The 115,343-nt window shown below is 28.4% G+C and carries 112 protein-coding genes, 3 tRNA genes and 1 pseudogene (1 of these 116 running past the window's edge); 65 read left to right on the forward strand and 51 right to left on the reverse strand.

All coding sequences use genetic code 11. The features are described 5' to 3' along the window. From ACU68W_RS00005 to map, 3 genes are all read left to right on the forward strand, one after another. Positions 1-251: transposase (locus ACU68W_RS00005; protein ID WP_446755927.1), on the forward strand; the 251-nt coding region annotated here is incomplete at its 5' end. Between the two features lie 130 nt (positions 252-381). Then, positions 382-1,713: a hemolysin family protein gene (locus ACU68W_RS00010; protein WP_094205605.1), complete on the forward strand. Its 1,332-nt coding sequence runs from the start codon at positions 382-384 to the stop codon at positions 1,711-1,713. Between the two features lie 8 nt (positions 1,714-1,721). Continuing rightward, positions 1,722-2,477, forward strand: a complete 756-nt coding sequence (gene map / locus ACU68W_RS00015; RefSeq protein ID WP_446755928.1) for a type I methionyl aminopeptidase — start codon at positions 1,722-1,724, stop codon at positions 2,475-2,477. A 37-nt stretch (positions 2,478-2,514) separates the two neighbouring features. Here the strand turns inward: map and ACU68W_RS00020 are convergent, their stop codons facing one another. Next, positions 2,515-3,660, reverse strand: coding sequence for a tRNA(Met) cytidine acetate ligase (locus ACU68W_RS00020; RefSeq protein WP_311437116.1), 1,146 nt, complete (start codon positions 3,658-3,660; stop codon positions 2,515-2,517). 86 nt (positions 3,661-3,746) lie between these two features. On the opposite strand from ACU68W_RS00020, the gene ACU68W_RS00025 reads away from it, so the two are divergent. The 15 genes from ACU68W_RS00025 to rplT all read left to right on the forward strand — a co-directional run bounded on the left by ACU68W_RS00025 (position 3,747) and on the right by rplT (position 17,752). Continuing rightward, positions 3,747-4,187 carry a hypothetical protein gene (locus ACU68W_RS00025; RefSeq protein ID WP_154272649.1) on the forward strand — a complete coding sequence of 147 codons (441 nt, stop codon included), beginning with the start codon at positions 3,747-3,749 and terminating at the stop codon, positions 4,185-4,187. A 58-nt stretch (positions 4,188-4,245) separates the two neighbouring features. Further along, the gene (locus ACU68W_RS00030; RefSeq protein WP_446755929.1) at positions 4,246-4,887 is read left to right on the forward strand and encodes a zinc dependent phospholipase C family protein; all 642 of its coding nucleotides are present in this window, start codon (positions 4,246-4,248) and stop codon (positions 4,885-4,887) included. A gap of 21 nt (positions 4,888-4,908) precedes the next feature. Next, the gene (locus ACU68W_RS00035) at positions 4,909-5,634 is read left to right on the forward strand and encodes a hypothetical protein (protein ID WP_094205610.1); all 726 of its coding nucleotides are present in this window, start codon (positions 4,909-4,911) and stop codon (positions 5,632-5,634) included. A gap of 89 nt (positions 5,635-5,723) precedes the next feature. Beyond that, positions 5,724-5,799: transfer RNA gene (locus ACU68W_RS00040), tRNA-Phe, on the forward strand. Between the two features lie 8 nt (positions 5,800-5,807). Beyond that, positions 5,808-5,882, forward strand: a tRNA-Gly gene (locus ACU68W_RS00045). Positions 5,883-5,885: 3 nt separating this feature from the next. Further along, a tRNA-Cys gene (locus ACU68W_RS00050) sits at positions 5,886-5,959 on the forward strand. A gap of 51 nt (positions 5,960-6,010) precedes the next feature. Continuing rightward, positions 6,011-7,141 (forward strand): DUF6873 family GME fold protein, encoded by a 1,131-nt coding sequence (locus ACU68W_RS00055; RefSeq protein ID WP_446755930.1) that lies wholly within the window; start codon positions 6,011-6,013, stop codon positions 7,139-7,141. A gap of 13 nt (positions 7,142-7,154) precedes the next feature. Continuing rightward, positions 7,155-8,450 (forward strand): histidine--tRNA ligase, encoded by a 1,296-nt coding sequence (gene hisS, locus ACU68W_RS00060; RefSeq protein WP_316523526.1) that lies wholly within the window; start codon positions 7,155-7,157, stop codon positions 8,448-8,450. A 192-nt stretch (positions 8,451-8,642) separates the two neighbouring features. After that, a complete protein-coding gene (thrS, locus tag ACU68W_RS00065) occupies positions 8,643-10,547 on the forward strand; it encodes a threonine--tRNA ligase (RefSeq protein ID WP_094223412.1) in 1,905 nt (634 codons plus the stop codon). 80 nt (positions 10,548-10,627) lie between these two features. After that, positions 10,628-12,355: an ABC transporter ATP-binding protein gene (locus ACU68W_RS00070; RefSeq protein WP_446755931.1), complete on the forward strand. Its 1,728-nt coding sequence runs from the start codon at positions 10,628-10,630 to the stop codon at positions 12,353-12,355. Further along, the gene (locus ACU68W_RS00075; protein ID WP_094223414.1) at positions 12,345-14,084 is read left to right on the forward strand and encodes an ABC transporter ATP-binding protein; all 1,740 of its coding nucleotides are present in this window, start codon (positions 12,345-12,347) and stop codon (positions 14,082-14,084) included. Before ACU68W_RS00070 ends, ACU68W_RS00075 begins: the two co-directional genes overlap by 11 nt. A gap of 10 nt (positions 14,085-14,094) precedes the next feature. Then, positions 14,095-16,497 (forward strand): bifunctional lysylphosphatidylglycerol flippase/synthetase MprF, encoded by a 2,403-nt coding sequence (gene mprF, locus ACU68W_RS00080; RefSeq protein WP_094223415.1) that lies wholly within the window; start codon positions 14,095-14,097, stop codon positions 16,495-16,497. A gap of 171 nt (positions 16,498-16,668) precedes the next feature. Beyond that, positions 16,669-17,175: a translation initiation factor IF-3 gene (gene infC, locus ACU68W_RS00085; RefSeq protein ID WP_094205617.1), complete on the forward strand. Its 507-nt coding sequence runs from the start codon at positions 16,669-16,671 to the stop codon at positions 17,173-17,175. A gap of 13 nt (positions 17,176-17,188) precedes the next feature. Further along, on the forward strand, positions 17,189-17,380 hold the full coding sequence (rpmI, locus tag ACU68W_RS00090) for a 50S ribosomal protein L35 (RefSeq protein ID WP_002838103.1): 192 nt from the start codon (positions 17,189-17,191) through the stop codon (positions 17,378-17,380). Positions 17,381-17,398: 18 nt separating this feature from the next. Beyond that, positions 17,399-17,752, forward strand: coding sequence for a 50S ribosomal protein L20 (gene rplT / locus ACU68W_RS00095; RefSeq protein ID WP_002838114.1), 354 nt, complete (start codon positions 17,399-17,401; stop codon positions 17,750-17,752). A 31-nt stretch (positions 17,753-17,783) separates the two neighbouring features. On the opposite strand, the gene ACU68W_RS00100 is transcribed toward rplT, so the two are convergent. Both ACU68W_RS00100 and ACU68W_RS00105 read right to left on the reverse strand, forming a co-directional pair. Continuing rightward, positions 17,784-18,059 (reverse strand): GIY-YIG nuclease family protein, encoded by a 276-nt coding sequence (locus ACU68W_RS00100; protein ID WP_094223416.1) that lies wholly within the window; start codon positions 18,057-18,059, stop codon positions 17,784-17,786. Further along, positions 18,059-18,676: a regulatory protein RecX gene (locus ACU68W_RS00105; RefSeq protein WP_094223417.1), complete on the reverse strand. Its 618-nt coding sequence runs from the start codon at positions 18,674-18,676 to the stop codon at positions 18,059-18,061. Before ACU68W_RS00105 ends, ACU68W_RS00100 begins: the two co-directional genes overlap by 1 nt. A gap of 188 nt (positions 18,677-18,864) precedes the next feature. Here ACU68W_RS00105 and ACU68W_RS00110 point away from each other — a divergent pair, with 188 nt between their 5' ends. The 16 genes from ACU68W_RS00110 (at position 18,865) to ACU68W_RS00185 (ending at position 34,615) form a co-directional block, all read left to right on the forward strand. After that, positions 18,865-19,104 (forward strand): YdbC family protein, encoded by a 240-nt coding sequence (locus ACU68W_RS00110; RefSeq protein ID WP_035109486.1) that lies wholly within the window; start codon positions 18,865-18,867, stop codon positions 19,102-19,104. Between the two features lie 8 nt (positions 19,105-19,112). Next, entirely contained in the window at positions 19,113-20,189 is a 1,077-nt protein-coding gene (locus tag ACU68W_RS00115) for a metallophosphoesterase family protein (protein ID WP_094223418.1), read from the forward strand. Beyond that, entirely contained in the window at positions 20,186-22,438 is a 2,253-nt protein-coding gene (locus ACU68W_RS00120) for an ATP-binding protein (RefSeq protein WP_094205622.1), read from the forward strand. The genes ACU68W_RS00115 and ACU68W_RS00120 overlap by 4 nt, the downstream gene beginning before the upstream one ends. A gap of 2 nt (positions 22,439-22,440) precedes the next feature. Continuing rightward, positions 22,441-23,121 carry a metallophosphoesterase gene (locus ACU68W_RS00125; RefSeq protein ID WP_094223419.1) on the forward strand — a complete coding sequence of 227 codons (681 nt, stop codon included), beginning with the start codon at positions 22,441-22,443 and terminating at the stop codon, positions 23,119-23,121. Position 23,122: 1 nt separating this feature from the next. Continuing rightward, complete coding sequence (locus tag ACU68W_RS00130; RefSeq protein WP_094223420.1) at positions 23,123-23,665, forward strand: class IV adenylate cyclase; 543 nt, start codon at positions 23,123-23,125, stop codon at positions 23,663-23,665. A gap of 19 nt (positions 23,666-23,684) precedes the next feature. Continuing rightward, positions 23,685-25,751, forward strand: a complete 2,067-nt coding sequence (gene topA, locus ACU68W_RS00135; protein ID WP_446755932.1) for a type I DNA topoisomerase — start codon at positions 23,685-23,687, stop codon at positions 25,749-25,751. A gap of 115 nt (positions 25,752-25,866) precedes the next feature. Next, positions 25,867-26,679, forward strand: coding sequence for a 30S ribosomal protein S2 (gene rpsB, locus ACU68W_RS00140; protein ID WP_094208554.1), 813 nt, complete (start codon positions 25,867-25,869; stop codon positions 26,677-26,679). 78 nt (positions 26,680-26,757) lie between these two features. After that, positions 26,758-27,432: a translation elongation factor Ts gene (tsf, locus tag ACU68W_RS00145; RefSeq protein WP_094208555.1), complete on the forward strand. Its 675-nt coding sequence runs from the start codon at positions 26,758-26,760 to the stop codon at positions 27,430-27,432. A 123-nt stretch (positions 27,433-27,555) separates the two neighbouring features. Then, positions 27,556-28,275, forward strand: coding sequence for a UMP kinase (gene pyrH, locus ACU68W_RS00150; RefSeq protein ID WP_094223422.1), 720 nt, complete (start codon positions 27,556-27,558; stop codon positions 28,273-28,275). Beyond that, positions 28,268-28,825, forward strand: a complete 558-nt coding sequence (gene frr / locus ACU68W_RS00155) for a ribosome recycling factor (protein ID WP_094223423.1) — start codon at positions 28,268-28,270, stop codon at positions 28,823-28,825. Before pyrH ends, frr begins: the two co-directional genes overlap by 8 nt. A 233-nt stretch (positions 28,826-29,058) precedes the next feature. Then, positions 29,059-30,834, forward strand: a complete 1,776-nt coding sequence (locus ACU68W_RS00160; protein WP_094223424.1) for a C40 family peptidase — start codon at positions 29,059-29,061, stop codon at positions 30,832-30,834. Between the two features lie 99 nt (positions 30,835-30,933). Beyond that, complete coding sequence (locus ACU68W_RS00165; protein ID WP_094223425.1) at positions 30,934-31,572, forward strand: helix-hairpin-helix domain-containing protein; 639 nt, start codon at positions 30,934-30,936, stop codon at positions 31,570-31,572. An 11-nt stretch (positions 31,573-31,583) separates the two neighbouring features. After that, on the forward strand, positions 31,584-32,648 hold the full coding sequence (gene selD / locus ACU68W_RS00170; RefSeq protein ID WP_094207097.1) for a selenide, water dikinase SelD: 1,065 nt from the start codon (positions 31,584-31,586) through the stop codon (positions 32,646-32,648). A gap of 8 nt (positions 32,649-32,656) precedes the next feature. After that, positions 32,657-33,355 carry a response regulator transcription factor gene (locus ACU68W_RS00175; RefSeq protein ID WP_446755933.1) on the forward strand — a complete coding sequence of 233 codons (699 nt, stop codon included), beginning with the start codon at positions 32,657-32,659 and terminating at the stop codon, positions 33,353-33,355. A 41-nt stretch (positions 33,356-33,396) separates the two neighbouring features. Then, positions 33,397-33,981: a peptidylprolyl isomerase gene (locus ACU68W_RS00180; protein WP_094223427.1), complete on the forward strand. Its 585-nt coding sequence runs from the start codon at positions 33,397-33,399 to the stop codon at positions 33,979-33,981. A 1-nt stretch (position 33,982) separates the two neighbouring features. Continuing rightward, positions 33,983-34,615, forward strand: a complete 633-nt coding sequence (locus ACU68W_RS00185; protein WP_094223428.1) for a thymidine kinase — start codon at positions 33,983-33,985, stop codon at positions 34,613-34,615. Positions 34,616-34,636: 21 nt separating this feature from the next. Here ACU68W_RS00185 and ACU68W_RS00190 read toward each other — a convergent pair whose 3' ends face one another. After that, positions 34,637-35,107 (reverse strand): S-ribosylhomocysteine lyase, encoded by a 471-nt coding sequence (locus ACU68W_RS00190; RefSeq protein ID WP_094207100.1) that lies wholly within the window; start codon positions 35,105-35,107, stop codon positions 34,637-34,639. A gap of 8 nt (positions 35,108-35,115) precedes the next feature. Then, entirely contained in the window at positions 35,116-36,219 is a 1,104-nt protein-coding gene (gene rodA / locus ACU68W_RS00195) for a rod shape-determining protein RodA (protein ID WP_094223429.1), read from the reverse strand. Positions 36,220-36,303: 84 nt separating this feature from the next. Here rodA and ACU68W_RS00200 point away from each other — a divergent pair, with 84 nt between their 5' ends. From ACU68W_RS00200 to ACU68W_RS00340, 29 genes are all read left to right on the forward strand, one after another. Beyond that, positions 36,304-37,137, forward strand: a complete 834-nt coding sequence (locus ACU68W_RS00200; protein WP_094223430.1) for a deoxyribonuclease IV — start codon at positions 36,304-36,306, stop codon at positions 37,135-37,137. After that, positions 37,118-37,744, forward strand: coding sequence for an endonuclease III (nth, locus tag ACU68W_RS00205; RefSeq protein WP_094205639.1), 627 nt, complete (start codon positions 37,118-37,120; stop codon positions 37,742-37,744). The genes ACU68W_RS00200 and nth overlap by 20 nt, the downstream gene beginning before the upstream one ends. A 68-nt stretch (positions 37,745-37,812) precedes the next feature. Beyond that, positions 37,813-38,733: an aspartate carbamoyltransferase gene (gene pyrB / locus ACU68W_RS00210; RefSeq protein WP_094205640.1), complete on the forward strand. Its 921-nt coding sequence runs from the start codon at positions 37,813-37,815 to the stop codon at positions 38,731-38,733. Then, on the forward strand, positions 38,733-39,161 hold the full coding sequence (locus tag ACU68W_RS00215) for an aspartate carbamoyltransferase regulatory subunit (protein WP_002836363.1): 429 nt from the start codon (positions 38,733-38,735) through the stop codon (positions 39,159-39,161). Before pyrB ends, ACU68W_RS00215 begins: the two co-directional genes overlap by 1 nt. Next, positions 39,161-40,357, forward strand: a complete 1,197-nt coding sequence (locus ACU68W_RS00220; RefSeq protein WP_094223432.1) for a dihydroorotase — start codon at positions 39,161-39,163, stop codon at positions 40,355-40,357. Before ACU68W_RS00215 ends, ACU68W_RS00220 begins: the two co-directional genes overlap by 1 nt. Next, positions 40,344-41,195 (forward strand): orotidine-5'-phosphate decarboxylase, encoded by an 852-nt coding sequence (gene pyrF, locus ACU68W_RS00225; protein WP_094223433.1) that lies wholly within the window; start codon positions 40,344-40,346, stop codon positions 41,193-41,195. The genes ACU68W_RS00220 and pyrF overlap by 14 nt, the downstream gene beginning before the upstream one ends. Beyond that, entirely contained in the window at positions 41,188-41,904 is a 717-nt protein-coding gene (locus ACU68W_RS00230) for a dihydroorotate dehydrogenase electron transfer subunit (RefSeq protein WP_094223434.1), read from the forward strand. The genes pyrF and ACU68W_RS00230 overlap by 8 nt, the downstream gene beginning before the upstream one ends. Continuing rightward, positions 41,897-42,793: a dihydroorotate dehydrogenase gene (locus ACU68W_RS00235; protein ID WP_094223435.1), complete on the forward strand. Its 897-nt coding sequence runs from the start codon at positions 41,897-41,899 to the stop codon at positions 42,791-42,793. Before ACU68W_RS00230 ends, ACU68W_RS00235 begins: the two co-directional genes overlap by 8 nt. Before the next feature lie 10 nt (positions 42,794-42,803). Next, positions 42,804-43,376: an orotate phosphoribosyltransferase gene (gene pyrE, locus ACU68W_RS00240; protein WP_094223436.1), complete on the forward strand. Its 573-nt coding sequence runs from the start codon at positions 42,804-42,806 to the stop codon at positions 43,374-43,376. A 127-nt stretch (positions 43,377-43,503) separates the two neighbouring features. Beyond that, positions 43,504-44,208, forward strand: coding sequence for an isoprenyl transferase (locus ACU68W_RS00245; RefSeq protein ID WP_094223437.1), 705 nt, complete (start codon positions 43,504-43,506; stop codon positions 44,206-44,208). Next, positions 44,205-44,984, forward strand: coding sequence for a phosphatidate cytidylyltransferase (locus tag ACU68W_RS00250; protein WP_094223438.1), 780 nt, complete (start codon positions 44,205-44,207; stop codon positions 44,982-44,984). The genes ACU68W_RS00245 and ACU68W_RS00250 overlap by 4 nt, the downstream gene beginning before the upstream one ends. Positions 44,985-44,996: 12 nt before the next feature. Then, positions 44,997-46,001, forward strand: coding sequence for an RIP metalloprotease RseP (gene rseP, locus ACU68W_RS00255; RefSeq protein WP_094223439.1), 1,005 nt, complete (start codon positions 44,997-44,999; stop codon positions 45,999-46,001). A gap of 50 nt (positions 46,002-46,051) precedes the next feature. Then, positions 46,052-47,101, forward strand: coding sequence for a flavodoxin-dependent (E)-4-hydroxy-3-methylbut-2-enyl-diphosphate synthase (gene ispG, locus ACU68W_RS00260; RefSeq protein WP_094223440.1), 1,050 nt, complete (start codon positions 46,052-46,054; stop codon positions 47,099-47,101). Further along, entirely contained in the window at positions 47,102-51,367 is a 4,266-nt protein-coding gene (locus ACU68W_RS00265; protein ID WP_094223441.1) for a PolC-type DNA polymerase III, read from the forward strand. It abuts the gene before it with no gap. A gap of 32 nt (positions 51,368-51,399) precedes the next feature. Then, entirely contained in the window at positions 51,400-52,383 is a 984-nt protein-coding gene (locus ACU68W_RS00270; RefSeq protein WP_094223442.1) for a PhoH family protein, read from the forward strand. Continuing rightward, a complete protein-coding gene (ybeY, locus tag ACU68W_RS00275; protein ID WP_094223443.1) occupies positions 52,364-52,825 on the forward strand; it encodes an rRNA maturation RNase YbeY in 462 nt (153 codons plus the stop codon). Before ACU68W_RS00270 ends, ybeY begins: the two co-directional genes overlap by 20 nt. Further along, complete coding sequence (locus ACU68W_RS00280) at positions 52,809-53,552, forward strand: diacylglycerol kinase (protein ID WP_094223444.1); 744 nt, start codon at positions 52,809-52,811, stop codon at positions 53,550-53,552. The genes ybeY and ACU68W_RS00280 overlap by 17 nt, the downstream gene beginning before the upstream one ends. A 7-nt stretch (positions 53,553-53,559) precedes the next feature. Then, a complete protein-coding gene (gene cdd, locus ACU68W_RS00285) occupies positions 53,560-53,955 on the forward strand; it encodes a cytidine deaminase (RefSeq protein WP_094208578.1) in 396 nt (131 codons plus the stop codon). Next, the gene (gene era / locus ACU68W_RS00290) at positions 53,948-54,832 is read left to right on the forward strand and encodes a GTPase Era (RefSeq protein ID WP_094208579.1); all 885 of its coding nucleotides are present in this window, start codon (positions 53,948-53,950) and stop codon (positions 54,830-54,832) included. The genes cdd and era overlap by 8 nt, the downstream gene beginning before the upstream one ends. Then, positions 54,832-55,536, forward strand: coding sequence for a DNA repair protein RecO (gene recO, locus ACU68W_RS00295; RefSeq protein WP_094223445.1), 705 nt, complete (start codon positions 54,832-54,834; stop codon positions 55,534-55,536). Before era ends, recO begins: the two co-directional genes overlap by 1 nt. Positions 55,537-55,545: 9 nt before the next feature. Next, a complete protein-coding gene (locus ACU68W_RS00300; protein ID WP_094223446.1) occupies positions 55,546-57,234 on the forward strand; it encodes a glycine--tRNA ligase subunit beta in 1,689 nt (562 codons plus the stop codon). 10 nt (positions 57,235-57,244) lie between these two features. Next, a complete protein-coding gene (locus ACU68W_RS00305) occupies positions 57,245-58,036 on the forward strand; it encodes a pyruvate, water dikinase regulatory protein (RefSeq protein ID WP_094223447.1) in 792 nt (263 codons plus the stop codon). 90 nt (positions 58,037-58,126) lie between these two features. After that, positions 58,127-59,569: a PASTA domain-containing protein gene (locus tag ACU68W_RS00310; RefSeq protein WP_446755934.1), complete on the forward strand. Its 1,443-nt coding sequence runs from the start codon at positions 58,127-58,129 to the stop codon at positions 59,567-59,569. A gap of 1 nt (position 59,570) precedes the next feature. Continuing rightward, a complete protein-coding gene (locus ACU68W_RS00315) occupies positions 59,571-60,245 on the forward strand; it encodes a protein phosphatase 2C domain-containing protein (protein ID WP_094223449.1) in 675 nt (224 codons plus the stop codon). 56 nt (positions 60,246-60,301) lie between these two features. After that, complete coding sequence (gene miaB / locus ACU68W_RS00320) at positions 60,302-61,687, forward strand: tRNA (N6-isopentenyl adenosine(37)-C2)-methylthiotransferase MiaB (RefSeq protein WP_094223450.1); 1,386 nt, start codon at positions 60,302-60,304, stop codon at positions 61,685-61,687. Between the two features lies 1 nt (position 61,688). Continuing rightward, positions 61,689-64,268: a DNA mismatch repair protein MutS gene (gene mutS, locus ACU68W_RS00325; protein WP_094223451.1), complete on the forward strand. Its 2,580-nt coding sequence runs from the start codon at positions 61,689-61,691 to the stop codon at positions 64,266-64,268. Next, the gene (mutL, locus tag ACU68W_RS00330; RefSeq protein WP_094223452.1) at positions 64,261-66,144 is read left to right on the forward strand and encodes a DNA mismatch repair endonuclease MutL; all 1,884 of its coding nucleotides are present in this window, start codon (positions 64,261-64,263) and stop codon (positions 66,142-66,144) included. Before mutS ends, mutL begins: the two co-directional genes overlap by 8 nt. Continuing rightward, positions 66,141-67,085 carry a tRNA (adenosine(37)-N6)-dimethylallyltransferase MiaA gene (miaA, locus tag ACU68W_RS00335; protein ID WP_094223453.1) on the forward strand — a complete coding sequence of 315 codons (945 nt, stop codon included), beginning with the start codon at positions 66,141-66,143 and terminating at the stop codon, positions 67,083-67,085. The genes mutL and miaA overlap by 4 nt, the downstream gene beginning before the upstream one ends. Next, entirely contained in the window at positions 67,072-68,346 is a 1,275-nt protein-coding gene (locus ACU68W_RS00340; protein WP_446755935.1) for a methionine gamma-lyase family protein, read from the forward strand. Before miaA ends, ACU68W_RS00340 begins: the two co-directional genes overlap by 14 nt. 50 nt (positions 68,347-68,396) lie before the next feature. On the opposite strand, the gene lexA is transcribed toward ACU68W_RS00340, so the two are convergent. After that, a complete protein-coding gene (gene lexA / locus ACU68W_RS00345; protein ID WP_002836400.1) occupies positions 68,397-69,023 on the reverse strand; it encodes a transcriptional repressor LexA in 627 nt (208 codons plus the stop codon). 174 nt (positions 69,024-69,197) lie between these two features. On the opposite strand from lexA, the gene ACU68W_RS00350 reads away from it, so the two are divergent. Further along, positions 69,198-69,509: a LysM peptidoglycan-binding domain-containing protein gene (locus ACU68W_RS00350; RefSeq protein WP_094223455.1), complete on the forward strand. Its 312-nt coding sequence runs from the start codon at positions 69,198-69,200 to the stop codon at positions 69,507-69,509. 75 nt (positions 69,510-69,584) lie between these two features. On the opposite strand, the gene ACU68W_RS00355 is transcribed toward ACU68W_RS00350, so the two are convergent. From ACU68W_RS00355 to lepB, 38 genes and pseudogenes are all read right to left on the reverse strand, one after another. After that, complete coding sequence (locus ACU68W_RS00355; RefSeq protein ID WP_094223456.1) at positions 69,585-70,565, reverse strand: tyrosine recombinase XerC; 981 nt, start codon at positions 70,563-70,565, stop codon at positions 69,585-69,587. 116 nt (positions 70,566-70,681) lie between these two features. Then, positions 70,682-71,800, reverse strand: a complete 1,119-nt coding sequence (locus ACU68W_RS00360) for a pyridoxal phosphate-dependent aminotransferase (RefSeq protein ID WP_446755936.1) — start codon at positions 71,798-71,800, stop codon at positions 70,682-70,684. A gap of 34 nt (positions 71,801-71,834) precedes the next feature. After that, a complete protein-coding gene (locus ACU68W_RS00365; RefSeq protein WP_094223457.1) occupies positions 71,835-72,656 on the reverse strand; it encodes a PHP domain-containing protein in 822 nt (273 codons plus the stop codon). Between the two features lie 68 nt (positions 72,657-72,724). Further along, complete coding sequence (gene rny / locus ACU68W_RS00370) at positions 72,725-74,266, reverse strand: ribonuclease Y (RefSeq protein ID WP_094223458.1); 1,542 nt, start codon at positions 74,264-74,266, stop codon at positions 72,725-72,727. A 118-nt stretch (positions 74,267-74,384) separates the two neighbouring features. After that, positions 74,385-75,047: a chromosome partitioning protein ParA gene (locus ACU68W_RS00375; RefSeq protein ID WP_094223459.1), complete on the reverse strand. Its 663-nt coding sequence runs from the start codon at positions 75,045-75,047 to the stop codon at positions 74,385-74,387. Next, on the reverse strand, positions 75,034-75,273 hold the full coding sequence (locus ACU68W_RS00380) for a hypothetical protein (RefSeq protein ID WP_094205671.1): 240 nt from the start codon (positions 75,271-75,273) through the stop codon (positions 75,034-75,036). Before ACU68W_RS00380 ends, ACU68W_RS00375 begins: the two co-directional genes overlap by 14 nt. Further along, positions 75,273-76,856 carry an AAA family ATPase gene (locus tag ACU68W_RS00385; protein ID WP_094223460.1) on the reverse strand — a complete coding sequence of 528 codons (1,584 nt, stop codon included), beginning with the start codon at positions 76,854-76,856 and terminating at the stop codon, positions 75,273-75,275. Before ACU68W_RS00385 ends, ACU68W_RS00380 begins: the two co-directional genes overlap by 1 nt. Then, positions 76,856-77,806: a metallophosphoesterase family protein gene (locus tag ACU68W_RS00390; protein WP_094223546.1), complete on the reverse strand. Its 951-nt coding sequence runs from the start codon at positions 77,804-77,806 to the stop codon at positions 76,856-76,858. The genes ACU68W_RS00385 and ACU68W_RS00390 overlap by 1 nt, the downstream gene beginning before the upstream one ends. Positions 77,807-77,836: 30 nt before the next feature. Beyond that, positions 77,837-78,928 carry a recombinase RecA gene (recA, locus tag ACU68W_RS00395; RefSeq protein WP_094223461.1) on the reverse strand — a complete coding sequence of 364 codons (1,092 nt, stop codon included), beginning with the start codon at positions 78,926-78,928 and terminating at the stop codon, positions 77,837-77,839. A gap of 67 nt (positions 78,929-78,995) precedes the next feature. After that, positions 78,996-79,532: a CDP-diacylglycerol--glycerol-3-phosphate 3-phosphatidyltransferase gene (gene pgsA, locus ACU68W_RS00400; RefSeq protein WP_094223462.1), complete on the reverse strand. Its 537-nt coding sequence runs from the start codon at positions 79,530-79,532 to the stop codon at positions 78,996-78,998. A 1-nt stretch (position 79,533) separates the two neighbouring features. Next, complete coding sequence (locus tag ACU68W_RS00405) at positions 79,534-81,756, reverse strand: DNA translocase FtsK (protein ID WP_094223463.1); 2,223 nt, start codon at positions 81,754-81,756, stop codon at positions 79,534-79,536. 2 nt (positions 81,757-81,758) lie between these two features. Beyond that, positions 81,759-82,190 carry a dUTP diphosphatase gene (dut, locus tag ACU68W_RS00410; protein ID WP_094223464.1) on the reverse strand — a complete coding sequence of 144 codons (432 nt, stop codon included), beginning with the start codon at positions 82,188-82,190 and terminating at the stop codon, positions 81,759-81,761. A gap of 51 nt (positions 82,191-82,241) precedes the next feature. Next, on the reverse strand, positions 82,242-84,386 hold the full coding sequence (locus ACU68W_RS00415) for a polyribonucleotide nucleotidyltransferase (RefSeq protein ID WP_446755937.1): 2,145 nt from the start codon (positions 84,384-84,386) through the stop codon (positions 82,242-82,244). A gap of 46 nt (positions 84,387-84,432) precedes the next feature. Then, positions 84,433-84,699 (reverse strand): 30S ribosomal protein S15, encoded by a 267-nt coding sequence (gene rpsO, locus ACU68W_RS00420; RefSeq protein WP_002838220.1) that lies wholly within the window; start codon positions 84,697-84,699, stop codon positions 84,433-84,435. Positions 84,700-84,780: 81 nt separating this feature from the next. Next, positions 84,781-85,707 (reverse strand): bifunctional riboflavin kinase/FAD synthetase, encoded by a 927-nt coding sequence (locus ACU68W_RS00425; RefSeq protein ID WP_094223466.1) that lies wholly within the window; start codon positions 85,705-85,707, stop codon positions 84,781-84,783. Further along, complete coding sequence (gene truB, locus ACU68W_RS00430; protein WP_094223547.1) at positions 85,698-86,561, reverse strand: tRNA pseudouridine(55) synthase TruB; 864 nt, start codon at positions 86,559-86,561, stop codon at positions 85,698-85,700. The genes ACU68W_RS00425 and truB overlap by 10 nt, the downstream gene beginning before the upstream one ends. Next, entirely contained in the window at positions 86,545-87,513 is a 969-nt protein-coding gene (locus tag ACU68W_RS00435) for a DHH family phosphoesterase (protein ID WP_094223467.1), read from the reverse strand. Before ACU68W_RS00435 ends, truB begins: the two co-directional genes overlap by 17 nt. Beyond that, positions 87,503-87,868 carry a 30S ribosome-binding factor RbfA gene (rbfA, locus tag ACU68W_RS00440; protein ID WP_094208602.1) on the reverse strand — a complete coding sequence of 122 codons (366 nt, stop codon included), beginning with the start codon at positions 87,866-87,868 and terminating at the stop codon, positions 87,503-87,505. Before rbfA ends, ACU68W_RS00435 begins: the two co-directional genes overlap by 11 nt. 7 nt (positions 87,869-87,875) lie before the next feature. Then, a complete protein-coding gene (infB, locus tag ACU68W_RS00445; RefSeq protein ID WP_373276981.1) occupies positions 87,876-89,615 on the reverse strand; it encodes a translation initiation factor IF-2 in 1,740 nt (579 codons plus the stop codon). Positions 89,616-90,080: 465 nt separating this feature from the next. Further along, positions 90,081-90,209 (reverse strand): annotated as a pseudogene (locus ACU68W_RS00450) (translation initiation factor IF-2 N-terminal domain-containing protein); the annotation flags it as partial. Between the two features lie 18 nt (positions 90,210-90,227). Beyond that, the gene (gene rnpM / locus ACU68W_RS00455) at positions 90,228-90,491 is read right to left on the reverse strand and encodes an RNase P modulator RnpM (protein ID WP_094208604.1); all 264 of its coding nucleotides are present in this window, start codon (positions 90,489-90,491) and stop codon (positions 90,228-90,230) included. 25 nt (positions 90,492-90,516) lie between these two features. Next, positions 90,517-91,791 (reverse strand): transcription termination factor NusA, encoded by a 1,275-nt coding sequence (nusA, locus tag ACU68W_RS00460; protein WP_094223469.1) that lies wholly within the window; start codon positions 91,789-91,791, stop codon positions 90,517-90,519. Positions 91,792-91,800: 9 nt separating this feature from the next. Beyond that, complete coding sequence (locus tag ACU68W_RS00465) at positions 91,801-92,265, reverse strand: ribosome maturation factor RimP (RefSeq protein WP_094223470.1); 465 nt, start codon at positions 92,263-92,265, stop codon at positions 91,801-91,803. A gap of 106 nt (positions 92,266-92,371) precedes the next feature. After that, on the reverse strand, positions 92,372-92,785 hold the full coding sequence (locus ACU68W_RS00470; RefSeq protein ID WP_094223471.1) for a hypothetical protein: 414 nt from the start codon (positions 92,783-92,785) through the stop codon (positions 92,372-92,374). Further along, positions 92,785-93,768, reverse strand: coding sequence for a flotillin-like protein FloA (gene floA / locus ACU68W_RS00475; protein WP_446755938.1), 984 nt, complete (start codon positions 93,766-93,768; stop codon positions 92,785-92,787). Before floA ends, ACU68W_RS00470 begins: the two co-directional genes overlap by 1 nt. Before the next feature lies 1 nt (position 93,769). Continuing rightward, entirely contained in the window at positions 93,770-94,387 is a 618-nt protein-coding gene (locus ACU68W_RS00480) for an NfeD family protein (protein WP_094223472.1), read from the reverse strand. Positions 94,388-94,492: 105 nt separating this feature from the next. Beyond that, positions 94,493-94,672, reverse strand: coding sequence for a 30S ribosomal protein S21 (rpsU, locus tag ACU68W_RS00485; RefSeq protein WP_002836438.1), 180 nt, complete (start codon positions 94,670-94,672; stop codon positions 94,493-94,495). A gap of 94 nt (positions 94,673-94,766) precedes the next feature. After that, positions 94,767-95,102: a histidine triad nucleotide-binding protein gene (locus tag ACU68W_RS00490; RefSeq protein WP_094223473.1), complete on the reverse strand. Its 336-nt coding sequence runs from the start codon at positions 95,100-95,102 to the stop codon at positions 94,767-94,769. A gap of 46 nt (positions 95,103-95,148) precedes the next feature. Then, a complete protein-coding gene (mtaB, locus tag ACU68W_RS00495; protein ID WP_446755939.1) occupies positions 95,149-96,441 on the reverse strand; it encodes a tRNA (N(6)-L-threonylcarbamoyladenosine(37)-C(2))-methylthiotransferase MtaB in 1,293 nt (430 codons plus the stop codon). Beyond that, positions 96,441-97,166 carry an RsmE family RNA methyltransferase gene (locus ACU68W_RS00500; RefSeq protein ID WP_094205688.1) on the reverse strand — a complete coding sequence of 242 codons (726 nt, stop codon included), beginning with the start codon at positions 97,164-97,166 and terminating at the stop codon, positions 96,441-96,443. Before ACU68W_RS00500 ends, mtaB begins: the two co-directional genes overlap by 1 nt. After that, entirely contained in the window at positions 97,159-98,082 is a 924-nt protein-coding gene (prmA, locus tag ACU68W_RS00505) for a 50S ribosomal protein L11 methyltransferase (RefSeq protein ID WP_094223475.1), read from the reverse strand. Before prmA ends, ACU68W_RS00500 begins: the two co-directional genes overlap by 8 nt. Continuing rightward, complete coding sequence (gene dnaJ, locus ACU68W_RS00510; RefSeq protein ID WP_094223476.1) at positions 98,082-99,200, reverse strand: molecular chaperone DnaJ; 1,119 nt, start codon at positions 99,198-99,200, stop codon at positions 98,082-98,084. The genes prmA and dnaJ overlap by 1 nt, the downstream gene beginning before the upstream one ends. A gap of 98 nt (positions 99,201-99,298) precedes the next feature. Then, complete coding sequence (gene dnaK, locus ACU68W_RS00515) at positions 99,299-101,125, reverse strand: molecular chaperone DnaK (protein ID WP_094223477.1); 1,827 nt, start codon at positions 101,123-101,125, stop codon at positions 99,299-99,301. Between the two features lie 41 nt (positions 101,126-101,166). Beyond that, the gene (locus ACU68W_RS00520; protein WP_094223478.1) at positions 101,167-101,742 is read right to left on the reverse strand and encodes a nucleotide exchange factor GrpE; all 576 of its coding nucleotides are present in this window, start codon (positions 101,740-101,742) and stop codon (positions 101,167-101,169) included. Further along, positions 101,732-102,778 carry a heat-inducible transcriptional repressor HrcA gene (hrcA, locus tag ACU68W_RS00525; protein WP_094205693.1) on the reverse strand — a complete coding sequence of 349 codons (1,047 nt, stop codon included), beginning with the start codon at positions 102,776-102,778 and terminating at the stop codon, positions 101,732-101,734. The genes ACU68W_RS00520 and hrcA overlap by 11 nt, the downstream gene beginning before the upstream one ends. An 82-nt stretch (positions 102,779-102,860) precedes the next feature. Continuing rightward, complete coding sequence (hemW, locus tag ACU68W_RS00530; protein WP_094223479.1) at positions 102,861-103,964, reverse strand: radical SAM family heme chaperone HemW; 1,104 nt, start codon at positions 103,962-103,964, stop codon at positions 102,861-102,863. A 47-nt stretch (positions 103,965-104,011) separates the two neighbouring features. Further along, positions 104,012-105,823, reverse strand: coding sequence for a translation elongation factor 4 (gene lepA / locus ACU68W_RS00535; RefSeq protein WP_094223480.1), 1,812 nt, complete (start codon positions 105,821-105,823; stop codon positions 104,012-104,014). Between the two features lie 9 nt (positions 105,824-105,832). After that, positions 105,833-106,357 carry a signal peptidase I gene (lepB, locus tag ACU68W_RS00540; protein WP_094208618.1) on the reverse strand — a complete coding sequence of 175 codons (525 nt, stop codon included), beginning with the start codon at positions 106,355-106,357 and terminating at the stop codon, positions 105,833-105,835. A 122-nt stretch (positions 106,358-106,479) separates the two neighbouring features. Here lepB and rpsT point away from each other — a divergent pair, with 122 nt between their 5' ends. Then, entirely contained in the window at positions 106,480-106,743 is a 264-nt protein-coding gene (gene rpsT, locus ACU68W_RS00545) for a 30S ribosomal protein S20 (protein ID WP_002836452.1), read from the forward strand. 53 nt (positions 106,744-106,796) lie between these two features. Here the strand turns inward: rpsT and holA are convergent, their stop codons facing one another. From holA to gap, 7 genes are all read right to left on the reverse strand, one after another. Continuing rightward, entirely contained in the window at positions 106,797-107,795 is a 999-nt protein-coding gene (gene holA / locus ACU68W_RS00550; RefSeq protein WP_094205697.1) for a DNA polymerase III subunit delta, read from the reverse strand. Continuing rightward, positions 107,761-110,067: a DNA internalization-related competence protein ComEC/Rec2 gene (locus ACU68W_RS00555; RefSeq protein ID WP_446755940.1), complete on the reverse strand. Its 2,307-nt coding sequence runs from the start codon at positions 110,065-110,067 to the stop codon at positions 107,761-107,763. Before ACU68W_RS00555 ends, holA begins: the two co-directional genes overlap by 35 nt. A gap of 59 nt (positions 110,068-110,126) precedes the next feature. Beyond that, a complete protein-coding gene (gene eno, locus ACU68W_RS00560; RefSeq protein ID WP_094205699.1) occupies positions 110,127-111,413 on the reverse strand; it encodes a phosphopyruvate hydratase in 1,287 nt (428 codons plus the stop codon). A gap of 3 nt (positions 111,414-111,416) precedes the next feature. Further along, the gene (gene gpmI, locus ACU68W_RS00565) at positions 111,417-112,964 is read right to left on the reverse strand and encodes a 2,3-bisphosphoglycerate-independent phosphoglycerate mutase (RefSeq protein ID WP_094223483.1); all 1,548 of its coding nucleotides are present in this window, start codon (positions 112,962-112,964) and stop codon (positions 111,417-111,419) included. After that, the gene (gene tpiA, locus ACU68W_RS00570; RefSeq protein WP_094223484.1) at positions 112,954-113,709 is read right to left on the reverse strand and encodes a triose-phosphate isomerase; all 756 of its coding nucleotides are present in this window, start codon (positions 113,707-113,709) and stop codon (positions 112,954-112,956) included. Before tpiA ends, gpmI begins: the two co-directional genes overlap by 11 nt. A 4-nt stretch (positions 113,710-113,713) precedes the next feature. Further along, positions 113,714-114,901, reverse strand: coding sequence for a phosphoglycerate kinase (locus ACU68W_RS00575; RefSeq protein ID WP_094223485.1), 1,188 nt, complete (start codon positions 114,899-114,901; stop codon positions 113,714-113,716). Positions 114,902-114,967: 66 nt separating this feature from the next. Further along, positions 114,968-115,343 carry the 3' portion of a type I glyceraldehyde-3-phosphate dehydrogenase gene (gene gap, locus ACU68W_RS00580; RefSeq protein WP_094223486.1) on the reverse strand. It continues 626 nt past the right edge of the window, so only the last 376 of its 1,002 coding nucleotides appear in the window; its start codon lies off the right edge, out of view — the gene reads right to left on this strand; it ends in the stop codon at positions 114,968-114,970.

The following is a 115,343-nucleotide window of genomic DNA, read 5'->3' on the forward strand; positions in this document are numbered from 1 at the left end:
TCAAGAAGCATGGTATTATCCAATCAATGTCAAGAAAAGGTAATTGTTATGATAATTCAATTATGGAAACATTTTTTGGAAGATTAAAAAATGAAGTTTATTATGGTTACGAAAAGAGCTATAACTCTTTTGAAGAATTTTCGAAAGCAATAGAAAAATACATCTATTATTACAATAACGAAAGAATTCAGAGGAAAACAAAATGGATGCCACCTACAAAGTATAGGTTAGCATCCACTACAACTAATTAATTAAATATTGTGTCCAGTTTTATGGGTACACATCACTTTGTATTGCAGAAAACATTCCGTTTTTAATTTTGTTTTATTTTAATTCAAAATTATTGTATAATATTATTATCTATAATTTTAGGAGGATTAAATGGACGAAGTCGGGCCCAATCTTATTGTAGAATTGGTTATTTTATTAATACTTATAGTAATTAATGCTTTTTTTTCAGCAAGTGAAATAGCAATTGTATCTTGTGATAAAAATAAGCTTAGGGTTATGAGTGATGACGGAAATGAAAAGGCAAAATCTGTTTTAGAACAATTTGAAAAACACACAAAATTTTTGTCTACTATTCAAGTTATATTAACTTATATTGGATTTGTTGCTTCAGCAATATGTGCATCTAGTTTAAGTGTAAGTTTGAGTAAAAAGATGATATTTTTAGGATTAAATAAATCTGTAACTTATTGGATATCAGTGTGTGTTGTACTTATTGTTTTGTCGTTTTTGTATATTTTGTTTGGACAATTGATTCCAAAAAGAATTGCTTTGAGTGTGGCGGATTCTTTTGCGTTATTTTCGATTACTGCTGTAAAATTTATTTACTTTATTTTAAAACCATTTGTTTTTTTACTTTCTAAGTCAACAAAATTTATACTGAGTATAATTGGAATTAAAACTTTGAATGTGGAGAGCAAAATTACTGTTGAAGAAATAAAATCAATGGTAGAGGTCGGAAAGGAACAAGGAATAATAAATTCAAACGAAAAAGATATGATTGATGCTGTTATTAACTTTGATGAAAAAACAGCTGAAGAAATAATGACAGCAAGAACAGAAGTATTTGCAATTGACCTTGAAGATTGTATTGAAGATTATTTGGATAAATTAATGGAACTAAAATTTTCAAGAATTCCAGTATATGAAGGTGATATTGACAACATACTGGGCATCATCTACATTAAAGATTACATGAGTGAAGCTTACAAACATGGATTTAATAATGTTGACTTAAGAAAGATTTTAAAGCCAGCGTATTTTATATCAGAAACTAAAAATATCAATGATTTATTCTCAGATATGAAGAAAAAAAGAATTCACATGGCAATCTTAATTGATGAATATGGTGGTTTTTCAGGTATTGTATCGATGGAAGATTTAATTGAAGAAATAGTTGGAAATATCGAAGATGAATACGATCATGAAGCTCCTGATATTATTCAGGTTGACAAGTTTAATTATATAGTAAAAGGTAGTACTTCTATAAAAGAAATTAATTCTAACATTGGACTTGAGATTGATGAGCTATCGGATGATTATGATACATTAGGCGGTATGTTAATAAATCGATTGGGATATATACCTGAAGATGGCTTTAAAAGAAAAATAGAAATAGATGATGTTTTGTACAATATAATTTTTGTGGAAGATAAAAGAATTAAAAAGGTAAAAATTACATTACCTAAGAACTTTTTTGAATAGGTGATTAAATGATTATTATAAAAAATAAAGATGAAATAGAAAAAATGGATATTTCTGGAAATGTTATTTCTGGAATGCATGAAGCTTTAAGGGAATTTGTTAAACCAGGTTTGACTACAATGCAAGTTAATGATTTTTGCGAAAAATTTATTAGAAGCAAGGGAGCAATACCAGCTCAAATAGGATTTGAGGGATTCCCATACGCTACATGTTGCTCTGTAAATGATGAAATATGCCATGGATATCCATCTGATTATATTTTAAAATCAGGTGATTTGTTAAAAGTAGATACAGTAGTTGAATTGAATGGTTGGATGAGTGATTCCTGTTGGAGTTATGCAGTTGATGAAATAGACGAAGATACTCAAAAACTTATGGATGTTACAAGAGAATGTTTGTATGAAGGAATTAAATTAGCTGTTATTGGCAATAGACTAGGAGATATAGGAGCTAAAATTCAATCAATAGCAGAAACTAATGGCTATTCTGTAGTACGCGAATTCACAGGCCACGGAATCGGCAGAGGTATGCATGAAGATCCAATGGTTCTTCACTATGGTAAAGAACACAGAGGTCTTAGATTACAAGAGGGAATGGTATTAACTATTGAACCAATGATAAATATGGGAACTCATAAGTTAAAAATCGATAATAATGGATGGACCGCAAGAACTATTGATGGTAAAAAATCATGCCAATATGAACACACATTAGCTATCACAAAAGATGGTCCAAGAATTTTGACTAAACAACAAGGACAATAAAATAAAGAGAATATTTTGGGGTTCCTCAAAATATTCTCTATTTTTTTATTACTGGAAAATTATAAAAATCATTAACCTTTTTTGTAGAATATATTAGTCTACTGACTTTTATATCATATTCAAATAATTTTTTGTAATTATCAGATAAACTTGAAAAATCTCTGTTCAAAGAATAAATTTTACAATTTTTTTTAATTGCGGAAAAATCGAAGTTTTTTTTGAATCCCAATAGGCGAACAGCTTCAATATCTGCATTTACGATATCATCTACAAATTTTTTATCTACTCCTAAAATATAATTTAAAATCAATCTTTGAAGTCGATTTTTGGTATATTTTTTATTTTTTATGTTTTCAAAAAAATCATCATAATTTTCATTCAATGCATTTGATAGAAGATTATCTAATCCTTTCTCATAACCCGTTATATTATCTAATTCTGACTTTTCCACAAATAATTTATAAGATAATATGTCTAAAAGTTTTTTGTTAGATCTAATAGAATTTTGTTTAAGATATTCGTAAGTTAAGGATGGAATTTTGTCTTTAAATTCTTCTAATAGTTTCAAATTAGATCTAATAGAAGAGGCACTATAAGAAATACATTCTAAGGAATTTGAATTGTATTCGCTATTGGCTCTTCTTATTGGCAGAATTTTACATTTAGAGTGTAGTTTATCTAATGATTTCATATATTCCAAAGCAAGAATGTTATTTGATTTGAATATTTCATCGGAATATTCAGAGTAGTTTTGCTTTGAAAATATCATTATGTTTTTATTATATGAAATATTTTTGTTTTCTAGTATAAACTGTTTAATATTATCTTCATTTTCTAGTAGAAAATCTTTGTATGAAATTAGATCTTTTATTTCTGTTTCAATTCCAAAAGAAACATAATTACATCCAATAGTGTCTATTATTTTAATAGCGTAATAGGCGAAATTTTGCGCTGATTGCAAGGAAAATACTGAAGGAATTTCAATAACACAGTCTATTCCGTGTTCCAAAGCAATTTTAGTTTTATGAAGTTTATCTAAAATAGAAAATTCACCACGTTGCACTACATTTCCGCTCATGATTGCAATTATATTTGATTCTGGGAAATTTTTTTTTATTTGATCTATTTGATGTAAATGCCCAAAATGGAACGGATTGTATTCACTTACTATAGCTATATTCATAATTATTGATTCCTTTCATATACTTTTTTCTTATGTTGTATTATAATTGATATTGGTAATATAGTAAATAAAAAGGGGTAGATTTTATGGATATAAGATTTGTTAAAGGCAATATTTTTGAGCTACAAAGCGATGCAATTTTATATTTTATCGAAAATTCACTTCTGGAAGAGAATTCAAAAAAATTAGTTGAAAAAGCTGGAGAAAGAATTTTAGAACCTCTTACAAAAATAAGTGGAATAGAAAAAGGCGAATGTAAAATCATTCCCGCTTTTAATATAACTTCGGATTATGTGATATTGGCAAATTTGCCAGATGATTTAAGAAATAACAACAAAAATATTTTCAAAAATTTAATCTATAATGTTTTTTGTGAAATGAAAAAATTTGAAATTCATTCGCTTAACATAGATTATTCTCTTTTAACTGAAAAATATTCTAGTGAATTTGTTAATCTTATAAATGAAGTTATAGACGAAAAATCGTTGAGAATTAGCGATTTTCTTGTATTTATGTGCAAAAGTTAGTAATTGACTTTTAACTTAAATTACTCTAAAATAATATTATGTCCAATGACGAAAGGTAGTGATTAATATTTTTCCAGAAACTCATAAGAGAATTGTTAGAGAAATAAATCAAGACATTAAAGATTCCTATGGAATCAATTTAAATATAAAAAAATTAGAATGGGGAGCTGTTAGTCCAGATATTTTACCAAAATACAAGCTAATAGCACATTACAAAGAAGAAAGTATAAATTATATTGTAAAAGAAATTATCACTATAATTTATCTTTTTCAATTTACAGACTTAACAAGATTGAATTCATTGCAAAATAAGATTTTAAGTACAAAACTTGGAGTAATAAGTCATTATCTAAGTGATTATGTGTGTCTTCCACATGCAAAAAGATGGAGGTATAATCAACACCTTAAAGATCACATGAATTACGAAAGAGTTTTGAATAAGTTAGCACAAAATCATATATTTGACAAAAAAGCAATAACCACAAGACAAATAAGCATAGATAATGATGAATGTGTGATGTTAAAAACATTGGTTAAGAATTATATTGAAGATATAGTAGATGAATATAGCATTTCAGAAGATAAAACAAGAGATTTGGACTTTGCGTACGGTTTGAATTATTCTATTTTCTGTTTTATCTTTGAAACTATTGAAGTATTCTCTACAGAAAGATACTATCAAAAGTCCTTTGTTTTTTAAATATAATTAGGAGTAGGAGTTATGTATAAAGCTTATAACACGAACAATTTAAAGAAAAAGCTTGAGAAAAAATTTCTTTTCGAAGACGATTTATTAGCTTTATACTTAATGCTTGATATTGTTCAACAAGAAAACAAAATACAACCTTGTTATGTCAAATATAACGCTCTTAATAAAATTTACAATGTTTTAATTAATCATTTGTCGTATAGAAATGATAGAGAAATTATTATTAAAGCTATTTTTGATTTGATATCAGAAGATATTAATAAGATTGAATTCACTTATTATCTTCAAGCTTATACTGAAGGCTTTAATAATAAGAATATAAGTGATGAGTTGGAGTTTTATGCATTAAGACATATTCCAGCATCTACGATTAAAAAATCGGATATTCTTCTTCATAATACTGAAAGCAGAAGTGCTAAGTTTTTAAAAAATAAGATGATTAGTTCAATTAAAAACAAATCAAATGCATTTAGAGTACAAGATTCAATAATAGATAATTATTGTGAAAACATCTTAAAAGACAAGATATTTAGCATTAATAGCAAGATGGACAAACAGTTAGTGATGAAATCTATTAATGATAGTGTAGTGATTTCTGAAGAAAAATTCTTGAATATGTGGCAATTAGAAAATTTGTACAAAAAAATTGTTAAAACTTTGAAAACTGTTTTAAATAATTCTATAGAAGATGCATTGTGGTATGGGTTAAATGACAGAGTATTACAAAGGTATAAGTAAATTGTAAAGTCGGATTTAAATTGTTGTAAAAAAATTTGACAAAACAAATTTAATCGTTTATACTAGTAAAGTAATGTTTGATACATTAAGCCCAGATAGCTCAGTCGGTAGAGCAAAGGACTGAAAATCCTTGTGTCGCTGGTTCGATTCCGGCTCTGGGCACCAAAATGTGTGCGGAAGTGGCTCAGTGGTAGAGCATCGCCTTGCCAAGGCGAGGGTCGCGAGTTCGAGTCTCGTCTTCCGCTCCATACGGCGACATAGCCAAGTGGTAAGGCAGAGGTCTGCAACACCTTCACCCCCAGTTCAAATCTGGGTGTCGCCTCCAAAGGAAAGTTTATTATAGACTTTCCTTTTTTTTATATGTAAAGGAGTTAATATGATTTTTATTGATTTATTAAAAGATGAATATATTGAGGAGTTATCGGATTTTGTATACAAACTGAGAAATAATGTTTTATTTCAAAATAAGTTTGATTCAAATTTGGCGAAAAATAGAACTACAATAATTAAATCTTTGAAAAAACAAATATCTAGAAAAAATTATTTCGTGATTTTTGAAGAAACTAAGTTAATAGGGTATTTGGTGTTAGATTTAGATAATAAAGAGTTGCTAATTAAAGAGATATATTTAGATAAAATTAATAAATCAATACTTTTTAAAATTTTTAGATTTTTAATGGATTATGCACTATCAAACTTATTTGATATAATTAAATTTAAGTTCAATGGATTTATTTTCGATGAAATTATAAAAGAACATTTAGATGATCAAAATAGATTAGAAATAAAGAATGATATGTTTGTTGAATCTCATAATAAATTTGCGATAATTAGTTTTAAAGCTAAAAAAGGCTTGATAAAATTTTTAAAAGACAATGATTATGAAGTTATTTACAGTTTCGATAGTAAAAAAATGGATGAAAAAGTTAATGACCATGTAGATATGCAAATTAGGAAAATAAATGAAAATGCATTCGTTTGTACTCAAGAATCGTATTTTCATTATAGGGCATATCTTCCAAATTATATAACATTATACGTAACAGAGCTTGAGATAACGAACACATATCCAAAAGATTGCTTGTTAAATAACTTTTCAATTGAAAATTATTTAGTATGTAATAAAAAATCTGTAGATCCTATTATTTTGAAACTTCTTAAAGATGAGAAATTAATAATGGTAAAACAAGGATACTCCAAATGTTCAACAATAGTTACTGATAAATTTGTGATTACCAGTGATAAATCTATATATAATAATGTTCAGAAACAAAGTATTAAGGCTTATCTGATAGATGCTGGGGAAATAAAGCTAGAAGGTTATGATACAGGATTTATTGGTGGGACTTGTGGATATTGTGATGATTTAGGGATTGTTTTTTATGGCAATCTTGAAAAATATAAATTTAAAAATAAGCTTATTGAAATTTTGGAAAAAGAAAATATAAAATACTATTATACAGATGATGATGATTTTATAGATCGCGGATCTATAATCTTTAATTAATAGGAGGTCAATTATGATTCAACCATCTACATTACCAGGAATGATGGAACTTCTTCCTGAAGATCAAATGGTGTTTGATACAATTAAAAGAAGAATAGAAGATGTTTTTATTAAAAATGCATTTTTTTCAATCGACACACCTGCCATAGAAAAATTAGACGTTTTGCTATCAAAAGGTGGAGGGGAAACTAGTAAACAAGTGTATAGAATTGATAGTAGTAAAAAAAATCAAGGATTGAGATTTGACTTAACTGTGCCACTTGCAAAATACGTTTCAATGTACATGCAAGACTTAGCATTCCCATTCAGAAGATATCAAATAGCTAAGGTGTATAGAGGAGAAAGAAATCAAAAAGGACGTTATAAAGAATTTTATCAATGTGATATAGACATTATAGGAAATGAAAAATTGAGCTTATATAATGATGCAGAAATAGTAAAATGCATGTATGAAGCTTTAAAATCAATAGATGTTCCAGATTTTGAATTTCAATTTAATAACAGAAAAATATTGAATGGATATTTCTCTAATTTAGGTATTGAAGACTTTGAATCATGTTTGAGAATAATTGATAAATTAGATAAAATAGGAATAGATAATGTTAAAGAAGAATTATCTAAGCTAGACTTGGACGATGAAAAAATTGATTCGATTTTAAATTTCTTAAAAATTGATGGATCTAACCAAGAAATTATCGAAAAACTGGGATCGTTGAATATCGATAATGAATTATTTGTTTGTGGGCTGGATGAATTGAAATTTGTATATGAAGATATTTTATCTTTGGGGGTTAATCAAGATAATATTAAAATAAATTTATCGATAACTAGAGGTCTTGATTACTATACAGGTTCAGTATTTGAAACATTTTTTAAGGAATATCGTGAAATAGGATCTATTTGTTCTGGAGGAAGATATGATAGTCTGGCGAATAATTTTACTAAAAGCAAGTTGCCTGGAGTAGGAATGAGTATTGGCTTAACTAGATTATTCTATCAACTTCAAGAATTAAATTTGGTAAAAGGTCAACAAAATAATTTTGATTGCATCATTATTCCTATGAAAGGTTACGAAAAAAATGCAGTGAAGTTGATGAATGATTTGAGAAATTCTTCTGTAAGATGCATGAGTTATCTTGAAGCTGATAAATTAAAAAAGAAATTTAATTATGCTGACAAATTATCCGTAAAATATGTTATAATAATAGGACAAGATGAAGTTGAGCAAAATAAATTCACTTTACGAAATATGGAAAATGGTAATCAAGAATTATTAGAACTTAACCAAATTATTGAAAAGTTAAAATAAAGGCGATGAAAAATCCCAGTAAGCATATAAGAACTTTCAGAGAGAGTAAAACTTAGGCTGAAATTTTACTTAAGAGATCAGTATGCTGAATACTAATTTGGAGCCTATTGTTAAATGAGAAAAAATTAGGGTGGAACCACGAGACACTTGTCCCTATCGGGATGAGGGTCTCTTTTTTATTAGGAGGTATTTATGTTTGAAGTAAAATTAAAAGATGGATCCGTAAAAGAATTTGATGAAGAAATAAGTTTATTAGATGTTTGCAAATCAATTTCTGAAGGATTAGCAAGAGACTGTGTTGGAGCAGTTGTAGATGGTAAAATTATGGGATTAATGGAAACTATTAAATCAGATTGCGAAGTTCAATTTGTAAAATTTGATGATGAAGAAGGAAAACAAGTTTTCTGGCATACTTCATCACACTTAATGGCTTATGCTATTCAAAGATTGTATCCAAATACAAAATTTGCAATTGGACCATCAATTGATTCTGGATTCTATTATGATTTAGATACAGATCACAAGTTTGTACCTGAAGATTTAGAAAAAATTGAAGCCGAAATGAAAAAAATAGTTAAGGAAAATCCTAAATTAGTAAGGGTTGAAATTTCAAGAGAAGAAGCATTGGAAAGATTTAAGAAAGAAGGTCAAGATTATAAAGTTGACTTAATAGAAAATCTTGATGAAGATGCTACAATTACATTGTATGAAATGGGAGACTTCGTTGATTTGTGTAGAGGACCTCATTTATTAGAAGTGAAAAATATTAAAGCATTCAAGTTATTATCAATTGCCGGTGCATACTGGAGAGGTGATGAAAATAACAAGATGCTTCAAAGAATTTACGGAATTTCATTCCCTAAGAAAAAATTATTAGACGAATATTTAGAAAGAATGGAAGAAGCTAAGAAAAGAGATCACAGAAAAATTGGTAAAGAAATGGGGCTATTCTCAATTCAAGAAGAAGGACCGGGTTTCCCATTCTTCCATCCAAATGGAATGGTTGTGTTAAATGAACTAGAAAAATTCTTGAAAGAACAACTTTTAGATAGAGGATATGGTCAAATCAAAACTCCATTGATTTTGAACGAAGATTTATGGCATCAATCAGGTCACTGGGATCACTACAAAGAAAATATGTATTTCACTCAAATAGATGGCGATGATTATGCAATAAAACCAATGAACTGTCCAGGATCAATTTTGATTTACAAAGATGAATTGCACAGCTACAGAGAGCTTCCAATTAAAGTTGCAGAACTTGGTCAAGTTCACCGCCATGAATTATCAGGGGCATTGCATGGCTTATTCAGAGTTAGAACTTTCGTACAAGATGATGCACATGTATTCTGTTTACCTGAACAAATAGAAGAAGAAGTAACTAAGATTATTGATTTCTGTGATTATATTTATTCTAAGTTTGGTTTTAAATATGAAGTTGAATTGTCGACTCGTCCAGAAGATTCAATGGGATCAGATGAAGATTGGGATTTAGCAATCAATTCACTTAAGAGTGCATTGGAACACAAGGGCCTTCCATATAAAATTAATGAAGGTGACGGTGCTTTCTACGGCCCTAAAATAGATTTCCATTTGGAAGATGCAATTGGCAGAACTTGGCAATGTGGAACTATTCAATTAGATTTCCAAATGCCAGAAAGATTTGATATGACTTATATCGCAAGTGATGGATCTAAAAAACGTCCAGCAATGATTCATAGAGCAATTTTAGGTAGTGAAGAAAGATTTATGGGAATACTAATAGAACACTATGCTGGAAAATTCCCATTATGGTTATCACCAGTTCAAGTAGAAATTCTTCCTATTAGCGATAAATTCAATGATTATGCGTATGAATTACAACAAAAAATGAAAGCACGTGGATTGAGAGTGAAAGTCGATGATAGAAGTGAAAAAATCGGTCTTAAGATCAGGGAATCTCAATTGAAGAAAGTGAACTATTCATTAATAATTGGACAAAATGAAATTGATAACAATGAGGTATCAGTAAGAAAAAGAGATCTTGGAGATGTAGGATCTAAGAATACTGATGAATTTATTGATGAATTAGTAGATGAATATCAAAATAGAAAATAATTCTATAAATAATGTTTATTTTACAATATAAAAATTTGCTCTGAATTTTTCAGAGCAAATTTTTAATAGAAGGAGGTAAAATGTACAAGAAATTTTATTGGTTTCTAAAATATTACAAAAACAAATTAATTCTTGCTATTACATTTCTTTTATTAAGTGACCTGGTAGGATTAATTCCTCCATATATAACAGGGAAATTAACCGATAGAGTATTAAATAATTCGATAGAATTAAACCCTTTTTTAATTATACTTTTAATTGATGTTTTAGTAATAGGAATTAAATATTTTTTTGCAATGGGATGGTGTTATTACACATTCAGAGCTTCGAATGAAATAGACTATGTAACTAGAAATAGACTTATGGATAAATACTTAAACGAATCCATGAAATATTTTCAAACTTTCAAAACCGGAGAACTTATGAATAGAGCTACTGGAGATGTCAATAGTTTAAGCGATTTGATGGGATTTGGAACTCTTACATTTTTCGATTCTACAGTATTTCCTTTGTTTATAATAATTATAATGATGGTCGTCGTTGACGTTCGTTTAACACTTGTTTCTATAATACCTCTTCCTATATTGGCATTTTTGTGTTTAAAAATTGGTAAGAAAATCCATGAAAAATACTCAATAGTGCAATCTACATTTGATAAGCTAAACAATAGTGTATTAGAAGATGTTGAAGGTATTAGAATTATAAGAGTTTTTGGGATAAAAGATGCTAGATATTTTTCGTTTCAAAATCGATCTAAAATGTTGGTTCAAAAAAACATGGATGTTGTAAAATACAGAGCAATGATGGCTCCTTTTCAAAGAATAATTCCAGCAATGACTTTTGTTATAGCAATCGGATATGGAACATTTTTAATAAGTAAGAATCAAATATCTGTTGGTCAATTGGTTTCTTTTACTTATTATTTAAATATGTTAATTTGGCCAATGTATGCATTAGGAAACTTCATAAATGTATATCAACAAGCCGATGCATCAATGGATAGAATCGATAATATACTTGACTATAAAGATGAATTAGATTTAAACGAAGATTACAAGGAAATTGATGATATAGAAAGTATTAAGTTTGAAAATTATAGTTTCAAATATCCTTACTCTAAAGAATTCGCACTTAAAGATATTTCTTTTGAATTCAAGAAGAACATGAGGGTGGCTATTGTTGGAAAGACAGGGTCAGGAAAGTCAACTATTCTTAAACAATTATTATTCTTATATCCAAGGCAAGATGAATTTGAAATCAACGGTAAATACACGAATTTATTAAATTTAAAATCAGCTAGAGATAATATGGCGTATGTGTCTCAAAAAAGTATGATTTTTTCGGATACAATAAAAAATAATATAAAACTTTCCAAGATAGAGGCCACAGATGAAGAAGTGATTAAAGTATCTAAAAGCGCGGATATTTATAAGGATATAGTCAATTTTCCTGATGAATTTGACACTTTGTGTGGTGAAAACGGACTGTCATTATCTGGAGGTCAAAAACAAAGAATTTCATTAGCAAGAGCTTTATTAAAAGATTCAAACTTGGTTGTATTAGACGACTGTTTAAGCGCATTAGATACTCAAACTGAGAAACATATTTTGATAGAGTTAAAAAAACTTAAAAAAACAGTAATCTTATCGACTCATAGATTAAATCAGATTGACGATTTTGATTTAATAATAGTAATGAAAGATGGTCAAATAAGTGAGATGGGTACTCATTCGGAATTAATGGAAAACAAACAATGGTATTACAATCAATATAATATCCAATTAGTAAGGGGCAGATATGAAGAGTAAATTAAGAAATAAATTTGTATCAGAAAAACTAAAAATGTATTCCATGAAGCAATCTAAAGAATTGGTGATTGGATTTGTCTTTTCCTTATTAAGAACTTCTATGGAAATTTTGGGTCCAATTGTAATTGGATTTGTATTAAATGAATTTGTAGCAAAGAATAATATAGTTGGAAATTTTTCACCAATTATTAAATACTTGACTATTTATTTGGTGATTTACGTTGCGTGTGGAATTTTCAGTAACTTGAGTATGATTTATTTTGAATTGGCTGCAAATAACGTAACATATTTTGTACAAAATGATATTTATAAACATATCAATGAATTACCTATAGAATACTTTGATAATCTGGCAGCAGGAAGTATCGTATCAAGGATTACGAATGATACTATGAGATTAAAGATAATGTTTCAACTTATATTGGCAGATATTACAACTGCTGCAATAATGATAATTGCGATATATATTATGATGGTTGTAACAAATATTAAAGTGTCTTTGATGCTTTTGATTTTGTTTCCATTTGTTTTCTTAATATTCTATGACTATAGATATAAATCAGCAAAACATAATAAAAGAATCAGACATCTGGTTAGTAAAATAAACGCAAATATTAATGAAAATATTAATAATATGGAAATAATTCAAGCTTTAAATGTCAAACAAACTATAAAAGATAAGTTCGATAAAATTAACAAAGAAATTTTTGGAAATAATTTAGCTCTTACTAAATTAAGAAGCTATGGAGGATACAGGGCTATTGATATAATTGGTTTATTATCAACAGTTATAATTTTATTTTATTTTGGATATGGTCAGATAACCAAAAGCTATCCAGTTACAGTTGGTGGGCTTTATATAATTATCGATTATACTTCAAAGATTTTTTCGAATGTTAGTGTAATTGTTACAAGATTTGGAGATATGGAACAAGCTTATGCATCTGCAAGTCACATATTTGACATAATGAAATTAGATACAATTGAAAAGTCAGATGGTGTGATAGAAGACCTAAAGGGAGATATTGAATTTAAAAATGTTTATTTTGCTTATGATAAAAATGATGTATTGAAGGATATTTCATTTAAAATACCAAAATCAACTAGTGCAGCTTTTGTAGGGACTACAGGTAGTGGAAAATCAACGATCCTTAATTTAATATTGAAGTTTTATGATGTAAAAAGTGGTGAAATTTTAATTGATGGGGTAAATATCAATAATTTAAATGAAGATATTATGAGAGAAAACTTTGCGGTTGTACTACAAGATCCGTTCCTTTTTGAAACTACATTAAAAGAAAATATAACTTTAGATAAGGATTATAGTGACGAGGAAGTGATCCATGCGTTAGAAGAATTAGGATGCTATACATTGCTTAAAAAAGGTTTAAATGAACCTATAAAAGAAAAAGGCTCTAATCTTTCACAAGGAGAAAGACAATTAATCTCCTTTGCAAGAGCATATATTAGAAATCCTAGAATATTAATTTTAGATGAAGCTACATCGAATATTGATACTGAAACAGAGCAAATTATCCAACAACCATTAGAAAAATTAAAATATTCAAGAACTACATTGATAGTAGCTCACAGATTATCTACAATTAGAAATGTTGACAAGATTTTTGCCTTATCCAATGGTAAAATAATAGAAAGTGGAACTCATGATGAACTATTACTAAAAGATGGTTTCTACAAACAAATGTACGATGAGCAATCATCCATTTAAAGGGGGATTAATGGATAAAAAACTAAAATACATTAGGACAACATACACTATAATATTCACAATTATTGTCTTATATATCGTAAGGAACAATTTTATAGCACCTAATCATATTTTTAAATATAAGATTTTTTTGAGTATTGCTCAAAAATTACAAATTGCTTTATTTGGACTTATAGTATTTCTTATTTCATCAATTTCCTATTTTTTATATAATAAAAATTTTGATTTCAAGGATATAAAAAAGTTTTGGGTTCTAGAATCATTAAGAAAATTTGTATGGATAAAGGGAATCGAATCAGTATTTATTGGTGAAGATGAGTATAGGAATCAGAACTTAAACAAAAATATTTCTAATTTTATCGCTTTATCTTTAATTAGTATATTCACGATATTTTTAATGAAACCAGAATGGACACTATTTTTGATTTATTTAGTAATATTGGTTATTGGTATTTGTGTTATTTATTTTAAAAACAAAAGTCCATATTATTTAGATTTTGTTGTAAAGGATAACATAAGTGTCAAAAGAAAAGTTTTATCAGTTGCTTATGAAACTGTTGTTACAATATGTAATATATTATTTTTCGTTTTTGCGATAAAACAATTTACTAATGTAAATCTTTCATCTTTGGTGCTTGTTTATTGTGTTTCAAATGTATTTGGGCAAGTTAGCTTGATGCAGGATGGATTTGTTGTTTCGGATTTAATAGAAATACACTTTTTATGTAAATTGATAGAACCTAGAGCTGCAATAATTGCCATATTGATATACAGAATTGTAAGTAGTGTTATTCCATGGATAATTTCTTTAATTATGATATTAAAAAGAATTTACGACAATTACAATACTGATCAATACAAGAAACAGTTCGCATTTAATATTTTGTCTATTTTTACTCTAATCGTTGGGCTAATATTATGTTTAAGTGTTGCTACTCCATCAATGTTATTAAGAATAAAATTTTTAAAGAGATTTGTTAAGAAAGATGTAGTGATTTTGGCTAGATTTATAACTCTTACATCAGGTGGGTTACTAATACTTCTTTCACAAGGAATAAAAAAATCAGTTAAAAAATCTTTTTATATAGCGGAAGCAGTATTAATAGTTTCAGTTTTTTCAACACTATTAAAAGGATTAGACATTGAAGAATCTATTATTACATTAGTATTGGGAATTGTAATGTATATTATGAAAGATGGATTCACAGAACAAGCTATCAAAATCAACCCAAAATATTTTATAAATACTATCGGTAAATTATCAGTTGTCACAGTATTATTTATCTTTATTAGCAATACTGTTCGCAAGGTAAATTTTTTGACATCACATCGAAAATATTCTCTAAATTATTTGGTTGAAAACAAGAAATTTATACTTCTATATGTTTTATTTGTTCTGATATTATCTTACCTTGCTCAATATACACGAACTAAGAAGATCACATTTACAAAATTAACAGATGAGGATTTTGATAAAATTGATAAATTCTTGGAAGAATTTGGTGGCAATGAATTTAGTCATTTAGTATATTTGAATGATAAAAATGTTTATTTTGACAAGACAAATACAGTAATGATTATGTATCGCCCAGTAAAAAACAGCGTTATCGTATTAGGTGATCCAATAGGTAAGAAAGAAAATTTCGTTGAAGCAATTGATGATTTTATAGTTTATTGCAATGAATATCACATGAATGTTTGTTTTTATGAAATAAATGGAGAAAATCTTGAATTATACTGTGATCAAGGTTTTAGATTCGTTAAGGTTGGACAAGACGCAACAGTAGACTTAACTCAATTTTCTTTAGTAGGAAAGAAAAATAGAACTTGGCGACATGTTCTTAATAACTTCGATAAAGGGAATTATGAATTTAAAGTTGAAGATCCAACCGATAACCTGTTATCTCAAATGAAAATTGTTTCGGATAAATGGTTAGAAAATAAAAATGAAATGGGATTTAGTTTAGGATTTTTTGACGAAGATTATCTAAAAAGAACCAAAATAGCATGTATTTACAAAAACAATGAATTACTTGCTTTTGCAAATCTTCAACCGTTTTATGATGATAAGACACTTTCTATCGATTTAATGAGATATGATAAATCAAATGAAGATGGTTTGATGGATTTTATATTCATAAAGTTAATTTTATGGGGTCAAGAAAATAATTTTGAAAAATTCTACCTAGGAATGGCACCGTTATCTAAAGTTGGAGATAAGATTTATTCAAAGAAGAAAGAAAAAATTCTAAATATTGTTTACAATACTCAAAATAAGATATATAATTTTAAAGGTTTAAGAAACTACAAGGATAAATTTAAGCCTAATTGGTCGAATAAGTATATAGCATATACTTCGGACTTTAATTTACCATATATTTTAATTAATGTAGTAAATTCAAAGAAAAAATAGTTGACAAAGCGTTCAACATAGTATACAATATTTATTGTTGTTAAGTAGAGATATCCGCTCTCACCTTATAATTTCGAATTCATAAGGTTAAAATTTAATTTGATTATTAATTTTTGGCGGGTATTTTTACCCGCCATTATTTTTTTGGAGGTGAATAATATAAAAGACTTAATGATTAATGAGGAGATAAGATCTTCTAAAGTTAGATTAATCGATGATGAAGGTGAACAAATAGGTGTAATTCCTATTAAAGAAGCTTTGAAAATGGCTGAAAATAAACATCTAGATTTGGTAAATGTAGCACCAAACGCTAAGCCACCTGTATGCAAAATATTAGATTATGGAAAATACAAATACGATGCATTAAAGAAAGAAAAAGAAGCGAAGAAAAATCAAAAAGTAATTAACGTAAAAGAAATAAGACTTTCACCAAATATTGAAAAGCACGATTTAGAAGTTAAGGCTAATCAAGCATCTAAATTTTTAAGCAATGAAAACAGAGTAAAAGTTTCTGTTAGATTTAGAGGTAGAGAACTTGGTCACAAAGATTTAGGTAAGGAAGTTCTTGATAAATTTTATGAATTAACAAAAGATGTAGGACAAATAGAAAAGAAACCTTCTATGGAAGGTAGAATGATGATAATGTTTATGGGTCCTTTGACTGATAAAGATAATTAGAGGGGGAAATAATATGCCAAAAATGAAGACACATAGAGGTTCTGCTAAAAGATTTAGAAGAACTGGTACAGGTAAGTTAAGAAGATTTAAAGCTTATGCAAGTCACTTAACAGGAAAGAAATCTGCAAAGAGAATTAGAAACTTAAGAAAAGGCACAACAGTTAGCGAAGCAGATATGAAAAGAATCGATAAAATGATTCCTTAGTTAGAGGGGGAAATATAAATGGCTAGAATTAAACGTGGTACAAATAATAGAAAAAGACATAAAAAAGTATTAAAACAAGCTAAAGGATATTACGGCTCAAAACATACATTATTCAAAACTGCTAACCAAGCTGTTATGAAATCATTAGCTTATTCATATGTTGGAAGAAAAAGAAGAAAAAGAGATTTCAGAAAATTATGGATTGCTAGAATTAACGCAGCTACAAGAATGCATGATTTAAGCTATAGCAAATTTATGCACGGATTAAAAGTAGCAGGTGTTGATTTGAACAGAAAAGTTCTTGCAGATATGGCTGTTAGAGATGAAAAAGAATTTGCTAAATTAGTAGAATTAGCAAAAAATAATTTATAAAATAAAAAGCTTAAGTTGATTTATATCATACTTAAGCTTTTTTTAATATAGAATTAATTTCATTCTCTTCTGAATTGATTAATTTTAACTTTTTATCACGAGTTAGACTTTTCGTTTTAATTTCTAATTTTAATGCATGACTTTTATTATCAATTTTTTTCATAAAAACATAGTTTACGGGAAGCCTTGCTCTCGTATACTTACTAGCTTTGCCTTTATTGTGCATTTTAATTCTTCTTAAAAAATCATTTGTAATGCCTGTGTATAAACTCTTATCAGCACATTCTAAAATATATAAATAATACATTAATACATACCACTAATTTGTTTTGCAACATCATAACTGAAACCTTTTTGGAGTAAGAAGGTAACTATTTTATTCCTTAGCTCGTAGCCTTCATATTTTTCTTTCCAAATGTTGATTTTAGTTTCAACTATTTGAGTAGCTTTGTCTAATTCCATATTGTACCCAAAAACTTCTTCTAAATAATCTTCGTAAATTCTTTTATCAATACCTTTTTGGTATAAATCGTTGATTATTCGTCTTTTACTGTAATTTGTAAGATTAATTTTATCGTTAATAAATATTTTTGCATAGTTATAATCGTCCAGTAAATCTAGATTTTTTAATTTAGTAATTACTTCATCAATAATTTCTGTGCTAAATTTCTTGGATTTTAATTTTGTAATTATTTCTTTTTCAGTTCGTAATTTATAAGATAAAAAATTAAGGCTGATTTCAAAAGCTTCTCCAAATTTTGATATGTTCAATAGGTGAGCATACAATTCATCATCTATTATCATTTCATTATGAATTTTAAATTTTTCAAAGTCATTATAACTTAATAAAAAACTTTCTTTTGTATCAGTCTCAATTACAAACTTATCTTTTTTATCGTTGAACTCAATTTTTCGAATTATCATTTTATCTTATATTCATTATTACATTGAGTATAAATGGAGCAACCATCATCGCCACTAGAATAATAGCTATAATTTGAGCTAATTTTTGTTTTTTCATGAAATTCACCTCTATGATATTCTAACACAAAAACATATATTTGCATATTTTAAAATAATGCTATAATATATTTATAAAAATGGAGGTAATTATGGCTGATTTAAAATTTGAAATAGTAGAAAGAATTGGAGTTTTATCCACAAAAGCTAACAATTGGAATAAGGAATTAAATATTGTTAAGTGGTCGGATTACGATGCAAAATACGATATTAGAGAATGGAATCCTGATCATACAAGAATGAGTAAAGGTCTTACATTCACAGAAGAAGAATTAAGAGTATTACATGCATTAATAGAAGATGAATTGAAACAATTAGATTCAGAAAAGTAGGATATATTTTGAAGTTTATACATTCAGCTGATTTTCACTTAGGCATGAAATTTGAAAAATCTTCAATTCCACAATCTATGTCTAAAATAAGAAGGCAAAGAATTTGGACATCAGTTGAAAAATTAATCAAATATAGTATTGATGAAAATGTTGATTATATTTTTCTGTCTGGAGATTTGTATAATTTGGAAAATTTTAGCCTAAGTGATATGAATCGTTTAATGGATCTATTTTCTAGAACAAATTCACAAATTTGCATTATAGGTGGTAATCACGATCCTATTTATAATGATAATTTATGGGATATGGTAAATATTAGTGATAATTTGAATATTTTCAAAAAGGATACTCTTGAAAAAATAGAATTTGATGACACTGATGTTTATGGGATAAGTTACAATAAAAACAACTACGATTTTATAAACATTTTTGATGATTTAAAACTGGACAAGTTAAAAACTAATGTTTTGATGATTCATTCTGATTTATTAAATGATAACAATTGTTATATGTTTTTTGATCAAGATAAAGTAAATAATTTGGGTTTTGATTATGTGGCTTTAGGCCATATACATAAACCGACTATTTTTAATGATAAATTTGTGTATCCAGGTTCTATTGAACCATTGAGTTTTAAAGAAAAAGGTATGCACGGTGCTGTTATTGGAAGTATAGTTGATAATAGACTTGACATCGATTTTTTAGATTGTTCAGAATCAAACTTCAATGAACTTGACTATAATATATCAGATAAATTTAGTTATTACGATTTAGTGGGTTCATTGTCTAAATGTTTAGTTGAAGATAAGAAAAATTACATTAGAATTAATTTAAAGGGACAATTAGAAGAAGGGTTTGATCTAGATATAGATTCTTTACAAGAAAGTTTAAAAAAATATTGCGAATATGTAGAAATAATTGACAACACAGAATCTAATATAAATTTGGATAAAATTTATGAATTTAACAGAAATAATGTGTTGGGTTATTTTATTGAGGAAACAAAAAACTTGGATAAAGAAGATCCTGTGGTTAAAAGAGCAATTAATTTAGGAATTAAGTCCTTAATGGAGAATAATTTATGAAAATTATTAGATTAGATTTGATATCATTTGGCAGATTTAATAATTACACAATAGAATTTGGAGACAAATTTAATCTAATTTATGGGTTAAATGAGTCAGGGAAGACCACTATATCCAAATTTATAGAAGGTGTATTTTATGGATTTATTAAACCTTATTTAAAGAGAACTGTATATACTGAAGACTACGAAAAATATCGCCCTTGGAATAGCGAAAACTATGAGGGTAGTATTTTAGTAGAGAAAGATAACAAGAGATATGTGATTTATCGTAATTTCAAAGAAAAATATTTTAATATTTTCAATGAAACTACTGGTAATAACGAAACTGATCTAGATGGTTTTAATCAAGATAATTTATCATTTCCTGGTGAATACTTTTTTAAAATGCCTTTAGATATCTTCAAATCAACTGTTTTTTCTAATTTAAAAGAATTAGATGCAAAAGATAAGAATGTAAGTTCTATTGTTGATATGCTATTGAATTCATCAGATAACAATAATGATTCTGTTTCATTTAAAAAAGCTCTAGATAATCTGGAAAAGATGAAATCAAATATTGGGACTAAACAATCTAAAACTAAACCTTTAGGGGGTTTATATCAGAAAAAATTTGACTTAGAAGATGATATCAAAAATATTAATAAAGACAAAAAAGAATATGAAGATAGTTTAAATAAGTTAAATGAGTACAAGCTTAGACATGAAACGTTGCTTTTAAACAAAGAAAAATTAGTTAATTTGCACAAGAAGAACGATATAGAAAAAATAGAAGACGCAAAAAACTATAAAATGCAGATTTTAAAAGAAAAAGCAAGTTTATTAGACAGAGTATCAAAGATTAAATACATCAATGACATTGACGAGGATGATGTCAATAGTTTGGAATATCAAAATAAATTATTAAACGACAATAGAATTACATTTAATGAGTTATCGAAGCAAAAGAAATTATTAAGTAAGGATTACTACCAATTAAAAGCAAAACTTAGTAATTATGAAACTATAAGAGAATATATTGATGAAATTAATAATTTAATTGAAAAATTAAATGGAATTTCTAAATTAAAAATAAAATTAGCTATTATTGGAGTTATAGTTACATTAATTATTGCCGGAATGATTTATATGATGGGGTATACAAAAGAAATAGTAATTGCTCCTGTATTATTTGTACTGTATTATATTTTAGTTATTATATCGAACAAATTTCAGAGATTATCATACAATCGTCAATTAAATAAGATTGTGAAAAAGATTAGTCAAATTACTAATATGAGTTATAAAAATTACAATGAAGTAATTAATGACTTTAGATATGACTCAAATATGGATAAAAGCATTGATTATTTGGGCAAACTTGAGGGACAAATTCAAGATATTGATTCAAAATTGGATTCAATTATAAACGAAGATGAAAGTTCTAAGTCTAAGATTAACAATATTCTATCTTCATCAAGAAATTTGAAGAACATAGATGTTGAAGATTATAGAAGAAAAAAAATAGAGTATAACCAATTGATGGATAGAATTTCTGATAAAGATGATCAACTTCAAAAGATATCATCTGAATATGATTTTAGTATTTTATTAGAAAATATTAATTCAGATTCAATAAAACTTGAGGATAATGATATAAAAGATATCAACTTACTTAATAAAGAAATTGACGAATCTATTGAAAAAAACGCGAAATTATTTGAAAGAACTAAAATACTTGAAAAATCTGTAAATCTTCTATTGGAAAAAGAAGAAAGATTAGCAGATATCAATGAGAATATTCAAAGGTACGAAAATGAAATTACATCTATAGAATTAGCTATGGGTTTGATCAATAAAAGTATAAATAAATTACACAAAAATTTTATCCCTAGAATTAACAAGAAAGTTTCAGAAATGATGGCTTATTCAACTAAAGATAAAGATAAATTTAGGGTTGATGAGAATTTAGATGTCAGTATTTATGATGGAGTAAAATTTTATGAACAAAAACATTTAAGTTCTGGAACATTTGACTTGCTTTCTGTTTTTATTAGAATAAGTGTTCTTGAAGAATTAATGGGTCTGGATTATTTGATGATACTAGATGATTGTTTTGTCCAATTAGATGATGTAAGATATAAGAAATGTCTAGATTTGTTATTTAAAATTTCAAATAATAATCAAATAATACTTTTTTCTTGTCAAAACAGAGATGAGCAATTGTTAAATGAACTAGACATAATATATAAGAAAATTGAGTTAAAGTAATTATGATATATGCGATAGGTGATTTACATCTGGATTATACAAAAGAAAAATCGATGGATGTGTTCGGTGATAATTGGGATAATTATGAAGAAAAGATATTTCATAATCTAGAAAAATTGGATGATGAAGACATTATACTTATACCAGGAGATATTTCCTGGGCAATGCAACTAGATGATGCTTTTGTAGATTTGAAAAGAATTGATAAGAGTCCAGGTAGAAAGATTCTAACTAGAGGTAACCATGATTATTGGTGGTCTGGTATAAGTAAACTAAGAAAATTAGAATTAGAATCTATTAATTTTATTCAAAATGATTCACTAGATTTAGGAGATATCAATATATGTGGATCACGTGGATGGCTTGATCCAACTAGCAAAGAAGCTACAGAGAAAGATGTAAAAATTTTTCAAAGAGAAATTTTAAGAGTTAATATGAGTTTGGAAAGCGTCCGAAATAACAATGATATTATTATGATGCTTCATTATCCACCTTTTGATATCAATAAACAACCTAATGCGTTGTTTAATTGTTTGAAAAAATATAATGTTACGGATTTAATATATGGACATTTACATGGATATGGACATCAAAATGTCGTAGAAGGAACAATAGACGGAATACATGTGCATTGTGTGTCTTCGGATTATATCGATTTTAAAGTTAAGAAAATTAGGGAATAATATGGAAAAAGAATTAGAATGTAAGGTATTTACTGATGATTTTAATGGTTTGATGGATAAAGCTATTGAAATGGGAGCTAAAATGATTGCTCATGAAATTCAAGAAAATATTTTAATTGAATCTAATAATTTTGATTTAATTGATAGTAGTGATTATCTTAGAATAAGAATTTCAAAGGATATTTTTAATAATGAAAACAAGAAATTTCTTACTTACAAGAAGAGAGTTAATGATACAAACGTTAGACATTATGATGAATATACTATAGAGTTTGATAGCGAAGAAAACTTGAAACAAATATTAAAATTTGTTAAATTAGATAAGCAATCTTCATCAAAAAAAGAAAGAAAATCTTTTGAGTTTATGGATGCAAGACTAGATTTTGATTGTTGGGATGAAGATTTTTATCCATATCCATATTTGGAAATCGAAGTTAAGAATGAAGAACATTTAAATGAGATAATGAATAAATTAGGAATAAATGAGGATCAAATTTCAACTGAGTCTATAAGTGAACTAAGATCTAAATTACAAGAAAGTTAACAGAAAGGATCGACTTTTAATGGCAAATAAAAAGCTAGTGGTAGTAGAATCTCCAACTAAAGCAAAAACGATTCAAAAAATGTTAGGGTCAGGATATAAAGTTGTAGCTACAATAGGTCATTTGAGAGATTTACCGAAGAGCAAATTAGGAATTGATATAGACAATGATTTTGAACCGCAATATATTAATGTGCGTGGTAAAGCCAGTGTAATCAATTCTTTAAAAAAAGATTACAAAAATTCTCAAAAAATATTCTTGGCAACCGACCCTGATAGGGAAGGAGAAGCTATTTCTTGGCATTTGTGCTATTTGTTAGGTATAAATCCAAAGGAAGAAAATAGAGTAAAATTCCAAGAGATAACTAAAGACTCTGTAAAAGTGGCAATAAAAAAACCTGAAGCTATCGATTTAAAATTGGTAGATGCTCAACAAGCAAGAAGAGTTTTAGATCGTATAGTAGGTTATAGCATTTCTCCGTTATTATGGAAGAAAGTTAAATCTGGCCTAAGTGCTGGTAGAGTACAGTCTGTAGCCTTAAGATTAATTTGTGAAAGAGAAAAAGAGATCAGAGAGTTTGAACCAGAAGAATACTGGTCTATTCATGCAAATTTATCCAAAGAAAAATTGGAATTTGATTCTGAGCTATATTATTCAAAAAACGATAAATCTAATAAAATCAATATAAAAGACAAGGATGAAGCGGATAAAATTTTAAATGATTTGTCAGATAATTTTGTTGTAGATTCTATAAAACAACAAAAAAAATCTAGGAAACCTTATGCTCCTTTTACTACTTCTACACTTCAACAAGAATCCTATAAAAAGTTGTATTTTCAAACTTCTAAAACTATGAGAATAGCTCAACGGTTGTATGAAGGAATTAGTTTGGGTAGCGAAGGTTCAGTAGGTTTGATTACTTATATGAGAACAGATTCAACAAGAATTTCTCATGTTTGCGTGAGTGATTGCATAGATATTATTAATGATCTCTATGGAAAACAATATGCCACTGAAGGATACGATTATTCTAAAAAGAAAAAAGGATCACAAGATGCTCACGAAGGTATTAGGCCGTCATCAGTAAAAAGAAGACCGAATGAAATTAAAAAATATTTGACAGATGATCAATACAAATTATATAAATTGATTTGGGAAAGAACTGTTGCTAGTCAGATGAAAGATGCAAGATATTTATCTACATCAATAGATTTTGATAACAATGGTTATACTTTTAGATCTAATGGTAACGTGGTGATTTTTGATGGTTTTACAAGAGTATATTCTTTAAATACTAAAGATAGCGAATTGCCTGAATTAAAGGAAAAAGAATCTATAGCTTCAAAAGAAATAGAATCTAAACAACATTTTACTAAACCAAAACCTAGATACACAGAAGCAAGCCTTGTAAAAACACTTGAAGAAGATGGCATTGGTAGGCCAAGTACTTATGCATCGATTATAAGCAGTATTTTGTCTAGAAATTATGTTGAATTAAAAGAGAAAAAATTTTATACAACAGAAATCGGAGAAAAAGTTTGTGAATTTGTAGTTAAATATTTTGATTCAATTATTAATGAAAAATTCACTGCTGAAATGGAGAATGAATTAGATAATATTGCTGAAAACGACGTTGAATGGAAAAAAGTAATTAGAGATTTTTATGATGGATTTAATGAAGATTTAATCAATGCAAAAAATGCACAAGATAAGTTTAAAGTTAAAGACGAACCAATTGGACGTAAATGCCCTGAATGTGGAAATGATTTGGTAATAAAACACGGAAGAAATGGAAAGTTTATTGGCTGCAGTGCTTTTCCTGATTGCAAATATACTGAAACTATTGTAAAAGATACTAAAGTAAAATGCCCAAAATGTGGTCACAGAATAATAGAAAAAGTTTCTAAAAGAGGTAAAGTTTTTTATGGATGTGAAAATTATCCAAATTGCGACTTCGCTTTATGGGATAAGCCTACAGGTGAAAAATGTCCTGAATGTGGTAGTTTACTAGTTCATAGAAAAAATAGGCATGGAGAATCCATTCTTTGTTCTAATGAAAAATGTGATTATAAAAAGCTTGAAAAATAAAAACATATATGATATACTTTGAAAGTAAAACACACAGTCGATGATACAGATGCAGTTGCTTAATTGTCGCATTTGTAGATGAGTCGTCTGGAGGAAAAAAACGGAGGTAGAAAAAATGTCAGTAGTATCAATGAAATCATTGTTAGAAGCTGGGGTTCACTTTGGACATCAAACAAGAAGATGGAACCCAAAAATGTCAAAATTTATATTTACAGAAAGAAATGGAATCTATATTATAGATCTTCAAAAAACTGTAAAACAAATTGATGATGCTTACAATTATGTAAGAGACATCGTTGCAGATGGTGGAGAAGTTCTTTTCGTAGGAACAAAAAAACAAGCTCAAGAAGCAATCGAAACAGAAGCTAAAAGATGTGGACAACATTATGTAAGCCAAAGATGGTTAGGTGGTATGTTAACAAACTACAAAACTATCAAAACAAGAATTAATAGACTTCACAAATTATATGAAATGGAAGAAGATGGAACTTTCGATCTTTTACCTAAAAAAGAAGTTAGCCAATTAGAAAGAGAAAGAGAAAAACTAGAAAAAAACCTTGGTGGTATTAGAAAAATGACAAAAATGCCAAGTGTACTTTTTGTAGTTGATCCTAAAAAAGAATACATTGCTGTTCACGAAGCAAAAATATTAGGAATACCAGTTGTAGGTATCGTAGATACTAACTGTGATCCAGATGAATTGGATATTGCTATTCCTGGTAACGATGATGCAATTAGAGCGGTTAAGCTTTTAACTTCTACAATTGCTGATGCTGTTATTGAAGCAAATCAAGGTCGTGAAGATTCAGAAGAAGTTTATTCTGAAACTGAAAATGATACAGAAGAATCTGAAAACGAAGAATCAGTATCAGAAGAAGATTTAAAAGAATTTGTTGAAAATTCTGAAGAACAATCAGACGAAGAATAATAAAAAATAAGCGACGGTTAAACTTAAAATTGAATAATTGTTTGACAGTCGCTTTTTAATTCAATTGGAGGTAATAAAATGGCACAAATTACTGCTAGTATGGTAAAAGAATTAAGAGAAAAAACTGGCGCAGGAATGATGGACTGTAAGAAAGTCCTAACTGAAGCAGATGGAAATATTGAAAAAGCAATTGACCTTTTGAGAGAAAAAGGACTTGCTGGAGCAGAAAAAAAAGCTGGAAGATTAGCATCTGAAGGTATTGTTGAAACTTATATTCACGGTGGAAAAATTGCTGCTATTGTTGAAATCAATAGTGAAACAGATTTCGTTGCAAAAAATGAAGAATTTAAGAATTTCGCAAAAGATATAGCAATGCAAGTTGTAGCATCAAATCCAAAATACGTAAGTCGTGATGAAGTACCATCAGAAGAAGTAGAAAAAGAAAAAGAAGTATTAGTTCATCAAGCTATGAACGAAAACGACGGAAAAAATATTCCTGAAGATAAAGCAAAAATGATTGCTGAAAAGAAAGTTGAAGGAAGAATAAATAAATTCTACTCACAAATTTGTCTATTAGAACAACCATTCATTAAAGATCCTAATAAATCTGTAGAAGAATTATTAACAGATTTAATTGCAAAAATAGGTGAAAACATTAAAATTCGTAGATTTGCTAGATTTGAAGTTGGCGAAGGTTTAGAAAAGAAAAACGAAGATTTTGCTGAAGAAGTAAAAAAACAAATGGGTCAATAAAAATTATTGCTGCAATTTCTATATTGCAGCTTTTTTTTATTTTACATAGTATCATATTGATTTTAAAATGTTAATTTGGTATGATTAATTAAAGAAAACCTTATTATTAATTAGGAGGAAATTTTGAGTTTAAAATATAAAAGAGTTCTACTAAAATTAAGCGGTGAAGCTTTAAGTGGAGACCAAGGACACGGATTAGATGATGATATTATAGAAAATATTTGCGATGCTATAAAAGCTGTCCACGAAGAAGGATTAGAAATTGCTATTGTTGTTGGTGGTGGAAATTTTTGGAGAGGAAGATCATCTAAAATTGACAGAGCTACATCGGACTCAATGGGAATGTTAGGAACGACAATAAATGCTTTGAGATTGCAAGCATCTTTGGAAGCAAAAGGTATTCAAACAAGAGTACAAACAGCAATAGATATGAAACAAGTTGCAGAACCTTATATTAGAAGGAGAGCGATAAGACATATTGAAAAAGGTAGAATTGTAATTTTTGCTGCAGGAACAGGATTACCATATTTTTCTACAGATACAACAGCTGCATTAAGAGCAGTAGAAATTAACGCTGATGTTATTTTAGCAGGTAAAAGAGGAACAGATGGTATATACGATTCTGATCCTAATAAAAATAAAAATGCAATCAAATACGATAAACTTACTTATATTGATATTTTAAACAAAGGCTTAGGAATAATGGACGCAACAGCCACATCACTTTGCATGGAAAATAATATGGGATTAGTAGTTTTTGGTATAGATGATCCTAAAAATATAATTAGAGTATCTCATGGAGAAAATATTGGAACAATTGTTGAGGGGGATAAAAATGAGTAAACAAATTTTAAAAGATATGGAAACAAAAGCTGAGAAAACATTGCATGCTTTAAGGGAAGAACTAAAAACAGTAAGAGCTGGTCGTGCGAATCCTAGCGTATTAGATAATATTATGATAGATTATTATGGAACTTCAACACCTTTAAAACAAGTTGCTACGATTTCCGCTCCAGAAGCTAGATTGCTTACAATTCAGCCATGGGATAAATCAATAATGAAAGAAATTGAAAAACAAATTCAAGCATCTAATTTGGGAATCACTCCTTCCAATGATGGGAATATTATAAGATTACCATTTCCGCAATTAACTGAAGACAGAAGAAAAGAATTGACAAAAGTTGTTAAAGAATATGGCGAAAAATCTAAAGTCACTATAAGATCTGTAAGAAGAGATTTTGTTGACGATGCAAAAAAAATGGAAAAAAATGCTGAAATATCTGAAGATGAATTGCACGTATTATTAGATGATATTCAATCATTAACAGATAAGTTAACAAAAGAAATTGACAATATTGTTTCTGATAAAGAAACTGAACTAATGGAAATCTAAAAATTAATATTAAATTAAAAATCTATTCATCATGTTATGAATAGATTTTTTTATTTTAATAAAATTTTTGTTTTTAATTAACTTATATAAAAGTGGAGAAATCAGTAATTATGACAAAAATGTTACAATTATTACTTTTTTGAAACTTATTTGTAACTTTTTTGTTGAATTTACTTGACATATTTTTTTAATTCTTTTAATATTATCTTAGGATGTATTAGGAGGAAGTTAATATGAACAAAAAAGGACTTGGCTTATCTATCGGATTAGCTTCAGTCATAGCTGTAGGAACTTTTGTATCGCCTTATTTAAGTTCCACAACTTTAATAGGAGACAATAATGTTGAATCTAATAAATTAAATGATTCTAAATATTCAGTTGCAATAAAAAGCAATGATGTATTGACTCCAAATGCTGAAAAAGAAGAAAAAGAGAAAGCTCTTAAAGAAATAAGAAATTCACAAGTAAGAAACGTATTAAATGATTCCACAAAAACTATATCTAATAAACAAGCTGAGAAAGTTAAAGAAGAAATTAATTCGGATGTAAAACAAGTTAGAAATAATAAACAAGAATTAAAGACTTCTGCTGAAAATAACGTTTCTACATACAAACAAAATAGTGAAAAAGTAGATACAAAAAAAGATGAAGCTAAAAAAGTGGAATTATCTACTGCAAATGTTGGGAAAATTTCAGAAGGTAATGAGAATTCAAAATCTAGCTTAAAAAAAGAAAAATCTGAAGTTGCCTCATTGACTCTTTCAAGAAATTCTGAAAATGAAGAAGAAAAGATTTATTCAAATATAACAAAATCTACGACAGGTGATTTATTTGTAAGAGAAAAGGCGGATAAAGAATCTGAAGCAATAGGTGTTTTACCAAAAGATACTAAAGTTGTTGTTAAAGATGATGGCAATAAATCATGGGCAAAAATAAGCTATAAAAACAAAGAAGCATACGTAAGTAAAGACTTCTTGACCAATGAAAAATCAAATAAAAAGGTAGTTTCTGAAGCTAAAAAACAAGTTTCAAAAAATAATCCTGAAGTTAAGAAAGTAAAATCTGAAGTAAAATCTAAATCTACTGAAAAGTCAGTAGATATGTGGGTAAAATCTCCAGTTTATCTAAGAAGTGAAAAATCAATCAGCTCTAATAAACTAGGTGTATTAGAGAAAAACACTAAAGTACAAGGTGTAGTTGAAGATGGATGGTTCAAAACTTCTGTAAATGGAAATAATGGTTTTATTAGTATAAAATACTTGCAAAACACTAAAATTGAAGAAAAGAAAAATGATGAACTTCAAGTTTCAGAAGTTAAAAACAAAGAACAAGTAAAGAAATCAAATTCTACAAAATTTGAAGGAGCTAACTATACTGGATATGTAAAGGAAGCTGTAAATGTTAGAGATAAAGACAGCATGGATTCTAACGTAGTTTCTGTATTAGAAAAAGGTACTAAAGTTAGTGGTATCAAAGGAAAATATTGGTTAAAACTTTCTGAGGGAAAATATATTTCTGTAAATTATATTCAAGACAATAAAGTTGAATCAAACCAAAAAATAGATACTGAAGTAAAGGATTCTTACAAAAAAGAATCTAACTCTAAGGTTGTAAGATCCAATGAAGGCGGTTCTGGAAGTGCTGTAGCTCAAGCTGCTTATAATTATTTAGGAGAAAAATATGTTTGGGGTTCTGCACAACCAGGAGTAGGATTTGATTGCTCTGGATTAACTAGTTATTTATATAATAAAGTTTGCGGTATTTCTCTTTATAGAAATTCAGCTGCACAATCAAATAATGGATATCCTGTAAGTAAAAGTAATTTGAAACAAGGAGATTTGTTATTCTTTAGTACAAATGGCTCAGGTAGTATTTCTCACGTAGGGATTTATGTTGGTAATGGAAAAATGATTCATGCATCAACACCTTCAACTGGTGTAATTATTTCAGATATTGACTCAAACTATTACTCAAATACATTTGTAACAGCAAGAAGAATTTTAAACTAAAATCATAAGCTATTGGTATTTAATACCGGTAGCTTTTTTTATTGGACGAATTGCTTGTGCATATGATATTATAGTGTATATAGATATAAGAGGCGCGTTATGAATTTTAATTTTTCTAAAGATAAAATTTTAATTGGTATAGCAATAATTGTTTTAGTTGGTTTTGGTTATTATAAATCTAATTCAGATAATTTGAATAACAATCAAATTCAAACGCTAGTTGATACAAAATCAACAGAGAGCATAAATGAGAAATCTGAAAATAATACACAAAACAGAGAAGATAATTCCACGACTATGTGTCAAATAGATGGTTGTGTAAACAAGCCTGGTGTCTATTCTTTTAAAAAAGATGATAGAATTAAAGATATTGTGGAATTAGCAGGCGGATTTACACAAGATGCTGATATTAAGAGTGTAAATTTGGCAATGAAGCTAAAAGATGAGATGAAAGTTTATATCCCATCAAAAACAGAAACTTCAAAAGCACAAAACAATGACATAGAAAGCTCAGATATAGTTACAATAAAAGATAATAATTCAAATAGTCTTGTAAATATTAATACTGCTGATAGCAATAAATTGCAAACATTACCAGGTATTGGACCTTCTAAAGCTAAAAAAATAATAGAATTTAGAGAGAAAAATCAATTTAAAAAAATTGAAGAAATAAAAAATGTAGATGGAATAGGCGATAAAACTTTTGAATCATTAAAAAGTTTAATAACTATAGATTAAAGGAGATAAAAATGTTAGACAAAAAGTACAAAACAATTAAACCAGAAGATGTTAAATTAACTGAGTTTACTCAAACAGCTGGATGCGCAGCAAAGATTGGACCTGGTAAATTAGCTGAAGTATTAAGTCATCTTGAAAAAGTAAATGACGATAATTTAGTAGTAGGATTAGATACAAGCGATGATTGTGCTGTATACAAAGTAAGAGATGATTTATGTTTAATTCAATCTCTAGACTTCTTTACGCCGGTTGTTAATGACCCATATACATTTGGTCAAGTAGCTGCGGCAAACTCTTTAAGTGATTTATATGCTATGGGTTCAGATCCATTGTTAGCTTTAAATATTGTTTGTTTTTCAGATTGTATGAATCAAGATATTTTAGTTGAAATCTTAAAAGGCGGCGCTGACAAAGCTAAAGAAGCAGGATGTCTATTAGTTGGTGGTCATACTATACAAGATGATGAACCTAAATATGGGTTGTCTGTGACTGGAATCAATCATCCAGATAAAGTATGGGCCAACTCTACAGCTAAAGTTGGAGACGTGGTTGTATTAACTAAAAAATTAGGTGTAGGAATTGTAAACACTGCTATAAAAGGTGGAATGGATAATCAAAAATTATTTGATGAAGTTATCAAATCTATGTCTACTTTGAATAAATACGCTAAGGAAGCCTGCGATGGACTAGAAGTTCATGCTGCTACTGATGTAACAGGATTTGGTTTGTGCGGCCATGCACTTGAAATGGCTAAGGGATCTGATTTAACAATAGAAATCGACTCACAAAACTTACCTATTTTTGAAGGAGTAGAAGAGTTTGTTAACTTAGGATTAGTTCCAAAAGGAGCTTATGACAACAGAAACTTTATCAGAAATGATGTAAAAATCAGCAAAAATGTTAGTAGCTTTGTAGATGATTTGGTCTTTGATCCTCAAACATCAGGCGGATTATTAATTGCATTATCTAAGGAAGATGCTGATAAACTTGTAGAAAAATTACATGAATCAGGCCAAGTTGGAAGTATAATAGGAAGAGTAAAGGAAAAAACAGATCACTTTATTGAAGTAATCTAATTAAACTTATGAAACTTAGAATTCTATTAGTTTTTCCATGTAATGTGTATAAAGATGAGATCATTTTGAATTTCTCTAATGATGAAAATTATGAAGTTTCAGAATGTTCTACAATTGAAGATGCACTTGAAAAACTAAAAAAAGGTTACTATGATTTTTTGCTTAGTGATATGAATTTTTCGGATGGTACAGGCTTAGACTTCAAAAAAGAAATTAGCAAATTATATTCTATTCCGACAATTTTTGTTAGTGACGAATCAGATGATATGAAAAAAATCTTAGCGTTGGAATATGGCGCAGATGATTATGTAGTTTACCCATTTAATATGCTTGAGTTAAAAGCAAGAATTAGAGCAGTTCTCAGAAGAACGAAATCAGATTTAGTAAATGACAATAATAAAACAAGCATAATACAAATCGGTGAATTTGAATTTAATTTAATATCAAGAACTGTAAAAAGATATGGTCAATATATAGAATTAACAGGAAGAGAATTTGAATTGCTATATGCACTTGTTTCTAATAAAGATAAGGTTCTTTCAAGAAAGGAATTGGCTGCGAAATTATGGGAAGATGCACAGTCTCATATCAGGACTGTTGATGTTCACATTAAAAGATTGAGAGAAAAAATCAAAGATAACGAATCATTAATAATTAGAACAAAATGGGGAGAAGGATATTACTTCTCATCAAATACAAAAGTTTAAACTGCTTTTTAAAAAGCAGTTTAATTATTTATGGAGGGAATATGTATCAAACTGATATACCTAAAAAAGATCAATTAATTGCAAATATAATTACAAACATGGGAGAAATAAAAATTTGTTTGTTTGAAAATGATGCTCCAAATTGTGTAGAAAATTTTGTAACTCATGCACAAGAAGGATATTATGATGGAACTATTTTTCATAGAGTTATTAAAGATTTTATGATTCAAGGAGGAGATCCACAAGGAACAGGCTATGGCGGAGAAAGTATTTGGAAAAAGTCTTTTGAAGATGAATTTTCGGATAATTTGAAAAATATAAGAGGAGCATTATCTATGGCTAATTCTGGACCGAACACTAATGGATCTCAATTTTCCATAGTTCAAAATACTTCAATTAGAAAAGATTATATTAAATATCTTGATGAATGTGTTTTGAACGAAGAACAAAAAGAATACTATAAAAATAATGGGGGATGTTTTTGGTTAGATGGAAAACATTCTGTATTCGGTCAAGTTTATAGTGGAATGGATATTGTAGACAAAATTGCTAACGTAGATACTGACTTTTCAGATAAACCGTTGGATGATATTATTATTCAATCAATAGAGATTTCAAGGAATTAGTATGCATCAATATAGAGGCAAATTAATAGTGCATACTGGATCTATGTTTTCTGGAAAAACATCTAGTTTATGGAAAGAAGTGAATAGGTTTAAAATTGCTAAGTACAATGTAGTTGTGTTTAAACCAAAGATGGATTCCAGATATTCTAAGGAAAAAGTAGTAACACATGATAAAAACGAAATAGAAGCAATAAATGTTGACAATATTGACGATATAGTTGAATATACCAAAACTCATGATGTAAATGTCATCGCTATAGATGAAGTGCAATTTATTAATTCAAAAGCAGATCATTTTGTAAGACAGATAAATTATCTTTTGGAGAAAGGATTCACAATTATTGTTGCTGGACTTGACATGGACTATAAAGCCAAGCCATTTCAACTTGTTAAGGAATTATTGCCTATTTGTGATTACGTCGAAAAACACCACGCTGTGTGTGCTGTGTGTGGAAATGATGCATGGGTAAGTTATCGTATATCAGATGATAAAAACAGAATACAGTTGGGGGCTAGTGAAGCATATATGCCATTATGTAGAAAACACTATATTGAAAAAATGAATGAAAAGAAGCTAACAGAACTACAAACAACATATTTAGATAAAGATCAAAAAAATAAAAACACAATTTAGTATAACTAAATTGTGTTTTTTCTATTCTGGGTAGATTAAATTTTCTGTTTTAATAGAATTTAAAACCTTCAAGTACTTATCAGAATAGAATTTTGCCATATTTAAATTCATATCTGAATAGTTGCCACAGTCCTTTGCTGATTGACCAGGTATATCGCCTTCGTAATTAGATATGAATTCAAAGAGTTCTTTAACTAAATCTACGATATCTTCAGATTTTTTATCTCCGACCAAGATTAGATAAAAGCCTGTTCTACAACCCATAGGACCAAAATAAATAACTTCATTTTCAAGTTTATTTCTTAAAAATGTAGCTGCTAAATGTTCTATTGCGTGAACTTCTGCTGTGTTCATAACAGGTTCTCTGTTAGGCGCAGTTATTCTTAAATCAAAAGTAGTTAATACTTCATTATTTAAGTAATCTTTTCTTGATACATAAATTCCTGGTAATAATTTTAAGTGATTAATTTTAAAACTTTCTATTTTATTCATATTTCCTCCTAAATAAAGTTCAATGGGTCTTTTTGAATTGATGAAGATATTATCAATCCAATTGAAATTAAGTTGATAATTTGAAATGTTCCGCCATAACTAAAAAATGGTAAAGGGATACCAGTTATCGGCATTACCCCAATAGTCATTCCAATATTTTCAAATATGTGGAATAAAAACATTGCTGCAAATCCAATAGTCAATAATTTTGAGTATAAATTATCTGAATTTTGAGCAATTACCACACATCTATAAAGCATAAGGGCATATAATAAAATCAATATAAATCCACCTATAAATCCAAATTCTTCAACTAATACTGCAAAAATAAAATCTGTTTGTTTTTCAGGAATAAAATTATATTGACTTTGAACTCCGTTTAAGAAACCTTCACCAGTTAATTTTCCTGATCCTATTGCTATTTTACCTTGGAGAGCTTGCCATCCAGTATTGGATAAATCTCTTTCAGGATGAACAAAATTTAATATTCTATCTCTTTGAAATTGATCAAGCCTCAAGTATAGAAAAGGTAAACTGACTATACCTAAGATAATTGCTCCTATTAAATATTTCCAATCAATTCCAGCTGTAAACAACATTACTATTATTATGAATGTATACACCATAGCTGTTCCTGCGTCTGGTTGTTTTAAAATTAGGGCGACAGGAATGAAAGCAAAAATTAGTATTTTTAATAAAATTTTAGGATTATTAAGGCTGTTCTTGTTAGATTCTATAATATTTGCTAGCGAAATAATAAGAACTATCTTCATTATTTCAGAAGGTTGAAAATTAATTGGTCCAAACTTAAACCAACTTCTTGCACCCCATTCATCACCAACACCAAAAAATAAAACTAGAACCAGTAAAACATTGCAAATTATGTACATTGGAATGTTAAGTTTTTTTATTATGTGGTTGTCTAGTGAAATTATAAAAAAAACAACAATTATTCCTATAATTGTAGCTATTAATTGTTTTCTGAAATAATGGTTTGAAAGACTTGATTCAGCACTATATAATACTACAAGACCGTAAATAACAAGTATTAAAACGCTTATAATTAGAGTTTTATCTATTTTTGATATATTTTTTTTGCTAATATTAAACATGTCTCACTTCCTCAACTAGTATTATAACATATTAAAATATTAAGGTGTGATATAATAATGATTTAGAGGTGATTAGGAGGTTTTATGAATAGAATAGGATGTCATTTATCTACATCAAAAGGACTTCACAAAACTATAGAACAATGCTTAGAAATAAATGCTGACACTTTTCAATTCTTTCCACGAAATCCAAGAGGATCTAAGTCTAGATTAATTCCTGATAGAGAAATAGAAAAATTTTTGAAGCTTAGAGATACTCATGATATAAACGAAATAGTATGTCATGGAGCATATACCATGAATTTATGTAGTGATAGAGAAGACCTAAGAAAACTGGCAATCAAGCTTATAAATGAGGATATGAAAAAAATTCGAGATTTGGAAATTGAAAATTATGTTCTTCATCCAGGAAGTCATAAAAATCAAGGAATTGAGAAAGGACTTAATTTAATTGTAGAAGGCTTGAACCAAATAGATGTTTCAAATGGTCAGAAGATATGTATTGAAACTATGAGTGGAAAAGGTAGTGAAGTTGGATTTGATTTAAATCAAATTGCTTATATTATTAGTAATGCTAGTATTCCATTGTATGTTTGTATCGATACTTGTCATTTGTTTAGCTCAGGAATTAAACTGGTTAATTTTGATGATTATCTTGATGAATTTGACAAGTTAATTGGTATTGAAAAAATTAAAGTGATTCATTGCAATGATTCTATGATGCCATTTGGAGCAAATAAGGATAGACATGAAAAGTTTGGTAAAGGATTGATTGGAAAATCAGACCTTTTTAATGTAATCTTTAATGAAAGGTTAGAAGGCAGACCAATAATACTGGAAACGCCTAACAACTTAGATGGATATAAAATTGAAATTGAAAAAATAAGGAGAAAGTTTCATGAGTTACGAGAAAATTAATAAAATTTTGGATGATTTAGATAGCTTATATCCTAATGCAAAAGCAGGTTTGGATTTTACTACTCCATTCGAATTATTAATTGCCACTATCTTATCGGCACAATGTACAGATGTTAGAGTTAATAAAGTTACAGCTGTTTTATTTAAAGAACACAATACCCCTAAAGCTATATTAGGCTTAGGTGTAGATGGATTAACAAAGTACATCAAAAGTTGTGGTTTGTACAAAACAAAATCAAAAAATATTATTAATACATGTAATGTTTTATATCATGATTATGATTCAAAAGTTCCTGATACTATAGAGGAATTAATGAAATTACCAGGAGTTGGAAGAAAAACTGCAAATGTAGTTGTGAGCAATGCATTTGGTACACCAGCTATAGCTGTGGATACTCATGTTTTTAGAGTAACTAACAGAATTGGAATTGTAAATGAAAAAGACGTATTAAGTACTGAGATAGCTTTGATGAAAGTAATACCAAAAGATAGGTGGTCAAAAAGTCATCACTTATTTATTTGGCATGGAAGAAATTTATGTAAGGCTAGAAATCCAAAATGTGAAGAATGTATATTGAACGACAGGTGTAAATTTTACAATTCTTAATTAAAAAAACTATTGACAGATATCTTTTTTGATGTTATTATAATGAAAATAAATCAAAGGAGATAGTTATGTTAAAAAATAGAAATTTAATTAATGCAGATGATTTTAATGTAGAAGAGATAAACGAAATATTAAATTTAGCAGAAGAAATTATAAAGAGTCCTTCTGATTTTTCTAATTTGTGTAATGGAAAAATCTTAGGGACTCTTTTTTTTGAGCCTTCAACAAGAACAAGATTAAGTTTTGAATCAGCGATACATAGATTAGGTGGAGATTGCATCGGTTTTTCAGAAAGTGCAAGCTCATCAACATCAAAAGGTGAATCTTTAGCTGATACAATAAGAACAGTATCGAATTATACAGATATAATTGCGATGAGAAACCCTAAAGAAGGTTCAGCAGTTTTAGCTAGTTCTTATGCAGAAGTTCCATTGATAAATGCAGGTGATGGGGGTCATCAACACCCAACTCAAACCTTGACAGACTTGTTGACAATTTGGATGACTAAAAAAAGATTAAACAACATGACAATAGGATTGTGTGGGGATTTAAAATTTGGTAGAACAGTACATTCTTTGATCAAAGCAATGTCAAGATACGAAAACAATAAATTCGTATTAATATCTCCAGAAGAACTTCAAGTACCTGATTATATTAAGATATTTTTAAAATCAAAAAATATAGAATTTAAAGAAGTTGAAAAAATGGAAGATGTAATTGGTGAACTTGATATTTTATACATGACTAGAGTCCAACGTGAAAGATTCTTCAATGAAGCAGATTATGTTAGATTGAAAGATTCGTATATATTAGATAATGATAAGATGAAATTAGCTTCAGATGATTTAGCTGTACTTCATCCATTGCCAAGAGTAAATGAAATAGCTACAGAAGTTGATAGCGATCCAAGAGCAGTTTATTTTAAGCAAGTTAGATACGGTGTAATTGTTAGAATGGCGTTAATATTGAAATTATTAGGGGTGAGATAATGTTAAACATTAATAGTATTGAAAAAGGTATTGTAATCGATCATATCAAATGTGGAATGGGTTATAAAATATTCCAACTTTTAAAGTTAGACAAGGCTGATTATACAGTAGCATTGATTATGAATGCACAATCAGGCAAATTGGGAAGAAAAGATATGATTAAAATCGAAAATGTTATTGATATAGATTTTGATATACTTGGAGTATTCGATGATAATATGACTGTTAATATAATTGAAAATGAAAAAATAAAAGAAAAAATCAGTTTGAATTTACCAGAACATTTTGAAGGGTTTATTAAATGTAAAAATCCTAGATGTATAACTCAGTCTGAAAGAAGTATCGTACAAAAATTTAGTTTAGTTGATAAGGATACTAGAACCTATAAGTGTGATTATTGTGATCACTTATATAACGTGGAGGAATAATGAAACTGCTGCTTAAAAATTGTCATATTATAGATAAAGATAAAGATATTTTTGCTGATATTTTAATAGAAAATGGTAAAATAAAAGCAATAGGAGAGATATTAGAAGAATGTGATGAAATCATTGATGTAAAGGGAAAAATTGTAATGCCAGGATTCATAGATTTGCATACTCATTTCAGATATCCCGGTCAAGAAAATAAAGAGGATTTATATACTGGTAGCCTGTCAGCTCTTGCTGGAGGCTACACAAGTTGTAATTTGATGGGAAACACTAAACCAGTTGTGGATAATAATGAAATCTACAATCAAATTATAGACAAATCAAAAGAAATTGATCTAATAAATATATATCAATGTATGGCCACAACAAAAGATTTAAAATCTATAGAAATGATTAATTTTGAAAAAGCAGATAATAATATCAAATTCTTTAGTGAAGACGGGAAAGGTATAACAGATTCTTTACTAGCCTTTAATATTTTTACGGAAATAGAAAAAATAAATAAAGGTATAATGGTACATGCAGAAGACCATAATCTAACAAAGATTTCTACAAGGTATGCAGAGGATTTAGAAACAATTAGAGATTGTTACTTAAGCTTAAAAACAGGATGTAGAGTTCATTTTTGTCACGTTAGCACTATTGACTCATTAGAAGCGATAAAATTCTACAAAGAAAAAAATGCACCAATAACTTGTGAAGTTACTCCTCATCACATATATATGAAAGATAGTGATTTTAGAGTAAATCCTTCAATAAGAACTCAAGAGGATATAGATTGCATAATAAAAATGATAAAAAATAATACAGTAGATGCTATTGCAACGGATCATGCTCCGCACACTAAAGAAGATAAAGATAACGGGGCATGTGGAATGATTGGACTTGAGACAGCGTTTAATATTGCATATAAAGTGTTGCATGAAGAAAATGATATATCATTAAACAAAATATCTGAATTAATGAGTTACAATCCAGCTAAGATATTAGGAGAAAACAAAGGTGTTATAAATCCAACATGCGATGCTGATTTAGTTATAATTGATATTGATAAAGAAATAAAAATAGAAAAATTTAATTCAAAATCAAATAATTCTCCGTTTATTGGCGAGAAGTTTAGAGGTAGTATTGAGATGACAATCGTAGATGGAAAAGTTAAATTTGAGAAAGGGGCTAAAAATGATAATAGATAAGCTTTCTGAAAGAATAAACGAAAGATCCATAGTATGTGTAGGACTAGATACTAGTACAGATTATGTACCAGAAAATATGAAAAAAGGAAAGAAAGTTAGCGAATATCTATTTAATTTTAATAAGGAAATCATAGATAATACAAAAGATTTAGTAGCATGTTTTAAAGTACAAATTGCATACTACGAAGCACATGGCATAGAAGGATTAATAGCTTACAAAAACACTCTCAAATATCTTAAAGATAATAATTTAATATCAATTGCCGATGTAAAAAGAGGAGACATCGCAAATACAGCAAAAGAATATGCAAAAGCACATTTTGAAGGTGATTTTGAAGCTGACTTTATAACCGTAAATCCATTTATGGGATATGATACTTTAGAACATTACTTACCTTACCTTGAATCCGAAGAAAAAGGAATATTCGTATTAATGAGAACATCAAATCCAGGTTCAAAAGATATCCAATATAAGGATTATAAAGGTCAACCACTATATTACGAAATAGGTGATAATTTGAATAATATTGCAAAGGATTATCTAGGAGAATGCACTTTAAGTTCTTTAGGATTTGTAGTAGGTGGAACTCAAAGTGAAAATGCAAACAAGATTAGAGAGAGATATCCAAATATAATGTTTTTAATTCCAGGTTACGGCGCACAAGGAGCAAAACCAGAAGATATCAGAGTTTACCTTGACAATTTTAAAAAAGGAATTGTGAATTCATCAAGAGGCATCATATTAAATTACAGAAATTTTGATGATGGAGAAGAAAATATCGGTAAATATGCTAGAAAAGCTGTAGAAGATATGAGAAAGGATATTTACGGTGAATAAATATATCGAGTCTGAAATAATACTTAATGAAGAAATTAGTGATGGAATTTTTAAATTGGTTTTAAAAGGAAAATTCCAAGGTGATCCTGGACAGTTTTATATGTTGAGAGCATGGGATGAATCACCACTTCTTCCTAGGCCTCTAAGTATTTGTGATTTAGATGAGGAAAGTATAACATTTCTATATGCTGTCGTAGGCAAAGGAACATCTATAATCTCGTCGATGAGAGTGGGAGAAAGTATAAAAATTCTTGGGCCTTTAGGAAACGGATTCGAATTACATCCAGAAGCTAAATGTGCTATAGTTGCTGGTGGTATTGGGATTGCTCCAATGAAATATTTGTCCAGAAAATTAAAAAACGTGGATTTGTATGTTGGATATAGAAACACAACATATATGGAAGATGAGATTTTAAATAAAAACAAAACAATCATTTCTACCGAAGATGGATCAATTGGATTTAAAGGATATATAACGGAATACGTAAAAAACGATTATGACTATATTTATGCTTGCGGTCCAAATCCAATGATGAATTCCTTAAAGAAAAGAAACCTGTATGCGACAGAATTTTATTCATTAGAAGCCCACATGGCTTGTGGAATAGGGGCGTGTTTAGGATGTACTGTTCATACAACTAATGGACTTAAAAGAGTTTGCAAAGATGGTCCTATTTTTGAAAAAAATGAGGTGATATTTGATGCTTAAAACAAATTTTTGCGGCGTAGAATTCAAAAATCCTGTTATCGGAGCTTCAGGCACCTTTGGATTTGGAAGAGAATATGAAAATTTTACAGATCTAAATAAGTTAGGAGGTATTTCTACAAAAGGATTAACTATTCAACCTAAAAATGGAAATACTGGTTTGAGAATCTATGAAACACCTTCTGGAATTATGAATAGTATAGGATTACAAAATCCATCTGTTCAAGAGTTCATTAATAGGGATCTGGACTATATGTTATCTTTGGATACTGTTACTATTGCAAATATTGGTGGTTCTGATATAAAAAGTTATATTGAAGCAGTTGAACTTATATCAAACACTGACATAAAAATAATTGAGTTAAATATTTCATGTCCCAACGTTAAAGAGGGAGGAATGGCTTTTGGAATAAAATGCGATATAGCAGAAAAAGTTGTATCAGAAGTAAGAAAGCATACCGATAAAATTTTAATGGTAAAATTATCTCCAAACGCTAATGATATAGTTGAAATGGCTAAAATATGTGAAGATTCGGGGGCGGATGCGATTAGTCTTGTTAATACTTTTAATGCGTTAGCGATAGATATTAATAAAAGAAAACCAGTATTTGACAATATAACTGCTGGTCTTTCAGGACCTTGTATAAAACCTATAGCTTTAAGAATGTGTAGAGATGTGTGCAAGAATGTTAAAATTCCTGTTTGTGGTATGGGTGGAATTCAAAATTACAAGGATGCACTAGAATTTATTATGGTAGGTTGTCACTTAGTTCAAGTTGGCACAGCAAATTTTGTGAATCCAAATGTTATGGTTGAAATAGCAAATGGTATGGAAAACTACCTAAAAGAAAATAATTTTAAATCAATAGAAGATATCAGGAATATTATTTAGGAGGAAAATGATGGATAGAGTTGTTGAATTATTAAAAGAAAGTAATGCATTGTTAGAAGGTCATTTCTTATTGTCATCTGGAAATCACAGTGATAAGTATTGTCAATGTGCAAAATTATTACAATATCCAGACAAAGCTGAAGAAGTAATAAAAGTTATTGCTGAAAAGCTTAAAGATGTTGAATTTGATACTGTTGTTGGACCTGCAATGGGAGGAATAATAGTAGCTTATGAACTAGGAAGACAACTACATAAACCAGCTATATTTACTGAAAGAAAAGATGGCGAAATGTGTCTTAGAAGAGGTTTTGAAGTAAAAAAAGGCGAGAAAGTTATTATTTCAGAAGATGTTGTAACCACTGCTAAATCTTCATATGAGACTAAAAAAGTTTTGGAAGATTTGGGAGCTGAAGTAGTAGGAATTTGTTGCTTAGTAGATAGAAGTGTTAATCTGGATATTGATTTGCCTTTGTACAGTGCAACAAAAATTGATATTGAAATTTTTAAACCGGAAGAATGTCCTTTATGTAAACAAGGTATAGAAGTGGTAAAACCTGGTTCAAGAGAAATTAAAGGCAAATAATATATTATAAAATAAGCCTAATTTGAAGATTTCCTAATGAGATCTTCAAATATTAAGGCTTATTTTTTGTGTAAGAAAAAATCAAAATATGATACAATAATTAAGAATAAACTAAAAGGAATTGAAAATGGATTTATCAAATTTAGATCAAGATAGACTGCCTAAACATATTGCCATAATAATGGATGGAAATGGAAGATGGGCTACAAAAAGAAATAAACCAAGAGTATTTGGACATAATGAAGGGATGAAAAGAGTTGTGGATGTTGTCGAAAACTCATTAAATATTGGAATAAAATATTTATCCCTGTATGCTTTTTCGACAGAAAATTGGAAAAGACCACAAAAAGAAATAGATTTTTTGATGCAAATACTCATAAAATATATAGATGACCAATTAAATAAACTTGTAACTCAAGGAGTCAAGATTAATATATTGGGAGACATTAGTGTATTGCCCGAAAAAGTAATTCAAAAGATTGAATATGCATTGGATTCAACAAAAAATAATGATAAACTTATTCTAAATATAGCTATTAATTATGGTTCAAGGCAAGAGATATTAAGAGCTGTGAATACTGCGATAGAAGATGGAGAAATCCTGACTGATGATGAGTTCTCAAATCTTTTATACACGAGAAATCAACCAGACGTTGATTTGCTAATAAGACCAGGCGGAGAAAAAAGGCTAAGCAATTTCTTGCTTTATCAAATGTCTTATGCAGAACTTTATTTTTCGGATATATATTGGCCTGATTTCAAATTAGAATCACTTATAGATGCAATTTATTGGTATCAAAATAGAAATAGAAGATTTGGTGGATTGAAATGAAATTTTTAAAAAGGACATTAACAGGAATAATAATTTTATTGTTATCTATTTTTTGTGTTTCTAAAGGTGGAATTTATCTTTTAATAATGAATTTATTCCTAAGTACTGTTGCAATTTACGAACTAGAAAATGTAATTAACAAGGAGTATTCCAATAGCATTAATATTAATAATTTGATTATTAATATATTGTTCAATGTTAGTTTTAATTTAAGTATTTATCTTAAAAGAGAATTATTTGCAATTGTTTTATTGTGTAGTTTTAGTTTGATAGAATTGACTTTATATACCATTTTTGACAAACCTATGAAAGAAGTATTAAATAACTATTTCTTACACATATATATTACGATTACTTTTTCGTTAATGTATTTTATTTCTGGAACTGAATTTATTTGGCTTATCTATATATGTTCATGGGGGACAGACACAGCAGCATATTGTACAGGAATGTTATTCGGAAAACACAAATTGACAAAGATTAGTCCTAAAAAAACTATTGAAGGAGCTATTGGTGGAATTATAGGAAGCATGATAATTGGAGCTATTTTTTCTATATTTTACGGTAATTTAAATGTTGTTAAGATAGTTATAATAGCTTTATTCGGTTCGATTATATCTCAAATTGGGGATATAAGCGCTTCTAAAATTAAAAGAAAAGCCAATGTGAAAGATTTTGGTAATATTTTTATTGGACATGGTGGAGTAATGGATCGATTTGATAGTTTTATTTTTGTTTTGCCTTATCTTTCAATATTATATTGTTTAGGGTTTTAATTAGGAGGAAATGTGATTACAATAATTTCATCAATTATAATATTTTTACTAGTAATTTTAATACATGAATTTGGACATTTTATCGTAGCGAAAATGAATGGAGTATCTGTTTTGGAATTTTCAATAGGTATGGGACCAAAACTTTTCCAAAGAGAATCAAATGGAACTCTTTATTCTTTGAGAGTGTTACCTGTGGGAGGTTATTGTCAGCTAGAAGGGGAAGACGAAGAAAACGACAGCCCGAATTCTTTGAATAATCAATCACCACTTGTAAGACTTAAAGTAATTTTAGCTGGTGCTATTATGAATTTTATATTAGCTTTTATTTTGTTAATTTTATTAATGTCTGTTAGTAGAGTTAGTACAGAAGTATCCAGTGTGATAAAAGATTCACCAGCATACTCTTCGGGTATACAAACAGGAGATCAAATTGTATCTATAAATGGGGAGAATGTAAGTGATGGAGAAGAATTATTAAAAAGTATCAAAGAATCCCAAGGTGATTTAAATATTGGAGTAATAAGAGATTCTCAATCAAAGAATATGAAAGTCACTCCAAGATTAGAAAATAATATTAGAAAAATTGGAGTAAACTTTCAAGAAGAATATAATATTAAAAATTTTAGTATAGTAAAAGGCTTTAAAAAAGGCTTGATAACTTTTCTTAATTTGACAGGGATGTTATATAAATTCCTAGGGATGCTTATAACTGGTCAATTAGGTTTAGGGGGAGTTAGTGGACCTGTTGGCGTGGTCAAAGAGATTGGCAATGCTGCAAAAACAGGTGTTGCTAATTTAATTTTTTTATTAGCGTATATTAACATTAATTTAGGTGTCTTTAATTTATTGCCTATTCCAGCTTTAGATGGAGGAAGAGCGATATTCATACTAATTGAGATGATATTTGGTAAAAAAATATCTCAAGAAAAAGAAGGCTATATACACATGGTAGGATTAATTTTGCTTTTAGCATTAATCGCCATAGTTACAATTAAAGATGTTATTAAATTATTTTAAATGTTTTGATTAGGCCTTTATGGGCCTTTTTAAATTTGAAAGGTGAAGTAATGAAAAGAGAAGATACAAAAAGAATTTACGTAGGAAATGTTGCTGTGGGAAATGGAGCAAGAGTTACAGTTCAATCTATGACTAATACCGACACAAAAGATGTTGAAAGCACTGTTAAACAAATTAAAGAATTTGAATCTGTAGGATGTGATATTTCTAGAAGTGCAATTAATGATTTGGAAGATGCTAAGGCGATACCAATTATAAAAAGTATGACGAATATACCATTTATTGCTGACATTCAATTTCATCACAGATTAGCAATAGCTGCAATTGAAAACGGGTGTGATTGTATTAGAATTAATCCTGGCAATATTGGTGGAATAGATAGAGTCAAAGATATTGTAGATTGTTGCAAACATCATAAAATTTCCATGAGAATTGGTGTAAACAGTGGATCTATTAATCAAAAATTCATTGACAAATATCATGGAGTAAATGTGGATTCAATATGTTATAGTTGCCTTGATCAAATAAGAATGATTGAAGATATGGGATTTGACGATATCAAATTATCATTAAAATCTTCTAATGTTAATATGTCAATAAAAGCTTATGAAAAAATGTCAGAGTTATGTAATTATCCTCTACATGTCGGTATAACAGAAGCAGGTCCTTCTACTAAAGGAATTATCAAATCCAGTGTAGGAATAGGAAGTATTTTGTCAAAAGGAATTGGAGATACTATCAGAGTTTCTTTAACTGGTGATCCTAAAGAAGAAATTATTGTAGGAAGACAAATTTTAATGAGTTTAGGTTTATTAAATGAAGGAATTGAAATAATTTCATGTCCAACATGTGCTAGAACCAAGATTGATTTGATAAGTATAGTGAATGAAGCTGAAAAGAAATTGGATAAAATCGATAAACACATTAAAGTTGCTATTATGGGTTGCGTCGTAAATGGACCAGGAGAAGCAAAAGAAGCTGATATTGGTATAGCAGGTGGAAATGGAGTAGGCTTAATATTTAAAAAAGGAGAAATTGTACGAAAAGTTAAGGAAGAAGAATTATTAGATGTATTAATTGAAGAGATAGAGAGGTTATAAATGCATTTATTACTCAACGATGTATTAAAAAAAATTGGCCTAAAATATGATTCAAAATATCCAATTTACATTGATAAATTAACTTACAATAAAGATAATGATGAGTTAGATTGTTTGATGAATGTTCAAAAAGATGAGAATAAAGACAACTTAGCAGAATTTATACAAAAAGACTTATTAAACTTTATAGCAAAAATTAATATCGATTTTACAGAATATGAAGATTCAAAAATCAATTTCTCAAAAGATGCTTTGATTAAAATTTTAAAATCAAATGATTTTTGTGAATATTCTAATTGTATTGATTTTGAAAGTTCAAAAATAAACGATTCTGAAATTTCACTTATTTTTAATTTTGAGCAAATAAGGGATAAGTTTATATCAAATCAAAAGGATAATGAATTAACAAAATTAATAAATAAATCATATAATTTAAGTTATTCTGTCAAATCTGAAATTGTTGAGTTAAAGGATAACGATGATTATAGACAAAATTTAATCGAGTACGATAATTCAATTCGAAAAAAAATAGCTGAATCCATAAAATATACTCCAAAGCAAGAAAAAGAAGAAGTTAAAAAAACGGGAATAAAATGTGGTAAAGACATAACCAAGTCTCCAATAAAAATTAAAGAAATTATAGAAAATGAAGATGATACTTGTATCAGAGCTGAGATTATTGATGTAGATATAAGAAGCATAAAAGATGGAGAAAGTTTTATTATCTCTTTGGATCTTAGGGATGAAAGTGGAGCTGTTTTTGCAAAGAAATTTTTGAAGAAAAAAGAATTTGAAGCATTTGGTGATAAATTGAAATCTGGAGTTTATCTTTTATTAACAGGAAGGTTAGAATTTGATAGATTTACTTCTGGAAAGACCTTTTCAATAAGACAAATGCAAGAAGTTGAAAAGCCGGAATCTAGAAAAGATGAATATGAGAAAAAACGTGTAGAACTACACATGTATTCTCAAATGAGCCAACTAGATGGATTTATTGACTTGGATGAATGCTGTAAAACTCTAAAAAAATGGGGACATCCAGCGCTGGGTTTAACGGATAAATCCGTAGTACAAGGTTATCCACAATTGTATGATGCTTGTAGCAAAAATGGAATAAAACCACTTTTTGGAATGGAAGCTAAAATAATAGAAGATGATTTTAGGATAATAACAAATCCTTATGATTCTATGAATTTGCAAGAATTTGTAGTTTTTGATATAGAAACTACAGGATTATCAAATGCGACAGAAAAAATTACGGAAATTGGTGCTGTAAAGATAGTAGATAATCAAATTGTAGATGAATTTAATCAATTAATAAATCCTGAAATACCAATACCAGAAAAAATAACAGAATTAACGTCTATAACAAATGAAATGGTAAAAGATATGCCTAAAATAGAGGAAGTATTACCTGAGTTTTTAAAATTTGTTGGTGACTGTACTTTAATAGCACATAATGCAGATTTCGATATGGGATTTATCAAGAAAAATTGTCTTGATTTAAGAATTAATCCCGTAAGAACATATATAGACACATTAGCTTTTGCAAGGGCATTGGAACCTCATCTCAAAAATCATAAACTTGATACTTTGACAAAAAAATACAACGTTAATTTATTCAACCATCACAGAGCTTGTGATGATGCAAGAGCAACAGGAGAAGTATTCATTTGTATGGTCAAAGATCTTGAAAAAAGAGGAGTTAAATTTGATATCAATATAAATAAAATGGATTCTGATTGGAGTATATCTAAAAGAGAATCTCATACTGCAACAATATACGCTAAAAATTTAGTTGGTTTGAAAAACTTGTATAAGCTTGTGACTGCTTCTAATTTAAAATATTTTTACAGAGAAGGTGGAATACCAAAATCTGAATTGAATAAAAGAAGAGAAGGTCTTGTAATTGGATCAGGAAACGAAGATGGAGAATTAATAAAAGCAATACTTGGATTTGAATCAGATGAAAAATTAGATGAGATTATTTCAAGGTATGATTTTTTGGAGGTTCAACCACCACTTTATTATGATGGAGTAAAGTCAAAAAGAATGAGCTTTAACTTAAAGAGTTGTGAAGAATTAACTAGAAAACTATATGATTTATCAAAAAAGCACAATAAACCTCTTGTGGCTGATTCTTATGCAAAATACTTCGAAAAAACGGACTATATTTTTAGAAATATAATATTAGAGGGTCAACCTAGAAAAATTTATGGAGAAAAATTCCCTACGTTGTTTTTCAGAACAACTGATGAAATGATGAATGAATTTAGTTTTTTAGAAAAAGATGTGGCTGAGGAAATTGTAATAGATAATACCATAAAAATTTCAGAAATGTTAGATGAGATAAAGCCAATACCAGATGGAACTTTTCCACCGGTTATTGAAGGCTCTGATACAGAATTAAGAGAAATGACTTATAAAAAAGCTAGAAGTATATATGGAGATGATTTACCTGAAATTGTTGAAAGTAGGTTAGAACGTGAATTGTCATCTATAATTTCAAATGGATATGCTGTATTATATATTATCGCCCAAAAATTAGTAAAGAAAAGCAACGAAGATGGATATCTAGTTGGATCAAGAGGATCTGTAGGCTCAAGCTTTGTTGCGACAATGGCTGATATAACCGAAGTTAATCCTTTAATTCCGCATTATATTTGTGAAAACTGCAAACATTCTGAGTTTATACATAATGAAAATATTGGCTCGGGAGTGGACCTTGAAGATAAAACTTGTCCTGTATGTGGACAACCATTAAAAAAAGAAGGTCATAATATACCATTTGAAGTTTTCTTAGGATTTGATGGTGATAAAGAGCCAGATATTGACTTGAACTTTGCTGGAGAATATCAACCTACTGTTCACAAATATACTGAAGAATTGTTTGGAGAAGGAAAGGTATTTAGAGCTGGAACTATTGGTACTATTTCCGACAAAACAGCTTATGGGTATATAAAAAAATATTTTGAAGATAAAAACGTATATGTTAATAATTCAGAGATAAAATATTTACAAAGAGGAATCTTGGGAGTTAAAAGAACATCGGGTCAACATCCGGGTGGAGTAATGATAGTTCCAAGAGATAAGGATATTGAAGATTTTTGTCCAGTTCAACATCCCGCTGATGATGTTAATAGTGATATTATTACTACTCATTTCAATTATAAGTCTATAAGTGGTAGGATTTTGAAGCTTGATTTGCTAGGACACGATGTTCCAACAATTATAAAAATGTTGTCGGATATGACAGGAGTGGATCCATTAACTATCCCTATGGATGATAAAGAGACTATGAGTATTTTTTCATCGATAGATGCTTTACACTTTGAAGAATTAATCGATGGTTTAGATATAGGAACGTTAGGAATACCTGAATTTGGTACAAACTTTGTAAGAGGAATGTTAAGAGATACAACTCCAAAAACTTTTTCTGAGCTAGTCAGAATTTCTGGATTATCACATGGTACAAATGTATGGTTAAATAATGCACAAGATCTAATAAGAGATGGTGTTGTTGAATTAAAAGATACTATTTGTACAAGAGATGATATTATGATTTATCTAATAAATAAAGGTCTTGAAAAGAAAAGATCATTTAAAATAATGGAAACAGTAAGAAAAAATAGACTTCTTGATGAGGATACACTAAATTATATGACAGAAAATGGTGTTCCAGATTGGTATATTGAATCTTGTAAAACTATTGAGTATCTTTTCCCTAAGGCCCACGCGGTAGCGTATGTAATGATGAGTTATAGAATAGCTTATTTTAAAGTACACTATCCAGAAGCTTTTTATTCGACATTTTTTACAATAAAATTACAAGATTATCCAGGTGATGTTATTGTGAGAGGATTAAGTGCAATTAGAGAAGAAATGCAATCTTTGAAGGATAAATACAAAGAATCAAATTCTAAGATGACAGCAAAGGATAGTAACAAATACTCTGTATTAGAAGTAGCAGAAGAAATGTATTGCAGAGGAATAAAACAATCAAGAGTTGACTTGCATAAATCTGACAAGGCTAGGTTCAAAGTATTAGAAAAAGGATTCATTCAACCTCCATTTAATGCACTAGAAGGGGTTAGCGATGCAAACTCTATTGCTATTTTTGAAGAAATACAAAAGGGTGATTTTATTTCAAAACAAGATTTTACTATGAGAACGAAAGTTAATAAAACAGCTTTAGAAATACTAGAAAACCACGGTGTTTTAGATGGTTTACAAAACGAAAACCAAATAAGTTTATTTGATTTTTAGTGATATGTTATAATTAGATAAATGGAGTGATTATGGATAAACATTTAATTTACAAAACTAATAATGAAAAATTAATAACATTTATTTTTGGTCAATTAGAAAAAAATGCAAAAAAAATTGAAGAAGCTTGTGATGTTATATTAAAGATTTCTGAAGAAGGTATTCTAATTAGTGGTTCTGATTTGAATATTGAAAGTGCTAGTAATCTTTTAGAATCATTAAATACACATACTTTATCCGGGAATGAAATAACAGATCAAGATTTGGATTATTTGCTTTCTAACTTAGAAAAAATAAAACAAGAAAATATTTCAAAAATTAAGGACTATGTAATTTGTTACAATTCAAAAGGTAAACCTTTAAAGCCAAAAACTGTAAATCAAAGAAATTATGTTGAAATGATTAAAAAAAATGATATTGTTTTTGGAATAGGTCCTGCCGGTACAGGAAAAACTTATTTGGCAATGGCGATGGCAATAAATGCATTTAGAAATAATGAAGTGGATAGGATAATTTTAACTAGGCCTGCTGTAGAAGCTGGAGAAAGTTTAGGATTTTTGCCGGGAGATCTTCAAGAAAAAATTGATCCTTATCTAAGACCAATATACGATGCTATGTTTGATATACTAGGTTATGAAAATTTTGAAAAATTTAAAGAAAGAGGATTGATTGAAGTAGCACCATTGGCATATATGAGAGGTAGAACTTTAGATAATGCATATATTATATTAGATGAAGCGCAAAACACTACCAATGAACAAATGAAGATGTTTTTAACTAGAATAGGATATGGTTCAAAAGCTATAGTAACGGGAGACATTACACAAGTAGATTTACCAAGAGGTAAAAAATCAGGATTATTAGTTGCGACTAATATTCTTAGGGACATAAATGGAATAAGCTTTTTAGAGTTTGAAAAAACAGATGTTGTAAGACATCCACTTGTACAAAAAATTATTGGAGCTTATGAAAAATTAGATAACAATAGGTCAAATTATGATAATACAGATAAGTAATAGACAAGATGATTTTCAAATTGATGATGAATTAAGATCGAATATTGAAAACTCGATAAAAATATGTTTGCTTCAAGAATTAAATAATGATAATTATGAGATATCTTTGTCATTTGTTAGTGAAGAAGAAATTAAAGAACTTAATAAAGATTATCGAAATAAAGATAGTGTAACAGATGTGTTAAGCTTTCCTTTAGAAGATTATTTTCAAGTTCAAACAAATCTTTTGGGTGATATTATTATATGCTGCAAAAAAGCTGTAGAACAAGCTAAAGAATACAATCATTCTATTAAAAGAGAAATTGTGTACTTGGTTGTACATTCTATGTTTCATTTGTTGGGTTATGATCATATTGATGAAAGTGATAAAATTATTATGAGAAATAAAGAGAAATCGGCCTTGAAAGAAATAGGTATCTATAAAGATGAAGAATTTAATTAGAAAGTCAAAGGATAAAAATATTTCTAAAAATACTTCTTTTATTACTAGTTTTCAATATGCAATGGATGGAATTATTCATTGTTTGAAAAATGAAAGAAATTTTAGAACTGACATTTTGATGACAGTACTGGTTATGATTGCGTCATTAATGTTTGACTTATCAAGGGTAGAAATGGCTTCTTTGTGCATAACTATAACATTTATATTAATGGCAGAAATGATTAACACCGCCATTGAAACGATTGTTGATTTGATTTATGACAAATATGATGATAAAGCAAAAATAGCAAAAGATGTAGGTGCAGGGGCTGTACTACTAGCTGCTTTTAATTCTATTTTTGTAGGTTATTTTATGTTTTATGATAGGATTGTACCACTTAGTCATACAGCAGTTATAAAATTGCAGAACTCACCAACTCATTTGACATTTATAGCTTTGATTTTGGTAGTTGTTATAACTTTAGTTTTAAAAAGTTTTATATATCAGAATAAATGGACTTATTTGCAAGGTGGAAGCGTGAGTGGTCACGCATCGGTTTCTTTTTGCAGCGCTACAATAATTGCTCTTCTTGCTAATAATACATTAGTGACAATACTATCATATTTTATAGCTTTTTTGGTTGCAGAAAGTAGAGTAGAAGGAAAAATCCATACATTAAGTCAAGTTATAGTTGGTGGTATAATTGGAACATTAATAGCGATATTATTATTTAAAGTAATTATTTAGGAGTATTATGGAAATTAACAAAATGTATAAAATTGCATTGCAATATAAACAAAATGCATACACGCCATATTCTCATTATAAAGTGGGATGTTGTGTCAAAGATATAGAAGGAAACTATTATGGAGGTTGTAATATTGAAAATGCTTCATTCAGTCCTACTATTTGTGCTGAAAGAACAGCAATTTCGAAGATGGTTTCTGAAGGATTTAAATTAATAGATACTATTTTAATAATTGGAGATTCTGATTTTACGTATCCTTGTGGTGTTTGTAGACAAGTAATTAAAGAATTTTCTAACGAAGATACGAAAATAATAATAGCTAAAAATGAAAAAGAGTATAAAATTTATAATATTAAAGATTTGTTACCTCATGGTTTTAGTGGAGATGATGTAAATGTTTAAATCTGGATTTGTTTCAGTTATAGGTAGAAGTAATGTAGGGAAATCAACTCTTTTAAATAGAATTTTAGGAGAAAAACTAACAATTATTTCTGACAAACCTCAAACTACTAGAAATAAAATACAATTGATATATACTGACGAAAATATGCAAGCAATATTTTTAGATACTCCAGGAATACAAACACCAAAAAATAAACTTGGAGATTATATGCTTAAAGTATCAATGTCAACTTTGAACGAAGTTGATGTTATAACATATATAGTTGATACTACTGAAGAAATAGGAAAACTAGACTCTGAAATTATTGAAAAATTAAAATTAGTTAATACAAAAATAATTTTATTAATCAATAAAATAGATAAAATATCAAGTGATAAAGTCAATGAATTAGTAGAAATGTACAGTAAAGTTGGAATATTTGAAGAAATAATTCCAATAAGTGCATTGACAGGAGATAATTTAGAAGGATATTTAACTTCTTTAAAAAATAATTTGCCTGAAGGGCCAATGTATTATGATAAAGATAGCGTAACAGATCAACCTATTAGACAAATTGTACAAGAACTAATTAGGGAAAAAGCACTAATAAATTTATCTGATGAATTACCACATGGAATAGCTATAACTATCGAAAAATTCAAAGAAAGACAAGATAAGAATCTAATTGATATAGATGCTACTATTATTGTTGAGAAAAAAAGTCATAAGGGCATGGTAATTGGTAAAAAAGGATCAATGATTAAAAAAATTGGAACTGATGCCAGAATTGATATTGAACAATTATTAGACGCAAAAGTAAATCTAAAACTATGGGTTAAAATAGATGAAGAATGGAGAAATAAAGATTCTAGATTAAGGTATTTGGGTTATAACTAATGCAACAAGATTACATCAAGACACAAGCTATTGTGTTGGAGCATATAATTTATGGAGAAAATTCTATAATTTTGAATGTTTTCAGTAAAGAAGACGGTATTATTGGAATTTTCATCAATAATATTAATTCCATGAAATCAATTATAGAATTTAATGTTCTGTCAGTAAATGATTTTACCTTAAAAAAAGGAAATCAATTCTATTATTTAGTGGATTATGATTTAATTAACTCTAATTTTAATATAAGAACAAACTATAAATCAGAATTATTTAGTTTGGTTATAGTTGATTTAATAAAGTCAATTTTTTACAATGAAGTTTGCAATGAAAAAGTATACGCTTTGATATTGAAAACAGTAATATTCTTATCCAAATATTCTGAAGATCAATACGCTTTAATAAATGCGTTTATTTTGAAACTTGTATCATATCTTGGATATCAACCTAGTATGTTTTATCAAAATAGTCACAACAGGTTTTATTTAGATGGTGGATTTGTAGATTCTGACGGAGAATACTACCAAATAGATAATTTACACGCAAAATATATGATATACTTAATGAAAAATAGGTATGATGACATAGTTAATAAAAAGTATGAATCTATAAATGAAAACGAAATTTTAAAAATTTTGTTAAAATACACGATGAACAATTTTGGAATTGAATATTTGGGGTCATTAGGCTACCTTGAATATTTATAAGGAGAAATAATGTATAACTTATTAATAGATATAGTGACTAATAATATTCCCGAGAATTTTATAGGATTTATAAATAGATCGCTTGACGAAAAAATAAGAAAAGAATTAAAAAAACTGCAATTAGTATATTCAAATATAGATTTGGATACAATAAAAGATCATTTTTTTATCTACATTACTAATATAGAAAATCCAGGATATACACTAGAAAATTACGAAAATGTAATAAATAAAGCTATTGATTCGATAAATTTCAAGTACAAATATGATTCTGAAAGTTTATCATTTAGAGAGTCTATCTTGTACATTAAAATTTTTAATGAAAAAGAAAATAAAACAATAGAATTCAAAGGCTTAAAAGAAGATAAAGATGACAGCTTAGTTAATTCTTCTACTTTTAACAATTTTTCTTCAGAGTTACGAAAAAATCAAATAATATTAAAAAAAGAAGAAAGATTACAATCATTTGAAAAAAGCGCTAATAAACTTGCTAGAGCAAATGGTTGTTCAATTATTAATAACAAAAGCATACTCAACGAATACGCAAATAAATTTGATTATCCTGTAAGCGTTGAAGGATCATTTGACGAAAAATATTTGTGTATCGATAAATCAATACTTTATACAGTTTTGATGGAGAATTTTACGGTATTACCAATGGAATTCGATAACGGTAATAGTTCAAACTTTTTTGTTTACGCTAAAAACAAGAGTTCTGAAGATTCCCACATTTTGATTAAAGAAATTAATGACAAATTAGAAGAAATAAATAATTTGATAAACCAAAAATCAGATAGAAAACTTGAAGACTTTGTTGAGGATTTGAAAACAGTAAATTATATCAATAATTATGGTAACTTTTATGACAAAACTCAAAGACTAATAAAGATATCAATTGAATTATGTAAAATGCTATCAGTTAGTAACGAAACTATTGATTCTGTCAAAAGAATAGCATTTCTATGTAAAGCGGATAAAGCAACTGAAATTGTACAAAAATGTTCTTATTTACACGGCTTAATTGGAAAACTATATGCTAAGTCTGATGGCGAAGATAAAATTGTTTATGACGGAGTATATGAACACATTAAACCGAGATTTATATCTGAAAACATTCCAAATTCAACTGCTGCTAGAATTGTTGCAATTTCTGATAAAATGGAATATGTTATGTCCTACATAATATCTAGTAGTGATGATAATTTTAAATATAATTATAAGTTAAGAAAAACTATAACATCTGTGATTTCTATAATACTTAGATCAGAATTAGATTTTAATTTAAGTGATTTTATTACTAAAATCTTATATGTATTTCTCCAAGACAAGGGAATAGTAGATTATGAGTATTTTGAAAAAAGTATAAAAGAAATTATTCTTGATGTTTACAGAGATGAGTGTGTAAAATTAGGGTATGATTTTGATGAAGTTGATGTGATAAATTATAACAATTTAAATATTTTTAAGTTAAATCGTTTATTGACTAATCTTCATGACATAAATACAAAAAACAATGGCAAATTAATGATTCAAATTCTAAAGATGTTGGAGGTAAACTCTAGTGAGTGCAAGTATACACCGATGGAATTAGATAACAATAATTTGTGCAATTTATTAGAAAAATTAGCAAACTGTTCTGACGAAGACTTACCTTACTATAAATTAATTTTCAAAGGTGTATTTAAGAAAATAAATTAAGGAGAATGTTATGAATAAAACCATGGTAGTTATTTCTGATTCCACGGGTGAAACAGCGAATCAAGTTTTGGATGCTGTTAAAGTTCATTTTGATATTAAAAATGTAAGAATAAAAAAATTCTCAAAAATTATTAGAAGAGAACAGATTGATGAAATATTAAACGAAATTAATGGAGAAATCCTAATATTTTCAACAATCGTAGATCGTGATTTGCTGAATTATTTGATTGAGAAAACAGAAATGAATGAATCGATTTATTTAGTAGATGTTCTATCATATCCTATCTTAGTTTCAAGTAAGTTTTTTAAGCAACAACCTAAATTCGATATTGGATTAAATAGAAAAGTTGACCAAGAATATCTTGAAAAGATGGAAGCTTTAGAATTTGCAGTAAAATATGATGATTGTAAGGATAAGTTTGGTATTTTAAAAGCTGATATTATATTAATAGGAGTTTCAAGAACTTCAAAAACGCCATTGAGTTTAAATTTAGCATTCAAAAATTATAAAGTATGTAATATTCCAATTTTACCAGAAGTCCAAGTCCCATCTGAATTATTCAAAGTTGATAAGAAAAAAATTATTGGTTTGATTATTGACTCTGATAAACTTAATAATATCAGAGAAAATCGAATGGCTAAAATTGGTTTGCAATTAGGCTACTCAGATGATTCAAGGATAGAAAAAGAGCTTGATTATGCAAAAGAAATTATGAACAAGATAGGCTGTAAAATAATTAATGTTACGGATAAAACAATTGACGAAACCTCTAATGAAATAATTTCATATATTGATAAATAACAGTAAAATTTAAGTTCTCATTTTTTGAGAGCTTTTTTTGTTTTAGCTATTGAATTATGATAAAATATTAAGAGAATACTGGAGGTAAATGTGGAAAATAGTAGATACGAAATTCAAAGAAAAATAAATGAAGACAAATTTTCTACGACATTTAAAGCTTATGATAAAAAATTAAATAGATACCTTAGTTTCAAGGAGTATAACGACAAAAAATATTTTGATTCATTAGCAAATAATTTAAAATCTTTATCAAACTTACATCATCCTAATATTCTTGAAATGTATGACCTAATGATTAGTTCTGATAATAAGTGTTTTTTAACTTATGAGTTTTTTGATGGAATATCATTGGATAATTTGTTCAAAAGAAAGAATGTTTCAGAATCATTTATATTAGATATTTTAAAAAAGATTTTACTATCTTTAATTTATTCTGAAAATAATGAAATATTTTTTGGAAATTTACGAATTTATAATATGTTAGTAGATGAAAATAATAATCTTAAGATTGATATTTTTAAAAACTTTGATGGTGAAAATTTTGGAGATAGTACATCTCAGTTAAATCATAATATAAGCGTATTATTAGAAATTCTAGAAAATTCTAATATAGATATTGAAAATAGTAATTTGAATAGCTTTTATCAAAAGCTAAGAAATAATTCTTATGATGATACACAAGGTATTATGAAAGATTTAAATGAAATTAATAATTATAAAATGACAGGTTCAAATAATGATTCTATAGATAATACAATTAAATTAGATTTAAAAAATGGGCATGAGAAAAATATGTCCTATAAAATAGATGAAAATTTATTTGAGGAAGAAGAGATAAAAAATAAAAAGAAATCACATAATTATCTTAAGTCTTTTTTAGTGTATTTTACATCTGTATTATTAGCTTTTTTTGCTGCTGCAGTAATTATTTTTTGTTATAATTTGAGGCCAAAAGCACCTGATTATGTTGGGAAAAACTTAAGGCTTGCTGTTGACCAGGCTACAGCAAATGACATTGAATTAGTTGTGGACAAATCAGTAAGCGTGGACAAGTCAGATTTTAATAAATATGTGGTTATTGGTCAGAGTCCAAAAGTTGGCGATAAGCTTTTATTTAATAAAAAAATTAAGGTAGAACTTGGATTAGAAAAAGAAGACACAATGATTAACTTAATTGGTTTAAATTTGAAAAAAGCTAAAAAAGAGCTATCTAATCTAGGTGTAAATGTTAAGAAAGTTAGATACAAAAAAAGTTCAGTATATGATGAAGGTATAGTAATTGACCAAAGCATTGAAGCTGGTAGAAATATTAAAAATGGTGATTTCATTACTATAACTGTAAGTTCTGGTAAAGCAAGAAAAACAGAAACAGTTGAAGATGAATATACTCCACCTGAAGAAAATGAAAGACCTAATGAAGATGAAACTGAAAATTCTAGTGTAGATAATAATGATTCAAATTCAAATTCAGATAATAATCAAGAATCAGATAATGAAAATACTAGAAAAAACGATAATAACAGTGGGGAATAATATGGAGTATTTTTCGATTTCATATAAGGGTGATATCAGAGAAAAAAATGAAGACTACTATAAAAATGAAACTTTCAAAGATTCCCAAATTTTTTTAATAGCAGATGGTATGGGAGGATGCAAATACGGAGAAAAAGCTTCTGAAATTGCTGTTGAAGAGTTTTTGATTTGTTTTAAAAATCATTACGATGAAAAACTTAGTATGAAAGATTTGATTTATGGGTCAATTCATCATGCAGGTTATAAAATTTTGGATTTCTCAAAATCAAATAATTGCTTAAATAATATAGGAACTACATTCTTAGCCACTATTATTAAAGAAAATACAATGTATTTATTCAATATTGGTGATAGCAGAGCTTATTTACAAAATGAATATGGGTTTTATCAAATATCAAAAGACCATATTGTAAAAAACAATGAAAATCTTAAAAATGCTATAACAAGAGGACTTGGTTTTTTGAGTATGGATAAACCTGATTATATTATTAAGGAATTAAACGCTGATGATCAGATACTTATGGCTACAGATGGTTTTTACAAATTCATTGAAAATAGTAGTATTGAATATATTTTGAAATCAAACTTGAACGTAAAAGAAAAATGCAAGACATTATTAGAAAATGTAACTAATAAATCTGATGATAATATAACAATTACATTAATTAAAATATAAAAATTATTTATAAGCTATCGAATATCGATGGCTTATATTTTATAAAGGAGATTTAAATGGAAGAAAATAATAATAAATTGGCTTCAAATTCGTATGTTAATTTATTTGTAAATAGACACGGACATGCTCCAACTTATTCGATAATTACACATGGTTGTCAAATGAACGAACATGATTCCGAAAAAATCAAAACATTACTAGAAAATATGGGGTTTAAACAATCTGATGAAAAATTAGATGCAGACTTTATTATTTTTAATACTTGTTTAGTAAGAGAAAATGCAGAAATGAAAGTCTATGGTCAATTGGGAGCATTGAAAAACTTAAAAAGAGAGAATCCCGATATGCTAATCGCTGTCTGTGGATGTATGATGCAAACTGGTCCAGCAAGAGATATAATTAGAGAAAAATATCCACAGGTAGATATAGTATTTGGAGTAAATAACATAAATTCATTACCATATCTTATAGATAGACACCTAAGCAGCGGAAAATTAGTTGTAGATATCGAAAGAAAAGATGATATTGATGAAGATATTGCTATCAAAAGAGAAAATGAATTTGTTGGGTATGTGAATATAATGACAGGATGCAATAACTTTTGTACTTATTGTATAGTTCCTTATGCAAGAGGTAGAGAACAGAGTCGCTCTGTTGAAAGTATTATATCAGAAGTAAAAAGAATGGTAGATCAAGGATATAAAGATATAACTTTACTTGGACAAAATGTAAATTCTTACGGAAAAACACTTGAAAATCCTGTTACTTTTACCGAGTTATTAACAAAGGTTAATGATGTTGAAGGACTTGAAAGATTAAGATTTTTAACAAGTCATCCTAAAGATATCTCGGATGAATTAATTGACGCTATGGGTAAATTAGATAAAGTTTGCGAAAACATTCATCTACCTTTTCAAGCTGGATCAAATTCGGTTTTAGAAAGAATGCACAGGAGATATACTAAGGAATCTTACTTAGAGAAGATAGAAAAATTAAAGAAAAGCGTACCAGGAATTACTTTTTCAACAGACATTATAGTAGGATTTCCAGGAGAAACAGAAGAAGATTTTCAAGACACATTGGATGTGGTTAGAAAGGTTGGATACGAACAAGCTTTTACATTTAAATATAATAGAAGACCAGGAACAAAAGCTGACTTGTTCGAAGATCAAGTTGATGAAGCTGTAAAGCAAGATAGATTAGAAAGACTTTTGGATGTTGCTTATCCGATTTTTTACGAGAAGAACAAATCATACCTTGGTACTATACAAGAAGTATTAATTGAAGGGGAAAGTAAGAATAATCCTGAAGTAATGACAGGAAGAACTAGAACATTTAAGTTAGTAAATGTTAAATGTGATAAATCTTATATAGGGAAATTAGTAAATACAAAAATTGTAGATTTTAATTCTTTTGCATTAACAGGGGAAATGGTGGATTAATATGGGTTATACTCCTATGATCAAACAATACAAAGAAATAAAAGAACAGAACAAAGATTGTATATTATTTTTTAGATTAGGAGATTTCTACGAAATGTTCTTTGAAGATGCGTTACTAGCTTCCAAAGAACTTGAAATTGTTTTGACACAAAGAGACTGTGGAGAAAACCAAAAATGTCCAATGTGTGGTATTCCTTACCATGTGAGTGATGTATATATTAATAAATTGGTATCAAAAGGATATAAGGTTGCTATATGTGAACAACTTGAAGATCCAAAATTGGTAAAAGGTTTAGTTAAAAGAGGAATCATTAAAATCTATACTCCTGCTACAGTAATAGAAAATGAAAATTCTGACACTGGAAATTTTAATTACTTGATGAGTATTTCAAGAAAATCAAATGAAGTAGCTATTTCATATATAGATATTTCAACAGGTAATATTTCGTATACTAATACTACATCTGATGATATTTATAAAATAATCGAAAACGAGATTTCAAAAATTACTCCAAAAGAAATAATATTTAATGATCATGAGTTTTCTGTTAAATCATTAGAAACAATAGCAACTAAGTTTTCTATTGTATTAACAACTGTTAATAATAGCACTAATGCTTTAGATTTCATTAATAGCAAGATAAAATACGATAATAGCAACAGTGAAACAACTAATATTTGTGTTGCGAATTTATTAAAATATGTATTCAGATATCAAGAGGATTTAGTTCATATCAATAGCTCTAATAAATATTATATTAATGAGTTTATGGAAATTGATTCTAATAGCGTTATTAATCTAGAAATTCAAAAAAACTTATATACAAATTCTAAAAATGGTAGTTTGTTCGGAGTATTGAATCATACAAAAACTTCTATGGGATCTAGACTATTGCATAGTTATCTAGAAAGACCATTGATGGATAAAGAAGAAATTCTAACTAGACAAAATAGAGTTGAAGAAATTTTTAAAGATTATGAGTTATTAGTTAATTTAGAAGATTGTCTTGATGGTATATACGATTTGGATAGGCTGATAGCGAAATTATCATATAAAAGTGCCAATGCCAAGGATTTAATTGCTCTAAAGGTTTCTATTGAAAAGATTCCTTATTTAAAAAATCTTTTACATTGCAATAAGAAAAACATGCAATTATTAGGAGAAAAATTAGATGATTTACGAGATATATACGATTTAATTGATAAATCAATAGTTGATGATCCTCCAATAACTTTGACAGAAGGAAACTTAATAAAATCTAATTTTTCTACTGAATTGGATCAGTTGAGATATAACAGGGTGAATGGAAAAAATGAATTAGTAGAATACGAAATGTCTGAAAAAGATAGATTAGGAATTAAAAACTTAAAAATTGTATTTAATAAAAAACTTGGTTACTTCATAGATGTAACCAAATCTAACTTAAATAAAGTTGGAGATGATTATGAAAAAAGACAAACATTAACTAATTCATCAAGATTTAAGACTAAACAATTAGAAGCTATAGAATCAAAAATATTAGATTCTGAGGATGAAATCTTTGAACTTGAATATAAGATATTTGAGGATATTAGAAAAATGATTCTAGAGAATTTGTCTAGAATAAAAAAATCAGCTGATCTGATTGCAATCATTGATGTGTCAAATTCACTTGCTAAATGTGCTTATTTGAATAATTATATTAAGCCTGATATCAACACTTATGGATTAATTGATGTACTAGAATCCAGGCATCCTATAGTGGAGTTAAGTGTGGGTCAATCAGTATTTATAACAAATGATATTTTAATAGGATCAGGGAAAAATGATATACAGTTAATTACTGGACCTAATATGAGTGGTAAATCTACGTATCTTAGACAAGTAGCCCTAATTTGCATATTGAACCAAATTGGTTCATTCGTACCAGCTACTAAGGCAAATATTTCGATTGTGGATAAGATTTTCACAAGAATTGGATCAAGTGATAATTTATTTAAAGGTGAATCTACTTTCATGGTAGAAATGAAAGAAATGAGCAACATTATCAAGTATGCTACTTCAAATAGTTTGTTAGTTCTAGATGAAATAGGTCGAGGTACATCGACATTTGATGGACTAAGTCTTGCGTGGGCTATAGTTGAATATATTTCAAAGAATATAAAAGCAAAAACTTTGTTTGCAACTCATTATCATGAACTTACAGAATTAGAAAAAAAGTTGGATAATCTCATCAATATGAAAGTCGATATAAAAGAAACTAATGACTCTATTATATTTTTAAGAAAAATTACTAGAGGTTCAACTGATAAAAGCTATGGTATTGAAGTTGCTGAATTAGCTGGAATGCCAAAGACTCTTATAAAACGTGCTAAATCAATTTTAAAAGAAATTGACAAGGAAGATACTAAAATTGATTTGCCAATTGCAGATTTTACAGTTAATAACTATGATGACGATGAAAAAAATATTAATGAATTGGAAAATTTCAAGGATGAAATTAAAAATATTAATATAAATGAGATTACTCCTCTTCAGTCCCTACAACTGTTGAATGAGCTTGTTATTAAGGCTTCGAAATTAGGTGATAAAGATGATTAAGTTATTGTCAGAAGATACAATTCAAAAAATCGCAGCAGGTGAAGTTATTGAAAGACCTGTTTCAGTTATAAAAGAGTTGGTTGAAAACTCTATAGATGCTAGAAGTGATACTATTGTTGTAGAAATTAAAAATGGTGGGAAAGATTTTATATCTGTTAGCGATAATGGTTCTGGAATTGAAAAAAATGAAATAGAATTAGCGTTTAAAAGACACTCAACTAGTAAGCTTGAAAAATTTGATGATTTGTATGATATAAGGACATTAGGTTTTAGAGGAGAAGCGTTAGCTAGTATTCTTGCTGTGAGTAAACTTTCTGTCAGTACGAGAACAAAATCAGAAAAAATAGGGAAGAAAGTTGAGTTTAGAAATTCAAAGGTTATTAGTGAATCTGATGTTGCAATGAATGTAGGAACTAAAATAGTAATCAAGGATCTATTTTACAATGTGCCTGTAAGAAAAAAATTTATGAAGTCAGACCAGACAGAAGCAAATCTAATAACAACTACAATGTACAAATTTGCTATTTGTAATACAGAAGTTTCAATTAAATACATTAAGGATAACAAAACTCTGTTTGAGACTAAAAAGAATTCTTCAATTAGGGAGAATATTATTAACTTATTTGGTACTTCGATGTCAAATAATTTAATTGATATAGATATAAATTCACGAGATTACAAAATCCATGGCTATATTTCAAATAATAATTTGTATAGAGCTAATAGACAAATGCAATATATATTTCTAAATGGAAGATTTGTTAAATCTGAAGACATAAGAAATACCGTAGAATCTAATTATAAATCTGTAATACCTAATGGGAGATTTCCATTATTTTGGTTGTTTTTTGAAATAAATCCAAAGCTTGTAGATGTTAATGTTCATCCAAATAAACAAAAAGTTAAAATTTCTATTTTAGATGAAATATTGGAAGAACTTAATAAAAAAGTTAGATTTTTATTAGAAAATAATTCACGAATTGCAAATATTAGCCAGTCAATTCCTGATAATGACAAGTACAAAGATTTAAGAAAAAATTATTTTGAATCTGATTTTAGCACAACAAACTATAAGAACGATAAGGTGTCAGAACCTACTTATTCTTATAATCTTTTCAATGATAATTCAAAATTAAGTAATTTGAGAAATATAAAATACAAAGATGAGTCAGAAGATATTATAATAAAGCCAAAAACTACCGAAGAATTTTTTGGTGGTAACAAGATAGTAAATCAAAATAATTTATTTAATAACGATAGTGAACAAATTAAAGTTGAATCTTCTTTAAAAAAATATGAAAAATTTGATATCTTAACAGTTTTATTCAAAACTTATATTTTGGCTAAGGATAATTTCGACAGTAAAATTTATTTATTCGATCAACATGCATGTCATGAGAGAATTAATTATGAGAAATTAACAAAACAAATGCAAGATAACGAAGTGGTATCTCAAAATTTAGCTTTTCCAATTAATATATCTTTAACTGATGAATTAATGGAAATATATGCAAATAACAATAATATATTTGAAGAATTGGGATATGAAAGTGATGTTTTTTCAGATGATTCCGTTGTTATTCGTGCTGTTCCTTATTTATTTGGAAATTCAAATGCTAAGCTTTTATTTACTGATATTTTGGATACTATTGCTAAGAATTCAAATGATCCTTTTGACGTAATAGAGTCTAAAGTAATAAAGAGATCTTGTAAAATGAGCGTAAAAGCAGGCGATACGTTAAGTAACTTTGAAATAATTAAACTTTTAGAAGATTTATTTAAATGTGAATATCCATTAACTTGTCCTCATGGAAGGCCAACTTTTATTGAAATGAATGAAAAAGATTTAGAAAAAATGTTTATGAGGATAAAATGAAAAAAAAATGTATTGTAATCGTCGGACCTACTGGAGTAGGGAAAACTAGGTTAAGTATTTTTTTAGCAAAAAGATTAAACAGTCAGATTATTTCTGCAGATTCTATGCAAATCTATAAGTATATGGATATTGGTACTGCAAAAGTCGAAACAAAATATCAGAAAGAAATAAAACATCATTTGATAGATATAGTTGAACCAGATGAGAATTTTAATGTAGAGCAATTTCAAAGCCTTTGCATAGAAAAAATTGAAGAAATTTCATCTAAAAACAAAATTCCAATTATTGTTGGAGGAACAGGATTATATATCAATTCTATAACATATAAATTAGAGTTTAACACTGTTAAGTCTGATGAAAAATTAAGATATGAATTGGAAGATATTGCAGAATCACAAGGTAATCAAAAACTTCACGAAATCTTAGAAGATATAGACACTGAGTCGGCAAATAAAATTCATATGAACAATGTCAGACGTGTTATTAGAGCAATTGAAGTTTATAAGCTTACTGGTCATAAATTTAGTGAAATAAACAATAAATTTGATCACTATAATGGTGATTATGATTTTTATATAATTGGGTTAAATGATGACAGACATATCCTTTATGAAAGGATTAATCAAAGAGTGGATGAGATGATCGATGAAGGCTTTATGGCCGAATGTAAGTACATTTATGAAATGACAGATGAAAATTCCCAATCAATACAAGCTATAGGTTACAGAGAAGCTTTCATGTATTTGAATAATGAGATCTCTTTTAAAGATATGGTTAGTTTAATGAAAAAAAATAGCAGAAAATATGCCAAGAGACAATTAACTTGGTTCAGACAAGATGAAAGAATTCATTGGATGAATTTGAAAGATTTTAAAAAATTTGAAGATATTGAAAAAATTTGTTTGGAAAATGTGAAAGAATGGTTATATGATAAAAGATAAAATAAAAGAATGGTATGATGTAGATGATTATAGCTACGATACAGTAATAAAAAGTAATAATCAACTATCAGATAAATTTAAAGAATTGGAGAATTTGGAGTTTGTTAATCAACTTAAGGTTTTGAAAGCTTTCCAAGATAATAAGTTACAAGCTACAGATTTTGCATCAACAACTGGATACGGATATGGAGACGTTGGAAGAGATAAATGTGAAGCGATTTTTAGGGATATTTTTAAGGCAGAAGACTGTCTTGTTAGACCTTCAATTGCTTCTGGAACCCACGCTTTAAGCTTATTGATGAAGGGCGTGTTATTACCTGGGGATAAGTTATTATATATTACGGGTTTGCCTTACGATACATTACAAGAAGTGATAGGCATTGAAGGTAATTCACCATGTAATTTAAAAGAGTATGGTATTGACTTTGACTATGTTGATTTGGTAGATAATAATATAGATTTAGAATCTGTAGAATCTAAAATAGACTCTTCGGTAAAAATGATAGCTATTCAAAGGTCAACAGGATATAGCTTGAGAAATGCTATAAATATTGAACAAATTGGACAAGCCGCTAAATTTATCAAAGAAAAATTTCCTGAAATTATCATCATGGTTGACAACTGTTACGGAGAGTTCACTGAATACAAAGAACCTATTGAAGTTGGGTGTGATGTTATTGCTGGATCTTTGATAAAAAATCCAGGTGGTGGAATAGCGCTTTCTGGTGGATATATTGCAGGTAAAAAGTCCATCATCGATAGGGTAGCGAATACATTAACAGCACCAGGAATAGGGAAGGAAGTAGGAATAACTTTTGGCACTACTAGAAATACACTGCAAGGGTTATTTATGGCTCCCAAGGTTACAATAGAAGCTATGAAATCAGCATTATTATTTTCTCATGTATTTAAAAATTTGGGATTTAAAACAATACCTGATGTGGAAGACAAAAGAAGTGATATAATTTGTGCGATTATTTTAAAAAATGAAGAAAAAGTTGTTGAATTTTGTAGATCTATTCAAGAATCATCTGTTGTAGATTCACACGTAGTTCCTTATCCTTGGGATATGCCAGGATATGATGATAAAGTTATAATGGCATCTGGAAGCTTTATTGATGGTTCTAGTATAGAGATTTCAGCTGACGGTCCATTAAGAGAGCCATATGTAGCTTATTTTCAAGGATCACTAAGTTATAATCAAGCATTACTTGCTTGTATGAAAGTTGTTAAGAATTTAAAAAATAAAAATCTATTCTAAATTAATAAAAGCCTTCCTATTGCAAAATAAGAAGGCTTTCTTGGTATTATTTAATAAATAGTTCTGTATAGGCCAATAACTTTTCCTAAAATTTCTACATCTTTTACAATAATAGGATACATCGTTGAATTAGAAGGTCTTAGTTCAATATGGTCTGAATGTCTGTAAAATCTTTTAACAGTTGCTGATTCATCCATTAATGCAACGACAATATCTCCGTTGTTTGCAGTATTTTGTTTTCGTACAATTATCTTATCACCGTTTAATATTCCATCTTCAATCATAGATTCTCCTTGGACTTTCAAAATAAATACTACACCTTGTGATGTATATTCAATAGGAAGAGGAAATGTGTCTTCTACATTTTCTATGGCCAAAATTGGCATTCCAGCTTGAACTTTTCCAACAATAGGAACATCTATAGTCTCTTTTTTTATTTCATTTTCTTGTTCTTCATAAACACTGTCTATAATTTCTAAAGCTCTATTTTTTAAAGGATCTCTTCTTAAATAACCCTTCATTTCTAATTTCAAAATATTATTATGAACAGTTGATGTAGAATTGATATTCAAACTATCACCAATTTCGCGAATAGCAGGGGGATATCCTTTGTAATCTATATATCTTTTTATAAATTTTAATATTTCTATTTGCTTAGAGGTTAAATCATCGTACATTAATATACTCCTTTTCTATTCTTTTCTTGATTATATCATATTTCTTCAAGAAATGAAACATTTGTTTCCTTTTTTAATAGAACATAAAAACTTTTGTTGACATATAAGAACATATGTTGTAGAATAAAAGCATAGAACATATGTGCAGAAAATAGTTTCTGAATGGGAGGAAATATGAAAAAATATAAAATTACAAATAAGTTCAAATTTTTTAGATTTATATCGATTTGTTTTGTAGCATTTTCTTTGATGATTTTAGTCCTAACTTCTAATCTTAGTTATGGTAATTATGAAAATCAAGAATATAACACTGAGTATTATATTGTAGAACCATCAGATTCATTATGGAAAATTTCTATAAAATTCAAACCTGATAATATGAGTACAAGACAATTTATATCTATAATAAAACAATACAATAGATTTATAGAAGGTAGCTCAATTAAAGTAGGCGAACATTTGAACATACCTTTAATAAATAAATAAGATACTGTTATACTCCTAATACTATCTAATAACAGTAATGAAGATCAAGCGCATGTCTTGATCTTTTTGTCTTTCTTACTTATTATTTTTTAAATCGTTGTTCAAGCTATTAAGTGGGTTCTTATTTACTGCATTTCTTAAACTATTATTATCTACATGTGTGTATATTTGTGTGGTGGACACTGATTCATGCCCTAAAATCTCTTGTAATACTTTTATATCGACATCACCATATTGGTACATTAAAGTAGCTGCTGTGTGGCGTAATTTATGAACACTGTATATACTAGTGTCAAATCCACCAACTTTTAAATAATGTTCTATTCTGTACTGTATTGCACGATTACTCATTCGATTTCTTTTTTTGCTGATAAATAGTGCGTCATTATCGATTTCTGGTCTTATTTTAAGATAATTATCTAAAGCATCTAAACACATATCATTTAGATAAACAGTTCTTTCTTTGTTTCCTTTACCGATAACTCTCAATGTATTTGTTTTTATATGATCGATGTTTATGCTACTAAGCTCTGATAGTCTCATGCCACAGTTTAAAAATAATACTGTAATACAGTAATCACGAGCTTTTATTTCTTCATCTTTTTCACGTTGTATAACTTTAAGTAAATTTAGTGATTCATCTAGAGTAAGATATACTGGTTGTCTAATATTTTTTTTTGGCGAATCTAAGAGTTCTGCAGGGTTTATTATATCAAGTTTTCTAATATTGATAAGATACTTATAAAATGTTCTGATACTAGAAGTTTTACGACTGCGTGTAGATGAACCATTGGATCTATTATGATCTAAAAATCCCATAAAAGAATGCAAATCAATAACATCAATATTTTTGAAAAAATTCAAATCTACATCAGAAGAATCAATCTTAACAATATCATCAAATGATTTTAATTTTATATTTTGCTTACGCGCTATAATGTATTTAATCATTAAATTGATATCGTAAGCATATTCTTTAACTGTGTTTGACGAACGTCCTTTAATAGTTTCTAAGTAGTCTAAAAAGTCCATAAGTATCATAGGATAGCTATTCATAGTTCATAGTACCTCCAAAATCTATAACATTAATGTCACAAAATTATTATTTTGTGACATTGTAATTTTATCAAAAACCTCCTCTATTGTCAAAAAAATATAGCAATTAAAATTTGCTATATTTTTTGATCTACTATAAAATTTTTTAAGTTTTCTAATCCTTGTTTAATGTCTTCAATACTTGTTGCATAGCTCATTCTAATATATTTGTCGTCTCCAAAAACAATACCTGGTACGAATGCAACGTTATATTTGGAAAGCAATTTATTACATAATTCTAAAGAATTATTAATTGTACTATTATAAAATTGATCTATTTTAATGAATATATAGAAGGCTCCTGCTGGATAAATATATTCTATGTCAAATTCATCTAGTTTGGATACTATATAGTCTCTTCTGGACTTAAATTCACCAATCATTTGCTCTACTTCATTAGATTCGTCTTTTAACGCTGTTAAACCGGCTATTTGGCTCAATGTATTAGCATTGGATGTAATATGTCCTTGAAGTATTTTTATGAGCTTAGAGACCTCCTTAGTGCTACAAGAATAACCCAACCTGAATCCAGTCATTGCATAAGCCTTTGAAAAACCATTAATTGTTATTGTTATCTCATTAATTTCATCAGATAATGAGCCTATACTTATAAATTCTTTATCATATGATAATCTTTCGTAAATTTCATCAGATATAATATATACATTATTTTCGACTGCCCAATTACCAATACTAAGTAATTCTTCTTCTGAATAGATAACTCCTGTAGGATTAGAAGGATTATTTAATATAAGACATTTAGTGTTTGAGTTTTTATATTGGTTTAATATATCGACATCGACTTTGAAGTTTTTGTTATATGGTAAAATGACAGGCTTACAATCTGTTAATTTACACATTTCAGGATAACTTAACCAATATGGAGATGGTATAAGAACTTCATCATTAGGATTTGTTAATGCAAATAAGCTATTAACTATTGCTTGTTTAGCACCAGTGGATACAACTATAGAATCTTTATCGCATTTTATATGATTACATTTGTTAAGTTTTAAACTTATTTCTTCTCGTAAATCAGGTATTCCGCTAGTATCAGTATATCTAACAATTCCGTTATCCAAGTACTCTAAAGTTTTATCAATTATATATCTTGGAGTCTTGAAGTCTGGTTCTCCAACTGTAAAGTTATAGACTTTTATTCCTTCTTTTTTTAATTTATTAATTTTAGCACTCAACTCAAGTGTTAAAGATGGATTTATACTGTTAATTTTATTTGATAACATAATTGCTCCTTAATTCGTGTAGTTTTTTTATAGATTTAAGTGTTGTATAATTTAATGCAAAATTTCCCATTAAATAGTTACCATCAAACTGCTTTCCATGACAGTCGCTTCCTGCTGTATATATTAGTTTGTTTTTTATCGCTATATTTAGATATTTTTTGATATCAGTAAATGAATGCTTTGAATTAATTACTTCAATTCCATCAATACCCATTTCTATGATATCATCTACAATATTATCATCATTCAATGTTATAGGATGTGCTAAAACACATACTCCATCAGCTGATTTTATAGAATCAATAATGTTTTGTAGTGATGTGAAGTTTTTTGCGACATAACATTTACCTTTTGGAGATAAATATTCGTTAAAAACTTCGTTTTTATTTTTGCATATTTTAATATCTACTAAATATTGAGCTAAATTACTTCTAGAAAAAACTTTATCCTTACTATAATTTAGGACTTTTTCTTTGTCAATTTTGATTCCAAATTTAGCAAAATTTTTCTCAAAAATATCAATTCTATTTGCTCTATCATGTATGGCTAATTCAGAAATTTTTCGTAAGTTTTCATTGGAACTATCTACATAGTACCCAAGAATATGTACTTCTTTGTTTTTGTAAGTTATACCAAATTCTACAGCTTTAATGATGTTAGTATTACAAAGTCCTGGATCAGCAGACATTAAAATATCATGATCAGTAATTGCAATTTCATCTATATGATTTTTATTTGCAGTTTTTTGAATTTCTTCAATACTTAATCTTCCATCACTTTCTGTAGAATGTACGTGCATATCAATCATTTTTAAATCCTTTTAAAGTTTTTCATATTAGAAGAAGGTCAACAAATGTTGACCTTCTAAGTTAATTCTTATTTTGCGTAATCAGATACCCTATTTTCTCTTATGACATTTACTTTAATTTGTCCAGGATATTCTAATTCACTTTCAATTTTATGAGCTACATCTTTTGCTAATATAACCATAGCGCTTTCATCAATAACTTCTGGTTTAACCATAATTCTGATTTCTCTACCGGCTTGTATAGCATAAGAACTTTCAATACCATCAAATGAATTAGCTATTTGTTCTAGATTTTCTAATCTTTGGATATAGTTTTCCATAGATTCACGTCTAGCTCCAGGTCTTGCTGCTGATATTGCATCAGCAGATTGAACTAATATAGATTCGATACATGTCGGTTCAACATCTCCATGATGAGCCTCAATACAATTGATAACATCTTTAGGCTCTTTGAATCTTTTAGCGGCGTTAACGCCTAGTTCAACGTGTGGTCCTTCGATTTCGTGGTCAATTGCTTTTCCTAAATCGTGAAGTAATCCACCTCTTTTAGCTAATTTCACATTTACTCCTAATTCACTTGCAAGCATTCCAGCAATATTAGATACCTCAATAGAATGTTTAAGAACATTTTGTCCATAACTTGTTCTGTAATGTAGTTTACCAAGAATTTTAATCAATTCTGGATGTAAACCATGTACATTAGTTTCATCACAAGCTTCTTCGCCTTTTTCTCTTATAGTATTATCTACTTCTTTCTTGGCTTTTTCAACCATTTCTTCAATTCTAGTAGGATGAATTCTTCCATCAACTATAAGTTTTTCCAAAGCAATTCTTGCAATTTCACGTCTTACAGGATCAAAAGCTGATAATACAACAGCTTCTGGAGTATCATCAATTATTAAATCTACACCTGTTAAAGTTTCAAATGCTCTTATGTTTCTACCTTCACGACCAATGATTCTACCTTTCATATCATCATTAGGTAAATTAACAACAGACACAGTAGATTCCGCTACTTGATCTGCAGCATATCTTTGAATTGATGTACTAATGATTTCTCTTGCAAATTTTTCAGATTCTTCCTTAGTTTTGGATTCGATTTCTTTAATAATAGCAGCTTGCTCACGTATTGTTTCAGATTTAACTCTATCAAGAACAATGTTCTTGGCTTCATCACTTGTTAATCCTGCAACTTTTTCTAATTCTAATTCCTTTTCATCTATTATAGATTGAATTTTTTGTTGCATATCATCAGCTTTTTTTAATTCTGAATCTAGCTTTTTATGTTTCTTTTCTAATGATGCATTTTTTCGTTCTAAATTTTCTTCTTTAGAATTAAGTCTATCTTCTTGACGACTGATTTCTTTCAATCGAGATTTGTTTTCACGATCTAAATCACTTTTCATCTTAAAGATTTCATCTTTTGCTTCTACTAATAGTTCTTTTTTCTTAGTTTCAGCATCTTTGTTTGCATCTTCAATTATTTTAACAGCATAATCTTCAGCGCTTCTGATTTTTTTCTCAGCCATGCTTTTTCTCAAAAAGAAACCTATTACAATACCTAATATTGCAGCAAGAATACCAATTATTAAAGATGTCGCGGTGCTCATAAATACACCCCCTTTATTCAATTTTCAATATTCATTAAATAAATCTTTTGGATAAATTTACTCTTTTAGTGTAGTACAAATACCGTTGATTGTCAATATTTAGATATATAATAGAAAATTATATAACATCTATTTCAGATGTATTATTTCTATTTGTAATTCTATAGTTAATATCCCCAATAGCAGATAAGTGAGCGTTATGGGAAATCATTATAATTTGTTTATTGTATTCTTCACTAATTTCATTGATAAAATTTGCTACATTGTGTATATAGTCTTCACTAACATGTTTACAAGGTTCATCAAGTACAATAATATTGGCAAGATTATTTTCATATAGCATGATAAAAGATATTCTTAGAGCCAAAGAAACTATGTCTACTACTCCCCCACCTCTAGCATCTACAATATCGTAGGTAAAAGTTTTAATCTCACCATCAATATCCAAGTCCTCTTCTATAAAAAACTTGGCAGAAGGATTGTTATTTTTAATTTTTATTTCGATTTTAAAATTCATTTCTTTTTCAAAGATATAACTTAAACATCTACTTACAAGGTTTTCTATTTGAATTTTAGCTTGTTCTCTTGAATATTCTGAAGTCTTGTCATAGAGCATTTTGATGATTTCAAGTTTTTCTATTTGCTTTTCAAGATCATCAACGCTTTTTTTAGTAGCTAATATTTCTTTTTCTATTGATTTTTTTACAGCCAATTCACTTTGATACTTAATTTCCATAGAAGTGATTTTGGATTGAATTTGAGCTAAATCAATTTTTTGCATCAGGAAGAAGCTCCTCAGCTTTTTGTAAATCTTGTTCAATTTGATTTTGAAGTTTAGTAATTTCTGATTCCAAATTTTCAGGATCTATATTTAATTCTTTCAACTGATTAAGTATATCTTCTTTTTGCTTCTCTAAAGTCTCTAATGCAATTTCGGCTCTATTTTTTTCTTCTTTAGCTTTATCAAGTCTTTCTTTTATGTTATTAAAACGTTCATTAGTATTCATTATTTTCTTAACTCCTTTACTATTTGAGTAACATGCTCTTCATCTATTTCACTTAGACAAAATGGACATATTTTTTCTTTGTAGAGATTTTCTTTGTATTCTTGTATCAGCTCACCTATTACAATATTACATTTTGATATTACTTTAGTATTCTGTTGATAAATGTTTTCTTTATCGTCTAATGTAGCTTTTATTATTTTAAGTTTGGCTAATAATTCGGAAGTTTTATAAAGATTGAATAATATATTTTGTAAAGTTTTAATTGACTTCAATTTATTTAATTTATCATTTTGTTCTAAAATCATATGATTAACGTTTTGATAAGAAATGCTAAGTTTATATAGCTGTATATATTTTTCTTTGTTTTTATAAATTCTATTTGTTAATTCTGAAACTTTAGATGTATTAATATTTTTTAATACCTTAATATTATTACTTATCGCTTGGTTTGTTTTATAATAATTTTCATTTAAATTAGATAACTGATTTAAAATTTGGATATCATTTTGAGTATTTAATAGAATATTATAAGACTTAGGCACTTGTTTAAATTTCTCTAATATAGTTTTATAGTTGTTGTAACTATTATTTACGTAAGTTAATCTATCATATAATGGTTTCAAAAACATCAATAAAGTAAGATTTTTATCGAGGATATCAATAATTTCTGATATCAAATCCGTATATCTTAAATTATTCAAATTTACATTATTGAATTCAATTTCTTTTATTACTTGCTGATAATACTCATATATTTGATTAAGTTTTAAAAAGGATGAAATATTATTTTGTGTATGCTGTAAAGTTTTTAAACAAATATCTAGTCCCTGGTAGTTATCTAAGTATTTATAACCATTATTAATCCTGCCATTTAATTCAGTAAGCTTTTTGGATAATGTTTTCAATATATATAGTTTTTCTGAATTTTTAGATAAATTATTGTATAAAGCTTTTAGATTGTCAATTTTTATTTTTTCTTCATTTAAATAGTCATATTTATTTAGAGATTCTTCTTTTTCGTTGATAAAACTTTTTTTAAAGTTTAATTCTCCTTTAGTACTTTTTATTTCTCTCAATACATTTCTGGATGCATTATCCAGTATGTCAATATTTACTAGTTTCCCAATAGCATTTGCTTTTGTAGAATCTGTTTCTGACAGCAAAAATGAATTTTCTAATTGTGAAGCGATTAAAATATTGTATTTTTCATTCAGGAGATTAACTTTTTTAAAAAGAAAATCATCTTGAATTTCTGATGGTATTTCTCTACCGAAATTTTCATATTTCTTTATCTCTTCATTATCAGGATTATTTTTAATGTAGTAATAATTAGTATTACCTTTTCTACCTCTTAAAATAAAATTACCGTTGTTAAATACAATTTTGACTTCAACATTATTATATCCATTTCTTATTAATAAATCAGTTGTGTAATCATTGAATAAGACCCAAGATAGAGCTCTAATCAAGGCAGTTTTTCCACTATCAGAAGCACCAGTAATTAAGTTTACTTTTTCTGAAAGCTCAAAATGACCTTGTTCGTATGACTGAAAATTAGTTAAATATATATCGGTAATATACATTATTCTATTCTCCTTATGGCTTCATCAATAATTTCTTCATCTATTTTCATTTCTCTTCCTATGGATTTTAAGTTGTTATTGATGTCTATAATCGGATTGCTTGATAACTTTGAAAGTCTTTCTTTTATATCTAGTAGGCTTTTGTTTTTAATAGAATATGGGTTTAATTTATCATTAGAAAAAATTTCACTACTATTTTTAGCACTTTTTAGAAAAATTTCTTCAATTTTGATATCATCTTTTGTAAGTTCGATTATCAAGACCTTAGGCATTCTTTTTCTTTCTGATTCAGTATTAGTCATTCTAGCAATACTTCCTGGATTTGCAAAAAACTTTTCATTGACCTTTACAGTTTTAAATCCAGTATGATAGTGACCACTTAACACAATATCACAATCAGTATCCATAATTTGATCGATTAAAGTATACTCAATTTGTTCAATAAATTTCTTATACAATAAAAAACTGTGTATCATTAGTATATGATAGTCTATATTATCTAATCTTTTCGGATAATAATGGAATTTATCAGATGAATCAATATCATGAGTATATGGTTGGCCAGAGATTTGAACTCTCAAACCATCTTTTTCAATTATCTTAGGCTTATCTTCTTCAATTAGTTCCAATACATCTAATGAATTGTATAGTCCCATCATAGCTCTATCTATAGAGTTTGGATTATAACCATATATATCATGATTTCCACTTATTATATGAATTTTCTTCGGAAAAGTTTGAAATAATTTACCAAATTTAGACGCTGTTTTTATTCCAACATCTGCTTTATCAAACAAATCTCCACCGTGAAGTATCATGTCAACATTTTCTTCTATTGATATTTCCCTTATTTCTTCAATTTTTTTATATATAGAATCTTCGTAATCGTCAATTCTAGATCTAGGATTTCTAGATTTTATATGTGTATCTGTAAAAAATAATATCTTCATAATAGAAATAATGGGCAAGTAATACTTGCCCTAGTCTAATTCATCCTCACTTATTTCGTTATTCGATTCGTCTTTTATATTATCGTTATTTTCTGTTTTGATAGCCTCTGAATCCTCTTTTGATCTTAATCCATAAAATTCATAAGTTTTATCGATAATTTCTTCTAGTATTTTTGGATTTTCTTCTAAAAATACTTTAGAGTTTTCTCGACCTTGTCCTAATTTTTCATCTTCATAACTGTACCAAGCACCTGCTTTTTTTACAACTTTGCAGTCAGTGGCTAAGTCTAATATTGTACCTATTTTAGAAATACCTTCTCCGTACATAATGTCGAATTCTACTTGTTTAAATGGAGGTGCTACTTTGTTTTTGACGATTTTAACTTTAGTACGATTTCCAACAATATCGTCACCTTTTCTAATAGCTTCTCCTCTTCTAATTTCAATTCTAACTGAAGAATAGAATTTTAAAGCTCTACCACCCGTTGTAACTTCTGGATTACCAAACATTATTCCAACTTTTTCTCTAAGTTGGTTAATGAAAATAACTGTACAATTGCTCTTGGAAATAACACCTGTTAATTTACGTAAAGCTTGAGACATTAGTCTTGCTTGTAGACCAACATGGCTATCTCCCATATTTCCTTCTATTTCAGCTCTTGGAACTAGTGCTGCAACAGAGTCAATGATAATAATATCTACAGCAGAACTTCTTACAAGAGAATCACATATTCCTAAAGCTTGTTCACCTGTATCTGGTTGTGAAATGATAAGATTGTCTGTATCTACACCTAAGTTTTTAGCATAAATTGCGTCTAATGCGTGTTCAGCATCGATAAAAGCTGCAGTACCACCCATCTTTTGTGCTTCAGCAACTACATGGAGTGCCAAAGTTGTTTTACCAGAAGATTCAGGTCCATAAATCTCAATAACTCTACCTCTTGGTAAGCCACCTATTCCTAAAGCAACATCCAAATTTATAGCTCCAGTAGGAATAGCTTCGATATCTTTTTGAACATGATCTCCGAGTTTCATTATAGAGCCTTTTCCAAATTGTTTTTCAATGCTTGCAAAAGCTTCTCTTAAAGCTTGATCTTTTTCAGATCCATTAGCAAAATCCATGACTACCTCCTAAAAATTAAACAGAACATAAGTTCTTGTGTTTATTATACCACAAACCAAAAAATAATTATATATTTTTTAAATCTAATACATTAACATTCTTAAAAATATAATCACATAAGCTGATTACAGTTAATACAATCGATATATAATATAGGTATATATCTAAAGCAAATCCCAATTTATCCCCAGTATTAATCAAAATTAAAACAATAGCGATAAATTGTGTCATAGTTTTTGATTTTCCCCAATAACTTGCTGCTAATGTAACTCCATTAGATGCAGCTAATATTCTAAAACCGCTAATAGTAAGTTCTCTTAATACAACTATAACCACGCTCCATGCAGGAACTTTTCCTAGTTGTACTAGGACAATTAATGCACTGCAACTCAACATTTTGTCTGCTAATGGATCCATAAACTTTCCAAATGTAGTAACTAAATTTTTCCTTCTAGCGAGTTGACCATCAATAAAATCTGTTATTGCAGAGATTATAAATATTAACGCAGGTATATAATTGTCTGTTTTGAATATCAGTAATGATGCTACAAAAAATGGTATTAAAATTACTCTTAATGTTGTGAACTTATTTGCAATATTCATATCAATCACGTCTTTCTAAATAATCTTTAGGTATTAAAATTTTTCTAGGCTTGCTTCCCTCACTAGGACCAACAATACCTTTTTCTTCCATTTGATCTATAATTCTTCCAGCCCTAGCATATCCTATTTTTAATTTTCTTTGTAATAGCGAAATAGATGCAGAATCTTCATTCAAAATAATTTCAACAGCATCTGTAAATAAAATATCTGTATCATCATCTTCAAGATCAATACTGTCTGATTTATCTATATCTTCTATGATTTCTTCTTTATAATTAGTTTCATTTTTATTAATTAAAAATTTAACTACATTATCGACTTCTTCATCAGAAATAAAAGCACCTTGAATTCTACTAGGTTTTGCCATTGATGATGGGAAAAATAACATATCGCCTCTTCCTATAAGCTTTTCTGCACCAGATTGATCTAGAATAGTTCTAGAATCGATTTGGCTACTAACAGCAAAAGAAATTCTAGACGGTACATTTGCTTTTATTGTACCAGTAATTACATCTACTGTTGGTCTTTGAGTTGCAATAATTAGATGGATACCACATGCTCTTGCCATTTGAGCTAGTCTGCAAATAGCGTCTTCAACATCATTTGCTGAGACCATCATCAAATCACTTAACTCATCTATAATAATAACAATATATGGTAGTTTTTCAAGTTCATCGTTTTTATTTTTCTTATTATAAGCTTTGATATCTCGAACGTGATTTTCTGAAAATATTTGGTATCTTCTTTCCATTTCCCTTACAGCCCAGTTCAAAGCAGCACTTGCCTTTTTTGGATCTGTAACAACCGGTATAGCAAGATGTGGAATATTATTGTATATACTCAATTCGACAACTTTCGGATCAATCAATATAAGTTTTACATCATTTGGATTTGACTTATACAAAATACTCATTATTATTGTATTTATGCAAACAGATTTACCACTACCAGTAGCTCCTGCTATAAGTAGATGTGGCATCTTATCAACGGAAGTTACAATACATTTCCCAGAAATATCTTTTCCTAAAGCTATTGGCATCAACGATTTTTCTTTAACAAAATTATCAGACATTAAAATCTCTTTTAACATTACAGAATTTTTAACATCATTTTCTACTTCAATTCCAACTACTGATTTACCGGGAATAGGAGCTTGTATTCTAATTCCACTAGTAGCTAAAGAAAGTGATAGGTCATCTGCTAGATTGACTATTCTTGAGACTTTCACCCCTGCCTTAGGCTCTAATTCATAGCAAGTAACCGTAGGACCTCTATCGATTTGAACAACAGTAGCATCTATTGAAAAGTTTTTTAAAGTTTCTTCAATCATTTTTGCTTTCTGTAATACAGAATCATCATTATCTTCCGCATATTCAGCATTTTTCAAAAGTTCTAATGGTGGAAAAGTATAATTACTTTGTCCAGAAAATTCACCAAAATCTATAACAGATAGCTGTTCTCCAGATTCTTTTTCATTAGACTTATAATCGTTGAGTTTTGGCTTTGGAGGTTCAAAATCTTTTGATTTCTTCAAATCAGATTTTTCTTTAAGTGAATTTTTAGAAATTCTTTCTTTTGTAGATTTATTTTGCTTAATCTCACGCGATTTTTCGATGTTTTTATTTTGTTTGTTTTGTTCAATTTTAGTTTTTATATCTACAAATGTCTTTTTAACAAAAGCGAAAAATTTTTGAAATAATTCTTTTAAAGTTAAATTCATTATTACAGATATTAAAAACAAAAAACAAAAAACAAGTGCAACATATAAACCTATGTAGCCTATAGCTATGTTTAGTATTGATGCTATAATAGCTCCAATTACTCCAATACCACTGTAGTCATTGGCTAAATTTAAATTCAAATCAATCCTTTGATTAATATTAAGATTTGGATAGTTTGATATATTAATTAAACTCATTACGAAAATTGAAGAAACAGCCAATATATAAGTAATTTTTCTTAGTTTATTTCCATGGTTTATATCAGATATCGTCGATATAGTATACAGTATACCTAATGATATAAAAAAGTATGAAAAGATGCCAAAAGTATTAAAGTATATATTTTTTACAATAATTCCCAAAACACCAACTCTACTACTAGCCATAAAAATAAGTGAAATAATTAACACTAATATAATTATTAATTTTGTCGAAGAGTTAGCATTTTTTTTGCTATTAGATTTTGATTGAGTTTTGTTTCGTGATTTAGTATTTCTAGCCATAATTAGTAGCCTGTATGGCCAAATCCGCCATCATTTCTATCTGTTTCATCTAGTACTTCAACTTCCTCAAATTGAATATTTTCGTATTTTTGAAGTATCATTTGACAAATTCTATCCCCAGATGAAATTGTATATTCTTCATTCGACAAATTGACTACAGGAATTTTTAATTCTCCTCTGTAATCACTGTCTATAGTACCAACACAATTTATCAGAGTTATTCCATGTTTAATACTCAAACCACTTCTTGGTCTGATTTGAACCTCATAACCTTCTGGAATTGCAATATATATTCCAGTAGGTACAAGAGTTCTTTCAAGTGGTTTTAAAGTTATATCATTTTCAGTATAAGCTCTCAAATCCATACCACTAGACCCAATTGTTGAATATTTTGGTAGAGGGTTATTAGATTTATTAATTATTTTAACTTTCATAATGTCCCCTTTCAAAAATATAGTTGAGTAATAAAATTACTCAACTATTAATTATTTATCTTCTGTATTTTGATCTTCAGATTTTTTATCAAAATTCTTTTTTTCTTTTCTTTCTGGTTTTGGTAAAAGAGCTTTTCTGGATAATGTCATCTTACCTTGGTCATCTATATCCATAAGTTTTACCATAATTTCATCGTTTTCTTTTAAAACATCTTCAACTTTATTAGTTCTTTCATGTGCTATATTAGATATGTGAAGAAGGCCTTCTTTTCCAGGTAATATTTCAACAAAAGCACCAAAATTCATAATCTTAGTAACTCTTCCTAAATATTTTTCACCGATTTCTGGTTCTCTAACTATTTCTTTAATCATATCTATAGCTCTTTGTGCACTTTCAGTGTCTTCACCAGCTACTGTAATTTTACCATCATCTTCGGTATCAATTTTCACGCCAGTCTCATCAATTATTTTGTTTATTACTTTTCCACCTGGTCCAATAACTTCTCTTACTTTTTCAGGTGCAATATTAATTACCATAATTCTAGGAGCATACTTTGAAATTTCTTTATTTGGTTCACTTATACATTCGTTCATTAATGATAATATATGAAGTCTACCAACTCTAGCTCTTTCTAAAGCTTCAGTTAATATTTCTTCAGAAATTCCAGTAATTTTTATATCCATTTGCAATGCAGTTATACCATCTTTTGTACCTGCAACTTTAAAATCCATATCTCCTAAATGATCTTCTAAACCTTGAATATCAGAGAGAATTACAACATTATCATCTTCCTTAATCAATCCCATGGCAATACCTGCAACAGGTTCTTTTATTGGAACACCTGCATTTAATAAACTAAGTGTTGAACCACAGACAGATGCTTGAGAACTAGAACCGTTAGAACTTAATACTTCAGATACTACTCTTATTGTGTATGGGAATTCTTCTTCTGATGGAATTACAGGTAATAGAGCTCTTTCAGCTAAAGCACCGTGACCAATTTCACGTCTACCTGGACTTCTTAAAGGTCTTGCGTCTCCTACAGAATAAGGTGGGAAGTTGTATTGATGCATATATCTTTTATCTTCTTGTTCAATTAATCCATCTAATACTTGTGCATCAGATGGAGTTCCTAATGTTGTAACAGATAAAACTTGAGTTTGACCCCTTTTAAACAAACCTGAACCATGTGGTCTAGGTAATATATCAACATCACAAGTTATTTCTCTAATTTGATCAAGTTTTCTATTATCAGGTCTGATATGATCTTCTAATATTAAACGTCTTACTTCTGCTTTTTCTAAATCATCGTATATAGTAGAAACTTTTGAAGCTATACTTTCATCATATTTTTCAACAAAATGATCCACTACATCTTTTTTAAGAGTACTAATGTGATCTTCTCTATCTAATTTATCTTCATTAACTGTAATTTTCTTTAAATCTTCAATACAGAATGATTTTACTTCTTCATCTAACTCTACATTTTTTTCTGGTTGAACAAATTCTTGTTTTGGTTTTCCGCATTCTTTTTGAATTGATTCGATAAATTCACAAATTTTCTTGATTTCTTCATGTGCTCTAAGAATAGCTTTTAACACTTGTTGTTCAGTAATATTATTACATCCAGCTTCAACCATCATGATAGCATCTTTAGTACCAGCGACAGTTAATTCAAGATCAGACTTATCTCTTTGCTCTTGCGTAGGATTTATAATAAATTCACCATCAATCATTCCTACAGCTACAGAACCAGTAGGTCCTAAGAAAGGAATATCCGAAATGCTCAATGCGATAGATGATCCTATCATAGCTAAAATATCGGGAGTATTATCTTGATCCACAGAAAGTGCAGTAGCTATAACTTGTACATCATTATGATATCCTTCAGGGAATAATGGTCTTAAAGGTCTATCGATTAATCTAGCAGTTAATGTAGCTTTTTCACTAGGTCTACCTTCACGCTTTATAAATCCTCCTGGAATTTTTCCTACAGAATAAAGTTTTTCTTCAAAATCGCATGTTAATGGGAAGAAATCAACCCCCTCACGTGGCTCTTTTGATCCTACAGCAGTAACTAGAAGTACAGTTTCTCCAGATTGAACTAAGCATGCTCCATTAGCTTGTTCAGCAACTTTTCCAATCGTAACTTCTATTTTTTTACCGCATAAATCATATTCATATTTTTTTATCATATTTTCTCCTTATAAATAAAAAGAGCGGAAAAACCCGCTCTTTCAATTATCTTCTAATGTTTAATCTTTTAATTAAATCACGGTATCTTTCAATGTCTTTATTGCTAAGATAGTTAAGAAGATTTCTTCTTTTACCGATCATTTTGAAAAGACCTCTTCTTGAATGGTGATCATTCTTATGAGACTTTAAATGTTCAGTTAAGTAGTTTATTCTGTAAGTCAATAAAGCTACTTGAACTTCTGGAGAACCAGTGTCTCCTTCTTTTGTTTGGTATTCTTTGATTATTTCTTCTTTGATTTCTTTGTTGTACATAATTTCCTCCATAAATTTTAATATTCACCATTACAGCGATATCGTTGAGGTTTCGAATATCAATGTAACAGTAGTACTTATTTATATTATCATATAATCTTGTAATTGTAAATCTAAATCTTGGTTTTTTGCAAAATTATAATCGCTTTTTAATTTATTGATAAGTTCAATCTCAGAATTAAATTTTACATTATCTCTTATTTTGTTTATGAATACTAATGTCAAAATTTTTCCATACAAATCACCCTTAAAGTCTAAAATATGAGTTTCAATCTTTACATCATGCTCATCGTAGGTTAGATTTTCTCCTACAGAAGTTATACCTTTGTATAGTTTGTTATCATAAATAACATTAGTATAATAAACGCCAGCTGCTGGTATAATATATTGTTTACATTCTAAATTAGCAGTAGGATAACCTAAATTTCTTCCTCTATGTTTACCATCTACGACAACTCCCTTAATACTAAATGGTCTGTAGAGCATTGAATTAGCATTCTCAACGTCTCCACTCATTAAAAATTTACGAATTGTTGTCGATCTAATAGGGACATTTTTAATAAATTGGTCATCTATAGTGTAGAGCTTATAATTAAAAACTTTTTGAAAATCTTCTAAAGTAGATACATTACCAGATGCATTAATTCCGAATTTGAAATCTTTGCCCACAACTAAATTTTTGAAATTAGTATGCTCTTTCACATAATTTAAAAACTCTTCAGGCTTAAGGGATAAAAAAGCTTTATCAAATGACTTGATTAAGCAGTAATCTACATTCATTCTTTTTAATATATTTATTTTATCATCCGTTGTTAATATGTTTTTAAACTTATCGTATTTTAAAACTTCTGAAGTATGTGACTTGAATATAATAACCCCTGATTTACCTAAGCTAACACATTTATTTATAAGTTTTTGATGTGCTAAATGTAATCCGTCAAAATTTCCTAAAGTAATAGCATCAATATTAATTTTTACGTTATCTTTGTCTAAATCAATTATTTGCATATGTCAAATACCTTATTCATTTTTAAAATATTATCTTCAATACTGCCGATTCCAATAAATTTATTTTTACAAACTACTTTGATATTATCAATGTTTTTGTGGTTGATGTTCACTTTAACACCATTCGTAATTTTTTTATATAAATTATCATCAAGTTTTATAGATTTCATTTCTGTTAAACTTTCGTAGACTGAAAATGATACATCGTTAATATTACATTTTCTAAGCGATTCTATTTTTATTGAATCTTTTATATCAAAACCACCAGAATTTACTCTGATAAGTGATTTCATGTATGCTAATCTATCTAATTTTTTGGCAATTTCTTCAATCAAAACTCTAATATACGTTCCCTTAGAACATCTAACTTTGATTATACATGAATTTTCTAGAAGATGTAATGGTTCAATATTATAAATTGTAATTTTTCTGGATTTCCTCTTAATTTCTTTGTTTTCTCTTGCGTATTCATAAAGTTTTTTTCCATTTACTTTAACCGCGGAATACATCGGAGGTACTTGTTCAATGGTTTTACCATTTAAATCATCTAAAATTTTTTTTAATTTTTCTTTATCGTATGTTTTATCAGAAAAACCTGTGACATTACCAGACAAATCAAGAGTATCTGTACTTGTACCAAAAATCATTTCAAATATATATGTTTTACCATATTCCATTAGATATTCTGTTATTTTAGTTCCTTTTCCAACGCCTAATAACAAAACTCCGGTAGCATCAGGATCTAGAGTACCAGCGTGTCCAATCTTCTTAGTTTTTAAAATTCCTTTACATATAGAAACAACATCTTGAGATGTATATCCCTTTTCCTTAAAAACATTAATTACACAATCCATATCTATCAATTTCTTCTTTTATTTTATTTGAAACTGTCTCAAAATCCCCTGTAATTCTTGTAGCAGCAGCATTCTTATGACCACCTCCACCAAGATTTTTGGCAATTAATCCTACATCAATATTTCCCTTGCTTCTGAAACTTACCTTGTACTCATTTTCAGTTTGTTGTTTAATTAATACTGATATTTTGATTTTGTCTGTATCTCTGAAAGTATTAATTACACTATCAATATCTGAAATTTCAACATTGTATTTATTTAATTGATCTGTCATTACAAAACTAAATGCAACATAATCATTATAAATTTCAGTCTTGGATAAAATTTCATTTTCTAGAAGTTGTGCTTCAAATTTTTTTGATTGATAAATTAATTCATTGATTTTCATCATGTCTGCACCATTTTCAACTAATCTAGAAGCTTTAGCTAATGTGTCTGCAGTTGTAGCAGAATATAAAAATCTTCCAGTATCAGTTGAAATTCCTGTTAAAAGTGACATGGAAATGTCTTTATCAATTGGTAGATTAATTTCATTTATTAAATCAAATACTAATTCGCAAGTTGAACTATAACCTTTTTTTACTATGTTAACGTCACCGTAAAACTCATTACTTTGATGATGGTCAATATTTATTCTGTATTTTGCTTTGTTAAATAACTCATCAATCTGACCTAATCTCTCATAATTAGCACAATCTAGACAAATTATCATATTAATATTAATATCTGTATTATCTGATAACAAATCCAAATTAGGAAGAAATTTTAAATTTTCAGGAATTTTGTCAAACTCAATAGGATATACCTTTTTCCCTAAATTTAGTAAACTTCTTGATAAAGCAGTTAATGAGCCTAAGTTATCACCATCTGGGTCTAAGTGAGAAATTAGAGCAATTGAATTTGCATCCTTCAATTGCTCTTTAAATTTCAAGATTTCATCATTAATCTTCATTATAATTTTCCTCGTGAATTGATTTTATTAGATTTTCAATATGCATACTTTTTTCACTAGTTTCATCAATTTTGAAAATCAGTTGTGGTACATGTCTTAAATCTACACTTTCACCAATTTGTTTTTTTAAGAATCCTTTTGCTTTATTCAATCCTTCAAGAGTTTGTTTTTTCTTTTCATCATCGCCTATTACCGCTATATATACTGTAGCAAAACTCAAATCATTTGTTACTTTTACGTCTGTAACAGAAACATTTAGTTTGTCAATCCTAGGATCTTTTAGTGAATTAATTATAGAACTTGAAATAACTTTTTTGATTTCTGATGAAATTCTTCTTACTCTTTTAATATTCATAATTCTCCTATCTTTGTACTTCGTTTAGTACGTATGCTTCCAGTACATCTCCTGGTTTAATGTCATTATAATTTTCTAAACCCATACCGCCCTCATAGCCTTGAGTCAATTCTTTAACATCGTCTTTATATCTCTTCAATGAAGAAATAGGACCTTCGAAAATTAATATTTCATCTCTCAACAAACGAACCACAGCATTTCTAGTTACTTTTCCTGTATTAACATATACTCCGGCAACAGTACCTACTCCTGGAACTTTGAAAGTATCTCTAACTGTAGCTCTACCTAAAACTTCTTCTTGATATTGTGGTTTTAACATACCAGTAATTGCATTTTTTACATCCTCTATAGCATCATATATAACTCTATAAGTTCTTATTTCTATAGATTCATTTTTTGCCATATCCAAAGCCACTTGAGTTGGTCTTACGTTAAAACCAATGATTATAGCACTTGATGCAGATGCTAAGTTAACATCAGATTCAGTAATACCACCGACAGCACCGTGAATTATATTAACTTTTACTTCTTCATTGCTTAATTTTATTAATGATTGTTTGATAGCGTCAATTGTACCTTTAACATCAGTTTTTATTATAATATTAAGATCTTTAGTTTCTCCGTCTGAAATTTTTCCAAATAACTCGTCTAAGTTCATGTTTGAAGAAGACTTGATTTGTTCTTCACGGTTATGGTCTTTTATTTTTTGAGCATAATTTCTAGCTTCTTTTTCATCTTTGACAGCGTATATCATATCGCCAGCTTCAGGGACTTCGTTTAAACCTAAAATCAATACTGGTGTTGAAGGACCTGCTTTTTTAACTTGCTTTCCTTGATCATTAAACATAGCTCTGATACGACCACTTGCTTGTCCACTAAATACCATATCAGAATGTTTAAGAGTACCTTTTTGCACCAAAATTGTAGCAGTTGGACCTCTTCCCTTGTCTAACTGAGCTTCAATTACAGTACCTACAGCAAGTCTATTTGGATTAGCTTTTAGTTCTTCCATTTCTGCTACCATTAAAATCATTTCAAGTAATTCATCAATACCTTCACCTGTTCTAGCTGAAACTGGAACTAAAACTGTATCTCCACCCCAGTCTTCAGGTACCAATCCATTTTCAGCTAATTCAGTTTTTACTCTTTCGATATTAGCATTTTCTTTATCTATTTTATTAACAGCGACAATTATTGGAACGCCTGCGGCTTTTGAGTGATTTATAGCTTCTACTGTTTGAGGCATTACACCATCATCTGCAGCAACTACCAATATTGAAACATCTGTTACTTGTGCTCCTCTACTTCTCATTGCTGTAAAAGCTTCGTGACCTGGTGTATCTAAAAATACTATTTTTTTGTCGTTAACTCTAATAGTATACGCACCAATATGTTGTGTAATTCCTCCGGCTTCTTTACCAGCTACTCTAGAATTTCTAATTCTGTCAAGTATGGATGTTTTACCGTGGTCAACGTGTCCCATTACAGTGATGACAGGTGGTCTTTCTTTTAAATCCTCATCCTTATCTTCAAAATCTAGGTTAAATACATCATCGTCATCAAAATCTTCTACTTCATCCTGTTCAACGATAACATTGAATTCACCAGCTACTAAACTAGCAGTATCAAAATCAATTTCTTGGTTTTGATTGGCCATTATTCCTAATTCCATTAGTTTCATTATTAATTCACTAATAGATACACTAATTTTTTCAGATAAATCTTTTACTGTAATTGTAGGTTGAATAATAAATTTTTTTGGTTCTTTTGGCTCATTCTTGATGACTTCTTCTTTTTTATTTTGATTATTGTTTTGCTTATTATTTTTATTATTCTTGTTATTTTTGTTATTCTTGTTGTTTTTGTTATTTCTGTTATTCTTATTATTGTTAGAATTTTTATTTTTGTTATTTTTAAAATTCTTATTCTTTTTCTTATCGTTAGAATCATGCTTTTCATTCATTTCAGATTTGTTTTTATGTTTTATCTTATCGAAATGAGATACAGATTCATCATCATTATTTCTTGGATGTTTTGGTTTAAATCCTTTTTTAGAATTATCATCTTGTTTATTAGCTTCAGTATGCGATTTACTTTCCACGTTTTCTTTTGAAATTTTATTAACATCTTGTCTATTTTCTTTTTTTGAATTACTGTTCTTTTGATTATTTTGAACTTTTTTTGGTTTTTCATAAAAAGATTTAACTTTTGATATTTGGTCTTTATCTAATGTTGACATGTGACTTTTAACTTCTATTTTGTTTTCTTTTAATTTGTTCATTAAGTCTTTTGTTGAAACATTCAATTGTTTTGCCAATTCGTATACTCTTATCTTTTCCATACAAAGACCTCCTTTTGATTAATCTTCTACATGGTTAATTAACTCCTCATATATAAGTGCGTCTACATCTGTTTTTAAAACCTGATTTAGTCTTCTGTTTTTCTTTGCCTTGTTTATACATTTTAAATCCTTGCATAAATAAGCCCCTCTGCCATTTTTCTTATTTGTCAAATCTACAGAAACTCCGTCTTCTTTATTAAAAACAACTCTTATTAGTTCTTCCTTTGGTTTATTTTCACCACAAACAACACATTTTCTTAAAGGAATTTTTTTAGTTTTCATTTAATACTCCAAAACTTAAATACATTTAATTTTCAGAATCTTCTGCAATTTCAGTATCTTCGGAATCTAAAGAATTATCTTCTTTAGTATCCTCAATATCTTCAATTTCTTCTATATCATCTGATTCATGATATTTAATCTTATCAAATACTTTGTCTTTATCTTCATCTCTAACTTCAATACCATTTGCTTCTAAAAAAGCTGCTTCTCCATCGAATTCAACAGACAAGCTATCATCTTCATAAGATTCTAAGTATTGGTTAAGTCCTTTGATGTCTATTTTCCAGTTCGTTAACTTAGCTGCAAGTCTAGCGTTTTGTCCTTCTTTTCCTATAGCTAAAGATAATTGATCTTCTGAAACAATTACACGGCATATTTTTTGAGCTTCGTCAATGAATGTAGCTATTACTTCAGATGGACTTAAACTATTAGATATGAAAGTCTTAATATCTTTTGACCAAATAACAATATCAAGTTTTTCGCCATTCAACTCATCCACAATAGACTTAACTCTGGTTCCACTGAAACCTACACATGAGCCAACTGGATCAACATTTTCATCATTACTGAATACCGCAATCTTAGTTCTTGAGCCAGGTTCCCTTGCAACGCTAAAAATCTCAACAGTTCCATCATTTATTTCCGGAACTTCTAATTCAAATAATCTTTTTATTAGAGAATTATTTGTCCTTGATAATATTATTTGAGCTCCTTTTGTAGTGTTTTTGACCTCTTTAATAAAAAGTTTTAATCTTTTGTTAGGAGTATATTCTTCAGATTTTATTTGTTCTGAAACTGGTATTATACCTTCTACTCTACCCAAATCTATATAGACAATTCCACGTTCAACACGTTGAACTGTTCCAGTGATTATTTCTTTTTCTCTGTCAATAAATTCGTTATAAATATTATCACGTTCTGCATCTTTTAGTTTTTGAATAACAATATTTCTAGCAGTTTGAGCAGCTATTCTTCCGAAGTTTTTAGGTGTTATTTCAATTTTCACTTTATCACCTAAATCGTATTTACGTTTAATAGTCTTAGCTTCTTCTAAACTTATTTCAGTATTTTTGTCTTCAACATTTTCAACAACAGTTTTGATTGCATATAAATTCACCTTACCGTTGTCTCTATTTATGTTAACTTCTACAGAACTTTCTTCGTTTTCATGGTCTTGATAATCAAAATTTTTCTCATAGCTTTTTATCAATGCTTTTTCTAAAGCATCAAAAACAACTTCTCTTGGTATTTTTTTTGATTTTTCTAATTCATCAAGAGCCTTTATAAAATCATTGTTCATATATTACTATCAATCGAATAAAGAAAGCTTAATCGATGATATATTACTCCTTTCAATTTTAATTTGATTTTTTTCTAATTCCAAAGATATTTCTTGATTATTGAAATCTTTTAAAATACCTTTGAACTCTTTCTTATTATCTAATTTTTGATATAAATTTACTATTACAACATTCCCTAAATTTTTTTTGAAATCTTTATCTCTAGTGAATGGTGTAGTTATATCTACTGATGCAATTTCTAAATAATAGGGATCTGAAATAGGATCTATTTCGTCCAGTTTGTCAGTTATTCTATTATTTATTAACTCACAATCATCAATTGATATTAGACCTTCATCCTTTTCAATGTAAAAAGTCAAAATATTTTTTCCATTTTGATTTGAATATTCTACATCATAAAATTCGATTCCAGTATCTTCAATTAAAGGGCTGAGGTCATTATTCATAAGTTCCCTAAGATATTTCTTATTCATATATCTCCTTTTCGTAAATTATTTAAATAAATAAGAGTGGGATTCCCCACTCTTAGCCACAATTTATTCTAAACTAATTGTATCATAATTAATCATAATAATCAAACTATCTTCTATTTCTTAAAGACAAAGGCTTATCAATTATTTCTTTCATAATGATAGCTTTTTTCAATTCATCTTTATGTTTAAATTCATCATTAATCTCAACTCTAATCAATTCTAATTCGTCGTTTTTTTCTTCGAAAAAATCTTTATGAATTAATTTTTGATTTTCTTTTCTATTATTTGTTTGCTCAAAATTATTGATATTATTTTGATTGTATTGAGAATTGTTTGATTTATTATAAGATAATTTGGTATTTGATTTATCTTTTCTTAAATCTTCTAATGTCTTTTTCTTGCGATAATCCTTACGGTTAAAGTTTTTTTGGTAACGTCTCGAACTACTTATGTGAATAAAATATTTAGCAAAAAACTTTACAACTATTATCGTAATTACAAGAGATAGAAAAGAAAACATTACTTATCATCCTCTTTTATTTTTTCGCTATTTCCTGAGATAGCTTGTCTCATCTCAGTATCACTTATAATATTTTTCATATTATAATAATCCAAGACTCCCAAATTACCAGATTCTAAAGCTTTAGCGATAGCTAGTGGAACCTTTGATTCACTTTCAACTACTTTTGCTCTCATTGAACGAACTTCTGCTATCATTTCTTGTTCTTTTGCAACGGCCATAGCTCTTCTTTCTTCTGCTTTTGCTTGAGCAATTCGTTTGTCCGCCTCTGCTTGATCTGTTTGTAGTTTCGCTCCAATATTTCTTCCTACATCGACATCTGCTATATCAATAGAAAGTATTTCAAATGCAGTTCCTGAATCCAATCCTTTGTTCAATACAGTTTTTGAGATTGAATCTGGATTTTCAAGAACAGATGTATGAGATTCTGATGAACCTACAGTAGTAACGATGCCTTCACCAACTCTAGCTATTATAGTTTCTTCTCCGGCACCACCAATTAATCTTTCAATATTGGCCCTAACAGTAACCTTAGCTTTAACAATGACTTCAATACCGTTCATTGCTACTGCAGCAATGTTTGGAGTTTCAATTACTTTTGGGTTAACAGAAACTTGTACTGCTTCTAAAACATTTCTACCAGCTAAATCAATAGCTGCTGCTCTCTCAAATTCTAACTCAATATCTGCTCTTTGTGCAGCGATTAATGCATTTACTAATGTATTTACATTACCACCTGCTAGATAATGCGCTTCAAGTTGATTAGTAGTTAGATTTAATCCTGCTTTTGTTGCTTTGATAAGAGGATTTATAATGTTTTTAGGAATAACTCTACGTAATCTCATACCTATTAATTGTGAAATTTTAACGCGGACACCTGAAAATTGAGCAGTAACCCATAAACCTACAGGAACTAACGAAAAGAATACTAATAGCAATATAACTATTAATATAGGTACTAAAAATGGAATTTCAAATGGCATTTTACACTCTCCTTACTATTATTTTAAAATCTTTTATTTCACTAACAACAACTTCGCAACCTTTTGGAATAAAATCTCCCCTAGTAATAGCGTCAATATAATCGCCATCTATTTCAATTTTGCCGCTCGGTCTTAAAGGTGTTATAGTAATTCCCTTTTTGTTCAAGTATTTTTTTGATGACTGAGTAAATGATTTTGAGTTAGTTTCTTTTAAAACAAATTTATTGAATTTACTTGAGTCAAAATCTTTACTTAAAAATACTAATATAAACAAAACATCAATTGTTATGGCAATAACTACTGTTAAAAATGCTAGGTACAGATTATTAATAATCATGCTTATTCCTACAATCATTGATAAGACACCCACAATTCCAGCAATAAAACCGCCTGGAACTATTAGTTCTAATCCAACGAATAAGAGCCCTATTAAAAATAACAATATCCCTACTATGTTGATATCACCGTGATTATAATAAGACAAAATAAATAGAACAGAAAAAACAGCAGTTAGAACACCGTATTTAATCTTCTTGTTTGATAACATAAGCAGTGTGATACAAATAAATGTTACTGCTAAAAAAATCATACTTAAAATATGATTAGAAAATATATCCATAGAAAACGATAACACCTCCTAAATATCTTTATAACACAATTATACACTAAAAAAAGCAATAAAAAAAGATTCCTATAAGGAATCTTTCATTAAATATCAATTTCATTAGAAATTTCTTTTTTTTCTTTTAGCTGCTTCAGATTTTTTCTTTTTCTTTACGCTAGGCTTTTCATAATGTTCTCTTTTTCTATATTCAGATAAAACTCCAGATCTAGCACATTGTCTTTTAAATCTTTTTATAGCATTATCTAATGATTCGTTTTCTCCTACTTTAATTTCTGACATGGTTTCCCTCCCCTCTTTATTGCAAGAATGCTCACAAAAGAGCAGAATTTATACCAAAATAGTATAACACAATTCTAATAAAATAACAATATTTTTATGGCCAGCTAAGTTTTTTCTTACCTAACACGTGAAAATGCATGTGATGTACTGTTTGTCCACCATCTTCTCCACAGTTATTTACTATTCTATAGCCAGACTTATCAATATCGAACTCTTTTGCTAGTTTTGCAATTACTTCAAATATATGAGCAACTATTTGTGAATTTGATTCATCAATATCATTAGCACCAGAAATATGTTCTTTAGGTATAACTAAAAAATGTTCTGGAGTAACAGGATTGATGTCGTGAAAAGCGTATACCAAATCATCCTCATATATTTTTTTAGAAGGTATTTCTCCATTAACTATTTTACAAAATACACAGTCCATGACTCGCCTCCGGTGATATTATACCAAAAAATATTTAAATTTTCAATTATTCACACACAAGTTCTTCATTTTCTCTTCTATTACATATGACGTCTATTATTTTATTTGAAAGATTTGGATTATATTCTCTTTTTACTCTTATATAATTTGTTGTATATCCTTTAATGTAGCCATCATCATTTTTCGATTCGAACAATACTTTTATTGGTTGATTTAACATATTATCTAAAAATTTATCTGTATAGTATTTTGATTTTTCTATTAGTAGTTTACTTCTCTCTTTTTTTACAACTCCAGATACTTGATTTTTCATTTTACTTGCTACGGTGCCTTTTCTGTTAGAATATTTAAACACATGTATTTTTGAAAATTGAATCTTATCAACAAAGTTTAATGTTTTTTCAAAGTCTTCATCAGTTTCTCCAGGAAAACCAACTATTATATCTGTAGTAATTGCAGCATTTGGGTAATATTCTCTTATTAAATTGATAGTTTTTTCATATAAATCTGTATCGTATTCTCTATTCATAGATTGAAGTATTGAATCAGAACCGCTTTGCAAAGATAAATGAAAATGATCACAAAATTGTTCCACTTTAATTAATCTATCTAAAAATTGCTTGTCGACAATTCTTGGTTCTAATGAACTCAATCTTATTCTCTTTATTTTATCAATTTGTCCGATATCTTCTATTACATCAATTAAACCAATATCATCATTTTCTAAGTCTTTTCCGTATGACGCTACGTGGATGCCTGTCAGTACAATTTCTTTGAAACCATTATCTGCTAATCTTTTTGCTTCTAAAACAATATCTCTAATATTTCTAGAACGTATAGGTCCTCTCGCGTAAGGAATTATACAGTACGAACAAAATTGACTACAACCTTCTTGAATTTTAATATAAGCTCTTGTCATAGAATGCTCTGTATTTATAGTTAATTCTTCAAATTCTCTATTCTTACCTATATTTTCGACCTTGTTTATAATTTTATTAGATGATTTTGCTAGTTCACATAGTTCTACGATTTCTTTTCGGTATTTTGTTCCGAGAATTACATTTACACCTTCAATGTTTTCGATTTCATCAGGACTAACTTGAGAGTAACAACCTACAACAGCAATTATTGCATCACTGTTTTCAGATCTAATCTTAGATATTTGTTGTCGACTTTTTCTATCGGACAAATTTGTAACGGTACATGTATTAAGCACAAAAACATCGCAATTATAATCTTCTGTAATCTCATAACCGTTTTTCACAAATAATTCAGCCATAGCTTCTGTTTCGTATTGATTAACTTTACAACCTAATGTTGAAAATTTTACTTTTTTCATTATTTTATATCTCCTAATTCATATTGAATAATACTCAAAGCACAAATTGGAGCTGTATCTGCGCGTAAAATTCTGTTTCCCAATGAAACTGATTTAAAACCTTTTGACTTTAAAACATTTAAATTTTCTTCAGATAATCCGCCTTCTGGACCAATGAAAATATTTATATCTTTATAATTTGAATGAGTCAGCAAAGATTGAATGCTTTCTGTTTCATTTTCATAGAATACTAAACTTAAACTATTATCTTGATTTGATATTTCATTGATATTAAGTAGTCCTTCTATTTCAGGGATAGATGTTCTCTTTGACTGTTTCGATGATTCTAGTGCGATTTTTTCAAATCTATTCTGTTTTTTAATCCACTTTTTTTCATCTAATTTGACAACAGTTCTTTCAGTTTCTACAAATACAATTCTATTTACACCCAATTCAGTGGCTTTTTGAATGATATACTCATTTTTATCTGATTTAAGGATACATTGATATAAAGTAATGTTCAAAGGAGATTCATATTGAACGTCATCTTCATCTATTATTTTACAAATTATTTCATCGGGAGTAATATCTTCAATTTTAGTTACAAAAGTTGTATCTCCAATTACTTGATGAATCAAATCACCTTTAGAAAGTCTTAAAGAATTTTTGATATGATTATAATCTTCATCTTTTATTATAATTTTATCATCTATCTTATCTTTGGGATTACGAAAAGTTCTATACATTTTTGAACCTACTTATTACGCTAATCCATTCACCTTTTTCAGATATTTCTACAATTTCAAGGTTGTTTTTTTCTAAAATATTTACAATTATATCTCTTTGAGAATTGATCAATCCTGAGCATATGAAAATGCCATCTTTTTCTAACGCTTTTGGCAAATCTGGAATTAAAATGTCTAATACGTTCAATAAAATATTAGCTATTACTACATCGTATTTTTTATCAACTTTATCTAGTAGAGAGCCTTCTACAGCTTTGATATTAGATATTTTATTCAGTTCTGCATTATCTAATGTTGCTTCTACAGCTAATGGGTCAATATCTGTAGCAAAAACTTCTTTAGCACCTAATTTTGAAGAAGCTACAGAAAGTATTCCTGATCCACAACCAATGTCTAAAACACTCTTATTATCAAGCTGCAGCTGTTGAAGTTGTTCAATACATAAGTTTGTTGTTTCGTGGAGTCCTGTACCAAATGCCATTCCTGGATTAATTTCTAACACGGTGTGATCTGTTTCATCTATTTCAATCCAGCTAGGTTTTATAAGAATATTGCCAATATAAAATGGTTCGTAATACTTTTTCCATTCATTAGCCCAGTCCATATCATCAATTTCTTTGTTCTTACTAATTTGAACATCTATCTTGTTATTGATAGAGAATTCATTAATTTTTGCTTCAATTTCTTCATAATTTACTTTATTATCTTCGTAAAAAGCTTTAATGATTACATTATCATGTGGTGTAAAATCTTCGTCGTCTATTACCACCCAGTAAGGTTGATCTTTCTTAAAATCTAAAACATCTTGATAATCATCTATTTGTAAATTTTCTATTCCTAAATCGTATAGTATAGAACTTATGATTTCGTCATATCCTTTTGGACATTTAATATCAAAGCTTAGCCATTTTTCCATTATTCAAACATATCCTTTATTTTATCAAATATTGATTTCTTTTCATTTACATTTAATTCTTGATTCATACTTTCTGAAAATTCAATCAATTTTTCTTTTTGATCTTTATTTATTTTTTTAGGAACAATGATCTTAACAGTAAATAATATGTCTCCTCTTGTATTAGAATTTAAATATGGAACTCCCTTTGATTTAAGTTTAAATGTTGTATTTGGTTGAGTTCCTTCTGGAAGTTCAAATTCTTCTATGCCATCTAAAGTTGGAACTTCAATTTTTGAACCAAGTACAGCCTGAGCATATGTGATAGGAATATCAAAAACAATATCATTATTAATTCTTCTGAAAAATTCATGTTCTCTAATCTTTATGATAACATATAAGTCGCCTGGACTACCATTGTTTTCGCCATCATTACCTTCGCCCTTTACACTCATGATAGCTCCATTGTTTATTCCTTTAGGTATAGTAATGTTTATTGTTTTTCTTTGAACTTCGTATCCTTTACCTTTACAATTTTCACATTTTTCATCGATTACATAGCCTTCCCCATGACATTTATCACATTCTGATTGTTGTGTAAAAATTCCAAAAGGTGTTCTTTTAGTATCGTTTATAATACCAGTACCATTACATTTATCGCATTTTCTCTTTTTTGTTCCTGGCTTTGCTCCATCGCCATTACAAACATGACATTTTACCTTTTTCTTATAAGAAATTTCTTTTTTAATACCGTTAATTGAATCTTCAAAATCTATTTCCAGTTCAACTTGAATATTAGAACCTTTTCTAGGGGCATTTGGATTTCTAGAATATGATCTAGAACTAAAACCACCAAATATATCACCGAAAAAATCACCAAATATATCACCGATATCTGAAAATCCTCCACCTGATCCTTGATCAAATATTCTATCTCCGTACATATCGTATTTTTTTCTTTTTTCTTTATCACCTAAAACCTCATATGCTCCGTTAATTTCTTTAAATTTATTTTCAGCTTCAGGATCACCACTGTTTATATCTGGATGATATTTTTTCGCTAATTTTCTATATGATTTTTTTATTTCTTCTTGAGTTGCGCTTTCATTAATCTCAAGTATTTCGTACAAATTTTTCATTATTCACCATCCTAATCTACTGACTTATCTATTTTACTAAAAGATACAAAAAAATCAAGGGGTAAGAATTTTACCCCTTTTTTAAGATTTTTTAGTTATTATTTATTTTCGTCGTCATCAACAACTTCATAATCAGCATCTACAACATCATCATCTTTTTTAGATTCTTGTGAAGCTCCTGGTTGTTGAGCTGTGTTTTCATATAGTTTAGAACTTAATTTGTACATTTCCTGAGTTAATTCATCTGTCTTAGCTTTAATATCGTTGTTATCTCCTGAGTCTAGGATTGATTTTAAAGCTTCTACTTTTGAATTGATATCAGATTTTTCGGATTCTGAAACTTTGTCGCCTAGGTCTTTGATTGTCTTTTCAACTTGGTAAATTACAGATTCAGCGTTATTCTTTGTTTCAATAGTTTCTTTTTTGTTTTTATCTTCTTCAGCATACTTACTTGCTTCGTCAACTTTTCTCTTGATTTCTTCATCACTCATTTTAGTTGAAGAAGTAATTGTCATAGCTTGTTGTTTTCCAGATCCTAAATCTTTAGCACTTACGTTTACAATACCATTCGCATCAATATCAAATGTTACTTCAATTTGAGGTACTCCTCTTGGGGCTGCTGGAATTTCAGTTAAGTTGAATTGTCCTAACAAAGTATTGTCAGCTGCCATTTCTCTTTCGCCTTGTAGCACTTTGATTTCCACGGATGTTTGACCGTCAGCTGCTGTTGTAAATACTTGAGATTTTTTAGTTGGGATTGTAGTGTTTCTTTCGATTAATTTTGTACATACTCCACCTAAAGTTTCGATACCTAATGATAAAGGTGTTACATCAAGTAACAATAAATCTTTTACTTCACCGGTTAATACTCCACCTTGTAATGCTGCACCAATAGCAACACATTCATCTGGGTTAATATCTTTTTGTGGATTTTTTCCTATTAATTTTTTAACAGCTTCTTGAACAGCTGGAATTCTTGTAGAACCACCAACTAATAATACTTTTTCAATATCGTTGTGACTTAATCCAGCATCTTCTAATGCTTGTCTTACTGGTTTTAAAGATTCTTCAACCAAGTCAGATGTTAATTCATCAAATTTTGATCTTGTAATATCCATATTTAAATGAACTGGAGTTCCATTTACTGCAGAAATAAATGGTAAGTTAACATTAGTAGAAACTCTTGTAGATAGTTCTTTCTTAGCGTTTTCTGCTGCATCTTTAAGTCTTTGTTTAGAAGTAGCATCTTTTCTTAAATCTACACCATTTTCTTTCATGAATTCATCTGCAAGATAGTTTAATAATTTTTCATCAAAATCATCTCCACCTAGTCTGTTATTACCACGTGTAGCTAATACTTCGAATACGCCATCTCCAACTTCAAGGATTGAAACGTCGAATGTACCACCACCTAAGTCATAAACCATAACTTTATGTTGATCAGTTTCTTTATCAATACCATAAGCCAATGCAGCCGCTGTTGGTTCGTTGATTATTCTTTTTACGTTTAAACCAGCAATCTTACCAGCGTTTTTAGTTGCTTGTCTTTGAGAGTCTGTAAAGTAAGCTGGAACAGTAATTACTGCTTCTGTAACTTCTTCTCCTAAATAACTTTCAGTGTCAGCTTTTAATTTTTGCAAAATCATTGCTGAAATTTCTTCTGGAGAATAATCTTTACCATCAATGTTTACTTTGTATTCAGTACCCATTTCTCTTTTAATTGATGTGATTGTTCTGTCTGGGTTTGTGATTGCTTGTCTTTTTGCTGTTTCACCAACTAATCTTTCACCATCTTTAGTAAATGCTACGATTGATGGAGTAGTTCTATTACCTTCTGAGTTAGGAACTATAACTGATTCTCCACCTTCCATTACTGCTACTGCTGAATTTGTTGTACCTAAATCAATACCTATTACTTTACTCATTATAAAATCCTCCTTTAGATTTTTATCTATATTTAAAATTCTTATTTACTAACTTTGACCATTGCAGGTCTGATGCATTTATTATTTAAAATGTATCCTTTTTGGAATACTTCTAATATCATATCTGAACCATTATCACTATCTTCAGTAATAACAGCATGATGATAGTTTGGATCAAATTTGTCTGAACAATCTACTTCTTCCAAGCCAAAATCTTTTAGTGATAATAGAAGGTTGTCTCTAATTAATTCAACACCACTAGAGAACTCATCTTTTTCTTCTTTACTATCAATAGCTCTATCTAAATCATCTATTATAGGTAGAATTTTCAAAATCAAAGACTCGTTGGCTAATTCAATAGACTGTTGTCTTTCTCTATTTGTTCTATTCTTATAATTGATAAAATCCGCTTGTAATCTTTTTAAAGAGTCTTTTAAATCCTCTATTTCAGTATTTACAATTTCATCTTTATCATTATCAACTTCTTCTTTTATTGACTCATTTTTTATTGACTCATTTTCGTTTTTATTTAAATCTTCTTTTTCCAAGTTTTGATCTTCGTTTTTTAACTCTTCAGAAGATTGACTTTGTTTTAAATTTTCTTCATTATCTTTCATAATAATCCCCCCTAATAATTAATCCATTAATTCTTCTAGATAATTTAAACATAGCTTCTATTGAAAGTTCATAATTCATTCTCATAGGAGCAACAATAGCTATAACACCTATGTTATTTTTGTTGAAGAAATAAGAACTCTTGATGATTGTGTTTTCAACAAGTGATTGTTCGTTATTTTCATCTCCCACTTTAATGTCCAAGAAATTATCTGAAGAATTAAGAATATTCACTATTTTATCTTTGTCTTCAAGGTATTCTATTATGCTTTTGACTTTGTCTAAGTCGCTGTATTCACTATACTTGAAAATATTTGATAAACCTTCAACAGATACATACATTGAAGATAACTTATCTCTTTCATTTTCAATAATATCGGTAATTGCACCTTTAAAAAGATCATTATATTTATATTTTGAAGAAAATTCGTCTAAATTATCATAAACTTCATTTAGATTTTTTCCTAAAAAAAGTTTCTTCAATAGAAAATTAATCTTAATTAATTCATTTGGTTCTATGACTTGTTCTGATGAAATCACAGTATGATTTAAATCACCAGAATCATATAACGTTAATAAAACATAATTATATTCGCTAATTGGAAGTAACTCTATGTGAGATAAATGCATCCTATCTGATTTTTTTAACATAGAAATAACTGGATACTGAGTTATCTCAGAAATGAATTGAGAAGAAGATTTAATTAATTTCTCAGGTTCAACAATTCTTTCATAGGGTTTCCTGATAGACATTAATGAAGAACTAGAATCGTCAGTTTTATAAAGCTTGTCTAGGATATAATCCACATACAATCTGAAAGCTTTTTGCGATGGAATTCTTCCTGATGAAATATGAGATTGCACTAAATATCCCAAATCTCCTAAGTCGCTCATCTCATTTCTGATAGTCGCTGGACTGAATCCTATATTATAATTCTTAGATAAAACTCTAGATCCTATTGGCTGAGCAGTCTTTATATAATTGTCTATAGTAGCGAGTAAGATATTAAATTTTCTTTGTGTTAAATTTTCATTCAAGACCTCACCTCTTTTTTTGTTAGCAACCTATTACCTTGAGTGATAATAAAATTATACACTACGATTTATACTGTGTCAAGTGTTATACTAAAATATCTACGAAAAAACTATTTGACACGAAAAAACCCTGATTTGAAAAGCATAAATGGTTATTATCTAAAGTTAATAATCCTCTATTGATCCAGTTATCAATTAATTTTTTGTTCTTAGCATATAAATTTATTCCAAATTTATCTTGGTATACTTTTAAATTTAATCCTTCTTTTAATCTCATATTAGTTATTATGAATTCAAATTCTCTTTTTTCTAAATCAATTTTCTCAGAAAAACTAATAGGATTTTCATTGTTCAATATTTTTTTCTTATAATCTGGATAAAAAAACTCATTTGTATATCTGTGTTGATTTAAATAACCGGACGAAGATAAACCAAATCCGTAATAATTTTCGTCTTTCCAGTAAATCTTGTTGTGGATGGATTCAAATTTATCTTTTGCAAAATTAGAAATTTCGTAATGTTTGTATTTTTCTAAAACATTACAAATCTTTAAATACATTTCGTATTCTATATCATCATTTCGATTTATGTCTTTATAGTTTTTGTAAAGTTTTGTTCCAGGTTCTAATATCATGTTATACCAAGAAATATGGTTTGGATTAAGTTTTCTAATATAATAAAGATCATTATCTAGAGACTCTAAGGTTTGATTTGGAAATCCAAATATTAAATCAATTGAAATATTATCAATGTAACCTCTAATTATTTCAAATGACTTTAAAACATCTGATACCTTGTGCCTTCTTCCTAAAAATTTGTTGTACTCATTATTAAAAGATTGAACGCCCAATGATATTCTATCTATACCAATTTTTTTATAGTTTTGTATTTTTTCTTTTGTGACGAATTCTGGATTACATTCAATAGTAAATTCCTTTAATTGTAAGTTAAAACAGCTATCAATTACGTTATACGTTTTTTCAATATATTTAGAATCCACAAGATTCGGTGTTCCTCCTCCTATATAGATGGTATCTATTCTGTCATTAGGATTTTTGTACATATTTATTTCTTTTTGTAATAAATCAAAGTATTCATCAACTCTTTGGTATTGTTTCGTCATTGTTGAAAAATCACAATAATTACACTTATAAGCACAAAAAGGTATGTGAATATAGATTCCTTTCATAACTCCTCCTATAAAAATAAGCCAAACTTTCGCTTGGCTTAACAAATTTAATTTCCTTCATCATATTTTAAGACTGATAAGAAAGCTTCTTGAGGAACATCTACGCTACCTACAGATCTCATTCGCTTTTTACCTTCTTTTTGTTTTTCTAATAGTTTACGCTTTCTAGTTATATCTCCACCGTAACACTTAGCAAGTACATCTTTTCTGTATGCTTTTATAGTTTCTCTTGCGATAATTTTATTTCCTATTGCAGCTTGTACAGGAATTACAAATTGATGTCTTGGTATTTCATCTTTAAGTTTCGTTACTATTTTTCTTGCTCTTTCATAAGCTAAATCTTCGTGAACAATTAATGTTAACGCGTCAACTTTTTCTGAATTAATCATTATTTCAAGTTTAATTAAATCAGATTTTTCATAGCCAATTAATTCATAATCCAAAGATGCGTAACCTCTTGTTTTTGATTTTAAAGCATCATAGAAATCATAAATTACTTCATTTAATGGTAATTTGTATTTTATTGTTACTCTTTTTTCATCAAGGTAAGTCATATCTATGAAAGTTCCTCTTTTTCCTTGACAAAGTTCCATAATTACTCCGACATAATCTGTAGGAGTCATGATTTCTGCATGAACAACAGGCTCTTCAACATAATCAATTTCAGTTTCCTTTGGGAAATTTGTAGGATTTTGTATTTCTACTTCAGTCCCATCTTTTTTATGAACTTTATAAATTACACTTGGAGCAGTAGCAATGATATCTAAGTCAAACTCTCTATCTAATCTTTCTTGAATAATTTCCATGTGTAACAACCCTAAAAATCCACATCTCAATCCAAAACCTAGTGCAATTGATGTTTCATTTTCAAATGTCAAAGCTGCGTCATTAACTTGGAGTTTTTCTAGTGCATCTCTTACAGAATTGAAATCTTCACCTTCAGCAGGATAAATACCACAATAAACCATTGGTGTAACTTGTTTATATCCATCCAAAGGTTTACTTACAGGATTGTTTTTATCTGTTATAGTGTCACCTACTCTAGCATCTTTTACATTTTTGATACTGCAGACAACATACCCTACATCTCCAGCGCTAATTTCATCTGTGTTAACCATACCAGAAGATGTGTAACCGCATTCAGTAACTTCAAAGGATTTGTTAGTAGACATCATTAAAATTTCAGATCCTGGCTTTATACAACCATCAAAAACTCTGACATAAACGACAACACCTTTATAAAAATCGTAATATGAATCAAATATCAATGCCTTTAAAGGCTTATTTTCATCTCCAATTGGTGCAGGAACATTGTTTACTATGTCTTCTAAAACATCTACTATATTTATTCCTTCTTTCGCCGATACTGCAGGAACATTTTCAGTATCTAATCCAATAATATCTTCTATTTCTTTTTTGGCAAAATCAATGTCGGCACTTGGCAAATCAATTTTATTTATTACAGGCAATATTTCTAAATTTTGGTCGATGGCCAAGTATACATTTCCTAATGTTTGTGCTTCTACACCTTGTGTTGCGTCGACGATTAATACTGCACCTTCACACGCTTTTAATGATCTACTTACTTCATAAGTAAAGTCAACATGACCAGGTGTATCTATTAAATTTAGGTTATATACATTACCATCTTTAGCCTTATAAGATAACTTAATGGCTTTTAATTTGATAGTTATACCTCTTTCGCGTTCTAAATCCATAGAATCCAAAACCTGTTCACTCATTTCTCTATGAGTAAGCATACCTGTCTCTTCAATCAATCTATCAGCTAAAGTTGATTTGCCATGATCTATATGCGCTATTATTGAAAAATTTCTTATGTATTTTTTATCGTGTTTCATTTAAATCTCCTAAATCGAACCAATCTTATCAACAGGATATAATCTAAAGAAAACAACACCGATTATTGAATCTTTATTAATGGGTCCGATATACCTGCTGTCATTATAATCATCTAGTTCTCTATTATCATTTATAACAAAATATTCATCTTTACTTAAAACCCATTTATTGTTGTTTAATTTTTTGGACTGTTGTAGTAGAATATAAGGTTCATATATTCTTTTTCCATTAACAAAAATATCATCATTTATAATTTCCACTGAATCCTTAGGCATTGCAATAACTCTTGCAATATTAGATTCTGAATCCTTCTGATCATAATACTGAACTATATCAGTTTTTTTAATATATCCAGTAATTTTGTTTAATTTATTAATGAGAACAAAATCTCCAGAAGTTAAAGTGGGACTCATATTTGATGATTTTACTATTTGTGTTTGTAAAATAAAAGTTTTTATTACGAAACATACTACTAAAGCTATAAATATTGCAAATAGCAAATTTGAAAACTTACTATTTAAAAATTTCTTCATACTATCACCATTCTTTACCAACCTATTATAACATAATTTACAATTAATGTTCTAGATTACTTGAAATAATTAATTCTATAGTGTATAATAATAACACTGTTCAAAAATAAAGGAGGGATATTATGGCAAATATTAAATCAGCAATTAAAAGAATTGATGTAACTAAACTTGAAACAGCTAGAAATAAATCTAAAAAATCAGCTATCAAAACTTTCATAAAGAAATTTGAAGCAGCTGTTGAAAAAAACGATAAAGAAGACGCTACTAAATTATTTAATTTAGCAACTAAAAAGATTGACCAAGCTGCAAGTAAGAACACAATTTCTAAAAACAGTGCAGCTAAAAAAATTAGCAGAATGGCTAAAGAATTAAACAAATTAGCATAGAAATAATGTAAAGGATCCATTACATTATTTAAAGGTTGAAGTAAATTCAACCTTTATTTTTTTGCTAAAATTTCGCAAATACTATTTTCTATATAGTACTTAGAATTTAACGTATTTGTTTTTAATGTAGTTTCTATTTCATACATTTTATGAATCGCAAATCTTAACTGGTCATATCTCCAATTTTTCACAAAACTTTGAACTTTATTTAATTCGTATGATGATATTTTTACTCTCTTTGTGATTTCATTTTGCGAAACTTTCAAACGTAGAAGTTCTTTTATATATAATAAATTTCTAAATAATCTAATAACCATATGAAGCGTTTTAAAAGTGTCTGATGTGTCATTTATAAGTAAATTTAAGTAATATATCGTCTTAGATAAATCTTTTGATGCTATTGAATCTGTTAAATCAAAAATATTTTTATCATATTGATTTATTAGAGAATTCAAATCATGTTCTGTTATTTCATCTTTCTCTAAGTTTATAAATTTATCTAATTCATTATTAACATCAATTAAAGTCTTTTCAGAATTTTTTATAAGATAAAGAGAATATTCAATAAAAATGTTAACGATATTATTATTAATCTTCTTCCCTTTTAGATAATTTATTATATAAGCTTTTAATTGATTTCTGTTTAACTTATTGAATTCAATATCTGATCCATAGTTTATTATTTCTTTTAAAAATTTAGACTTAAATACATTTCCGTATGATGTCATTATAATCAAAGTATACTCCGGAATGTCTTTAATATAAGGTAATAAATTATCAATACTTTCCTTGTTTTTTGAAATTCCTGTTTTAGTTAAATCTACATCATCGATTAAAATGAGTCTTTTATCACTAAACATAGGAATAGTTTCAGAAGAACTATATATTTTTTCGAAATCTGATAATTCGTACTCATCAAAACTTTGAGCCTTGTAGTGCTCTTTTATTAATGACAGATATTTTTCTATATAAAACTTTTCTTCTCCGTGTATTAAAATTAGATTAGACAACAAATTATTATCTAATTTTTGTTTCGCCAATGAAAAATCCATCTTTTACTCCTCTACTCTTAAAGTAATATAATACGAAAATTGTTGTAATAATTGAATTTTGTTCTTTCACTAAAATATTAAAAATCGAATATTTATCTCTATTAGATCTTATAGTATTAAATATCTTGCTTGAGACAATCTCAATATTTCCATCTATATCAGTTCTTTTAATTGGAATATTTAGTTTGTTTAAATTATCTAGCGTTTGATGATGTGGGTGTCCATAATCATTTCTTAGACCTACAGAAATAATAGATAATTTGGGATTAACCTTTTTTAAGAAATTTAAATCTGAACTGTTTTTACTCCCGTGATGGGAAATTTTCAACACATCAGATGTTATATCTTCATTTAAAATATTTCTTTCATATTCTCCAGAAATGTCTCCTGTGATTAGTAATGAAATATCATTAACATATACTTTGTAAACTATTGATTTATCGTTCTCTTCATCATTTATGGGTTTATCAATGACTTTGATATAAACATTTCCAATTTTTAGTAATTGATTATTTTGTAAATTTACGTAATGGTTATTCTGATTATATTTGATTTTTAATATTTTTTCTCCATTAGTTCTTGATAAAACTATTGGATTATAAGATTTATTTATATCAATTAGATTCTTACTATGATCTTCATCAAAATGAGTCAAGAATACATAATCAAGATTATTTAAACCTATTTTGTGAAGATATTCTACAAGGTAAGTTCCAGATTTATCTTCTGATTTATATGAACCTCCTGTATCTATCATAAAACTTTTAAAATATTGTCTTACAAGTAAGCAATCACCTTGACCAATATCCACAAAGTTTATATGCGTAATAGGATTAAAAATATTTAAAATTACCGGCATAATTACGCTTATAAAAAACATATTTTTTAAAGTTTGTTTATTAAAATCGTTTAAAGTTTTAAAGTAGTGTCTGTTATAAATCGCAAATATTATTATATAATAAACAAAAATCATCAATATAGAAAAGCTCATAAAACTATGAATTTGTATATTAAATGAATTAATTGTAATGAAGATATAATTTATAATCTTTAAACAAAATTTTATAATTTGAACAAATACATAATTAAAACTATTAGGTATCAAAAGTACAATAGCCGACAATTGTATGATAAGTGTAAAAATAGGTAAAATAATGGTATTTCCAATGATAAAACCAAATGTAAATTCATTAAAAAACCTCAGTTGTATTGGTAATAATATTATATAAACTAAAGTGGAAAGCATCAAATAATTACGTAGTTTGCTATTTTGTTTTTTGAATTTTGGATATAAATATAAAATAGTAAATGTTGCTAAAAATGAAAAAATAAATCCGACATCAAATAGATTATATGGATTCATAAACAAAATTACAATAGCTGCAATAATTAAATTATTTAAATTATACCAGTCTACCTGCATTTGATTAGATAATTCCACTATAACTAACATAATAAACGCTCTTAATATTGATGAAGGTAGTCCTACTGCATATCCATATATTGCAATTAAAAACAAAGATAACCAAGAAATAATTTTTCTGTTAATCTTAAAAATACCAAATAATTTATTAAAAATCGTGTATAGAATAATAATATGTAGCCCACTTATTGCGAATATATGACTTATTCCTAATGTCTTAACATTATTAGTGTAATCTTCACTCAAAAAATTAAACCCTGTAAATACTGACTTTAAAACAGATGATTCAATATCATTAAAATTTGAATCTAATTTAAAAACTATGTGGTTTAAAATTTTACTTCTAATTCTTAATAAATGGGAATTAGATTTTCCTATTATTTCGGGATTAGACCTACAATATATATCACCATATATATTACTTTTTAGTAAATAAAATTTATAGTTGAACATATATGGATTACCATTCGTATATGCTTTATTAACTTTTGATCTAATATTAACAATATCACCAATATTTAAATCTTTTTTTGTTGTTAATAAAAATTTTATATTATATTGATTAGTTACCTTTACAATATACTTTTTATTAGATCTGTTTTTATTTATTACTACAGCGTTAATATCTACAAATTCATTATCCTTGATATTGTTGTAATTATCATTAATAAGGTTCAAATGAACTAAAGTTAGAAATAACACTAATAGTGATACAATAAGTTTATTTTTATCTTTAAACAGAAATATTCCTGTAATCACTACATCAACTGCTAGAAATATTGGATTGAAATATATGTATAAAATTGTTGTTAAAATTATCTGTATTAAAATTACCGTAGTGATTAACATTTTTCACCTAATTAATAGGAATCACAGCTAATAATCGCTGTGATTCCTTGTATTTTTAATTATTTGCTTAAATTATAAAAAGTCTTTATTCCATCGTATACTGCAGTGGATTCTAGCATATCTTCAATTCTTAATAATTGATTATATTTACAGATTCTATCAGTTCTTGATGTTGAGCCAGTTTTAATTTGTCCAGCATTAGTTGCAACGGCAACATCGGCTATAGTAGTATCTTCTGTTTCTCCCGATCTATGAGATATTACGGCAGTGTATCCATGTCTTTTAGCTAGTTCTATGGCATCAAGAGTTTCAGTTAAAGTTCCTATTTGATTTAATTTAATTAGAATGGAGTTACATACACCCATTTCTATACCTTTTTGTAATCTCTTAACATTTGTTACAAATAAATCATCGCCAACTAATTGAATTTTTGAACCTAATTCTTTAGTTAGTTTTTTCCAACCATCCCAATCATCTTCAGCTAATCCGTCTTCAATAGAAATAATAGGATATTTTTCAACTAAGTTTTTATAATACTCAATCATTTCATCACTTGATCTAACTGCATTGTCTCCAGCCATATTGTACTTACCATCTTCATAGAATTCACTAGCTGCAGCATCTATAGCAATCATTACATCTTTTCCTGGTTCATAGCCAGCTTTTTTAATAGCCTCAACTATAGTTTGTAATGCTTCCTCATTAGATTCGAGATTTGGTGCAAAACCACCTTCATCTCCTACAGCAGTATTTAATTTTCTAGACTTTAATACATTCTTTAAATTATGAAATACCTCAGTACCGATTCTTAAAGATTCTTTGAAGTTTTCTCCACCTACAGGCATAATCATAAATTCTTGAATGTCTACATTATTATCAGCGTGTTGTCCACCATTTAGAATGTTCATCATTGGTACAGGTAAAGTCTTACCGTTTACGCCTCCAATATATTCAAATAATCTTTGTCCATTTTCATCTGCAGCAGCTTTTGCAACAGCTAAAGAAACACCTAAAATAGCATTTGCACCAAGTCTAGATTTGTTTTCAGTGCCATCTAATTCTATTAGATAATTATCTATTCCAACTTGATCAAACACATCCCAACCTACTAATTCATCTGCTATCTCTAAGTTTACATTATCAACAGCAGTTTCTACTCCTTTTCCTAGAAATCTTTTTTCATCATTGTCTCTTAATTCTACTGCTTCGTGTACTCCTGTAGAAGCACCTGAAGGAACTATCGCTGATCCCATTGCTCCCGCTTCAGTATAAACTTCAACTTCAACTGTAGGATTTCCCCTAGAATCTAAAACTTCTCTTGCATAAATGTCAATTATTGAGCTCATTATTTATTCTCCTTTTTTAATTAAAGATTTACCTGTCATTTCAGAAGGTTTATCTATTTTCATCAATTCTAAAATTGTTGGTGCTATATCAGCTAAGATACCATTATTCAATTTGATATCTTTGTCTGGATATTCTATAAAAGGCACAGGATTAGTTGTATGTGCCGTGAATGGTCCTCCTGTCATTTCATCGATCAAATATTCACTATTCCCATGATCAGCAGTTATCAAAGCGTGATATTTTCCATTTTTATCTATAGATTGTAATATTTCGTCTAGACATTTATCAACAGTTTCAACGGCTATTTTGTCTGCTGAAATTACACCGGTATGACCAACCATATCCGAATTTGCAAAGTTTAAAATGATTAAGTCGTATATATCTTTATTAATGACATCAACTACATGATTTTTAACTTCTACAGCACTCATCTCTGGCTTAAGATCATAAGTTGATACTTTTGGGGATGGAACTAGTATCCTATCCTCATTTTTGAATTCTTTTTCTATACCACCATTAAAGAAAAATGTTACATGGGCATATTTTTCTGTTTCTGCAATTCTTAATTGCTTTAATCCATTTTCAGAAATAATTTGTCCTAATACATTATTATATCCTTGTTTTGGATAAGCTATTTGGACATTTTGGATAGTTTTATCATATTCTGTCATTGTTACAAACAAAATATCTTTGTATTTTGTTCTTTTAAAACCTTCAAAATCATCGTCTACAAAAGCTCTTGTAAGTTGTCTTGCTCTATCTGGTCTAAAATTAAAGAATATAAAAGAATCTTCATTTTCGACTTTTGTAATGTTATCATTTTCATCGACTATTGCACATGGTTCAATAAATTCATCAGTGATATTTTTATCATAACTATCTTGTAAATATTCGACTGGGTCATTATTTTTATTTCCTACTCCATTAGTAATGCAATTATATGCTTTTTCTACTCTGTCCCATCTCTTGTCTCTATCCATTGCATAATAACGACCACAGACAGATGCAATCTTACCTACACCAATTTCTTTTATATCATCTAGTAATTTCTGTAAATCATTTTTTGCAGATGTTGGTGATACGTCTCTTCCATCTGTAAAACAATGTATTACTACATCATAAAAATCTAACTTTTTGCACATTTTAAGGATTGCTACAAGGTGATCATAATGAGAATGAACTCCACCAAAAGAAACCAATCCTAATAGGTGTAGTTTTTTATTTTTTTCTTTAGTTTTTAAAATGATATTTTTTAAAACTTCATTTTCATAAAATTTTCCAGATTCTATGTCATTAGTAATTTTACTTAAATCTTGATAAATTATTCTACCAGAACCAATATTCATGTGTCCTACTTCAGAATTTCCCATTTGACCTGCCGGAAGACCTACTTCATTTCCTGAAGCAATCAATTGTGAATTTGGATATTCACTCATTAGTCTGTCAAAAGTTGGAGTATCAGCTAATTTTATAACATTTCCTGGATAGTCTTTGCCTAATCCCCAACCATCTAAGATTATAAGAATTAATTTGTCTCTTTTATTTTCCATAATTAATTAGTTTAGAAAAACTTTCTGCTTCTAAACTCGCACCCCCTACTAAAGCTCCATCAATGTCTTCTTTCGACATAATATCAGTTACATTTTCAGGTTTTACACTTCCACCGTATTGTATTCTAACTGAATCAGCTAAATCTTTACTATACATTTCTGTTAATAAATTTCTAATAAATTTACACATTGATTGTGCATCATCACTTGAAGCTGTTTTACCGGTTCCAATAGCCCATATTGGTTCATAAGCGATTACAAGTTTAGATTTTAACTCTTCTTCGTTTATTCCTTTTAAGTCAGATCTTATTTGTGATTCCACAATTTTTTCATGATTGTTAGATTCTCTTTGTTCTAAGTTTTCTCCGCAGCAAAGTATTGGTTTAAGTTTGTGAGTTAAAGCTGATATTATTTTCTTATTTAATAGTTCATCATCTTCTTTAAATATAGTTCTTCTTTCAGAATGACCAATTATAACATAGTCCACTCCCAAATCTTTAAGCATATTTGGAGAAATTTCTCCTGTAAAAGCGCCGCTATCTTCGAAATACATATTTTGTGCTCCAGTAGAAATATTTGTATGTTTTAAGGCTTCTGTAAGAGTTTTTAGTGATGTGAATGGAGATATAATGCAAGCTTCGACATTATCAGAAACTCTCAGATTCTTTAAATCATTTAAGAAATGCTTAGTCTCTCCATCTGTCATATTCATTTTCCAATTTCCTGCAATTAATGGTTTTCTCATATTACTATCTCTCATCAATACAATCAATACCAGGTAAAATTTTGCCTTCTAAAAATTCCAAAGAAGCTCCACCACCTGTTGAAACATGTGTTACTTTGTCTTTATTTCCGGATTTTGCAATTGCTGAAGCACTATCTCCACCACCAACAATAGTTGTAGCATTAGATTTTACTAACGAATTTGCAACTTCAAAAGTACCTTTGCTAAATTGTTTGATTTCAAATACTCCCATTGGTCCATTCCATACAATAGTTTTGGACTTTTGTATTTCTTCATCAAAAATCTTTATTGTTTTCGTGCCAATATCAAATCCAGCTATATCGTCTGTGAATTCATCTATACCAATTATTTTTGAATCAGATTCTTCAGTCATTTCTTTAGCTGCCACGAAATCCACTGGCAAGAATATTTTAACTCCTCTTTCTTGAGCTTTTTGCAATAGAGATTTTGCTAAATCTAATTTATCTTCTTCAATTAAAGACTTACCAACTTTTTTTCCTTGTGACTTAATGAATGTAAATGCCATAGCCCCACCTATTAGTATAGTATCAACTTTATCCAATAAGTTTTCTATAACTCCAATTTTATCAGAAACTTTTGCACCACCTAATATTGCTGTAAAAGGTCTTTGCGGATCATCAAGAGCTTTTCCCATGATTTCTATTTCTTTTTGAACTAAAAATCCTACAGCACTTGGTAAGAACTTAGACACTCCAACGTTTGATGCGTGAGCTCTATGACTGGTTCCAAAAGCATCGTTTACATATAAATCAGCTAATTGTGATAATTCTTTAGAAAACTCTTCATCGTTCTTTTCTTCTTCTTTTCTAAATCTCGTATTTTGAATTAGCATAATTTCTTTAGATTGTAATTGTTTACTTTCTTCAATAACAGAATCATCCACAACTTTATCATTATCAACAAATTTTACTTCTTGACCAATAATTTCAGAAAGCTTTTCAGCAACCGGTTTTAATGTGAATTCAGGTTTTGGTTCGCCTTTTGGTCTACCTAAGTGACTCATTAAAATAACTTTAGCATTATTATCTATTAAATACTTTATTGTTGCGATAGATGCTTCTATTCTATTCGTATCAGTAATAATACCATCTTTAATTGGAACATTAAAGTCTACTCTAACTAATACTCTTTTATTTTCAACATTTAAATCTTTTAGTGTTTTTTTATTCATAGATTAACCTTTCTTTGAAAAGAGTCGATTGCAAAAATATTTTACCATCGACTCTAAATAGTTTTATTATCTTGTAGCTATAATCTTTGCTAAATCAAATACTCTTGAACTATAACCCCATTCGTTATCATACCAAGAAGCAATTTTTACCATATTTCCTAAAGCATAAGTCATATCAGCATCAAATATTGAGCTTCTTTCATCTCCAATGATGTCTGAAGATACTAATTGATCTTCAGAATATCCTAAGATTCCTTTTAATTCGCCTTCACTAGCTTTTTTCATAGCATTATTGATATCTTCTTTTGTAACTTCCTTACCTAAAAGAACTGTTAAATCAGTAATAGATCCAGTAGGAGTTGGTACACGCACTGCAAGTCCTGTCATTTTACCTTCTAATTGTGGTAGAACTTTACCAACAGCTTTAGCAGCACCTGTAGTT

The organism is Finegoldia sp. P2-F-LR (assembly GCF_052932265.1).

Bases quoted from the DNA above. Each gene is read 5' to 3' on its own strand.
- ACU68W_RS00010 (WP_094205605.1), top strand. From the start codon at position 382: ATGGACGAAGTCGGGCCCAATCTTATTGTAGAATTGGTTATTTTATTA.
- map (WP_446755928.1), top strand. From the start codon at position 1,722: ATGATTATTATAAAAAATAAAGATGAAATAGAAAAAATGGATATTTCT.
- ACU68W_RS00020 (WP_311437116.1), bottom strand. From the start codon at position 3,660: ATGAATATAGCTATAGTAAGTGAATACAATCCGTTCCATTTTGGGCAT.
- ACU68W_RS00025 (WP_154272649.1), top strand. From the start codon at position 3,747: ATGGATATAAGATTTGTTAAAGGCAATATTTTTGAGCTACAAAGCGAT.
- ACU68W_RS00035 (WP_094205610.1), top strand. From the start codon at position 4,909: ATGTATAAAGCTTATAACACGAACAATTTAAAGAAAAAGCTTGAGAAA.
- ACU68W_RS00055 (WP_446755930.1), top strand. From the start codon at position 6,011: ATGATTTTTATTGATTTATTAAAAGATGAATATATTGAGGAGTTATCG.
- hisS (WP_316523526.1), top strand. From the start codon at position 7,155: ATGATTCAACCATCTACATTACCAGGAATGATGGAACTTCTTCCTGAA.
- thrS (WP_094223412.1), top strand. From the start codon at position 8,643: ATGTTTGAAGTAAAATTAAAAGATGGATCCGTAAAAGAATTTGATGAA.
- ACU68W_RS00070 (WP_446755931.1), top strand. From the start codon at position 10,628: ATGTACAAGAAATTTTATTGGTTTCTAAAATATTACAAAAACAAATTA.
- ACU68W_RS00075 (WP_094223414.1), top strand. From the start codon at position 12,345: ATGAAGAGTAAATTAAGAAATAAATTTGTATCAGAAAAACTAAAAATG.
- mprF (WP_094223415.1), top strand. From the start codon at position 14,095: ATGGATAAAAAACTAAAATACATTAGGACAACATACACTATAATATTC.
- infC (WP_094205617.1), top strand. From the start codon at position 16,669: ATGATTAATGAGGAGATAAGATCTTCTAAAGTTAGATTAATCGATGAT.
- rpmI (WP_002838103.1), top strand. From the start codon at position 17,189: ATGCCAAAAATGAAGACACATAGAGGTTCTGCTAAAAGATTTAGAAGA.
- rplT (WP_002838114.1), top strand. From the start codon at position 17,399: ATGGCTAGAATTAAACGTGGTACAAATAATAGAAAAAGACATAAAAAA.
- ACU68W_RS00100 (WP_094223416.1), bottom strand. From the start codon at position 18,059: ATGTATTATTTATATATTTTAGAATGTGCTGATAAGAGTTTATACACA.
- ACU68W_RS00105 (WP_094223417.1), bottom strand. From the start codon at position 18,676: ATGATAATTCGAAAAATTGAGTTCAACGATAAAAAAGATAAGTTTGTA.
- ACU68W_RS00110 (WP_035109486.1), top strand. From the start codon at position 18,865: ATGGCTGATTTAAAATTTGAAATAGTAGAAAGAATTGGAGTTTTATCC.
- ACU68W_RS00120 (WP_094205622.1), top strand. From the start codon at position 20,186: ATGAAAATTATTAGATTAGATTTGATATCATTTGGCAGATTTAATAAT.
- ACU68W_RS00125 (WP_094223419.1), top strand. From the start codon at position 22,441: ATGATATATGCGATAGGTGATTTACATCTGGATTATACAAAAGAAAAA.
- ACU68W_RS00130 (WP_094223420.1), top strand. From the start codon at position 23,123: ATGGAAAAAGAATTAGAATGTAAGGTATTTACTGATGATTTTAATGGT.
- topA (WP_446755932.1), top strand. From the start codon at position 23,685: ATGGCAAATAAAAAGCTAGTGGTAGTAGAATCTCCAACTAAAGCAAAA.
- rpsB (WP_094208554.1), top strand. From the start codon at position 25,867: ATGTCAGTAGTATCAATGAAATCATTGTTAGAAGCTGGGGTTCACTTT.
- tsf (WP_094208555.1), top strand. From the start codon at position 26,758: ATGGCACAAATTACTGCTAGTATGGTAAAAGAATTAAGAGAAAAAACT.
- frr (WP_094223423.1), top strand. From the start codon at position 28,268: ATGAGTAAACAAATTTTAAAAGATATGGAAACAAAAGCTGAGAAAACA.
- ACU68W_RS00160 (WP_094223424.1), top strand. From the start codon at position 29,059: ATGAACAAAAAAGGACTTGGCTTATCTATCGGATTAGCTTCAGTCATA.
- ACU68W_RS00165 (WP_094223425.1), top strand. From the start codon at position 30,934: ATGAATTTTAATTTTTCTAAAGATAAAATTTTAATTGGTATAGCAATA.
- selD (WP_094207097.1), top strand. From the start codon at position 31,584: ATGTTAGACAAAAAGTACAAAACAATTAAACCAGAAGATGTTAAATTA.
- ACU68W_RS00175 (WP_446755933.1), top strand. From the start codon at position 32,657: ATGAAACTTAGAATTCTATTAGTTTTTCCATGTAATGTGTATAAAGAT.
- ACU68W_RS00180 (WP_094223427.1), top strand. From the start codon at position 33,397: ATGTATCAAACTGATATACCTAAAAAAGATCAATTAATTGCAAATATA.
- ACU68W_RS00185 (WP_094223428.1), top strand. From the start codon at position 33,983: ATGCATCAATATAGAGGCAAATTAATAGTGCATACTGGATCTATGTTT.
- ACU68W_RS00190 (WP_094207100.1), bottom strand. From the start codon at position 35,107: ATGAATAAAATAGAAAGTTTTAAAATTAATCACTTAAAATTATTACCA.
- rodA (WP_094223429.1), bottom strand. From the start codon at position 36,219: ATGTTTAATATTAGCAAAAAAAATATATCAAAAATAGATAAAACTCTA.
- ACU68W_RS00200 (WP_094223430.1), top strand. From the start codon at position 36,304: ATGAATAGAATAGGATGTCATTTATCTACATCAAAAGGACTTCACAAA.
- nth (WP_094205639.1), top strand. From the start codon at position 37,118: ATGAGTTACGAGAAAATTAATAAAATTTTGGATGATTTAGATAGCTTA.
- pyrB (WP_094205640.1), top strand. From the start codon at position 37,813: ATGTTAAAAAATAGAAATTTAATTAATGCAGATGATTTTAATGTAGAA.
- ACU68W_RS00215 (WP_002836363.1), top strand. From the start codon at position 38,733: ATGTTAAACATTAATAGTATTGAAAAAGGTATTGTAATCGATCATATC.
- ACU68W_RS00220 (WP_094223432.1), top strand. From the start codon at position 39,161: ATGAAACTGCTGCTTAAAAATTGTCATATTATAGATAAAGATAAAGAT.
- pyrF (WP_094223433.1), top strand. From the start codon at position 40,344: ATGATAATAGATAAGCTTTCTGAAAGAATAAACGAAAGATCCATAGTA.
- ACU68W_RS00235 (WP_094223435.1), top strand. From the start codon at position 41,897: ATGCTTAAAACAAATTTTTGCGGCGTAGAATTCAAAAATCCTGTTATC.
- pyrE (WP_094223436.1), top strand. From the start codon at position 42,804: ATGGATAGAGTTGTTGAATTATTAAAAGAAAGTAATGCATTGTTAGAA.
- ACU68W_RS00245 (WP_094223437.1), top strand. From the start codon at position 43,504: ATGGATTTATCAAATTTAGATCAAGATAGACTGCCTAAACATATTGCC.
- ACU68W_RS00250 (WP_094223438.1), top strand. From the start codon at position 44,205: ATGAAATTTTTAAAAAGGACATTAACAGGAATAATAATTTTATTGTTA.
- ispG (WP_094223440.1), top strand. From the start codon at position 46,052: ATGAAAAGAGAAGATACAAAAAGAATTTACGTAGGAAATGTTGCTGTG.
- ACU68W_RS00265 (WP_094223441.1), top strand. From the start codon at position 47,102: ATGCATTTATTACTCAACGATGTATTAAAAAAAATTGGCCTAAAATAT.
- ACU68W_RS00270 (WP_094223442.1), top strand. From the start codon at position 51,400: ATGGATAAACATTTAATTTACAAAACTAATAATGAAAAATTAATAACA.
- ybeY (WP_094223443.1), top strand. From the start codon at position 52,364: ATGATAATACAGATAAGTAATAGACAAGATGATTTTCAAATTGATGAT.
- ACU68W_RS00280 (WP_094223444.1), top strand. From the start codon at position 52,809: ATGAAGAATTTAATTAGAAAGTCAAAGGATAAAAATATTTCTAAAAAT.
- cdd (WP_094208578.1), top strand. From the start codon at position 53,560: ATGGAAATTAACAAAATGTATAAAATTGCATTGCAATATAAACAAAAT.
- era (WP_094208579.1), top strand. From the start codon at position 53,948: ATGTTTAAATCTGGATTTGTTTCAGTTATAGGTAGAAGTAATGTAGGG.
- recO (WP_094223445.1), top strand. From the start codon at position 54,832: ATGCAACAAGATTACATCAAGACACAAGCTATTGTGTTGGAGCATATA.
- ACU68W_RS00300 (WP_094223446.1), top strand. From the start codon at position 55,546: ATGTATAACTTATTAATAGATATAGTGACTAATAATATTCCCGAGAAT.
- ACU68W_RS00305 (WP_094223447.1), top strand. From the start codon at position 57,245: ATGAATAAAACCATGGTAGTTATTTCTGATTCCACGGGTGAAACAGCG.
- ACU68W_RS00315 (WP_094223449.1), top strand. From the start codon at position 59,571: ATGGAGTATTTTTCGATTTCATATAAGGGTGATATCAGAGAAAAAAAT.
- miaB (WP_094223450.1), top strand. From the start codon at position 60,302: ATGGAAGAAAATAATAATAAATTGGCTTCAAATTCGTATGTTAATTTA.
- mutS (WP_094223451.1), top strand. From the start codon at position 61,689: ATGGGTTATACTCCTATGATCAAACAATACAAAGAAATAAAAGAACAG.
- mutL (WP_094223452.1), top strand. From the start codon at position 64,261: ATGATTAAGTTATTGTCAGAAGATACAATTCAAAAAATCGCAGCAGGT.
- miaA (WP_094223453.1), top strand. From the start codon at position 66,141: ATGAAAAAAAAATGTATTGTAATCGTCGGACCTACTGGAGTAGGGAAA.
- ACU68W_RS00340 (WP_446755935.1), top strand. From the start codon at position 67,072: ATGATAAAAGATAAAATAAAAGAATGGTATGATGTAGATGATTATAGC.
- lexA (WP_002836400.1), bottom strand. From the start codon at position 69,023: ATGTACGATGATTTAACCTCTAAGCAAATAGAAATATTAAAATTTATA.
- ACU68W_RS00350 (WP_094223455.1), top strand. From the start codon at position 69,198: ATGAAAAAATATAAAATTACAAATAAGTTCAAATTTTTTAGATTTATA.
- ACU68W_RS00355 (WP_094223456.1), bottom strand. From the start codon at position 70,565: ATGAATAGCTATCCTATGATACTTATGGACTTTTTAGACTACTTAGAA.
- ACU68W_RS00365 (WP_094223457.1), bottom strand. From the start codon at position 72,656: ATGATTGATATGCACGTACATTCTACAGAAAGTGATGGAAGATTAAGT.
- rny (WP_094223458.1), bottom strand. From the start codon at position 74,266: ATGAGCACCGCGACATCTTTAATAATTGGTATTCTTGCTGCAATATTA.
- ACU68W_RS00375 (WP_094223459.1), bottom strand. From the start codon at position 75,047: ATGCAAAAAATTGATTTAGCTCAAATTCAATCCAAAATCACTTCTATG.
- ACU68W_RS00380 (WP_094205671.1), bottom strand. From the start codon at position 75,273: ATGAATACTAATGAACGTTTTAATAACATAAAAGAAAGACTTGATAAA.
- ACU68W_RS00385 (WP_094223460.1), bottom strand. From the start codon at position 76,856: ATGTATATTACCGATATATATTTAACTAATTTTCAGTCATACGAACAA.
- ACU68W_RS00390 (WP_094223546.1), bottom strand. From the start codon at position 77,806: ATGAAGATATTATTTTTTACAGATACACATATAAAATCTAGAAATCCT.
- recA (WP_094223461.1), bottom strand. From the start codon at position 78,928: ATGGATTTTGCTAATGGATCTGAAAAAGATCAAGCTTTAAGAGAAGCT.
- pgsA (WP_094223462.1), bottom strand. From the start codon at position 79,532: ATGAATATTGCAAATAAGTTCACAACATTAAGAGTAATTTTAATACCA.
- ACU68W_RS00405 (WP_094223463.1), bottom strand. From the start codon at position 81,756: ATGGCTAGAAATACTAAATCACGAAACAAAACTCAATCAAAATCTAAT.
- dut (WP_094223464.1), bottom strand. From the start codon at position 82,190: ATGAAAGTTAAAATAATTAATAAATCTAATAACCCTCTACCAAAATAT.
- ACU68W_RS00415 (WP_446755937.1), bottom strand. From the start codon at position 84,386: ATGATAAAAAAATATGAATATGATTTATGCGGTAAAAAAATAGAAGTT.
- rpsO (WP_002838220.1), bottom strand. From the start codon at position 84,699: ATGTACAACAAAGAAATCAAAGAAGAAATAATCAAAGAATACCAAACA.
- ACU68W_RS00425 (WP_094223466.1), bottom strand. From the start codon at position 85,707: ATGCAAATAATTGATTTAGACAAAGATAACGTAAAAATTAATATTGAT.
- truB (WP_094223547.1), bottom strand. From the start codon at position 86,561: ATGGATTGTGTAATTAATGTTTTTAAGGAAAAGGGATATACATCTCAA.
- ACU68W_RS00435 (WP_094223467.1), bottom strand. From the start codon at position 87,513: ATGAAGATTAATGATGAAATCTTGAAATTTAAAGAGCAATTGAAGGAT.
- rbfA (WP_094208602.1), bottom strand. From the start codon at position 87,868: ATGAATATTAAAAGAGTAAGAAGAATTTCATCAGAAATCAAAAAAGTT.
- rnpM (WP_094208604.1), bottom strand. From the start codon at position 90,491: ATGAAAACTAAAAAAATTCCTTTAAGAAAATGTGTTGTTTGTGGTGAA.
- nusA (WP_094223469.1), bottom strand. From the start codon at position 91,791: ATGAACAATGATTTTATAAAGGCTCTTGATGAATTAGAAAAATCAAAA.
- ACU68W_RS00465 (WP_094223470.1), bottom strand. From the start codon at position 92,265: ATGAATAAGAAATATCTTAGGGAACTTATGAATAATGACCTCAGCCCT.
- ACU68W_RS00470 (WP_094223471.1), bottom strand. From the start codon at position 92,785: ATGTTTTCTTTTCTATCTCTTGTAATTACGATAATAGTTGTAAAGTTT.
- floA (WP_446755938.1), bottom strand. From the start codon at position 93,768: ATGCCATTTGAAATTCCATTTTTAGTACCTATATTAATAGTTATATTG.
- ACU68W_RS00480 (WP_094223472.1), bottom strand. From the start codon at position 94,387: ATGGATATATTTTCTAATCATATTTTAAGTATGATTTTTTTAGCAGTA.
- rpsU (WP_002836438.1), bottom strand. From the start codon at position 94,672: ATGTCAGAAATTAAAGTAGGAGAAAACGAATCATTAGATAATGCTATA.
- ACU68W_RS00490 (WP_094223473.1), bottom strand. From the start codon at position 95,102: ATGGACTGTGTATTTTGTAAAATAGTTAATGGAGAAATACCTTCTAAA.
- mtaB (WP_446755939.1), bottom strand. From the start codon at position 96,441: ATGAAAAAAGTAAAATTTTCAACATTAGGTTGTAAAGTTAATCAATAC.
- ACU68W_RS00500 (WP_094205688.1), bottom strand. From the start codon at position 97,166: ATGTATAGAACTTTTCGTAATCCCAAAGATAAGATAGATGATAAAATT.
- prmA (WP_094223475.1), bottom strand. From the start codon at position 98,082: ATGGAAAAATGGCTAAGCTTTGATATTAAATGTCCAAAAGGATATGAC.
- dnaJ (WP_094223476.1), bottom strand. From the start codon at position 99,200: ATGAAAAATTTGTACGAAATACTTGAGATTAATGAAAGCGCAACTCAA.
- dnaK (WP_094223477.1), bottom strand. From the start codon at position 101,125: ATGAGTAAAGTAATAGGTATTGATTTAGGTACAACAAATTCAGCAGTA.
- ACU68W_RS00520 (WP_094223478.1), bottom strand. From the start codon at position 101,742: ATGAAAGATAATGAAGAAAATTTAAAACAAAGTCAATCTTCTGAAGAG.
- hemW (WP_094223479.1), bottom strand. From the start codon at position 103,964: ATGAAAGGAATCTATATTCACATACCTTTTTGTGCTTATAAGTGTAAT.
- lepA (WP_094223480.1), bottom strand. From the start codon at position 105,823: ATGAAACACGATAAAAAATACATAAGAAATTTTTCAATAATAGCGCAT.
- lepB (WP_094208618.1), bottom strand. From the start codon at position 106,357: ATGAAGAAATTTTTAAATAGTAAGTTTTCAAATTTGCTATTTGCAATA.
- rpsT (WP_002836452.1), top strand. From the start codon at position 106,480: ATGGCAAATATTAAATCAGCAATTAAAAGAATTGATGTAACTAAACTT.
- holA (WP_094205697.1), bottom strand. From the start codon at position 107,795: ATGGATTTTTCATTGGCGAAACAAAAATTAGATAATAATTTGTTGTCT.
- ACU68W_RS00555 (WP_446755940.1), bottom strand. From the start codon at position 110,067: ATGTTAATCACTACGGTAATTTTAATACAGATAATTTTAACAACAATT.
- eno (WP_094205699.1), bottom strand. From the start codon at position 111,413: ATGAGCTCAATAATTGACATTTATGCAAGAGAAGTTTTAGATTCTAGG.
- gpmI (WP_094223483.1), bottom strand. From the start codon at position 112,964: ATGGAAAATAAAAGAGACAAATTAATTCTTATAATCTTAGATGGTTGG.
- tpiA (WP_094223484.1), bottom strand. From the start codon at position 113,709: ATGAGAAAACCATTAATTGCAGGAAATTGGAAAATGAATATGACAGAT.
- ACU68W_RS00575 (WP_094223485.1), bottom strand. From the start codon at position 114,901: ATGAATAAAAAAACACTAAAAGATTTAAATGTTGAAAATAAAAGAGTA.